At 61.2% G+C, this 114,414-nt stretch carries 106 protein-coding genes and 2 pseudogenes (2 of these 108 cut by a window edge); 54 read left to right on the top strand and 54 right to left on the bottom strand.

Features of this window, described 5'->3' with window-relative positions; translation table 11 throughout:
- Positions 1-1,305 carry the 3' portion of an aldehyde dehydrogenase family protein gene (locus C8K61_RS13600; protein ID WP_218277814.1) on the top strand. 171 nt of this gene lie to the left of the window's left edge, so only the last 1,305 of its 1,476 coding nucleotides appear in the window; its start codon lies off the left edge, out of view; it ends in the stop codon at positions 1,303-1,305.
- 11 nt (positions 1,306-1,316) lie between these two features.
- Here the strand turns inward: C8K61_RS13600 and C8K61_RS13605 are convergent, their stop codons facing one another.
- Positions 1,317-2,129: an alpha/beta fold hydrolase gene (locus C8K61_RS13605; protein WP_108096791.1), complete on the bottom strand. Its 813-nt coding sequence runs from the start codon at positions 2,127-2,129 to the stop codon at positions 1,317-1,319.
- A 29-nt stretch (positions 2,130-2,158) separates the two neighbouring features.
- Positions 2,159-2,680, bottom strand: coding sequence for a hypothetical protein (locus C8K61_RS13610; RefSeq protein ID WP_256589428.1), 522 nt, complete (start codon positions 2,678-2,680; stop codon positions 2,159-2,161).
- A gap of 236 nt (positions 2,681-2,916) precedes the next feature.
- Between C8K61_RS13610 and C8K61_RS13615 the strand changes: the two genes are divergently transcribed.
- On the top strand, positions 2,917-3,243 hold the full coding sequence (locus C8K61_RS13615) for a hypothetical protein (RefSeq protein ID WP_108096792.1): 327 nt from the start codon (positions 2,917-2,919) through the stop codon (positions 3,241-3,243).
- A 55-nt stretch (positions 3,244-3,298) separates the two neighbouring features.
- Here the strand turns inward: C8K61_RS13615 and C8K61_RS13620 are convergent, their stop codons facing one another.
- Entirely contained in the window at positions 3,299-4,105 is an 807-nt protein-coding gene (locus tag C8K61_RS13620; protein ID WP_108096793.1) for a cyclase family protein, read from the bottom strand.
- Between the two features lie 62 nt (positions 4,106-4,167).
- Here C8K61_RS13620 and C8K61_RS13625 point away from each other — a divergent pair, with 62 nt between their 5' ends.
- Positions 4,168-4,563, top strand: a complete 396-nt coding sequence (locus C8K61_RS13625) for a carboxymuconolactone decarboxylase family protein (protein ID WP_108096794.1) — start codon at positions 4,168-4,170, stop codon at positions 4,561-4,563.
- Positions 4,564-4,580: 17 nt separating this feature from the next.
- Here C8K61_RS13625 and C8K61_RS13630 read toward each other — a convergent pair whose 3' ends face one another.
- The gene (locus C8K61_RS13630) at positions 4,581-5,030 is read right to left on the bottom strand and encodes a helix-turn-helix domain-containing protein (protein WP_108096795.1); all 450 of its coding nucleotides are present in this window, start codon (positions 5,028-5,030) and stop codon (positions 4,581-4,583) included.
- 97 nt (positions 5,031-5,127) lie between these two features.
- On the opposite strand from C8K61_RS13630, the gene C8K61_RS13635 reads away from it, so the two are divergent.
- The gene (locus C8K61_RS13635; protein WP_108096796.1) at positions 5,128-6,336 is read left to right on the top strand and encodes an MFS transporter; all 1,209 of its coding nucleotides are present in this window, start codon (positions 5,128-5,130) and stop codon (positions 6,334-6,336) included.
- Between the two features lie 82 nt (positions 6,337-6,418).
- Here C8K61_RS13635 and C8K61_RS13640 read toward each other — a convergent pair whose 3' ends face one another.
- Positions 6,419-7,441, bottom strand: coding sequence for an alpha/beta fold hydrolase (locus tag C8K61_RS13640; protein ID WP_108096797.1), 1,023 nt, complete (start codon positions 7,439-7,441; stop codon positions 6,419-6,421).
- A 148-nt stretch (positions 7,442-7,589) separates the two neighbouring features.
- Entirely contained in the window at positions 7,590-8,810 is a 1,221-nt protein-coding gene (locus C8K61_RS13645; protein WP_108096798.1) for a cytochrome c biogenesis protein DipZ, read from the bottom strand.
- 223 nt (positions 8,811-9,033) lie between these two features.
- Here C8K61_RS13645 and C8K61_RS13650 point away from each other — a divergent pair, with 223 nt between their 5' ends.
- On the top strand, positions 9,034-9,777 hold the full coding sequence (locus C8K61_RS13650; protein ID WP_108096799.1) for a response regulator: 744 nt from the start codon (positions 9,034-9,036) through the stop codon (positions 9,775-9,777).
- Positions 9,774-11,072 carry a HAMP domain-containing sensor histidine kinase gene (locus C8K61_RS13655; protein WP_108096800.1) on the top strand — a complete coding sequence of 433 codons (1,299 nt, stop codon included), beginning with the start codon at positions 9,774-9,776 and terminating at the stop codon, positions 11,070-11,072. The genes C8K61_RS13650 and C8K61_RS13655 overlap by 4 nt, the downstream gene beginning before the upstream one ends.
- Before the next feature lie 57 nt (positions 11,073-11,129).
- Here C8K61_RS13655 and C8K61_RS13660 read toward each other — a convergent pair whose 3' ends face one another.
- Entirely contained in the window at positions 11,130-12,227 is a 1,098-nt protein-coding gene (locus C8K61_RS13660) for a GNAT family N-acetyltransferase/peptidase C39 family protein (RefSeq protein WP_108096801.1), read from the bottom strand.
- Positions 12,228-12,318: 91 nt separating this feature from the next.
- Between C8K61_RS13660 and C8K61_RS13665 the strand changes: the two genes are divergently transcribed.
- The gene (locus C8K61_RS13665) at positions 12,319-13,905 is read left to right on the top strand and encodes a RimK family protein (protein WP_108096802.1); all 1,587 of its coding nucleotides are present in this window, start codon (positions 12,319-12,321) and stop codon (positions 13,903-13,905) included.
- A 24-nt stretch (positions 13,906-13,929) separates the two neighbouring features.
- Positions 13,930-14,871 carry a magnesium transporter CorA family protein gene (locus C8K61_RS13670; RefSeq protein ID WP_108096803.1) on the top strand — a complete coding sequence of 314 codons (942 nt, stop codon included), beginning with the start codon at positions 13,930-13,932 and terminating at the stop codon, positions 14,869-14,871.
- Positions 14,872-15,042: 171 nt separating this feature from the next.
- Here the strand turns inward: C8K61_RS13670 and C8K61_RS13675 are convergent, their stop codons facing one another.
- The 4 genes from C8K61_RS13675 to C8K61_RS13690 all read right to left on the bottom strand — a co-directional run bounded on the left by C8K61_RS13675 (position 15,043) and on the right by C8K61_RS13690 (position 19,797).
- The gene (locus tag C8K61_RS13675) at positions 15,043-16,944 is read right to left on the bottom strand and encodes a potassium transporter Kup (RefSeq protein WP_108096804.1); all 1,902 of its coding nucleotides are present in this window, start codon (positions 16,942-16,944) and stop codon (positions 15,043-15,045) included.
- Between the two features lie 254 nt (positions 16,945-17,198).
- Positions 17,199-18,062: a diguanylate cyclase domain-containing protein gene (locus tag C8K61_RS13680; RefSeq protein ID WP_108096805.1), complete on the bottom strand. Its 864-nt coding sequence runs from the start codon at positions 18,060-18,062 to the stop codon at positions 17,199-17,201.
- A gap of 226 nt (positions 18,063-18,288) precedes the next feature.
- Positions 18,289-18,855: a GNAT family N-acetyltransferase gene (locus C8K61_RS13685; protein WP_108096806.1), complete on the bottom strand. Its 567-nt coding sequence runs from the start codon at positions 18,853-18,855 to the stop codon at positions 18,289-18,291.
- Positions 18,856-18,906: 51 nt separating this feature from the next.
- Positions 18,907-19,797: a universal stress protein gene (locus C8K61_RS13690; RefSeq protein ID WP_108096807.1), complete on the bottom strand. Its 891-nt coding sequence runs from the start codon at positions 19,795-19,797 to the stop codon at positions 18,907-18,909.
- Between the two features lie 168 nt (positions 19,798-19,965).
- Here C8K61_RS13690 and C8K61_RS13695 point away from each other — a divergent pair, with 168 nt between their 5' ends.
- Positions 19,966-20,391, top strand: a complete 426-nt coding sequence (locus C8K61_RS13695; RefSeq protein ID WP_108096808.1) for a potassium channel family protein — start codon at positions 19,966-19,968, stop codon at positions 20,389-20,391.
- Here the strand turns inward: C8K61_RS13695 and C8K61_RS13700 are convergent.
- Together C8K61_RS13700 and C8K61_RS13710 are read right to left on the bottom strand one after the other, a co-directional pair.
- Positions 20,384-21,097 carry a helix-turn-helix domain-containing protein gene (locus C8K61_RS13700; RefSeq protein ID WP_256589438.1) on the bottom strand — a complete coding sequence of 238 codons (714 nt, stop codon included), beginning with the start codon at positions 21,095-21,097 and terminating at the stop codon, positions 20,384-20,386. The genes C8K61_RS13695 and C8K61_RS13700 overlap by 8 nt on opposite strands.
- Positions 21,098-21,476: 379 nt before the next feature.
- Positions 21,477-22,550 (bottom strand): NAD(P)-dependent alcohol dehydrogenase, encoded by a 1,074-nt coding sequence (locus C8K61_RS13710; protein WP_108096811.1) that lies wholly within the window; start codon positions 22,548-22,550, stop codon positions 21,477-21,479.
- Positions 22,551-22,779: 229 nt separating this feature from the next.
- Here C8K61_RS13710 and C8K61_RS13715 point away from each other — a divergent pair, with 229 nt between their 5' ends.
- The 4 genes from C8K61_RS13715 (at position 22,780) to C8K61_RS13730 (ending at position 30,977) form a co-directional block, all read left to right on the top strand.
- The gene (locus C8K61_RS13715) at positions 22,780-23,715 is read left to right on the top strand and encodes a universal stress protein (RefSeq protein ID WP_108096812.1); all 936 of its coding nucleotides are present in this window, start codon (positions 22,780-22,782) and stop codon (positions 23,713-23,715) included.
- Between the two features lie 184 nt (positions 23,716-23,899).
- A complete protein-coding gene (locus tag C8K61_RS13720; protein WP_108096947.1) occupies positions 23,900-25,120 on the top strand; it encodes an HD-GYP domain-containing protein in 1,221 nt (406 codons plus the stop codon).
- Between the two features lie 95 nt (positions 25,121-25,215).
- Positions 25,216-27,285, top strand: coding sequence for an EAL domain-containing protein (locus C8K61_RS13725; protein WP_108096813.1), 2,070 nt, complete (start codon positions 25,216-25,218; stop codon positions 27,283-27,285).
- Between the two features lie 41 nt (positions 27,286-27,326).
- Positions 27,327-30,977: a hybrid sensor histidine kinase/response regulator gene (locus C8K61_RS13730; RefSeq protein ID WP_256589432.1), complete on the top strand. Its 3,651-nt coding sequence runs from the start codon at positions 27,327-27,329 to the stop codon at positions 30,975-30,977.
- A 2-nt stretch (positions 30,978-30,979) separates the two neighbouring features.
- Here the strand turns inward: C8K61_RS13730 and C8K61_RS13735 are convergent, their stop codons facing one another.
- The 8 genes from C8K61_RS13735 to C8K61_RS13770 all read right to left on the bottom strand — a co-directional run bounded on the left by C8K61_RS13735 (position 30,980) and on the right by C8K61_RS13770 (position 37,999).
- Complete coding sequence (locus tag C8K61_RS13735) at positions 30,980-31,561, bottom strand: cytochrome b (RefSeq protein ID WP_108096814.1); 582 nt, start codon at positions 31,559-31,561, stop codon at positions 30,980-30,982.
- Positions 31,562-31,675: 114 nt separating this feature from the next.
- Complete coding sequence (locus C8K61_RS13740; RefSeq protein ID WP_108096815.1) at positions 31,676-33,046, bottom strand: ATP-binding protein; 1,371 nt, start codon at positions 33,044-33,046, stop codon at positions 31,676-31,678.
- 1 nt (position 33,047) lies between these two features.
- On the bottom strand, positions 33,048-33,704 hold the full coding sequence (locus C8K61_RS13745; RefSeq protein ID WP_108096816.1) for a response regulator: 657 nt from the start codon (positions 33,702-33,704) through the stop codon (positions 33,048-33,050).
- Positions 33,705-33,731: 27 nt separating this feature from the next.
- Positions 33,732-34,388: a hypothetical protein gene (locus C8K61_RS13750; protein WP_108096817.1), complete on the bottom strand. Its 657-nt coding sequence runs from the start codon at positions 34,386-34,388 to the stop codon at positions 33,732-33,734.
- Positions 34,385-35,188 carry an SDR family oxidoreductase gene (locus tag C8K61_RS13755; protein ID WP_108096818.1) on the bottom strand — a complete coding sequence of 268 codons (804 nt, stop codon included), beginning with the start codon at positions 35,186-35,188 and terminating at the stop codon, positions 34,385-34,387. The genes C8K61_RS13750 and C8K61_RS13755 overlap by 4 nt, the downstream gene beginning before the upstream one ends.
- The gene (locus C8K61_RS13760) at positions 35,175-35,855 is read right to left on the bottom strand and encodes a TenA family transcriptional regulator (protein WP_108096819.1); all 681 of its coding nucleotides are present in this window, start codon (positions 35,853-35,855) and stop codon (positions 35,175-35,177) included. Before C8K61_RS13760 ends, C8K61_RS13755 begins: the two co-directional genes overlap by 14 nt.
- Before the next feature lie 10 nt (positions 35,856-35,865).
- Positions 35,866-37,332, bottom strand: coding sequence for an AMP-binding protein (locus C8K61_RS13765; RefSeq protein ID WP_108096820.1), 1,467 nt, complete (start codon positions 37,330-37,332; stop codon positions 35,866-35,868).
- A complete protein-coding gene (locus C8K61_RS13770) occupies positions 37,322-37,999 on the bottom strand; it encodes a thermostable hemolysin (protein WP_108096821.1) in 678 nt (225 codons plus the stop codon). The genes C8K61_RS13765 and C8K61_RS13770 overlap by 11 nt, the downstream gene beginning before the upstream one ends.
- 644 nt (positions 38,000-38,643) lie before the next feature.
- Here C8K61_RS13770 and C8K61_RS13775 point away from each other — a divergent pair.
- Complete coding sequence (locus C8K61_RS13775; protein ID WP_108096822.1) at positions 38,644-38,904, top strand: DUF3077 domain-containing protein; 261 nt, start codon at positions 38,644-38,646, stop codon at positions 38,902-38,904.
- A 217-nt stretch (positions 38,905-39,121) separates the two neighbouring features.
- A complete protein-coding gene (locus C8K61_RS13780; RefSeq protein WP_108096823.1) occupies positions 39,122-40,360 on the top strand; it encodes a hypothetical protein in 1,239 nt (412 codons plus the stop codon).
- A 38-nt stretch (positions 40,361-40,398) separates the two neighbouring features.
- On the opposite strand, the gene C8K61_RS13785 is transcribed toward C8K61_RS13780, so the two are convergent.
- The gene (locus C8K61_RS13785; RefSeq protein WP_108096824.1) at positions 40,399-40,911 is read right to left on the bottom strand and encodes a hypothetical protein; all 513 of its coding nucleotides are present in this window, start codon (positions 40,909-40,911) and stop codon (positions 40,399-40,401) included.
- Positions 40,912-41,798: 887 nt separating this feature from the next.
- On the opposite strand from C8K61_RS13785, the gene C8K61_RS13790 reads away from it, so the two are divergent.
- Positions 41,799-42,614: a DUF1266 domain-containing protein gene (locus C8K61_RS13790; RefSeq protein WP_108096825.1), complete on the top strand. Its 816-nt coding sequence runs from the start codon at positions 41,799-41,801 to the stop codon at positions 42,612-42,614.
- Positions 42,615-42,738: 124 nt separating this feature from the next.
- Here C8K61_RS13790 and C8K61_RS27000 read toward each other — a convergent pair.
- The 9 genes and pseudogenes from C8K61_RS27000 to C8K61_RS13830 all read right to left on the bottom strand — a co-directional run.
- Positions 42,739-43,025, bottom strand: a pseudogene (locus C8K61_RS27000) (Tn3 family transposase); the annotation flags it as partial.
- Positions 43,026-43,342: 317 nt separating this feature from the next.
- A complete protein-coding gene (locus C8K61_RS13795; RefSeq protein ID WP_108096826.1) occupies positions 43,343-43,729 on the bottom strand; it encodes a GFA family protein in 387 nt (128 codons plus the stop codon).
- A gap of 165 nt (positions 43,730-43,894) precedes the next feature.
- Positions 43,895-44,200 (bottom strand): DUF6482 family protein, encoded by a 306-nt coding sequence (locus C8K61_RS13800; RefSeq protein WP_108096827.1) that lies wholly within the window; start codon positions 44,198-44,200, stop codon positions 43,895-43,897.
- 71 nt (positions 44,201-44,271) lie between these two features.
- On the bottom strand, positions 44,272-44,811 hold the full coding sequence (locus C8K61_RS13805) for a DUF3833 domain-containing protein (protein WP_108096828.1): 540 nt from the start codon (positions 44,809-44,811) through the stop codon (positions 44,272-44,274).
- Positions 44,812-44,822: 11 nt separating this feature from the next.
- Positions 44,823-45,374 (bottom strand): chalcone isomerase family protein, encoded by a 552-nt coding sequence (locus C8K61_RS13810; RefSeq protein ID WP_256589433.1) that lies wholly within the window; start codon positions 45,372-45,374, stop codon positions 44,823-44,825.
- Between the two features lie 352 nt (positions 45,375-45,726).
- Positions 45,727-46,311, bottom strand: a complete 585-nt coding sequence (locus tag C8K61_RS13815) for a hypothetical protein (protein ID WP_108096829.1) — start codon at positions 46,309-46,311, stop codon at positions 45,727-45,729.
- An 83-nt stretch (positions 46,312-46,394) separates the two neighbouring features.
- The gene (locus tag C8K61_RS13820; protein WP_108096830.1) at positions 46,395-46,784 is read right to left on the bottom strand and encodes a hypothetical protein; all 390 of its coding nucleotides are present in this window, start codon (positions 46,782-46,784) and stop codon (positions 46,395-46,397) included.
- Positions 46,785-46,830: 46 nt separating this feature from the next.
- Entirely contained in the window at positions 46,831-47,241 is a 411-nt protein-coding gene (locus C8K61_RS13825) for a lysozyme inhibitor LprI family protein (RefSeq protein WP_108096831.1), read from the bottom strand.
- A 90-nt stretch (positions 47,242-47,331) separates the two neighbouring features.
- Entirely contained in the window at positions 47,332-47,631 is a 300-nt protein-coding gene (locus C8K61_RS13830) for a hypothetical protein (RefSeq protein WP_108096832.1), read from the bottom strand.
- 193 nt (positions 47,632-47,824) lie between these two features.
- On the opposite strand from C8K61_RS13830, the gene argP reads away from it, so the two are divergent.
- Positions 47,825-48,766 (top strand): HTH-type transcriptional regulator ArgP, encoded by a 942-nt coding sequence (gene argP / locus C8K61_RS13835; protein WP_108096833.1) that lies wholly within the window; start codon positions 47,825-47,827, stop codon positions 48,764-48,766.
- A gap of 267 nt (positions 48,767-49,033) precedes the next feature.
- Here the strand turns inward: argP and C8K61_RS26625 are convergent, their stop codons facing one another.
- Both C8K61_RS26625 and C8K61_RS27240 read right to left on the bottom strand, forming a co-directional pair.
- On the bottom strand, positions 49,034-49,348 hold the full coding sequence (locus tag C8K61_RS26625) for a hypothetical protein (RefSeq protein WP_146174284.1): 315 nt from the start codon (positions 49,346-49,348) through the stop codon (positions 49,034-49,036).
- A gap of 73 nt (positions 49,349-49,421) precedes the next feature.
- A complete protein-coding gene (locus C8K61_RS27240; RefSeq protein WP_108096834.1) occupies positions 49,422-49,643 on the bottom strand; it encodes a papain fold toxin domain-containing protein in 222 nt (73 codons plus the stop codon).
- 263 nt (positions 49,644-49,906) lie between these two features.
- Between C8K61_RS27240 and C8K61_RS26630 the strand changes: the two genes are divergently transcribed.
- Positions 49,907-50,344: a hypothetical protein gene (locus C8K61_RS26630; protein WP_146174285.1), complete on the top strand. Its 438-nt coding sequence runs from the start codon at positions 49,907-49,909 to the stop codon at positions 50,342-50,344.
- 1 nt (position 50,345) lies between these two features.
- Positions 50,346-50,615 (top strand): hypothetical protein, encoded by a 270-nt coding sequence (locus tag C8K61_RS13845; protein ID WP_146174286.1) that lies wholly within the window; start codon positions 50,346-50,348, stop codon positions 50,613-50,615.
- A 65-nt stretch (positions 50,616-50,680) separates the two neighbouring features.
- Here the strand turns inward: C8K61_RS13845 and C8K61_RS13850 are convergent, their stop codons facing one another.
- From C8K61_RS13850 to C8K61_RS13865, 4 genes are all read right to left on the bottom strand, one after another.
- Positions 50,681-51,355, bottom strand: coding sequence for a DUF3313 domain-containing protein (locus tag C8K61_RS13850; protein WP_108096836.1), 675 nt, complete (start codon positions 51,353-51,355; stop codon positions 50,681-50,683).
- Between the two features lie 73 nt (positions 51,356-51,428).
- Positions 51,429-51,821 (bottom strand): hypothetical protein, encoded by a 393-nt coding sequence (locus C8K61_RS13855; RefSeq protein WP_108096837.1) that lies wholly within the window; start codon positions 51,819-51,821, stop codon positions 51,429-51,431.
- Complete coding sequence (locus C8K61_RS13860; RefSeq protein WP_108096838.1) at positions 51,818-52,180, bottom strand: P-II family nitrogen regulator; 363 nt, start codon at positions 52,178-52,180, stop codon at positions 51,818-51,820. The genes C8K61_RS13855 and C8K61_RS13860 overlap by 4 nt, the downstream gene beginning before the upstream one ends.
- Positions 52,177-53,961, bottom strand: a complete 1,785-nt coding sequence (locus C8K61_RS13865) for a DUF1538 domain-containing protein (RefSeq protein ID WP_108096839.1) — start codon at positions 53,959-53,961, stop codon at positions 52,177-52,179. Before C8K61_RS13865 ends, C8K61_RS13860 begins: the two co-directional genes overlap by 4 nt.
- A 255-nt stretch (positions 53,962-54,216) precedes the next feature.
- Here C8K61_RS13865 and C8K61_RS13870 point away from each other — a divergent pair, with 255 nt between their 5' ends.
- The 3 genes from C8K61_RS13870 (at position 54,217) to C8K61_RS13880 (ending at position 60,751) form a co-directional block, all read left to right on the top strand.
- Positions 54,217-57,897: a PAS domain S-box protein gene (locus tag C8K61_RS13870; protein WP_108096840.1), complete on the top strand. Its 3,681-nt coding sequence runs from the start codon at positions 54,217-54,219 to the stop codon at positions 57,895-57,897.
- Positions 57,898-58,003: 106 nt separating this feature from the next.
- Positions 58,004-59,155, top strand: a complete 1,152-nt coding sequence (locus tag C8K61_RS13875) for an HD-GYP domain-containing protein (protein ID WP_108096841.1) — start codon at positions 58,004-58,006, stop codon at positions 59,153-59,155.
- A 33-nt stretch (positions 59,156-59,188) separates the two neighbouring features.
- Positions 59,189-60,751, top strand: a complete 1,563-nt coding sequence (locus C8K61_RS13880) for a response regulator (RefSeq protein WP_108096842.1) — start codon at positions 59,189-59,191, stop codon at positions 60,749-60,751.
- Positions 60,752-60,760: 9 nt separating this feature from the next.
- Here the strand turns inward: C8K61_RS13880 and C8K61_RS13885 are convergent, their stop codons facing one another.
- The 5 genes from C8K61_RS13885 to C8K61_RS13905 all read right to left on the bottom strand — a co-directional run bounded on the left by C8K61_RS13885 (position 60,761) and on the right by C8K61_RS13905 (position 65,787).
- Positions 60,761-61,261 (bottom strand): hypothetical protein, encoded by a 501-nt coding sequence (locus C8K61_RS13885; protein ID WP_108096843.1) that lies wholly within the window; start codon positions 61,259-61,261, stop codon positions 60,761-60,763.
- Positions 61,254-62,024 (bottom strand): winged helix-turn-helix domain-containing protein, encoded by a 771-nt coding sequence (locus C8K61_RS13890; protein ID WP_108096844.1) that lies wholly within the window; start codon positions 62,022-62,024, stop codon positions 61,254-61,256. The genes C8K61_RS13885 and C8K61_RS13890 overlap by 8 nt, the downstream gene beginning before the upstream one ends.
- Positions 62,024-63,451, bottom strand: coding sequence for an arginine-ornithine antiporter (gene arcD / locus C8K61_RS13895; protein WP_108096845.1), 1,428 nt, complete (start codon positions 63,449-63,451; stop codon positions 62,024-62,026). The genes C8K61_RS13890 and arcD overlap by 1 nt, the downstream gene beginning before the upstream one ends.
- 132 nt (positions 63,452-63,583) lie before the next feature.
- Positions 63,584-64,486, bottom strand: coding sequence for a DUF2950 domain-containing protein (locus tag C8K61_RS13900; protein ID WP_108096846.1), 903 nt, complete (start codon positions 64,484-64,486; stop codon positions 63,584-63,586).
- 14 nt (positions 64,487-64,500) lie between these two features.
- Positions 64,501-65,787 (bottom strand): DUF3300 domain-containing protein, encoded by a 1,287-nt coding sequence (locus C8K61_RS13905; RefSeq protein WP_108096847.1) that lies wholly within the window; start codon positions 65,785-65,787, stop codon positions 64,501-64,503.
- A gap of 346 nt (positions 65,788-66,133) precedes the next feature.
- Here C8K61_RS13905 and C8K61_RS13910 point away from each other — a divergent pair, with 346 nt between their 5' ends.
- Genes C8K61_RS13910 through C8K61_RS13930 form a run of 5 tightly spaced genes read left to right on the top strand, consistent with a single transcriptional unit; the run spans position 66,134 to position 71,417 of the window.
- Complete coding sequence (locus C8K61_RS13910) at positions 66,134-67,279, top strand: AI-2E family transporter (RefSeq protein WP_108096848.1); 1,146 nt, start codon at positions 66,134-66,136, stop codon at positions 67,277-67,279.
- A gap of 5 nt (positions 67,280-67,284) precedes the next feature.
- Entirely contained in the window at positions 67,285-68,802 is a 1,518-nt protein-coding gene (locus tag C8K61_RS13915; protein ID WP_108096849.1) for an efflux transporter outer membrane subunit, read from the top strand.
- Complete coding sequence (locus C8K61_RS13920) at positions 68,799-69,917, top strand: HlyD family secretion protein (RefSeq protein ID WP_108096850.1); 1,119 nt, start codon at positions 68,799-68,801, stop codon at positions 69,915-69,917. The genes C8K61_RS13915 and C8K61_RS13920 overlap by 4 nt, the downstream gene beginning before the upstream one ends.
- Complete coding sequence (locus C8K61_RS13925; RefSeq protein WP_108096851.1) at positions 69,907-70,959, top strand: DUF2955 domain-containing protein; 1,053 nt, start codon at positions 69,907-69,909, stop codon at positions 70,957-70,959. Before C8K61_RS13920 ends, C8K61_RS13925 begins: the two co-directional genes overlap by 11 nt.
- Positions 70,953-71,417, top strand: coding sequence for a potassium channel family protein (locus tag C8K61_RS13930; RefSeq protein ID WP_108096852.1), 465 nt, complete (start codon positions 70,953-70,955; stop codon positions 71,415-71,417). Before C8K61_RS13925 ends, C8K61_RS13930 begins: the two co-directional genes overlap by 7 nt.
- Before the next feature lie 78 nt (positions 71,418-71,495).
- Here C8K61_RS13930 and C8K61_RS13935 read toward each other — a convergent pair whose 3' ends face one another.
- From C8K61_RS13935 to C8K61_RS13945, 3 genes are all read right to left on the bottom strand, one after another.
- Positions 71,496-72,038 (bottom strand): GNAT family N-acetyltransferase, encoded by a 543-nt coding sequence (locus C8K61_RS13935; RefSeq protein WP_108096853.1) that lies wholly within the window; start codon positions 72,036-72,038, stop codon positions 71,496-71,498.
- A 227-nt stretch (positions 72,039-72,265) separates the two neighbouring features.
- Complete coding sequence (locus C8K61_RS13940; RefSeq protein ID WP_108096854.1) at positions 72,266-73,150, bottom strand: helix-turn-helix domain-containing protein; 885 nt, start codon at positions 73,148-73,150, stop codon at positions 72,266-72,268.
- Between the two features lie 7 nt (positions 73,151-73,157).
- Positions 73,158-73,697, bottom strand: coding sequence for a kinase inhibitor (locus C8K61_RS13945; RefSeq protein WP_108096855.1), 540 nt, complete (start codon positions 73,695-73,697; stop codon positions 73,158-73,160).
- A 222-nt stretch (positions 73,698-73,919) separates the two neighbouring features.
- On the opposite strand from C8K61_RS13945, the pseudogene C8K61_RS27245 reads away from it, so the two are divergent.
- The 12 genes and pseudogenes from C8K61_RS27245 to C8K61_RS14000 form a co-directional block, all read left to right on the top strand.
- Positions 73,920-75,053: pseudogene (locus C8K61_RS27245) on the top strand (cache domain-containing protein); the annotation flags it as partial.
- A gap of 15 nt (positions 75,054-75,068) precedes the next feature.
- The gene (locus C8K61_RS27250) at positions 75,069-75,911 is read left to right on the top strand and encodes a methyl-accepting chemotaxis protein (RefSeq protein ID WP_371919995.1); all 843 of its coding nucleotides are present in this window, start codon (positions 75,069-75,071) and stop codon (positions 75,909-75,911) included.
- A 246-nt stretch (positions 75,912-76,157) separates the two neighbouring features.
- The gene (locus tag C8K61_RS13955; protein WP_108096857.1) at positions 76,158-77,330 is read left to right on the top strand and encodes a GGDEF domain-containing protein; all 1,173 of its coding nucleotides are present in this window, start codon (positions 76,158-76,160) and stop codon (positions 77,328-77,330) included.
- Between the two features lie 64 nt (positions 77,331-77,394).
- Positions 77,395-78,129, top strand: a complete 735-nt coding sequence (locus C8K61_RS13960) for a carbon-nitrogen hydrolase family protein (protein WP_108096858.1) — start codon at positions 77,395-77,397, stop codon at positions 78,127-78,129.
- A 112-nt stretch (positions 78,130-78,241) separates the two neighbouring features.
- Complete coding sequence (locus C8K61_RS13965; RefSeq protein ID WP_158272506.1) at positions 78,242-78,517, top strand: DUF1652 domain-containing protein; 276 nt, start codon at positions 78,242-78,244, stop codon at positions 78,515-78,517.
- Between the two features lie 196 nt (positions 78,518-78,713).
- Positions 78,714-79,463 carry an ABC transporter substrate-binding protein gene (locus C8K61_RS13970; protein WP_108096860.1) on the top strand — a complete coding sequence of 250 codons (750 nt, stop codon included), beginning with the start codon at positions 78,714-78,716 and terminating at the stop codon, positions 79,461-79,463.
- A gap of 104 nt (positions 79,464-79,567) precedes the next feature.
- Positions 79,568-80,464: a LysR family transcriptional regulator gene (locus tag C8K61_RS13975; protein WP_178086453.1), complete on the top strand. Its 897-nt coding sequence runs from the start codon at positions 79,568-79,570 to the stop codon at positions 80,462-80,464.
- A gap of 4 nt (positions 80,465-80,468) precedes the next feature.
- The gene (locus C8K61_RS13980) at positions 80,469-81,374 is read left to right on the top strand and encodes a LysR family transcriptional regulator (RefSeq protein WP_108096861.1); all 906 of its coding nucleotides are present in this window, start codon (positions 80,469-80,471) and stop codon (positions 81,372-81,374) included.
- 541 nt (positions 81,375-81,915) lie between these two features.
- The gene (locus C8K61_RS13985; protein ID WP_108096862.1) at positions 81,916-82,545 is read left to right on the top strand and encodes a glutathione S-transferase family protein; all 630 of its coding nucleotides are present in this window, start codon (positions 81,916-81,918) and stop codon (positions 82,543-82,545) included.
- Between the two features lie 59 nt (positions 82,546-82,604).
- Positions 82,605-84,659 carry a pyridoxamine 5'-phosphate oxidase family protein gene (locus C8K61_RS13990; protein ID WP_108096863.1) on the top strand — a complete coding sequence of 685 codons (2,055 nt, stop codon included), beginning with the start codon at positions 82,605-82,607 and terminating at the stop codon, positions 84,657-84,659.
- A gap of 15 nt (positions 84,660-84,674) precedes the next feature.
- A complete protein-coding gene (locus C8K61_RS13995) occupies positions 84,675-84,893 on the top strand; it encodes a hypothetical protein (RefSeq protein ID WP_108096864.1) in 219 nt (72 codons plus the stop codon).
- Positions 84,880-85,356, top strand: coding sequence for a nuclear transport factor 2 family protein (locus tag C8K61_RS14000; protein ID WP_108096865.1), 477 nt, complete (start codon positions 84,880-84,882; stop codon positions 85,354-85,356). Before C8K61_RS13995 ends, C8K61_RS14000 begins: the two co-directional genes overlap by 14 nt.
- A 7-nt stretch (positions 85,357-85,363) precedes the next feature.
- On the opposite strand, the gene C8K61_RS14005 is transcribed toward C8K61_RS14000, so the two are convergent.
- Positions 85,364-86,290, bottom strand: coding sequence for a hypothetical protein (locus tag C8K61_RS14005; RefSeq protein WP_108096866.1), 927 nt, complete (start codon positions 86,288-86,290; stop codon positions 85,364-85,366).
- A gap of 139 nt (positions 86,291-86,429) precedes the next feature.
- On the opposite strand from C8K61_RS14005, the gene C8K61_RS14010 reads away from it, so the two are divergent.
- The gene (locus C8K61_RS14010) at positions 86,430-87,347 is read left to right on the top strand and encodes a GNAT family N-acetyltransferase (RefSeq protein ID WP_108096867.1); all 918 of its coding nucleotides are present in this window, start codon (positions 86,430-86,432) and stop codon (positions 87,345-87,347) included.
- Between the two features lie 98 nt (positions 87,348-87,445).
- Positions 87,446-88,135, top strand: a complete 690-nt coding sequence (locus C8K61_RS14015; RefSeq protein WP_108096868.1) for a GNAT family N-acetyltransferase — start codon at positions 87,446-87,448, stop codon at positions 88,133-88,135.
- Between the two features lie 75 nt (positions 88,136-88,210).
- On the opposite strand, the gene C8K61_RS14020 is transcribed toward C8K61_RS14015, so the two are convergent.
- The gene (locus C8K61_RS14020) at positions 88,211-89,281 is read right to left on the bottom strand and encodes a sigma-54-dependent Fis family transcriptional regulator (RefSeq protein ID WP_108096869.1); all 1,071 of its coding nucleotides are present in this window, start codon (positions 89,279-89,281) and stop codon (positions 88,211-88,213) included.
- 246 nt (positions 89,282-89,527) lie between these two features.
- A complete protein-coding gene (locus C8K61_RS14025) occupies positions 89,528-91,873 on the bottom strand; it encodes a TonB-dependent receptor (RefSeq protein ID WP_158272507.1) in 2,346 nt (781 codons plus the stop codon).
- Between the two features lie 802 nt (positions 91,874-92,675).
- On the opposite strand from C8K61_RS14025, the gene C8K61_RS14030 reads away from it, so the two are divergent.
- The 11 genes from C8K61_RS14030 (at position 92,676) to C8K61_RS14080 (ending at position 106,659) form a co-directional block, all read left to right on the top strand.
- A complete protein-coding gene (locus C8K61_RS14030; RefSeq protein ID WP_218277815.1) occupies positions 92,676-93,734 on the top strand; it encodes an ABC transporter substrate-binding protein in 1,059 nt (352 codons plus the stop codon).
- Between the two features lie 51 nt (positions 93,735-93,785).
- A complete protein-coding gene (locus tag C8K61_RS14035) occupies positions 93,786-94,457 on the top strand; it encodes a class II aldolase/adducin family protein (protein WP_108096871.1) in 672 nt (223 codons plus the stop codon).
- A 74-nt stretch (positions 94,458-94,531) separates the two neighbouring features.
- The gene (locus C8K61_RS14040; RefSeq protein ID WP_108096872.1) at positions 94,532-95,866 is read left to right on the top strand and encodes an LLM class flavin-dependent oxidoreductase; all 1,335 of its coding nucleotides are present in this window, start codon (positions 94,532-94,534) and stop codon (positions 95,864-95,866) included.
- 136 nt (positions 95,867-96,002) lie between these two features.
- A complete protein-coding gene (locus C8K61_RS14045; RefSeq protein WP_108096873.1) occupies positions 96,003-97,064 on the top strand; it encodes a microcin C ABC transporter permease YejB in 1,062 nt (353 codons plus the stop codon).
- Complete coding sequence (locus C8K61_RS14050; protein WP_108096874.1) at positions 97,064-98,215, top strand: ABC transporter permease; 1,152 nt, start codon at positions 97,064-97,066, stop codon at positions 98,213-98,215. Before C8K61_RS14045 ends, C8K61_RS14050 begins: the two co-directional genes overlap by 1 nt.
- On the top strand, positions 98,215-99,825 hold the full coding sequence (locus C8K61_RS14055) for an ABC transporter ATP-binding protein (RefSeq protein WP_108096875.1): 1,611 nt from the start codon (positions 98,215-98,217) through the stop codon (positions 99,823-99,825). Before C8K61_RS14050 ends, C8K61_RS14055 begins: the two co-directional genes overlap by 1 nt.
- A 19-nt stretch (positions 99,826-99,844) precedes the next feature.
- Positions 99,845-101,707, top strand: coding sequence for an extracellular solute-binding protein (locus C8K61_RS14060; RefSeq protein ID WP_108096876.1), 1,863 nt, complete (start codon positions 99,845-99,847; stop codon positions 101,705-101,707).
- Positions 101,708-101,744: 37 nt separating this feature from the next.
- Complete coding sequence (locus C8K61_RS14065) at positions 101,745-102,341, top strand: nitroreductase family protein (protein WP_108096877.1); 597 nt, start codon at positions 101,745-101,747, stop codon at positions 102,339-102,341.
- An 86-nt stretch (positions 102,342-102,427) separates the two neighbouring features.
- Complete coding sequence (locus C8K61_RS14070) at positions 102,428-104,191, top strand: ABC transporter ATP-binding protein (RefSeq protein WP_108096878.1); 1,764 nt, start codon at positions 102,428-102,430, stop codon at positions 104,189-104,191.
- A gap of 280 nt (positions 104,192-104,471) precedes the next feature.
- Positions 104,472-105,524, top strand: coding sequence for an ABC transporter substrate-binding protein (locus C8K61_RS14075; protein ID WP_108096879.1), 1,053 nt, complete (start codon positions 104,472-104,474; stop codon positions 105,522-105,524).
- 82 nt (positions 105,525-105,606) lie between these two features.
- Positions 105,607-106,659 carry an ABC transporter substrate-binding protein gene (locus C8K61_RS14080; RefSeq protein ID WP_108096880.1) on the top strand — a complete coding sequence of 351 codons (1,053 nt, stop codon included), beginning with the start codon at positions 105,607-105,609 and terminating at the stop codon, positions 106,657-106,659.
- A gap of 12 nt (positions 106,660-106,671) precedes the next feature.
- On the opposite strand, the gene C8K61_RS14085 is transcribed toward C8K61_RS14080, so the two are convergent.
- Positions 106,672-107,703, bottom strand: a complete 1,032-nt coding sequence (locus tag C8K61_RS14085) for a GGDEF domain-containing protein (protein ID WP_108096881.1) — start codon at positions 107,701-107,703, stop codon at positions 106,672-106,674.
- A 184-nt stretch (positions 107,704-107,887) separates the two neighbouring features.
- On the opposite strand from C8K61_RS14085, the gene C8K61_RS14090 reads away from it, so the two are divergent.
- A complete protein-coding gene (locus C8K61_RS14090) occupies positions 107,888-108,517 on the top strand; it encodes a LysE family translocator (protein WP_108096882.1) in 630 nt (209 codons plus the stop codon).
- A 38-nt stretch (positions 108,518-108,555) separates the two neighbouring features.
- On the opposite strand, the gene C8K61_RS14095 is transcribed toward C8K61_RS14090, so the two are convergent.
- From C8K61_RS14095 to C8K61_RS14110, 4 genes are all read right to left on the bottom strand, one after another.
- Positions 108,556-109,401 (bottom strand): alpha/beta hydrolase, encoded by an 846-nt coding sequence (locus C8K61_RS14095; RefSeq protein WP_256589434.1) that lies wholly within the window; start codon positions 109,399-109,401, stop codon positions 108,556-108,558.
- On the bottom strand, positions 109,398-111,761 hold the full coding sequence (locus C8K61_RS14100; protein ID WP_108096883.1) for a TonB-dependent siderophore receptor: 2,364 nt from the start codon (positions 111,759-111,761) through the stop codon (positions 109,398-109,400). The genes C8K61_RS14095 and C8K61_RS14100 overlap by 4 nt, the downstream gene beginning before the upstream one ends.
- A gap of 115 nt (positions 111,762-111,876) precedes the next feature.
- A complete protein-coding gene (locus C8K61_RS14105) occupies positions 111,877-112,860 on the bottom strand; it encodes a FecR domain-containing protein (protein ID WP_108096884.1) in 984 nt (327 codons plus the stop codon).
- Entirely contained in the window at positions 112,857-113,366 is a 510-nt protein-coding gene (locus C8K61_RS14110; protein ID WP_108096885.1) for a sigma-70 family RNA polymerase sigma factor, read from the bottom strand. The genes C8K61_RS14105 and C8K61_RS14110 overlap by 4 nt, the downstream gene beginning before the upstream one ends.
- A gap of 208 nt (positions 113,367-113,574) precedes the next feature.
- On the opposite strand from C8K61_RS14110, the gene C8K61_RS14115 reads away from it, so the two are divergent.
- Entirely contained in the window at positions 113,575-114,129 is a 555-nt protein-coding gene (locus C8K61_RS14115) for a hypothetical protein (protein WP_146174287.1), read from the top strand.
- A 14-nt stretch (positions 114,130-114,143) separates the two neighbouring features.
- On the opposite strand, the gene C8K61_RS26745 is transcribed toward C8K61_RS14115, so the two are convergent.
- Positions 114,144-114,414 carry the 3' portion of an antitoxin Xre/MbcA/ParS toxin-binding domain-containing protein gene (locus C8K61_RS26745; protein ID WP_158272508.1) on the bottom strand. It continues 23 nt past the right edge of the window, so 271 of the gene's 294 nt are visible here — the last part of the coding sequence; its start codon lies off the right edge, out of view — the gene reads right to left on this strand; its stop codon occupies positions 114,144-114,146.

Raw genomic sequence — 114,414 nt, forward strand, 5'->3', positions numbered from 1 at the left:
TGGCCGACCCTCAGCGGCGCCGAGCGCGCGAGCTACCTACGGGCCATGGCGGCCTACCTGGAAAGCCGCAAAGAACAGCTGATCCACCTTGAAGTGCTCGACAACGGCAAGCCGCTGGCCGAGGCGCAGTGGGACGTCGCCGACGCCATCGGCTGCTTCGAGTTCTATGCCCAGATGGCCGAAACCCTGAGCAGCGAAGGCCAGCCCCTGGCCCTGCCGGACGAGCGTTTTCGCTGCCATACCGTGCGCGAACCGATCGGCGTCGCCGGGCTGGTCACGCCGTGGAATTACCCGCTGCTGATGGCCGCCTGGAAAGTCGCCCCGGCCTTGGCCGCCGGCTGCACCGCGGTGTTAAAACCCTCGGAAATCACCCCGCTGAGCGCCCTCGAACTGGCCGCTGCCGCCGAAGCTGCCGGCCTGCCCAATGGCGTGCTCAACGTGGTCACTGGCCTGGGCCCCGACTGCGGTGCGCCCTTGAGCGCCCACCCCGGCGTGGACAAACTGGCCTTCACCGGCAGCGTGCCCACCGGCCGGCGCATCATGCAGGCCGCCGCCCAGGACCTGAAAAACATCAGCCTGGAGCTGGGCGGCAAATCGGCGTTTATCGTCTTCGATGACAGTGACCTCGATGCCGCCGTGGAGTGGGTGCTGATGGGCATCTTCTTCAACCAGGGCCAAGTGTGCTCCGCCACCTCGCGCCTGTTGGTGCAAGAAGGCCTCTACCCACAATTGATCGAGCGCCTGGTGGCCCAGGCCAAACAGATACCCATCGGCGACGGCCTGGCCGACGGCACCCTGCTCGGCCCGCTGGTTAGCGCCGGTCAATACCACAAAGTGCTCGAGGCCATCGCCCAGGCCCAACGTGACGGCGCCACCCTGCTGTGCGGCGGCCAGCGCCCGACGCACCTGGACGCAGGCTGGTTCGTTGAACCGACGATTTTCACCGACGTGCCCGCCGACAGCGCCCTGTGGTGCGAAGAAATCTTCGGCCCGGTACTGGCCGTGCGCACCTTCCACGACGAAGCTGACGCCATCGCCCAAGCCAACCACAGCCACTACGGCCTGGCCGCTGCGGTGATGTCCGCCGACACCGCCCGCTGCCAACGTGTGGCCCGCGCGCTGCGGGTCGGCATCGTCTGGATCAACTGCTCACAACCCACCTTCGTCCAGGCCCCTTGGGGCGGCTACAAACAAAGCGGCATCGGCCGCGAACTGGGCGAATGGGGGTTCAGCAACTACCTGGAAACCAAGCAGATCACCGAATACACCAGCACTGAGGCGTGGGGGTGGTACGTGCGCGGGTGACGGCCGGCGCCTCAACCCGCCGCCAACTCCCGGCAAATTTTCGGCGCCGCGTCATACAAGCAAGAGTAGTGGGAAAGCCCTGCGCCTCGGTGAACACCGCTGGCGCCGGGTAACCTGGCGGCAAGGGAGTCGGCCATGCCGATGGGCGACCAGTTGTCGTCGCTGCCATGCCACAGGTGAACGCTGGTTTCGCTGCTGAAAACAGCGGGTGACCAGGGTGCAAGAAACAGCTGGATGTCTCGGCAATAACCGTTGACGCCGCTGCTGAAACTCTCCGCCAGCACACCCTCGATAAACTGCTGAAACGGCTGCTGACCTGCCAACTCCTGGTCCTGCCCTTGTGCGCTGGCGAACAACATGCGCCTCAAGGTCGGGGCAAAACGCGGAGCCAGAAAGGCTTGCCAGCGGGCCAGCAGTTTGAACAGCCAGGGCTGACGCTGCGCGAGGGTGAACACAGCTTTGCCGGCCATGGCGTCGAGAAAGTTGCCGTGCTCAAGCGGCGCCACTGCCGCAACCAAGTGGATGTTTTTCACCCGGCCAGGCAGGCGACAGGCCGTCTCCAGAGCAACATGAGTGCCAATGGAAAAGCCGATGAAATCGACGCTGGCGCCGGCCACTTTCTCGTCAATAGCGGCGGCCAACTGCCGGTAGTAGGCGTCGCCGTCCAGGTCGGCGGCAACGGCAAAGCGCTCGAAGCACAGCACGCGCAAACCCTGTTGTTGGGCGAATTCGTCGAGCACGGCGGCTTCACTGGGGGCGCCCGGCACACCGTGGAAATACACCACGGGTTTGCCGGTAGCACGGCCGTATTCAGTGCAGCGCATGGCGACTCTCCAACCTGGGGCGGTGGCTTCTACTTGACGAACTTATGGCAGGTAATGCCGGTGTCGATGCGCATCTTTTCAATCGGCTCGATGCTCTGCTGCTCGCCGAGGGTTTTGATCGCGCCCAGGCCGCAGTAGGTTTGGTCACTGGTAAAGATCGGCAGAATGCCCGTTTTGGGTTGCGTCCAGGAGCCGGTCTTCAAGGTGTAGGTCGCGCCCGCTTCGGGTGTCACGGCAAAGAACATCCGGCAGGCGCCACCGAATACTTCACGGCGGTAGTCGACGATCAGCGGTTTGCCTACCGCCACTTGCGCCTGGACGAAACCGTCCTTGGCCGGCAATGGCGTGTAGCCGGCGTAACAGCCGGCCGGGTTGAGGTTCATGATTTTCAGATCGGTGACGCCATCGTCCAGCACCCGTACTGTCGCCGACGGTTCATCGGCGCGGGGGAATACGTACTGGTCGCCCATCGTCAGCGACGTGCATCCCGAAAGGCCCAAGGCCGCCACTAACACCGCACCTGCACACACCCGTTTGTCCATGCTGACCATCTACTGCTCCCTGCTTACTCGGTGATTGAACGTGGGGCGCGATGATACGGGATGAGTGTGTGGGCACGCCGATAAAACCGTCGCAAAGGCCGACAGCGTCTGCGCCGGTCGGCCATATGGCGCCGTGCAGTTCATCGGCAATCTCTTGATAACAAAGGTTTTTGCGCAGCTAGTAGTGCCGCCTTCGGCCAGTTGCTGTGTAAAATCCGGCGCCCGTTACTGTAGGAGACAATACGTTGGCCATTCACTTCTCCGCGTCCCAAGACAGTGTTGCATGTGGACGCACAGGCGCGAGCCTGACCAGCACTCAGGACGTCACCCAGGTTTCATGCAAGTTGTGCCAGCGCTCGCTGGAAAAAGGCGCCGTCGAGCCGGTGCGCAAGACCCCGAGCCTCGCCGACCTGCGTGCCGCGGCAAAAGCGGCGAAGGCTGCACAAGCGGCCGCCGAGCAAGCCAAACCGGCCACCCTCAGCCCGCGCGCCGAATGGCAGCAGCGCCTGGCACAAATGCCGGGTAAGAACCGCCTGCCACGTGGCATCGCCGCGCGCCAAGGGTTTATCTGATAGTCATGGACCGCAGCACGCTGCGGTCCTTATCGGTACGGTTCGCGTGCCTCACTCAAGGCAAAATCGCGAACACCCGCGCGGGAAACCCCGTGCCCTTTTCGATCTTGGGAAAACTGACTACTGCCAACGCGCCAGCCTCTGGCACCTGGTCGAGGTTGGCCAGCAGTTCGATCTGGTAGTGGTTTTTGCTGAGGATGTACGACTCCAGCGAGTAGTCATCTTTGCTGGTGGCAAGGCCTGGATCGGTATCGGTGGTTTCATGCCCTGAAGCTGTGATCTTGCGGGTCTCGTACAAGTACACCAGCACCTCTTTGCTCCAGCCCGGATAGTGGGCCACGCCCTGGGCGTCGGCGTTCTGGATCTTTTCCTGGCTGGGCCAGCGCTTGGACCAATCGCTGCGCAGCGCCACGAAGGCGCCGGCGGGAATCGTGCCGTGGCGTTTTTCCCAGGCCTTCACATCGTCGAGGGTTACCGTGTAGTCCGGGTTCTTCTCGGCCTGGCTGTGAATGTCCAACACCACCAGCGGCAGCAGTTGCTCCTTCACCGGAATCTCATCGACCGTGCGCAGGCCCTTGTGGAAGTGCGCGGGCGGGTCGACGTGGGTGCCCCACTGGCCGACATGGGAATACAGGTCGACCTGGAAGCCATCCTTGTCGATGGTGTAGAGGGTTTTGCGCTGCGCCGGCTCGAAGCCTTTCCAGTGCGGAATCTGCTCGTTGTAGCTGTGGGTCAGGTCCACCCAGGTGTGGCTCTTGAGCGAGTCGTAAACCTTCCACAAACCGGGTTCGGCGGCGCCGGCCGGCAGGGCATACAGCGGCAGCAAAGCGGTGGCGGTTATCGCCAGGGTGCGCAATGACATCTGTTCCTCTCCTTGGTAGCGTTGAAACACGTCGACCAATGAAAAATATTAGGAATAAGAACATGACGTCCAAGCACTTTATCGAATATGAAAATGCCAATTCGCGTGTACGCGCGGTCTACGACGACATCAAGCAAACGCGCCAGGTCGACCAGGTGAACAACTTCTGGAAATGCCTGGCCGCCCACCCCGACAACCTCGAACGCACCTGGCAAAGCCTCAAGCAAGTGATGGCCCCCGGCGCCCTGGATGCGCTGACCAAAGAGCTGATTTACGTGGCCGTCAGCGTCACCAACAACTGCCAGTACTGCATCGCCTCGCACACCGCCAGCGCGCGCAAGGCCGGTATGACCGATGAGATGTTTGGCGAACTGCAGGCGGTGATCGGCATGGCCAACGAAACCAACCGCCTGGCCGTTGGTTACCGCGTGCCGGTGGATGACGCGTTCAAGGACTGAGCGATTTCGCCGAGCCGCTAGGCCTCGACCTTGATCACCTGGGTATCTGCCGCCAGCACCGGCGCGCCGTCGCGGGTCGTCGGCGTCAGCGGCGCCAGCGTTTGCCCGGTGCGGGTGTCCACCAGCTGCGAGTGCATCTCGCCTTCGGCAAACAGTTGTCCCTCGCCCCATTGCCGTAACGCCACCAGCAGCGGGAACAGGCGCTCGCCGCGCGCCGTCAGCACGTATTCCTGATACGCACTGCCAGCGGCCACGGGGCGGGTGGTGAGGATGTCAGCCTGGACCAGTTGACGCAGCCGGTCGGCGAGAATATTGCGAGCCACCCCAAGGCTGCGCTGGAAATCGCTGAAACGGTGAGTGCCGTCGAAGGCATCACGCACGATCAACAGCGACCACCGATCACCGATCAGATCAACAGAGCGGGCCACTGGACAGTGTTCTACCGGCTCGACTGGGGTATTGGGCATGGGCATTCCTGGCAGGTCGTAATGGACGCTTTGGTTGCACTTTAAAACCAGAACGCCTAGCCTTCAAATGGTTTTAATTTGAAACCATGTGAAGCCCATGAACAGTGCATGCCCCGCGTTATCCCCCGCCGCCCCACCCGTCCAGGCAACCACCCCGCGCGCCCTGGTGCTGCTGTTCGCGGTGGCCAGCGGATTAAGCGTGGCCAATGTGTATTACGCCCAGCCATTGCTGGATGCCCTGGCGCGCGACTTTGCCATCAGCTCCAGCGCCGTTGGCGGGGTGATCACGGCGACGCAACTGGGCTGTGGGTTATCGCTGTTGTTCCTGGTGCCATTGGGTGATCGGCTGGATCGCCGTCGCCTGTTGCTCGCTCAGTTGCTGGCCCTGGTTGTAGCGCTGGCGACCGTCGCCCTGGCGAGCAACACCGGCCTGTTGTTGCTCGGCATGCTGGCCATCGGTCTGCTCGGCACCGCCATGACCCAAGGCCTGATCGCCCTCGCCGCCAGCACCGCCTCGGTCGCTGAACAAGGGCGGGTGGTGGGCACTGCCCAGAGCGGTGTGTTTATCGGCCTGCTGCTGGCTCGGGCGTACGCCGGAACGGTCAGCGACCTCGGCGGCTGGCGCAGCGTCTATGCACTGGCGGCGCTGCTGATGCTGGCCCTGGCTTGGCTGCTGTGGCGCCGGCTGCCGAACTCGAAAGGCCAGACGACGAACATCAGCTACCGGCAGCTACTGGTGTCGATGCTCGGCTTGTTGCGCCATGACCGGATGTTGCACACCCGCGGCATGCTGGCACTGTTCATGTTCGCCGCGTTGAATATTTTCTGGAGCGCCCTGGTGCTGCCGCTGAGCGCACCGCCCTATGGCTTCTCCCACAGCCAGATCGGCGCCTTTGGCCTGGTCGGGGTGGTGGGAGCACTGGCCGCCTTTCGCGCTGGCGCCTGGGCCGACCGTGGTTTTGCCCAGCGCACCAGCGGCGTCGCGCTGCTGGTCTTGCTGCTGGCCTGGGCGCCGTTGGCGCTGATGGGCCAGTCGCTGTGGGCGCTGGTGCTGGGCATCATCTTGCTCGACCTTGGCGGCCAGGCCCTGCACGTGACCAACCAGAGCCTGATCCTGCGTAACCACGCCGATGCACCTGGGCGGCTGATCGGCTTGTACATGCTGTTCTACGCCGTCGGCAGCGGTATCGGCGCCCTGGCCAGCACCCTGACCTTTGCCCACTTCGGCTGGTACGGCGTGTGCCTGCTGGGCGCCGCCGTGTGCCTGCTGGCGCTGATTTTCTGGGCGAGCACGCGTGCGCGATAGGCCTTTCTGAATGCAGTCGTCGCAGGTGCATCGCCCCCCGCCGCTGGTGGCCAGCTAACCCGCTGGCCCAGCGCACTGTTACTTATAGGTGATCGGCGTCGACCACCGCCTGCGCAAAGGCTTGCGGTGCTTCTTGCGGCAGGTTGTGGCCGATGCCGCCGCTGATCAGACGGTACTCGTACTTGCCAGTGAAGCGTTTGGCGTAAGCCTCGGCCGGTGGATGGGGGGCGCCGTTGGCGTCGCCTTCAAGGGTGATGGTCGGCACTTTGATCGATGGGAAGCTCGCCAGTTTTTGCTCCAGCGCCTCGTACTGCGCTTCGCCCTTGATCAGGTTCAACCGCCAGCGGTAGTTGAAGATCGACACGGCAACGTGGTCGGGGTTCTGCAACGAAGCGGCGCTGCGCTCGTAGGTGGCGTCGTCGAAATTCCATTTCGGTGAAGCCAGCTTCCAGATCAGCTTGGCGAAGTCGTGGGTGTTTTTCTCATAGCCTTGGCGGCCGCGTTCGGTGGCGAAGTAGAACTGGTACCACCACTGCAATTCCGCCTCGGGTGACAACGGCGCCTTGCCCGCCTCCTGGCTACCGATCAGGTAACCGCTGACCGCCACCAACGCCTTGACCCGCTCCGGCCAGAGCGCGGCAACGATGTCGGCGGTGCGTGCGCCCCAGTCGTAACCGGCGAGTACCGCCTGGTCGATTTTCAATGCATCCATAAAGGCGATCAGGTCGCTGGCCAGGGCTGCCGGCTGGCCGTTGCGCACGGTGCTGGCGGAGAGAAAACGGGTGTCGCCATAACCGCGCGACGACGGAATCAGCACCCGATAGCCCTGCTCGGCCAAGGCCGGCGCCACGTCGGTGTAGCTGTGAATATCGTAGGGCCAGCCGTGCAGCAGAATCACCACCGGGCCCTCGGCCGGGCCGAGCTCGGCATAGGACACTTCCAGCACGCCCGCCTTGACCTGCTTGAGCGCGCCGAACGATGTGTGGCTGCCGACGGTGATCGGCGCAAGGGTGGTGGCCGGCAGCTCGGCGGCCTGAACGCTGAGGGCGCCGGCTTGCAGCAGGGCAACGGTGAGCAACGATTTCAGTAGGCGAGTATTCATCATGATTCTCCGGTTCCGATGGCGAGCGGCTCGTGCCGTCTCGATGGGGCTATTGGACGGCGCTGAGGTATCTGCCATGTGTCAGCAACGGCGGCGAACGCAACGTTGGGTATCTGTAAGGGCTGTAGATACACAGCGATACATTCGTTCTTCACGGCTGGCTGCGTTGCGCTTTGGCTTCGGCCAGCAGCGCCTGAATCGCCTGTTCCTGGGCGGCATAGGCACCCTCGCCAAAGTGGCTGTACCGCACCTGGCCGTTGGCATCGATCAGGTAATGGGCCGGCCAGTACAGGTTGTTGAAGGCGCGCCAGATCCGGTAGTCGTTGTCCACCGCCACCGGGTAGGTGATGCCCAGATTGCGCACCTGCTCTTGCACATTGGCCAGCACCCGCTCGAAACCGTACTCGGGAGTGTGCACGCCGATCACCACCAGGCCGTCCTTTTCATAGCGCTGCGCCCACTGCTTCACGTAGGGCAAGGTGTGCTGGCAGTTGATGCAGTCGAAGGTCCAGAAATCCACCAGCACCACTTTGCCACGCAGTGATTCGGCGCTCAGTTCCGGCGAGTTCAGCCACTGCACCGCGCCGTCCAGCGATGGCATCGGGCCCTGGTTGGCCAGCTCCGGCATCGGCTGCGCCTGCACCTTGCTCACCAGGTGATCGAGCGCGCTGGTCACCGCCTTCAGCACGCTCTGCTCCAGACCATTGGCAACCTGCGACGAGGTGCCGGCGAGCAACGCCTGACTGCTGCCCGAGGCAATTGCCAAGGCGGTCAACAGCACCCCGCCTCCGACCACCCGCCGCACGCCACTGAGCACGGGCAACGACACCCGTAAGCGGTTGACCAGGCCCTTGCCCGCCAGAATCAGCGCTCCCAGCGACACCGCGCTGCCCAGGCCATAGACCAGTAACAACACACTGGTTTGCGCATTGGCGCCCTGCAGCATGGCGCCGCTCAGAATCACCCCGAGAATCGGCCCGGCGCAGGGTGCCCAGAGCAAACCGGTGGCCACGCCCAGACCCACCGAGGCCAGCGGGCCGGTCAAGCGTTTGGCCCCGGGATCAAGCCGATTACCCAGCGCCACCAAGGGCCGCGCCAGCCAGGTCGCCACCCGCGTCGACAGCAGCGACAAGGCAAACACCACCATCACCAGCAGCGCCAGGTAACGGCCGCCCTGGCTGGCCTGCGCCACCCAGCCACTGCTGACCACCGCCAGGCTCGACACCGCGGCAAAGGTCATGGCCATGCCGACCAGGGTCAGCACAATCGAGGCCCGCGACTGGTTGGCGCGAGCAAATAGAAACGGCACCACCGGCAAGATGCAGGGGCTGAGCACGGTCAACAGACCGCCGAGAAATGCGATAAGCAACATGGGGTTTCCTCCAGCGTTGGCAACAAGCGCCACGGTTCGGCGCGATGGCTGCATTGCAGGCCCTGGAGGTATCTGTTGTGTGTCGGCAATGGCCGCGTGTGTCGCCGCAGGTATCTGCCGGCCCGGCAGATACACAACCCTACAAACCCCACTGGCAAGGTCGCGCCGCCTGGGTAGACTGCACCTCATCAAATCGGCCGCAGCAAAAGCAGAGGCAGCAGTTATGGAGCACCACGTTGATCACGTGCTGATCGTTGACGACGACCGTGAGATTCGCGAGCTGGTGGGCAACTACCTGAAGAAAAACGGCATGCGCACCACCCTGGCCGCCGATGGCCGGCAGATGCGCGCGTTTCTCGAAGCGGGCCAGGTGGACCTGATCGTGCTCGACATCATGCTGCCCGGCGACGACGGCCTGCTGCTCTGCCGCGAACTGCGCGCCGGTAAACACCGCGCCACGCCAGTGCTGATGCTCACTGCCCGCGACGATGAAACCGACCGCATCGTCGGCCTGGAAATGGGTGCCGACGACTACCTGGTGAAACCCTTTTCCGCCCGCGAGCTGCTGGCACGGATCAACGCTGTGCTGCGCCGCACCCGCATGCTGCCGCCGAACCTGGTGGTCAGCGAACAGTCGCGTCTGTTGGCCTTCGGTAGCTGGCGCCTGGACACCACCGCGCGCCACCTGCTCGACCCGAACGACACCGTGGTCGCCCTCAGCGGCGCCGAGTACCGTCTGCTGCGGGTGTTCCTCGACCACCCGCAACGGGTGCTCAGTCGCGACCAATTGCTCAACCTCACCCAAGGCCGCGAAGCCGACCTGTTCGACCGCTCCATCGACCTGTTGGTCAGTCGCCTGCGCCAACGCCTGCTCGATGACGCCCGCGAACCGGCGTACATCAAAACCGTGCGCAGCGAAGGCTATGTGTTCAGTTTTGCCGTGCAACTGCTGGAGCCCAGCGCATGAGGCGTTGGCTGCCCCGCACGCTGGCCGCGCGCCTGTCGCTGATCTTTCTGCTGAGCCTGGTGCTGGCCCACGGGCTGTCGTTCGGCCTGCAAACCTTCGAGCGCTACAACAGCGCCCGCACCCTGATGCTGAGCAACTTCGAACGCGACATCGCCACCGCCGTGGCGATTCTCGAGCGTTTGCCGGCCACTGAACGCCCGGCCTGGCTGGCGCGCCTGGAGCGGCCCAACTACCGCTACCAACTGGACGACGGCCAGCCCGGCACGCCGATGCTCAACGCCAGCGAATCGGTGTCGGTGCGCACCATCCTCGCCACCCTCGGCCCGGCGTACCACATCAGTTTCCAGACCATCGCCGACAGCCGCCCGCACTACCAAGCGCACCTGCAACTCAACGACGGCCAGCCGCTGACCATCGACGTGCGCCCCTCGATCATGCCGATTTCGCCCTGGTTGCCGGTGCTATTAGTGGCGCAGCTGCTGCTGCTGGTGCTGTGCACCTGGCTGGCGGTGCGCACCGCCCTCGCCCCCCTCACCCGCCTGGCCCGCGCCGTCGACAACCTGGACCTCAAACGCCCCGCCGCCCCCCTGGATGAAAGCGGCCCCAGCGAAGTGGCCTATGCCGCCGTAGCCTTCAACAGCATGCAAGCGCGCATCGCTGCCTACGTGAAAGAGCGCGTGCAACTGCTCGCCGCCATCTCCCATGACCTGCAAACCCCGATTACCCGCATGAAACTGCGCGTCGAGTTCATGGACGACAGCGCCGACAAAGACAAACTCAGCAACGACCTCAGCGAAATGCAGCACCTGGTCAAAGAAGGCGTGGCCTACGCACGCAGCACCGAACCGTCCAGCGAACCACCGCTGCGCCTGCAACTGGAGCCGTTCCTGCAAAGCCTGGTGTTCGACTACGCCGACATGGGCAAAAACGTGCAGTTGCTGGCCAGCGCCGACGCCGTGCTGCACACCCGCCCGCAAGCCCTGCGCCGGCTGCTCACCAACCTGATCGACAACGCGCTGAAATTTGCCGGCGCCGCCGAACTGAACGTCAGCCAGAACGCCAACGGTCTCTGGTTGCTGCAAGTACTGGATCGCGGCCCCGGCATTCCCGAGCAGGAACTGGCCGACGTGCTCAAACCCTTCTACCGCCTGGAAAGCTCACGCAACCGCGACACCGGCGGCACTGGCCTGGGCCTGGCAATTGCCGTGCAACTGGCGGCCAGCCTGGGCAGTGGCTTGCGCCTGCGCAACCGTGAGGGGGGTGGGTTGTGTGCCGAGTTCGAGTTGCTGTATTGAACGCTCCTACCCTTGCATCCCCCCGTGACCAGGTGCACATGAGGTGCGCCAAAGCGCCTAGCCACGGCTGAAGATAACCACGGAGGCACGCAGCTTGTTGGCACCGAAACAGCTCATACGCTGAAAGTCGGCATGGCTGACCGGCAGGTGTTGGCAGTCCAGCGCCGAGCGGTGCTGGCTGTGATCGACATCCGGATCATGGAGGTAGACAAAGTCCTCGTCGCAGTCAGTGACGATCACCCAGTGAGGCGCTTTGGAGCGGGTCAGTCGATAACTGCTGATCAACACCAAGAGCTGTTTGCCGCTGTCGAGTAATTCGCTCATCGACATGCGGTGATCACGCACCTGCTCCACGTCGCTGCCACTGAGCTGTTCGCAGAACTCATCGTGCACGAGGCGCATCAATTGCTTCTTATGCTCGCTGCGAACCCCGTTGAGAAACAGTGGCCCTGGCACATTGATCTGCAACGTCACCGCAAAACCCCGTCGCCAGGCGGCCAGTGCCAGGCCCTGCGGGCTGCAGCCGCCATGGCCGGCGGTCATGAATACGGTGGTGGCTTCACGCCAGAGTTGCACTTCTTCACGTCGTTCGGCTTTACGCTGCGGTTGCAGGGCCGCCATGGCCATCAACAGGCACGCCGGGCCACAGGTGAAGTCGGTGGTTTGCGGGTAGTAGGGCACCGGGCGCTTGCCGCTGGGCCGGTACTGGGCGATGCGTTTTTCCAGGCGCAGGGCTGTGCCATGGTCCTCGTAGTAATTGCTGAGCACCGCGAACTGCCGATAGCCACTGCGCTCATACAGCGAGATGGCTGAATGGTTGTCGGTGCGCACTTCCAGACGCAGATAAGCGCAATCGTGTGCCAACGCCTGCTCCTCGGCGCGCGCCAATAGCTGTGCGCCCAGGCCCTGGCCGCGAGCAGAAGGGTCGATGGCCAGTGAGTACAGTCGCGCCAGCGAGGTACCACGATGGAACAACAGCAATGCATAGCCCTGCAGTTGGCCATCGGCTTGCGCGACTATCAAACTGGCGTGTGCGCGACTGAGCATCCAGTGAAAACTGCGCGCTGACAGTCGATCATGGGTAAAACATTGGTTTTCCAAGTGCAGCAGCGCCGCCACATCTTCGTGGCGTGCTGGGCGAAATACGTGGTGCATATAACCGCCGTAAAAGTTGCGTAACGAAAGGAGACTTTTCCAAAAGCTCGTGCTTAATAGAAAAGGACTTGTTCTCCAACGGACCCAACTCATGTCAGCGGTAAACAGTAGCTTGCCCAGCCCGGTAACCACTACGTCAACCCCGGCTTACTCTAAGCCCAGTTATTTAAGCGACACAACCAGAAGTTCCAGCCAGTTCATTATCATTGTTGAGCGCAAGGAAGACTGGGCCTCGTATTTACCCTATGAAGATGTGATGACTGCGCAGGAATATCTGGAACACTCTTGCGAAGTAGAAGGCAGTAAGCGCGTGCAAGTGATCAACCTGTGCCGCAGTTACAAATACCTGGGTCATGGTTATTACTGCTCTTTATTGGCTGAGGCGCGCGGTCATCGGGTACTGCCTTCCGTTCGGACCATTAGCGAACTAACCCGCAAAGCGCTGTATGGCCTGGCCCTTGATGATTTGGATAAAACCCTGGAAAAAGCTCTGAGCAATCATCCCTACGGTAATACCGAGGGATTTACCCTGAGCCTGTACTTCGGCAAAACCGAACTTGAACCGCTGCAGGACTTGGCCCGGCAAGTGTTCGAAGTATTCCCTTGCCCGATTCTTTTGGTGGAGTTTCGCAATAACAACGGCTGGCATATCGACGGCATCAAGGCAGGGGCTCTGCCCAAGCTGCGCGATGACCAGGAACACCAGTTTGCCAATTCGCTGGACGCCTTCAGTCGCAAGGTCTGGCGGTTGCCGCGCAGCAAACGCCTGGCGCGCTATGACCTGGCCATTCTGCACGACCCCGACGAGAGCTTGCCGCCCTCCAATGCCAAGGCGCTGGAAAGCTTTATCCGCGTCGGCAGGGGGCTGGGTATCGATGTCGAGTTGATCGAGAAGAAAGACTACTCGCGCCTGGCCGAATACGACGCCCTGCTGATCCGGGAAACCACCAGCCTGGATAACCACACCTACCGCTTCGCCAAGAAGGCCGAAAGCGAGGGGTTGGTGGTGATGGACGATCCGGCGTCAATCCTGCGCTGTACCAACAAGGTCTACCTCACCGACCTGCTTAAAAGTCATCAACTGGGTATGCCGGCCACCGAGATTCTGTACAAGGACCGCCCCCAGGACTTTGAGCAGGTCGCCGAGCGCCTGGGCTTTCCGCTGGTGCTGAAAATTCCCGATGGCTGCTTTTCCCGCGGCGTGATCAAGGTGGAGAACCAGCAAGCCCTGCTGGAGGCCACCGCGCAACTCTTCGAGCATTCGGTGCTGTTGCTTGCCCAGGAGTTTTTCTACACCGAGTACGACTGGCGCATTGGCGTACTCAACCGAAAGCCGATCTATGCCTGCCAATACTTTATGTCCAAGGGCCATTGGCAGATCTACAACCACAAGGCCAAGGGCCAGGACATCAACGGCGAGTGCCGCACCCTGGCGGTACACGAAACGCCCAAAGCGGTGGTGGAGCTGGCCGTGCGCACCGCCAACCTGATTGGCGATGGCCTGTACGGCGTGGACCTCAAGCAGGCCGGCGACAAGGTGGTGGTCATCGAGGTGAACGACAACCCCAATCTGGATGCCGGCATCGAAGATGCCTATCTGCAGGACGACCTCTATGGCCTGGTGCTGGAAGAGTTTATCCGCCGCCTGGAACTCAAACGCCGCGGGCAAGCCTGGTAGCTGGCCGAGAAGCGAGGACTGCACGTGATCAAAAGCTTCCAACTCGCCCACCGAGCCCTGGTACCTGTAGAGCACCTGAAAGCACCGGTGCTGCTGTTTTGCAATCCGGACACGGCCGAGCGCGATGTGCTGCTGTGCGACTTCAAGTTGGACGAACACGCGCTGGCCTCGGCGCTTGACCCGGACGAGGTGTCGCGCATCGAGTTTCATCCGGAGCATCTGTTTCTGATCTGGAAAAGCCCGGAGAACTACTCCGGCGGCGACACGTTGTCTTTCGAGGTGTCGTCCTTCGGCCTGCTGTTCGGCGCCCAGCGACTGGTGGTGATTTCCACCGACAGTGGGCAATTGGCGGGCGTGGGTGCACGGCAACCGCTGAACTCGCCCCTGGATGTGTTGCTGGACTTACTGTTCAACAACATTCACCACTACCTGGGGCATTTGAAAGTTATAAAAATGGTTGCTCGTGAACTGCAGCAAAAGTTCAACGCATCAATGGAAAACAAGCACTTGGTGCAGATGTTCAACCTCAGCGAAAGTTTGATTTATTACATCAATGCCATTCACAGCAATGGAACGGTGCTCACGCGTCTACGCAATCACGCCGAACAACTGCGCTTTGCGCCTGACGCGCTGGCACGCATTGACGACCTGATTATTGAGAACAACCAGTGTTACAAACAGGCTGAAATATATTCGACCGTATTTTCCGGGCTTATTGACGCGCGCGGCAACTTGATGAACAACAGCATGAACTCTCTGCTGCGCAAGTTAACCTTGATTAACGTGGTATTTCTGCCGCTGAACTTGATCGCGAGCATTGGCGGCATGTCGGAGTTCAGCATGATGACCAGCAGTATTCCCTGGTGGGTGGCCTACCCCTTGTTTTTATTGGCCATGGGCGTTATCGGCACACTGGTCATTTTTGTACTTAAACGCATGACACCGAAAATCTTAACCGCGCAGTAGCGCTTTTTACGTTTAGTTAAACCAGAAAGGGGGCACCCATGACGTCAACAGAGATCGGCCTATTGATGGTCAGCGTAATTATTGTGTTTGGTGCAGTGAGCTTTTATTGGGACCATATCAAACAGCGCAAATAACGGAATATCTGCGGCGAGACAGGCCCCGATCGGGCACCTACATTTCCACCTGAGTGCCCAGTTCGATCACCCGGTTCAGCGGCAATTTGAAGTACTTCAGGTTGCTGTTGGCGTTCTTCAGCAGAAAGGCAAACAGGTGCTCTCGCCAGCGTGCCATGCCGATGCGGCTGGTCGGAATGACAGTTTCCCGACTCAGGAAATACGTGGTGCGCATCGGCATGAACGCCAGGTCGTCCAAGTGACAGAGCGTCAGCGCGGCAGGCACGTCAGGCTCCTCCATAAAACCAAAGTGCAGGCTGACGCGGAAAAAGCCCTCACCATGGCTTTCGACCTCCAGGCGTCGTTCCGCCGGAACGCGCGGGCTGTCTTCGGAGACGACGGTGAGCAGCACCACTTGCTCATGCAGCACCTGGTTATGCAGCAAGTTGTGCAGCAGCGCATGGGGCACTGCGTCGCTGCGAGCGGTCAGAAACACCGCCGTGCCTTGTACGCGATGGGGCGGCTGCGAGCGGATGCTGCTGATAAACAGCGGGAGCGGCAACGCCGTTTCGTCCAGGCGTTCGACGATGATTCTGCGGCCACGCTTCCAGGTGGTCATCAGTACAAAGAGCGCGATGCCGGCAATTACCGGGAACGCACCGCCCTGGAGAATTTTTGGTGCGTTGGCAGCGAAGTAGAGACTGTCCACCAGCAGAAAACCCACCAGCATCGGGATGGCCAACCAACGCGGGGTTTTCCACATGAGCAACACCACTGACGCCGACAACAGGGTGGTGATCAGCATGGTCCCTGTTACCGCGACGCCATAGGCAGCCGCCAGTGCACTGGAAGACTCAAAGCCAATTACCAGCAGCACCACCCCCACCATCAGCGCCCAGTTCACCGTGCCGATGTAGATCTGACCTTGCTCCTGGCTGGAGGTGTGCTGGATAAACATGCGTGGCACATAGCCAAGCTGAATAGCCTGCCGCGTCAACGAGAACGCCCCGGAAATCACCGCCTGCGAGGCGATGATGGTGGCCAGGGTCGAAAGCGCGACCATCGGCAACAACGCCCAGCTGGGCGCCAGCAGATAAAACGGGTTGCGCACGGCTTCCGGGGTTTCGAGAATCAACGCGCCCTGGCCAAAGTAGTTCAGCACCAGCCCTGGCAATACCAACATGAACCAGGCGCGTGATATCGGTTGGCGACCAAAGTGGCCCATGTCGGCATACAGTGCTTCGGCGCCGGTCAGCGCCAATACCACCGCCCCCAGGATCGCGACCCCGATGCCTGGATGCACGATAAAAAACTGCACCGCCCAATACGGGTTGATCGCCTGCAGCACTTCAGGCCGCTGCAAAATGCCATACACCCCAAGCGCACCCAGCACCAAAAACCACAGAACCATCACCGGCCCGAACAGTTTTCCGATGCGCGCCGTACCGTGTTTTTGAATCAGGAAAAGCCCCACCAGCACGACGACCGACAACGGCACCACCCAGCGCTCAATTCCATCGAACGCCAGTTGCAGCCCTTCCACTGCCGAGAGTACGGAAATGGCCGGGGTAATCATGCTGTCGCCGTAAAAAAGTGCTGCCCCAAACAGCCCAAGCAACACCAACACCTTGCTCAAGTGGGGATAGGCCGCAGAGGCGCGACGGGCCAGGGCGGTCAAGGCCATGATGCCGCCTTCACCCTGGTTACTGGCGCGCAAGATGAACAGCACGTACTTGATCGATACCACCCAGATCAGCGACCAGAAAATCAGCGACAGAATGCCCAGCACCCCATCGTGATTCACCTGGACGCCGTAATGGCCAGAGAACACTTCTTTAAGCGTGTACAGGGGGCTGGTGCCGATGTCCCCGTACACCACACCCACAGCGGCGATCAGTAAACCTACTCCCGAGGCTTTGGTGGAGCTGTGTTCATGGCTAGCAGTGGCTGATTCGTTCAAGAGTCGACTCTCACAGTACAACGAAGGAAGGCATGCCCATCCTTGAGCACTGCGGCGTTCACTGCCGCTAGCCCGAAGGGCCTAACGACGGGCAAAAAAACGCGGCCAGGATCATCGTGCCTGGACACTTGAGGCGTAAAAAAAACGTAAAAAAATGGCACCCTCGGCTGTCCGGGCCTTTTGACCGCGACGAGCGCTCCATGGGTATTTGTCGCAGCGGAAGGTGCGTTGCCCCGAGATCGATAGCCGATATCTCATGGCTGCCTGCGCTGCTTGGCTGCATACATAGCCTTGTCCGCAACATCCAGGAGTTGCTCGACCGTGCAGCCATCCGCAGGGAACTGACTAACCCCGATGCTGACGCCAACGTGCAGCGCGTGGCCGTCAATCTCGAACGGATGGGAGATGGCGCGCGTGATCTTCTCCACCAAGCGACCGACTTGTTCGCCAGTCAGTTGAGGGATCAGCGCGACGAATTCATCACCACCCAGTCGTGCCAGCACATCGGTACGCCGGATAGTACCCAGAACACGCTGCGCCACGGACACCAGAAGCTTGTCGCCCACCAGATGGCCGTAGGTGTCGTTAACCTGCTTGAAACGGTCCAGATCCAGAAACAGCAAGGTGAAAACCTGCTTGGCAGTGCTGGCGTCGACTATTTCCTGCTGCAGCAGATCCAGGAGCGATGCGCGGTTTGGCAGGTTGGTCAACACATCGCAAAAAGCCAGACGGTGCATGTGCTCTCGCTCGGCACCGATGTCGCAACTGGTGTGCTGGATGGCTAGAAAATGAGTGATCGCGCCCTCGGACGAGAGCAATGGCGAAATCACTTGGTTTACGGTGTACAGCTCCCCGGCCTTGTTCCGCTCGGCCAACACACCTTGCCACGCTTTACCGGCGAGGATGGTTTGCCACATCTGCCGATAGACTTCCGGGCTCTGCTGCCCAGAGCTGAGAATACGCGGCGAGCTACCGATCAGTTCTGCCAGGCTGTAACCGCTTTGCCGACTCATGGCCTGGTTTGCCCAGACCGTTATTCCGCTTCTGTCGGTAATCAGTACCGCATTTCCCGCGCCCTCCAATGCGCGAACCAACAACCTCTCATGCTCGCTTCTCACTGTTCAGACACCCACGTTTTGATGGTCGCGCCGCAGCGTCATACAAAAACCTTAAGCAAACCTGAGGTGGGTAAACCCGCAAACGCCCGCGCCTCTCCGTGGACTTTATGCCGTTCGCGCTCCAGACCGACCAGCATCTCCAGCCCCAACGCTACGGCGGCGTTGGCAACCAGCGCGAGCTCACCCATTGCCATCGCTCAAATAACGCTGCTTGATGGCTGACGCCTCACAACTGGCATTCATGGATGATTTCGCTGAAATCACCCGGCGGATAGCGGCTGTCAAAACCCAGGCTTTTGAGCAGGCGATGCAGGTGGAAGTTACTCGCCACATCGGCTGCGCTCATGAGCGTGAAGCCATTGCGGCGCGCAGCGTCCATCAGGTGAGTCATGAGCAATTTGCCCAGCCCCCGGTGTTGCCATTCATCCGCCACCACCACAGCGAACTCACAGGTTTTCTCCTCCGTCTGGGCGTAGCGGGCAACCCCTACCTCCCGCAGCTCGCCGTCGTCATGCACGAGGGCGACATAGGCCATCTGCAGGGGGTATTGAACAGTCATCAATTGGTCCAGCAACGGCAGTGGCGCCTCGTTGAAGGAGCACGAGAAACGTGCTCGCCGGGACTCCGGCGACAGGCGTTTGATGAACAGGAACTCGCGCTGGCGATCCTGCTCTTGTAACGACCGGATCAGAACGTGGCTGCCGTCCTTCAGGGCATCTATCCAGTGTTCTCCGATGGCCCCCTCGGTGAATGTCTTCAGCTCATTGGTTACATTCGAGGCGTTAGCGGTCATAGCAATCTCCTTACGCGACATGAAGATGTTCTCGAGGCCCTCCGCGCAGGATCAAACCGCCAGAATGCTGCGCGAGGAGCGGTACAAAAGATGTTCCGTGGTACTGCCCACCAGTTTGTTGAGGCCGCAACGGTGCACACGCCCCATTACCAGCACATCAGCGTCAAGTTGTTCAGAAAGCTCCGCCAGTACCTGCACAGGCGCACCGACCGACAAGTGACAGTGGCCTGATGGAATGCGGTAGCGATCGGCTAAGTCGTGGAAGGTTTTCTCCACTTCAAGTTGCACATGCGCCCACAGATCGGCCCAGGCCAGGGTGCTGCCGGTGGCATCGCCGAAGTACACCGAGGTCAGGTCCAGGGCATGCACCAGATGCAATTGAGCCTCGCTGTACTCGGCCAGCCGCTGCGCCGCTTCGATGATTCGTCCATTGAGGCCGTTGCGCAGGGCGTCGGGGCTTGCGGCATCCACGGCGGCGATGATCACTTGCGGTACTGCGTTGCCCGCCGGGCCGATCAGATGGACAGGCACCGGGCATTGACGCAGCAGGTGCCAGTCCAGCGGCGTAATGAACGTGCGCTTCAGCACCGGTTCGTGGTGGATGTCCTTGATCAACAGGTCAGCGTCGCTTTGCTCGACATGGTCGAGAATGGTCTGCACGACTGCCTCGCTCCAGGCCACTTCGGTAGAAACTTCAAGCCCCCTGGCGCGCAACAGCTGCGCCTCGTTATGTAACCAGCCCTCGACTGCATCAAGGTGGCAGAGGTTGGCGCTGTCCTGGGTTTCCTTGGCCAGAAACGGCAGAAGGCTGGGGATCTGTTCGAATACGGCGAGGTGCAAGGCGGCCCCGCTGGCCTTGGCGATTTCAGCAGAGCGCTGGATGGCAAGGCCATGGTGCATAGCCGGGTTGGCAACTAACAACAAGCGTTTGTAGGCGCGCATGGTTACCTCACATAACGGGATTAAAACGCTGCAGCGCAGAGGTTTGTCTGCACTCAGGTTGCCAAACCCGGTGGGCACCCAAGTTGATAATTATCAACATGCCGTCGGAGCCATACGAACATCCTCCGGCCGTGGTTCATCGACCTGGGCAAGGTGAAGGAGGCTCGGATGCTACTGCTGTGCCTGATCAACATAACGGTCGTAGTGGCCGCCGTAATCATTCACTACGAGTGCCTACTGCGCCTCAACGCGATACTGCCGCGCCTGAAGGTCTGGCATCGGTTCCGTATCGTCTTTGGCGTATTGGGCGCCATGGTCGCCCATGGCGTGGAGATCTGGTGCTTTGCCCTGGCGTACTTTCTGATGATCAAACGCGGTGACTGGGGCACGCTGATGGGCGCCTTCAACGGCACGTTGCTGGACTGTGCGTATTTCTCCTTCACCACCTTTACCACTATCGGCTTCGGCGATATCGAGCCGTTCGGCCCGCTGAAATACCTCACTGGCCTGGAAGCACTGACGGGCCTGGTGCTGATCACCTGGACGGCCTCGTTTCTGTTCCTGGAAATGCAGCGTTACTGGAACATCAAATAAGTGCCTGTTTGCCGCCGTATTGCACCTGCGCTTGCAAGGCCGGCAGGTCGAGAATTTCCATCACCCGGCCCTGGTAGATGATCAGCCCCATGTCCCTGAAGCGCGCCAGGCTTCGGCAGACCGTCTCCAATCGCAAACCCAGGTATGACGCGATGTCTTCCCGGCTCATGCGCAACAGGTAGCCATGGGCCGAATAGCCGCGACGGACAAACCGCTGGGATAGCCCGACCAGAAATGCCGCGACGCGCTCGTCCGCATTGCGACATCCCATGATCATCAACATCTCATGGTCACGGACAATTTCACGGCTGAGCATGCGGTTGAGGTTATGTTGCAACGAGGGAAACTCGCCGGCCAACCGCTCCAGACGACTGAACGATATCGGGCACACTTCGCTGTCTTCCAACGCCACGGCGCTGCAGGCATGGCGGTCCGTGCTGATCGCATCCAGCCCCAGAATGTCACCCGACATCAGAAATCCGGTCACCAGACCGCGGCCATCGGGGCTGACCAGGTGGGTTTTGAACGAGCCCAGACGCACCGCATACAAATGCTGCAGAGGCTCACCGGCATGAAACAAAGCCGCCCCTTTTTTCACCTTCACGCGTTGAGAAATGAGGGTATCCAGACGAGCAGTCTCATCCTTGGAAAAACCCAAGGGCAGACAAAGCCCATTGACCGCACAGGTCGTGCAAGCAGCCACCATCGGCTGAATATGAATGGCAATTGCCGCTTGAACCGAATCGCCAGAAGGAGCTGAGCAACCGCTTGCGCCGCATGAGGTGTGGGCGATGACAGTGTGCATACGTAGACCTCAACATGTGATGTTCATTGGCCAGGCTTCACGCACGTAAGGCTTGGCGGCGGGCTACGTAATTGCTACCGGGCGCGCCCAATGGACTGGTCGGTTCCACGACTGCGGGCAATCGATGGGGCGCGGCAATGCGCTGGCGCAACACCCTGACAAAGGCTTCGGCTTGAGCGTCCGAGGAAAAAGGCACCGAGTAGTCGCCCAACCTCACCGAACAGCACCGCCCTGGCTGGCTATGGCAGATTGCAATAAGCATGGAAAACGCTCCCGAGGACTAAGGGGTAATAGCCACTTTCAGTACGCCGTCACGTTGGTGTGCAAACAACTCGTAGGCGGCTTCAATGTCATCGAGTTTGAAGCGGTGGGTGACCAACGGTTTGAGGTCGACTGCCCCGCTGGCGACCACCGCCATGAGTCGACGCATTCGCTCTTTGCCACCCGGGCACAAGGTGCTGACGATGCTGTAATCACCCAGTCCGGCCGCAAAGGCACTTACCGGAATGCTCAGGTCGCTGGAGTAAACCCCCAGGCTGGAAAGCACCCCACCCGGGCGCAATACACGTAACGCCCATTCGAACGTAGCCTGCGAACCCAGGGCCTCAATGGCTACGTCGACGCCGCGTCCTTGGGTAATGGCCATGATCTGCGCCACCACATCGCCTTGTTTGAAATCCACCACATGGCTGGCGCCCATGCTGCGTGCAACCGTCATACGAGCGGCCACCGTATCCACGCCGATGATGGTGGTTGCCCCTTTGAGCCTGGCGCCAGCCACCGCGCACAGGCCAATGGGTCCGAGCGCAAACACCGCCACGGTATCGCCGATTTTCACCTCACCGCGTTCTGCGCCGCTGAAGCCGGTGGACATGATGTCCGGGCACATCAGCACCTGCTCATCGCTCAAGTGATCGGGAATCGCACACAGGTTGGCCATTGCATCCGGTACGCGCAGGTATTCCGCTTGGCTACCGTCAATCAGGTTGCCGAACTTCCAGCCACCGGTGGCACGAAAGCCATGAGGAGTGTCGGGGCCATCCTGTGAGGAGCAGCCACATAGACAAGCAAAGCTATGGCCACTGGGGGTGATGGCGCCGGCAATTACCCGTTGGCCTTCTACAAAACCGGTCACCTGTGCGCCCAGTTTTTCGATCACCCCTACCGGTTCATGGCCAATGGTCAGACCTTTTTGCACGGGGTATTCGCCGCGCAGGATATGCACGTCGGTACCGCATAAGGTGGTGGTGGTGATGCGAATCAGCGCATCAAGCGGGCCGATGTCCGGAATGGGCTTGTCGGCGAGGATGATGCGGTTTTTCTCGATGAAAACGGCGGCTTTCATTAGCGGCATCACATCTGCTCCGACGGGGAAATATGACGTAAGACTGTTCTCACAAATGCGTAAGGCTATTGACCTAGATCAAGCGCACTTCTAGGTATACACCCCATAGCACCACCGTATGTCGGTTACCGCGTGATACCGGCACAATTGATTTCAATCAAACCGGCGGTGCAGCGTGCTTGCACACTCAACGGGCCGATGGCGGAACAACCCGCCGGATACCCATGTGAGGTGCCCCATGTCTGCCCAACTCAGTACGGCTGCTCAGCGCCTGTTGCTGATCGCCCCACCCCTGATGCACAAAGACCCCGCTTTTGACCGCGCCATGATGCTTGCCAAAGCACTCGGCGCGGCGCTGCATATCGTCGCTTTTGATTATCTGGAAGGCCTGGCGACGGCCGGGCTGGTCAACGAACAAGCCTTGCAGATGCTGCGCACGGACTATGTCGAGCACCACCGTCGCTGGTTGGAAACCCAGGCCGAGTCCATGCGTCAGTTCGGAGTCGATGTCACGGTTGAGGCACAGTGGGTAAAAGACCCGCTGCCGGAGATACTCCAGCATGTGCGAGAAATGCCAGCCAGCATGCTGATCAAAGCGGTTGAGCCAAGCACCTTGCTTGAACGCGCCCTGCTCTCCCCGCTGGACCTGCTCCTGGCTCGTCAATGCAGCATCCCGATGCACTTTGTGACAGGGGTCGATCATCCCTTGCCACGCCGGATAATGGCCGCCGTGGATCCGTTCAACGCCGGCAGTGAACAGTTGGAGTTGAACGAGCAAATTATCTACGAGGCGTTGAAACTGGGGATGCAATGCAAGGCAGACGTGCACCTGGTGTACGCCTACGACCTGACCTCCGTTGCGGCCGCTGAACGTGATTTGGTCAGTAACACGGCGTGGTCGGTATCGACCCTCACCCAAGAGTTCCATGCCGCTCAGGTTGAGGCGTTCAGTGCTCTGGCCGAGCGCAACGGCATACCTGCCGAGAACTGCCACATGGTGATGGGCCACGCGGCACGCGCGTTAGGCGAGTTCGCCGAGCAACAACAGATGGACATCATCGTGATGGGCCGCCTTCAGCACCACGGCCTGAAAAAATGGTTGGGCAGCACCGCAGAGCACCTGCTCTACCGCATACAAAGCAGCATCCTGTTGCTGCCGCACGGCGATGATTGAACCAAAGGAGGGGATGTGCACCGTCTTCAGAAAGACTTAAGGTTCTGCCAACCATACTGGCCACAAGCCATTGCCCAGTCGCTATGCTGTAAAAAAGGATGCAGGCAAATATCAGATAGAGCCCAAAGGCTCGAGGCATAGTCAGCAGGCTGTGCCGTTGTTGCTGTACTCGGGGATCACCGCAATGCCATCCACCTCTAATAGCTCACTGATAAAAATGGATGTCGAACACCTGCGCATTGGTATGTATGTGGTGGAACTGGACCGCCCATGGCACGAAACGGCTTTTCTTTTTCAGGGCTTCTTGCTGCAAACCAACCATGAGTTACGGGCGGTACAGGCGACGTGCAAGTTCGTCTGGGTCGATAGCGACCGCTCACACAGCGTTGAAGAGTGGGCGCTTGCGCCAACCCCAGCGGTGCCTCAAGCGAAAATCAGAAAAGTAGATTTCTTTCAGGAACTGAGCGTCGCATTGCCGGCCTGGAACGCGGCGCACGCTGAGTCACTGAGAATTCTCAATGCCGTGCAACTGGGGATGGACCTCGATGTAAATGCGGTCAAAGCCGTGGTCAAGGAGTGTGTGGACAGCATTCTGCGCAACCCTGCCGCGCTGTTATGGCTGGCGCGAATCAAGAACAGCGACCTGTACACGGCCGAACACTCCCTGCGTGTTGCGATTTTTGCCATTGCTCTGGGCCGTGAGCTGGGCATGCTGCCGTTGGAGCTGGAGGAAATCGGCGTCTGCGGCATGCTTCACGACGTGGGCAAAATCAAAGTACCCAGCGAAATTCTGAACAAACCAGGCGCGCTTACCGCCGAAGAACTGGTGATCATGAAAATGCATGCCGACCACGGTCGGCGCCTGCTGCTCAGCAACCAGCAGGTCACCCCGGCCACCGTCGACGTGGCTTACGCCCATCATGAACGGCTGGACGGCCACGGCTATCCGCGAGGGCTCGACGCCAGTCGCATCCCGTATAGCGCCAAGATCGTAGCGGTGGTCGATGCCTATGACGCGATCAACAGTGACCGTATCTATAGCAAGGGCAAATCCAGCCTGGAGTCGCTGCGTATTCTCTTTGACGCGGCGGGTAGCCACTTCGACGAAGACATCGTCGGCACCTTTATCCGCCTGATCGGCATTTATCCACCGGGAGAGATCGTCGAGTTAAGCAGTGGTGAAGTGGCAATCATCATTGGCTGTCCGCCCGACAACAAACTCAAGCCGCGCCTGCTGGTGGTCCTCGACGCCGAAAAGAAACCGTGCACAGAACGGGTTATCGACCTCGGGCGCAACCCCAAGGACAGCGGTGGCCGGGAGTTGCGGGTGCGCGAGGTCGCTTGCTCTGGCAGTTTTGGCATAGACATCGAGGCCTACAGGCGCAAGGGCCTGATCATTCCTTAAGCGCAGCCGGGCTTTTTCGCACGTTAACGCAACGCAGGGCGGTGGCTGAACTAACCTGAAGGCGTCGCCCCCGCTCGCTCAAGGATGCAGCTGCCATGTACAAGGAGTTCCACGGCAAACCGGCAGTCATTTTGATCGTCGATGACCAGACCACCAATATCAAGATTCTGCGCGAAGCCGTGCGCGATCTGGGCGAGGTGTACTTTGCTACCAGCGGTGCCCAAGCCTTGGAGCTGGCGAAACGGTGCCCACCAGACGTGGTCTTGCTCGACATCGAAATGCAGGACATGGACGGCTATCAAGTCTGTGCCGCACTGAAGGCCGACGCGGCCCTCAAAGACGCCGCGGTGATTTTCGTCACATCGCACACCGAGGCACAGTTCGAGCTCAAAGCACTGGCTCATGGTGCGGTCGACTTTCTGCAAAAGCCCCTCAACGTGCCCATCGCCCGGGCCCGAATCCGTACCCATGTGCAATTGCACACCGAAACGCAAAAACTCGCCGAAGCGCGGCGCAACCTGGAAGACCTGATCCGCTACCTACCGGCGTTTATCGCGTTCTGGAGCGGCGACCTCAACAATTTGTTCTGCAACGACCAAAACGGGCATTGGTTTGGCATCCGTGCAGACGACATGTTGGGACAGCCCTTGCGGCAGGTTGTGGGGGAAAAGAACTTCCAATTGATCGACCAACATATCGAGTCGTTGCTTGAGGGCCAGCCGGTCAGTTTCGAAATTGAGCTACCCGCCCCCTACGGCGGTCTGCGCTTTGCTCAAATCACCCTGATCGCCCGCGCCAGCGGCCAGCCGGACAGCAACATCCTGATGCTGCTGACCGATGTCAGCGCGCGCAAAATCGCCGAGCACGCGAAGCTCGACTTTTTGACCCGCTACGACGCCCTCACGCACCTCCCCAATCAGCGCCACCTGCAGGAAGAAACCCACGCGGCTATCCAGTCTCACCCCGGGCAGCGGCAGGTAGGCATGCTGTTGCTAGATATCGACCACTTCAAAACGATCAACGACACCATGGGCCACGCCACCGGTGATCGTTTATTGCAACTAATGGCCGCGCGCCTTAAAAACCTGTGCAAGCCTGGCGATACCCTGAGTCGCCAGGGTGGCGATGAGTTCATCATTCTGATCAAAGATGCCGGCAGCATGACCGCCCTAGGTGACTATGCCGAGCGCGTTTTGCAGGCGATCAGTGAACCCTTTGTGCTCGACGACCAGCGTTTTGACCTGCATGTGAGCATTGGCATCAGCGTGTTTCCACACGACAGCGCCGATGTTCCGTTGCTCTTCCGCCATGCTGAAACCGCGATGTATCAGGCCAAGCAAGAAGGCCGTCATCGTTGGCGTTTTTTCAGCATCGAAACGGAAAACGATCTACGCGCCAGGCACAAGCTCGAGCGCCACTTGCGCGAGGCGGTACAAGCACAAGCATTCGAGGTGTATTACCAGGCCAAGGTCGACCTCAAGCGGCAACAGATCATTGGCGTGGAGGCGCTCATACGCTGGCCGACCGCACCGGATGGCCCGCTGTCGCCTGCGACCTTCATTCCCTTGGCCGAAGAAACCGGCTTGATCCTGCCGATGGGTCAGTTCGTCTTGCAGCGTGCCTGTGAACAAGGGCGGCAATGGCAGGTGCAGGGGCTGAATATCTGTATCAGCGTCAATATCTCCTTTGTGCAGTTTCGCGAACCCGGATTTTTGCCGATGGTGATCGAGGTACTGGCCACCACGGGACTGCGTCATGACCTGCTGGAGTTGGAAATCACCGAAGGCGTGCTGGTGAAAGACTTCGACCAGACCCTGGAAACCCTGATGGCCCTCCGGCAACTGGGTATTCGCATTGCCATTGATGACTTTGGCACCGGCTATTCCAGCTTGGCCTACCTCAAGCGCTTCCCCATCAATGTGCTGAAAATCGACCAAAGCTTTGTGCGCGACATGCTCACCGAAAGCACCGACCTGGCGATTGTCGAGGCCATTATCAACATCGGCCTGGCGCTGGACCTCGAGCTGGTGGCTGAGGGCGTTGAGACCCAGGAGCAAGCGCAAGCGCTACAAGAAAAAGGTTGCTCCGTCATTCAGGGCTACTTGTACAGCCAACCGACGACCTTTGCCCGGATGTCCGAATTGCTCGCCAAGGGCTTTCCTTAGGGGCAGCACCTGCTGCTGTTGAACCCGATCAGGAGTTGACTGTGCGCCCATGGATTGCCCTTGTTTTTGTCGTCGGTGCAGGCCTGAGTCTGCTGGCTGCCACAGAAACCCAGCGACGCAATGACCGCCTGACCCGGCAGGCGCTCAACGTCGAGTTAAGCGAAACCGCTGATGCGGTGGTGCGCCGAATGCACCTTTATCAATACGGTCTTCGCGGCCTGCGCGGCGCCATTCAGGCCGTGGACGGTCAACAGTTGAGCCTGGAAGGGTTTCAGCGTTACCAGCAAACCCGCGATGCCACCCGGGAATTTCCCGGCTCTCGAGGCTTTGGCTTTATTCGCCGGGTGGCAGAAGCAGAGCAGGCAGCGTTCGTGCAACAACAAAGGCGCCAGGGCCAACCGGAGTACACCGTGCATCAGTTCCAACCCCACGCGGGCGAACGGTTTCTGGTGCAGTTCGTCTGGCCCATGGCGCTCAACAAGGCCGGCGTCGGTCTGGATATCGCCTCCGACCCGGAACGCCAGAGTGCCGCGCTCGCTGCTCTGCGCAGTGGCGACGTCCAACTGAGCCGCCCCATCGTGTTCTTCGACAGCAGCGACCGCAGCACCAAGGCGTTTCTGATGCTGCTGCCGATCTATCGCAGCGCCGTTACCCCGGCTGACGTTGATGAACGCCAAGCCACCGCCATTGGCTGGAGCTACGCAGCGTTACAGATCGACGAGGTGCTGGAGAATCTGGGGATCTACAACGAAGGCTTGGGTTTACAGCTGTTCGACCTTGGCGAAGGCCACAGCTCCACACCTTTCTATGACCGCTCGGGGGGAGCCGACAATCCACAGTCGTTGATCAGTAACGAGCTGACGTGCGAAATCTTCGGCCGCCAGTGGCGGTTGAAACTAACGGCTTACCCCTCCTTTGTGGCGACGCTCAACCACACCGCCCCACAGCAGGTTCTGCTCCTGGGTTTGTTGATCAGCGGCTTGATCACCGCCCTGCTGGCCATGCTGGATTCCTCAAGGCGCCGGCGCATCGAAATTTTCAGCGACCAGGCACGTCTTGCCGCCATCGTCGAAAGCTCCTCCGACGGCATCATTGGTAAAGACCTGACCGGCATGATCACCAGTTGGAACAAGGGCGCCGAGCTGATTTTCGGTTTTACCTCGGAGCAGGCCGTGGGTAGGCGCCTGGCCGAGCTGCTGGTGCCATCGAACTTGCGGGACCAGGAACAAGACATTCTGGCGCGCATCAACCGCGGTGAACGGGTCACTCACTTCGAAACCCAACGGCTGCACCGTGACGGCCATCTGGTCGAGGTCTCCGTCTCAGTGGCCCCTATTCGCGACGGCACGGGGGTGATCATCGGCGCGTCCAAGACAGTGCGCGATATTTCTCAGCAAAAATCAGCCGAGGCGTCTCTGCAAGCCTTGTACGCCGAGCTGGAAACCCAGGTCGCCGAACGTACGGCGGAACTGCAACAAGCCAAGCTGCAGGCAGACTCGGCCAACGCCGCCAAGTCGGCATTTCTGGCCAATATGAGCCATGAAATCCGTACCCCTTTAAACGCTGTGCTCGGCATGTTGCAACTGCTCCTGCATACGGTCCTCAACCCCCGCCAGAGCGACTATGTCAACAAAGCCAGGTCGGCGGCCACCTCGCTGCTGGGCTTGCTCAACGATATTCTCGACTTCTCCAAAATCGAAGCCGGTAAATTGCAGCTTGACGTCCATCGCTTTGAATTGGAGCGGCTGATGCGCGACTTGGCCGTCGTGCTGTCCGGCAATCAAGGGGATAAGGAAGTCGAAGTCGTCTTCGACCTGTCGCCCAACCTGCCCGGTGTGCTGTTCGGCGACAGTCAGCGCTTGCAGCAGATACTGATCAACCTAGCCGGCAATGCCCTGAAATTCACCCCCAAAGGCTATGTGATCGTCAGCATCACGGAGCTGGAAAGTAACGACACAGAAGCCCTGTTGCGTATCGCCGTGACAGATACCGGCATTGGCATTGCCCAGCCGCAGCAGGCTTATATCTTCGAAGGTTTTGCCCAGGCGGAAACCTCAACCAGCCGCCGTTTTGGTGGCAGCGGCCTGGGCTTGGTCATTTGCAAACGCCTGGTCGAACTCATGGGCGGTCAGTTGCAGGTTATCAGCGAGCCTGGAAAAGGCAGCCGCTTCTGGTTTGACCTGGCCTTCACTGTGGAACCCGGTATCACGCTCAAAGGTGCCTGTCAGGGCATCGCCCCCTCCTTGCGAATTCTGATTGCCGATGACAACCGCGTGGCCGCCGAGTTGATGCAGCAAACGGTGGTAGCGCTGGGCTGGCACGCCGATCTGGTCGCCAATGGCCGGCAGGCCGTGGAGCGTGTGCGTCAGGCCCAACATGAGGACCAACCTTACGACGTGGTGTTGATGGACTGGCGTATGCCTGAGCTCGACGGCCTGGGCGCGGCGCAGCTTATCCACGACAACACTGAGCTGCGCCATCAACCGGTGATTCTGATGATCACCGCCTACGGCCGGGAAGCCTTGGCGCATATCCAGGAGACCATGCAGTCGCCGTTCGTGGAGTTTCTGACCAAGCCGATAACGCCCCAGCAATTAGCCTTGAGCGTGCACCAGGCACTGGACGGAAGCGCTGATAGTTCAACAGGCGGCGCCTCACAGCACAGCAGTCACGTCCGTCTCCAGGGCCTGCGTCTGTTGGTGGTCGAAGACAACGCCTTGAATCGGCAAGTGGCCGCCGAGTTACTCAGTCACGAAGGCGCTCAGGTGCAATTGGCCGAAGGTGGATTGCAGGGCGTAAGGATGGCGCTCGCTGCAACGCCGCCGTTCGACGCCATCATCATGGATGTGCAGATGCCGGACATTGATGGCTACGAAGCCACGCGGCGGATTCGCGCCGAGCCAGGCTTGGCCCGCGTGCCGATTCTGGCCATGACAGCCAATGCCTCCGAGGCTGACCGTCAATTGTGTCTGGCTGCGGGCATGAATGAACATGTCGGCAAGCCGGTCGACATCAACGAAGTGGTCCGCGCGCTGATGCAGATTACCGGCCGCGACAGCGCCCCGCACCCGCTCGGCAATGCCGCTGGGCCAGTCCCGTCGTCAGACCAGACGATGGAGGAAGGCAGCTCGATCCTCTCGCGTTTTGGCATGAACATCGAACTAGTGCAGCGCCTGCTTCAAGAGTTCCAACGGGACGCCCACGTGCTCCTCGCCGATTTGCAGCGGCACAGCGAACAACACAACCGCAGCGCACAGGCATTCGTCCTCCACGCGCTGAAAGGCAGCGCGGCGACCATCGGCGCGCTGGCCCTCTCGCAGCGCGCCGCAAGCCTGGAAGCCCAGTTCAAAACCCACCCGGATACGGCAGCGGCCGCGTTGGCTGATCCGCAGACGCTGGCGGAACTGCATTCGTTGCTCGGCGCAAGCATCGCCCGCCTTGAACACTGGATCGAAGGCGTTACAGACCCGTCCGCAGGTACAGGGCGGGCGAAATCGCCGATCACTGCGCAGCAATGGCAGGCCAAACGCATGGAACTGCTGGAGCTGCTCAGTACCGGCAACATGCGCGCATTGGAGCTGACCGAGGAGCTCGCCAGTGCCGAGGCACCGGAGTGGTTTGGCCGCGTGGTCGAACAGGTCAATGCGCTGATGTTCAACGCCGCGGCGCAATTGCTGCGCGAAGCCCAATAGCGCTAGAGCATGCGTTTGAGCACCGTGTCACGCAGATAGAAGTGGTGCCAGAACGCGGCAGCGATATGCACGCCGATGACGTAGTAGAACGCTGTGCCCACAAAGACATGGGCCGCTTCCACGCTGTGTGCCAACGGCTTGTTCAGCGCAAAGGGCGACGCGATAGTCAGGCCGCCCAGTGGCACGCCGCCACGTTCAAGCAGCACTATCGCCAGGCCCATCAGCGGCTGGATCAGCAAGAAGCCGTAGAGCGCCAGGTGGGTCAGACGCGAGGCCAGCTGCACCATTGGCTTGAGTGGCGGCTGCACAAGGGGCGTCGGGCTTCGCAAGCGGGCCAGCAGCCTAGGCAACACCAGCGCCAACACCACCAGACCGACCCAGAAATGCCCTTGGACAAATAGAGTCTTCAGCGCGCTGCCCTTGGGAAACCAGCCGCGACCCTCAATCAACAGGTAAGCAAGAATCACCAACCCGGCCATCAGCCAATGCAGATAGCGGGAGGTTCGACCATAGCGAGCGAAAACAGCGCGACTCGCATTATGGGGTGTGGGCGCTGAAACAGTGGTACGGATGAGATCGGCCATATGCCCCTCTACTCGTTAGGCCACCGAAGTGGCGCTGTGGGTTGAGAGGCAGTATTGCCAGCCTGGCTTAATGAAGTCTGAAGCAAACACAGGGCAGGTAAACGAGCACGCGCCTTAGCCGTTCCGGGGAATCGACAACGTGGCGAGCAGCCCGCCATCGGGGTGGTTTTGCAGTTCGATGGCACCGCCCAGACGCTTGGCGATCATCTCCACAATCGATAGCCCCAGACCTGCACCATTGGGGTTGTCGCGGCTGTAGAAGCGCTCGAAAAGGCGTTCGATTTTCGCTTCGTCAATGCCCGGCCCCCGGTCTCGAACACTCAGCAAGAACTGGGTGTTTCCAGCCTCTTTGAGTTGCACGGTGACTTCACCGCCCGCCGGCGAGAAATTGGCGGCGTTGGTCACCAGATTCTGCAAGGCAATACCAATGGCTTGTGCGTCGCTGGTTGTCTGGTAACCCCCCGCCGCCACATCCAGGGACAGCTCCAGCCCTCGGTCCAGGAGCAACGGAGTAAGGTCGGCCAGGGTCTCGCGCACCACGCTCTCGATATCGACTACCTGCCAGTCTTTGCGCGCCGTCTCCGGCTCGACCCTGGCCATGGTCAATAGCTGATTGACCACCCGGGTCAAGCGGTCCACGCCGCCCAGCAGGAACTGCAACGCTTGCTCGCGTGACTCATCGTTTTGCGCTTCCAGGGCGTTCTGCACGTGAATACGCAGAATCGCCAGCGGCGTGCGCATTTCGTGGGCGGCATCACCAATAAAGCGCCGTTCGCGCTGCAGCAAGTGGCCGATTTGCGACAGCAACCGGTTCAGCGCCGCCTGCATCGGTTCCAGTTCCCTGGGCAAGGGTGTCAGCAGCAAGGGCTCAAGGGACTCGGCGTGCCGGGCGCGAATCACCTGAGCCATATTCTGTAAGGGTTTCAGCCCCCAACCGATGGCCAACCAGACCAGCAAGGCCAGCACCACGATGCCGATCAGATTGGGAATCAGCGTGTGCCGCACGATGCGGTTCACCAGGTCCTGTCGGACATCGTCCCGCTCGCCCACCCAAATGCGCAGGCCGTGTTGTTCGTCAGGCAGCAAAAAGCCGTGCCAGCCCATACCGGCAATGCTGACTTCGGCAAACCCGGGGCTGCTGGGGGGTTGCTCAAACAGCGGAGCACTGGCCGAGCGGACCAGGCTTTTACCCTGCAGGTCCCATACTTGAAAGGCCATTTTGCCTTCGTAGGGATGCCCAATCTTGTGCCGTCCGGCCTGACTCAGGGCATTGTTGAACGCCTCATACAACTGCCGCCGCTGCTCATCCGGCAATGGCATCTGCACCACGCCCTGCAACAACCTGGCGCTTTGCGCCAACTGGGCGTCGTAGATTTCGGTAATTTCATGACCGCTGTCATGGAAGTTGTAAATGCTGATGGTCAGCGTGCCCAGGATCAACAAGGCCAACACCAACCACAGCGTGCGATGGCGCAACGACGTCATCTCAGCGCTCCACCAGATAACCAATACCGCGCACGGTTCGGATCAATTCGGAAAACAGCTTTTTGCGCAGATGGTGTATGTGCACTTCGAGCGTATTGCTCTCTGCTTCCTCATCCCAGCCATACAACAGTTGCGTGAGCCGCTCGCGAGTAAACACCTTGCCAGGCTGCGCCAACAGTTCATGCAGCAGCACATATTCCTTGGGCGTGAGCACGACCGCTGCTCCCTGGTAACGCACTTGCTGGGTGGCCGGGTCGAGACTGACACCCGCATGTTCGACCACCACCTGAGCGCGCCCGGCACTGCGTCTTAACAACGCGCGCAAACGGGCTTTGAGCTCATTGAGGTCGAAGGGTTTGACCAGGTAATCATCCGCGCCGGCATCCAGGCCGGCAATGCGGTCATCGGTGTCATCGCGCGCGGTGAGGATCAGCACCGGCAGGTCACAGCCGCCCTGGCGGATCTGTTGCAACACGTGAATGCCGCTGAGCCTGGGCAAGCCCAGATCCAGCACCATCAGGTCGAAGGTTTCGCTGAGCAAGGCATGCACCGCGCTGACACCATCCTGCAGCCAGTCCACGGTGTAGCCCTCGGCACGCAATCCGGCGCGTACGCCCTCACCGAGGGCGGTATCGTCTTCCACAAGCAACAAACGCATGGGTGTCCTTAATGGCAGAAAGCTCAGTCAGTCGAGCTTGTGTTCAACGTCCTTGAGTAAAGCATCGATCTCGCCTCGCCGGCCCTCATCCGCCAACTCGCGGCCCGGTCGTGGCGCAGCCAGCTTGGCCTTGAGCAGCGCGGCTTTGGCCTCGACATAGTGGCCTTGCCGGTACAGATGGTCGCCCCAGAAGTACAGGCTATCGATACCGTTGGGGTTCAGTTGCAGCGCGCTGCGCAGCAAGGCATCGGCCTTATCGGCGTCGCCAAAGCCAATGGGCCACCCGGGCACTCGATCGTACAACGCCGCCAGGCTGGTGTAGGCCGAACCCTGCAATGCCGCTGGGTCCAACTGCAACGCCTTTTCCAGCGACGCCTTGGATTGCTTGGCTTTACCCAATGCACCCAATCCGCCCTCGGCGCCTGCCCAACTGCTCACCACAATACCGTTCCAGATCCAGGCCTCGGCGGCTGTGGGCTGCTCCTGGGTGAACGCTTGCGCCTGCAGCGCCAGCTTCTCGAACTCGGCCGGTTTCTGTTTTTCCGGGGTGTCGTATTGCACCTCAGCCCAACGCTGCTGAATGCTCAGCAGGCGTTGACTGCCGGCCTCGTCCAGCGCCCAGGCCGATGGTTGGAGCAGTAAACCCAGCACGGCGATAACCGGAGCAAACAACGTTCTGTTCATTGTGGGGGATTCTCATGTGTGTGAATAAAACTGCGAATAACCGGCAGTTGTTTGCGCAACGCACGGTCGACGACCCCTGGTAGCAAGCCATTGAGGCGCACAAAGAGTTTTTCCGGCCAGCCCAGGTACAGCTCATTGAGGTCTTTCTGAATGGCCCCCATCACTTCGTGCGCCACCCGTTGGGGCTCGTCGACACTGGCCCCCAGTGCCTTGTTGAGGGCCATGGCGGCAGCACTGTTCATGCTGGTACGGGTAGCCCTTGGCGCCACGTACAGCACGTTCACCTCGGTGTCGGCGAGCTCTCGACGCAGCGCTTCGGAAAAGCCGCGCAAGGCAAATTTGCTCGCGCAGTACACGGCATAACCGGGATAACCGATGGAGCCGTAGGTGGACCCTACATTCACCACCAGCGCGTGGGGCTGGCTGCGCAGAATCGGCAACATGGCACGCGTCAACTGCAGGGTGGCGATCACATTCACCGTCAACATGTCGGCAATATCGTGGTCGTCGAGCTGCTCGATCAACGCGAAGCGATTCACCCCCGCGCCATTCAACAACAGGTTCACCCCACCCAGGTGACGCGCTGCCTCAACTACGGCATGGCGACCGGCGCTGGTACGCAGGTCGGCGGTCACCTGATGCAGTTGCAGGGGGTAGCGCGCCACCAACGTAGCCAGGGCTGCCGGCTGACGGGTGACGGCCAGCACCTGTGCACCCGCGGCGCAGAGGTGCTCGACCAACGCCAAACCGATCCCCCCGGTGGCGCCGGTGAGCACCACCCGGCAATCAGACAGCTGCATGCCGCACCTCGGTGGCGCCCGCGCGCGGCAGACCGCGGAACATCTCGGTATAGAGGTGGTAAACAACTTTGCTGGCGTGGATGACCGCTTGCTGGTCTTCGGGATCTTCCAGCTGGTTCATCAGACTGCGATAGGTGTCCATGTGGTCGATATCCAGCGCGCCATGGGAGGACAGGTAGCTGAACGCGCTGGCCGGCAACTCCAGTCGTTGCTGAATGGTGTTCGCCGCCTGGGTGGCCAACGCAATGCTGGTGCCCTCCAGCACATTGACCATGCCAAACAGCCCCACCGGATTGCCCCGCGCGATCAGGTCGTAGAGAAAACTCACCATCAGCTCGATCGGCTGCGCGGGTTGCCCATCGCGCACCTCATCGGCATCACCGCCGCAGGCACGGATGTCATTGAGAATCCACTTCTCGTGGCCATATTCCTCCTCGATGTACTCGCACACCGCGCCACGCAGCCACTCCAGGCGACTGGGCAGCCGGGCACCGCACGCCATCATCAACGGCACGGTATGGCGAACGTGGTAATAGGCCTGAGTGAGAAACGCGCGATAGCTGTCCAGGCTGACTTCGCCGGCCAATGCCTCACGAATGACCGGTACGCTGAACAGCGCCTGGCGTTCCTCGGCGGTAGCGGCTTGCAGTTGGTCAAAAAAATTCATGGTAGGAGCCTCACTCGGTAACGAGTTCTGAAAGGGCATCGCGATAACGCGACAAGATCGCTTCACGGCGCAGGCGACCATTGCTGGTGAGCAAGCCGTTGTCCGCGGTAAACGGTGTGGAAAGGCGCTGCCAGGCATGCACCTGGGCGTAATCCGGTAGTTGCGCATTGGCTTGGGCGACCGTCGCGGCGAGTGTCTCGTCGCTGCAATTGGGGTCTAGCGGCCACAGCAGTGCGAGGTTGTGGTTCAACCCTTCGCCATGCACAAATGCCTGGGCAATGGTGCCGCGCTGGGTCAACTCGGCCTCGACCCAATCCGGGTTGACGTTGCGGCCGAAGCTGGTGATGAACTGGTGCTTTTTACGGCCCTTCAAAAACAGATAACCGTCGGCGTCGAACTCACCGATATCACCGGTATGCAGCCACTCACCGCTGAACGGTTGATCGCCGAGATAGCCCAGCAACGCCGAACCGCTGACCAGCACTTCGCCGTCATCGCCCAAGCGCACCGTGACATGCGGCAATGGCAGGCCGACGCTACCGGGGCGGTTGTGCCCGGGGCGGTTCAGGCACACCACCGAGGCACACTCGGACAGACCGTAGCCCTGGTACACCGGCAGATTGACGTTGGCAGCACGCTGCAGCAGGTCCGCCGAAACCCGTGCACCACCCACCGCGACAAAGCGAAATTGCTCGGCTGCCACTAACTTGCGCTCGATGGCGGTGACCAACCCCAGCAACAGTTGCGGCACCAGAATCAGGCTTTGCGCCCCACTCATCACCAGCGTGCCGAGCAAGCGTGGCCAGTCCACACCGGAGGCACCGCTGATGCCCATCTGCTGCTGGGAAGACACAGTAATGCTCGCCCCGGCCAGCAACGCGGCATAAACGCCCAGATTTTCCAGCAACACGGCCAAGGGCAGCACCGCCAGATAGCGCTCGGGCGCGGCAGAGCGGCTGGCGCTTTCCAACTCCTGCGCCACCCGCAGCAAAGCGTCTGCGCTCAGGCACACGCCTTTGGGTGTACCGGTGGTGCCCGAGGTGTAGGTGATCTTTGCCGTACCGGCGGGTATGCCCGGATCAGCGCTCTGTGCGCGGCGCCAAAACACGCCTTCGCGATGAAAGCCCGCCAACTCCATATCCGCCGTCATGGCCTCATCGGCAATCGCGATATCCACCTGACTCTGGTCGAAGCAATGGGCTCGTTGGGCCTGGGTAAAAAACGGCGGCAAGGTGACGCAGGGCAAACCGGCAAACAAGACCGCCAAGTCCCACAGAACGGCTTCCGGGCTGTTGTCCATGACCAGCGCGAAGACCTTGCCCGAATGCGCCTCAAGCAAGGCCTGACGCTGCTCGATGCCGTCCCACACCTGTTGGTAATCGAAGCGACTGCTCGCCCCTCGTAGCGCATACACCGAGGGACGAAACAGTCGGTGGTCGTGTAACGCTGTGCGCAGCGCAGCCAGCTCATGCCGCATGGCAATGCTCCGCATCAAAAAAAGGAAAACCCAGGCGTGCCAGCACTCCACTGGTTTCCAACTGCTCCAGACCGAAGCGGATATTGCCGGCGTAAACATGTGGGTGCTGGGTGTAATAGTTCCCCCATGCAGCCTGATCGAGCCCGAGCTTCGCGGGGTCGGCATCACACAACAGCAGCGGCTCCAAGCCCAGACGCTGAAAGCTGTTGATCAGCGTGGCAGCCCCGGTGAACACCACCCATTCCAGGCCATGACGCGCCAGCAGCCAGGTCATGGCGACGATAATCAGGCGGGCGCTGCCGGCATTTCGCGCCGCGAGATTGCCGACCTCGACCACGCGGCGGCGCTCCACCGATTCACCCGCGACCAGCGAAACCACATGCTCAACCGGATTTTGCAGGTACTGCTCGATAAACAGCTGACCGTCGCGGCCCAAACGGGCACCGACGGCCGCACAGAGCTGACCTTGGCGATCATGCAAGGCCATCAAGTCGGGCATGAAATGATGAATATCGGCGTGATGCACCGCCGCAAACCGCTCCTGAATAAACGCCTCAACCGGAACGCGTTCTGGCGTTTGTTCACGCGCCAGCGACATCGCCAACGGGCGCTGCGCATCCGGGCCAAAACTCAACGGAAACGAGGTATTCCACTCGGTATCAATCATCGACATCCCCTCCAGCGGTCATTCGATGGAGGCACTATCGACAGCGAACCTTAATGAACCCTGAAGATCGTTTTTTACCCACTACAACCGCTCGGACACCTGCGGCTGACTGCCCGCGCCCGAGCACAGGTGAGCTATAGAACTGCGGTTTGGCGGCGGCTACGGTGCGGGCCCAGGTGACTCACGCTGGCAGCGGCGATACGCCTCAGCACTGCAACTGCCCTGCCCCGCCTCGCGACCATTCAGCAGCGTTTTCGCAGCGAGCCGGTTATGCCTTGGGGGATGGCTACTCCTGCATTGAGCGAGCGTTGGCGTGAACGCCGCATGCATTGCAAGCCATTTTGCGTGCATCAATCCTTCACGCCTGCCCGCCAGAGCTGACAGTTTTTCGCCTCCCTCCCCGCCTACAGTTCGCCGTCGCTGAATGTTCAGCGACGCCGGTTTGGTCGCCGGGAGACGTAACACGCACAAGCGCCTGCTATAAGAGGTAGGCGTTCTTCACCGCTGCTCTATGGCGGTTGTGCGCGGGACACCCTCGGGTGTGCCGGTTCCTACGTCCCGGTCGACCAACCCGCGCACAGCTGCCTCCTATTTGCTTGGTCGCACTTAGAGGTGGCTCTTCAATCGACGAGGAGATCATCTTTATGAACGAAGCTACCGCTGTAACCACCTGCCAACCCTTCGACCACATGGACAGCGCCCCGCTGTTCTCCGTGAACCCCGGCGTGCCCATCGAAGAAGCACTGGAACGCGCCGCCGACCTGATGCGTTATGTCGAAGCGCTGGCAGCGGCTGATGCCTTTACCGACAAAGTACTGGAAGCGGCCGTGATCCAAACCCTGAGTGAAATGGCTATCGCGTTGGTCAACGCCGCCAAACAGCCCGCCCGCGAAGCCACGCGGTAACGGCGCGTAGCCAAGCGAGCAGAAAAGGAGACCCGTTCAGTTCAGGTCTCCTTTTTATGTTTTAGAACAGACCCAGCCGCGGTGGCCGTGCATGGCTATAGGGAGCGAGCAGACCGTGCCTGCCTGCACAAATCCACCTCACTGTTGGGCATCGAACCAACGCGATAAGTAGAATTCCCGTCGAATCCGCCCACTCGCAGCCAACGGTCTCCTCCCCATGAAAACCCGCCTGCCCTGGCTCGCCCTATTGCTCGCAGCCTGCCTCGGTGCTCCAACGCTGTGCATGGCCCAGGACGTGGCCCCGCAACAGCATCGGGTCAGCGTGCGTGTACTGGACCCCGGCGCCGCGCCAGTCAGCCAATGGCGAGTGAAGGTGTATGTCAGTTATCGACCGCTGGTGGAGGGTTCGCCGAATACCACTGAAACCACCACCTCGCGCGCCAATTGCGCCACGCCCTCGCGCTTCGGCTCGATTGTGCCGTCATTCAAACGGTGCACCCTCACGCGCAACCGTGGGGTACAACAGATGCTGCCTGCCGCACAGATAAAGGCGGCGGACGCACAGACGTTGAATCTGGACTTTGCCCCGGTGATTGAAGATCACGGTGGCACCTTCGCCATCGCCGATCTGGTGCTGGCTTATATGACCTGCGCGAAAGACTGCGAGGATCAGCGCATGGATATTCGCCTGAGTTGTTACGCCGACGACGTCGATCACGGCGAGGTGCTTGCCGATGGCGTGGTGCTCAGCTATTCACGCGGCGCAAAAGCACACCCAGGGGTGGCGGATTGCGGGTTGAAGCTGGGCGATGAAACTACCTGGTCGAACCGCGACACCGTCATCGCGCGGATTCGCGGGCATTTCGGTGACGAGCAGCAAATGCTCAGCCATGATCTGCTCGGCACGTTTCCCGCGATTCCAACGCCCGATAACCGCTGGCTCTGGAACCCGGCACGGGGCAATAACGACCTTGGCGACTACTGCGCCATCCCCGACCAACAGAGTTATGTGAACAGCACCTACTACGCCACACTACCGCCTAGCGTGGGCTGGCCGTATCACCATGAAACCGAGGTGTACGTCACCAGCAAGCCCAGCGGTGAGGTGTGCACCATCTGGCTGACCGGTACTGGCGATGAAAGCTATGTGCGCTATTTCTACAACTTTGCCGACGGCCAGTTGGTAAAGGCCTACACCATGGATGAACCCGACGACGTGAGCCGCGAATGGCGTTGGGTCAACGGCGAGCCTTGGGAGTTTACCCGCCGCCAGGTACCCGACTCGATTGCCGGGCACGATGCCATTTTGTATTGGCACAAAACTGCGGCCCAGCTATGGCCCAAGCGCATGGACTACAAACCGAACCTCAAGGAGTTCGCCGCCGTGAGGGATTTTGCTCAGCAGTTGTTCACGCGTTTTCCGGCGAAATCGAAGGCTGACGATGCGCAGCAGTGAGTAGTGGGTTGAGGCAATCAGCCCACAACAGGCGCGCGTTACTTACTCAAATAATCCCGCACGCGGGGATCTTTGAGCAGCACCATCACCCCCTCAGCGATACAGCCATTGAGATCTTGCTGCACCGAGCCGCTGGCGTGGGGCACGGTCAGGTCGATTACCTGGCCATCACCCAGGGTTGCCTGGAAGTGGACTTTGCTGCGCCAGAAAAACGCATAGGTGTACTCGCTCAGCAGCGAGTCGATGCGCAGTTGCAGAGTCTTTTCGCCGGATGCCCCGGTGGGCTTGCCGTTCTTTTTCAGCTCGGTCTGGGTTTGCTGCACCATGACCTCGGTCAGTGCCTTGGGGCTGGCTTCAATGCGCTGGCCCATGTAGCGGTAGATCACCATCGGTTCAACAGCAGGCTGGGCATTGCTGACCGCTACCGTGCCGGCGATGGGCAGCTCAGGAATCAGACCGGCACGTAGTGGGTATTCTGTGGGGGTAAACGGCAGGCTGCCGCAGCCGGTGAGCAGCATGGCAGCAACAATAAGGGCAAACAGCTTAGGCATCGTAACGTCCTTGTAGAGCCGGGTGGCTCGGTAGCGAGTTGGGCAGGACGGTGCCTGCGCGGCGCAGGTTATTGGGTCAGGCGGATCTAGTAAAGCGTGTTCTACCAGCCCCGGCGGTGCTCAGGCTCTACGCCGTGAATAAATACCGATCTGAATATCGAGGGAGCAACATGTGCTACAGGGTCGCAGTAAGCACCACTTCCACTCCCCTCCTCCTGAAAGCTGCTTTGCTGTTCTCTTCAAGAAGAACTGTGGCCACGAATTGTTGGAGCAACAATAAATCTGTGCCGTATTCCGTAGTGCCTTCGCCGCAAGTACTCCGATATAGAAAATTCGCTACACCGGCTCGATGGCCGGCCATTGATGCCGAATGCAGGCGCCCACGACAGGCCGCTATCGGTTGAGTGCACAGTCGAATGCGGTCATGGGGAAGCCGATTCAACGACAGCGATTCGAACCCCGTCTTGCGATCCCGCACCGCCTAAAGCCATGAGGATGGGCACGGGGGCTCTTGAAAAATAGACCGGCCGTACCCGACCAGATCCCGCCGCTTAAATAGTTATCGCGAGAGCAAACTGAAGAACTTCGTGGAATGGGCAATCGACTTACGGAATACCATTACCGAACCACTTTTAGCAGGCGCTATTTTTAAAAAATAGGACTTTCCCTACAGACGCAAAGGTGGGGGTGAGATTCACTGCTGCGGCTAAATTACTTATCCCACTAATCAATACGTCGACTGAAGAGAAACAATAGAGATCAGCGTACCGTCACTGACGCCTAAAAAATTGAATTTGATGTTATATGGAAAAAGACTCTGACTTTGATGTTCCTTTGCACACGCTAAAACATCTAGCCAAGAATACATAACTTAGAGGAAATTAATTATGAGCTTTATAAATTCTTCGAAAAGAATGTTCGCGATTATTTCAGGAAAAAAATACAGAAAGTGCCCGAAAGGATCGTTGACCCATCATGCCGAGAAGCGAGCACTCAACGCTGGACTCATCAACTCCGAACAGGTCATGGCGTATTGCGACAATTACACTACAGGCCTATCTCGCGAAACTATTACAGAAGGGCTTAGTTCATACTGGGACATAACATCGCCACAGGAAGCGACTGAAACACTAGAGTTTCTTAGCCAGTATGGCCACCGTTTTATTTACGAAATAGTTTTAAAAACTTACAGTGAAGACGCTTCCGAAGACGACCCTGAACAAGTTCTCGCAGCCTTGTTAGAAAGTGGCCGATACGGCCACCCCGAAACGGTGTTGGAGGACATGCTTGCGGCGGAGCCATCTGACCAAACAGATCTAATTTATCAACACCTGGCACGCGCGATGGATATGCTGGAGAATCTTCAATCGATTTTCGGAGCTCTTAAGGACAAAGTAAACGGGCCGTATCTCCCCAGAGACTACGACGCAGGGATACTTGCGTGGGATTTAGGACGCCTTGTCACTGTTGCGAGGCTGTCACTGGATTGCGGATACATTGAGCAATCTGAACTAAGCCGCGTTCTCGCGCATGTAGATACAGAGCTGAATGCAAACTTTTCGTCGTGGCCGCAGTTTGCTAAGAGCTATATTATTGGTCGGGCTGCCTGGTCAGGTAAAACCATGACGCTAGGTGGAATTATTGGCATTACTGAAGATCTTATGACGGATAAAGATAGTCCTTGGGTACTATTTCCCCTCTGAACTTCTGACTAACTTTAATGGCTTTCAATCGAAAGTGGCCATGCTGGCAATCAATGCATTTTTTTGCTCATATTGGGCGAATCAAGCCTTGGAGTTTTCCGTAATCGGCTTCCAACCGTATTTACACGGAGCAGACTCCACCGGCATCGGCCAGACGCGGACAAAAGTTAGAGTCGAGCAATCGGAATAACCAGAACAGCAGACCTCTGTCGGTCATGATTAGTATTGGCTGTAATTCGGTCTACTGTTCCAGCATGATTGCAAGCACAACTAGGCTGTAGCGCAGGGTTCTGAACACTGCAATGGCGTTGAGACCGGTGAATTGGCCGCATATCAGGTTGCTCCACCGGTACCGAAACACTTCGAATTGGCCCCCGCATGCATGGTGCAGCCCGCTAAGACGAATGGCATTTTTTAGCTGCCGGTATGATGTGGTCATCTTCCCTGGTTTTTTGGTGTGAGACCCTGGATCAACTGCGTTATCTGTTGAATCTCGACTTGCGACATTCGTCGCCGAATAGTCCTTTCATATACATCCTTGTACATGGGGTCTTGGATTGACTGCCTTACCCACTGCTACGGCAGTTCTTGGTCGCCCGGTCATGAGCAAAACTCGCGACTGCACTTCACATTTTTTCCAGTGCAACTCCGATTCAAGCGATTAGTACTGGGCCCAGGCTATCTCCAAGGCGGGCGACAATCTGGCGCCCGTCCCCAAAAAAATCACCCTACTCGAACTGCGGCAAACCATCCTCAATCGACCACCAGTTTGCCTTTGACCCGGTATGAAAATGCGCCTCCGGCTTAACCGAAACCGGCTCATTGATCAGCCCCACTCGAATGCGCAACACCCCAGGCAAGCTGTCTCTTTTGCTGTAAACCGGCGAGCCGCAGCGGCTACAAAATGCGCGTTGTTTGCCGGGCGACGACTCGAAAACCGTTATGAGTTCAGCGCCACTGAGCAACTGGAATGCGGCGGCGCTAATGGGGGTATTGGTCGCGAATGGCGTGCCCTGCGCTTTGCGGCACTGCGAGCAGTGGCAGACCTGAATGGGCGCAAGTTCAGCGTCGATATGAAACTGAATGCCGCCGCATAAACAATTGCCGGTGTACATCGCTGCCTCCTGGGTTCGGGTACCTTGCCGCTTGGTGTGCACCATTCAAAAAAACAATCCGGATAGTGTTTTTGCACACTCCGGGTCAGAAGCAGAAGTTGCTATGGGACGACTTCCGAGCCGTTCCCATCGTTTGAGTTCTTGGCCAGGGGCGTAAACGGCCATTCACCAGCGCTGCTCAAGTGACAGCGGCAGGCGCAGCGGCTCAATCGTGCCTTCGCGAGTGCCGCACATTTCGTCATGAACACAATGCTGGATCAACTCGCAGGGCACACGCGGCATGGTCTGCAACAGCTCGCGGACCTGGGTGGTCGAGCGCAGGTGCAGCACCTTGCCATGCTCGTCCCGCACCAGTTGCAGGCCCGAGGCCTGCCTCGCTTGCAGCAGGTAGAAGCCGCCCTCCACGGACACCACTTCAAGCCCTTCGATACTGCCCGCCTGGGCGGCCACGCCGAGTTGATGGAGATTCATCGCCAGGTCCTCTTGCCAATCGGGTGTTCGCTCGCCGCCGGGAGTGGCGAGCACCTGAAGTGCCTACCCTCTCAGTCTGCCGCCGGTGTGGCGTCGCGACGGAAGAACAGGGTCACTTGGCCCAACTCTATGCCGAGTTTGCTCATGCTCGACCGGTTGATCAGGGTGTCTTCGTCCATCAGGTACATCCAGTCATCGAAGTCCACATCCCAGGTGGTGCCATCCACGTCCAGCTTCAGTTGATAGCGCCAGCGCAAGGCATTACCGGCGATCTCCCCTTCGGCCTCGCCAATCACATCGGCGGCACGGCCCCGCCACTGGCCATTGCCTGCCGGCACCAGGGTCCATACCCGCTGTTGACGGGTACCGTCGCTGTAGAGAAAACGCTCGTCGAGGATCAGCCGCTCACCTTCGCGGTGGCTGGTGATGTCGACCTTGAAGCGCTTGACCACTTCACCTGAGCGATTCTGGAAAATGCCCCAGGCCTGCACGGGCCGAGAGAAGAACCCTGGCAAGTCCAGCTGCGGGCGCTGCGCTGCGTAACGCTCAACGTCGACGCCGCCGCAGCCACTTAACAACAGGCCACACAGCAGCCATATTCCGACACGCATGGTCGAGCTCCTCATGGGTTGGTCTGATTGAGCCCCAGCAGCTCGCGACGTAGCTGGGGATTACGGGTGCGGGTATCCAGCCAGATGGCGAAGAACGCGCGGGAAAGGTCGACATCGGTTACCGCGTGGCGGAACGCGTTATCGACATAAAAATGCCCACCCCTGCCCGGCAGGTAGAGCCCGGTGATACGCCGCCCCGGCTGGACATCAACGAAGGCCTTGCGCAACTCGATGCCCCAGGCGGCCAGTTGGGTTTCATCGACCGAGGGCCCACCGAGGCGACGCATCTCGTCCAGGCTGGCTTGCACCAGCGTGTCCTGCGATATCTCGCGTTGGTAGGTCAGTTCCAGAGCAAAAGGCTGCTCCCAGTTCACGGTGGCTGCTGAACTCCACAAGCGAGCTTGATAGACCCGCAAGCCGAACCAGGTGAAGTCGCCCTGGCCGACCAACCGCGCCTCGGGAAGCTCGCTACGCCAGTCAGCCCAGACCGGTGAGCCTGCCATCAGCAGGCAAAATACGACGACGCCACGCAACGGTGAGGCGAAAGAAATGGCGAGGCCCATGGGAGCTCCGAGGTAGGTCGCTGTGGAGAAATACTTATACAAATTTCTTTTTTTGCATAGGTTTTTCTAACCCCCCTCTTCGCTCGGCCGTTGGTGTTGCACGTCCTGGCGCCAACCCAGCGTCGCTGCCTGGTGGCAACTGTTTGGCGAGATACGGGGACGTTTTCCACTCGCTGCCACTGCCACCACTCGAGTGCGCAACATCCCGGGCAAGGTGTCTCTTTTGCTGTAAATCGTCGAGCCGTCACCACTCGAACAACTGGGAAAAAGCACCGTTTGATTTAACCGCACCCTTTCAGAGTCGATTAGCAACGCCGTCCACGCTTACCCTCTGCGCCACCGTCGTTCTCAGTCAGTCCGCCGCAAGGGTGAAGTACTCGAAACCGAAATAGGCGGCCTGATAGACCAGAGTAAACAGCACCAGAGTCAGCTGTACGCGACGGCGCTTCTGGGTGAGCCCCAGTAACACGACGCCGAGCATGATGAGCGCATGGGCGGTATACGCGGCACCCAGCGTCTGCCAGCGGGCGTTGCCTTTGAGTGAGGTATCGACCAGGTCCATGGCGGTGAGCAGTGCGATCAGGCCGAAAAACCAGCCACGTCGCGCCAGCAGGTAGTTTTCGTAGCTGCCGAACTCTCTGACATCGGACGGAAACAGCATGGTCGACATCATGAAGTAGAGCGCGCAGTAGCAAACAATAAAAAGATAGGAACCGAAGGTCCAAACCGGCACCTGGGTCAGGCGGAACTCCCACCACCAGAACGTCATGATTGAAACGAGCGCCCACACCACCCAGCCCATGTGAATCCATGACCAGCCAAATCGGCGCGGGTGTTCGATGATCGACGCGATCCCCCTGAGCAACGTGGTTATACCCAGCCCCAGAATGATGCTGAGGAAGATGCGGATGTGGGTATAGATGGGGTCAGGGGTCATCGCTGTGCGCCGTTTTCTGAAGCGGGTTTTCGCAGGCTCGATTCTGGGAGGCGTCACCCGCACTTACAGGTGCAGCCACCCTGCTACTTCACCACGATCGCTTTGCCCTCAAGGGTCTGGGCGTTCATTGGCAGGGAAGACGTGATGCGGCCTTTCTTGTCACGGCTAATGCTGTCGCCCATCGACCGCACCCCTTGTGAGGTTAGCAGCACACCGTTTGCACCCAGCTTCGCTGCTTGGGCTTTGAGCTCGGCGAGCGCGTAGTTGATCGAGTCCTGGTCGGACATACCCACTCCACTTTCAGCCTTGACCAGGCCCACCGTCTCATACGCGCCAGGTGGGTCGACAAAGAGCTGCACCTGCGACGCACGTATCGGTGGGTGCGCGGCACCGACTGCAATCGAGGAGCCGCTTGCACAGCCCCCGAGCAGAACCAACCCTGTGTACAGGCATAACCAGCGTGCAATGTTCATTTTGTCTCCTTGATAGGGTCGCGCATGTGGCAGCGAGTAATCGCAGTCAGGGCCCTGGCACCGGACAACTCAAATCGGTCTCGTCGCACTCAAGCAGCGCGTTGAGGTCTTTGGTTCGGGTTTGTGTGAGCTCACTTCGACATTGCGCGACCAGCATCGGATAGATGCTCCCCTGCGCCGCCGCCGAGGTCGCAAATTCACACTGCGTGTCCCGAAAGGCTATCCAAGCGCGCTGCGCTTTCACCAGGAGTGTCGCGCTGTCGGGATTGTCCTTCAGGCGCTGCGTGACTTGCTGGTAGCTGGTATTCAAGGCCTTGTCAGCAACCTTGAAGGCCTGGTCGGCGCATATGTTCATCGCCTGCTGGCTGGATGCAGTGGCGCAGTCGTCGGCAAACGCCACGCCACTGAAGATCAGGCCAGTGGTAATCCATAAGCAACATGCCAATGTATGGCGCATCGTTTTACTCTCCCGCTGTGTGTGTACGTATCGACACAGGCTGTAGGCCGCCTGAGGGCGATTGTCAAAGTGGCCTCGCGCATCTCTGCGCTACCCCACCTTGTGACCTTCCACCGGGTTGCAGGCGAATGTCACGAAAGCAACGCCGTTGGTTGGAAACGACCAATGGGACTGAATATCCAGCACGCTGATCTCGCTACCGAGCGAGGTGCACTTGGCGTTGGCTTCTTCCAGTGCCAGGCGGCGAGCGCCGGTTTGAGCACCGCGTGCCAGCGACGCGTTCGCGGAGGTCTGGTACAGCTGGTTGTCGAGCTTCATGGCCGGGGTTTGCCAGGCACAGCCGGACAACACTGCATACACCGAGATAGCCGCCATAATCTTGAGTTTCATAAGGTTCTCCTGCACTGCAAAAGTGGGCGCGAACGCTGCGGGTTGTGTTGCTGGCCCGGTGGGTCGCGAACGGCGGCGCGGGTGTTTGGATGTGATGTCGCCGTGGAGTCAGCATCGGTGCAAACGGTGTATCAGTTAAGAAAAATGAAGTAACTTTCAGCTTCGATTAGAAAAACTTAACCAAGGTGGCAGGGTGAAACTCGACGCCAAACAGCTGCAGGCTTTCCTCGCGGCCATCGATAACGGAAGTTTCGAAAAGGCAGCCAAGACCCTGGCGATAACCCCTTCGGCGCTGTCCCAGCGCATACACGCCCTGGAAGCCCACTTGGGCAACCCGCTCGTGGTGCGCGGGCGGCCCTGTGAACCGACGCAACTAGGGCGCCGGTTGCTGCTGTATCTGCGCCGCGCCACGGTGCTCGAGGAGGAGTTGCTTAACGAACTGTCGGGCGATCAGGACGAGCACCTGCGGGTGGTTATCGCGGCGAATGGCGACACGTTGGCGACCTGGTTTTTCCCCGCCCTGGCGGCCATTTTCGTTAGCGAACGCATACTGCTCGACGTCGTCGTCGACGATCAGGACCATACCTACACGCTGCTGGAGAGCGGTCAGGTGATCGCCTGTATCAGCACGCGTGCGGAGCCCATGCGAGGGTGCCTCGCCGTGCCTCTGGGCTCGGTGCGCTATTGCCTGGTGGCATCGCCCGCGTTCCAGGCGCGGTGGTTTCCCCAGGGGCTCAACCGGGAAGCCGCACGCAAGGCACCGGTCTTTGCGTACTCACGCAAAGACACCCTGCAAGATCACTTTATGCAAACCCGCTTCGGCCTGCGCGCTGACGCCTACCCCACCCACTACCTGGCGCTGCCCGAGGCGCGCCTGGAAGCCATTCGCCGTGGCCTGGGCTATGGCATGGTGCCGCACATGCAACTGCACGACTCGCTGGCCAACGGCACCCTGGTAGACGTTGCGCCAGGGCATTTCACCGATGTGGCGTTGTATTGGCATTCGTGGGCTGTGCAATCCCCGCGCATGCAGGCACTCTCGCAACGCAGTGTGGAAACCGCGCGACGCACGCTGCTGGTGGATCAGGCTGGCGCTGGCGGCGAGGTACGTCCACCGCACTCCCCCACCCTATAGGCCACTGATGAGCACGGACGCAGAAATCATCGCAGTCGTCGTTCAAGCATTCGCTTACGTCGAACGCCCCCAGCACTTTGCCAACCTTAATTCTTTTTTAATTTTCAGTAATTAGATAACAGGGGAAGCATTCCATTAAATCGCCACCTAACCAGCCTTCTAATTTTATGTGCAATTTGGTAACCGTTCTAAAAGGAGGCTATTTTTCTAAAAAATCAGTCCCACCACCAAGACCCACAACAACCTCTGGTGCATTTTTATATTTTTTCACAACAATCCTTTATCCTTATTAAAATCCTTTAAAAGCTCAAAAAACATATCAAACTCCTCTTTACTTTCATTTTGAGAAATTTGCCTTATCAATCCTAACCATGAAATATCATTTGATAAATTATTGTATTTTGAATATATCCAATCATAAAATTCCGCTCTAAAAACTTCATCATCCTTTGATGCTATTTTATTTTGTGCCTGACACAAAAAGTAGCCTGAAATAAAACTTTCTAACAATTCAAGCCTTGTATCCCTAATATACATCCGGGGTCTTTTTTCTATATACTGCAACAATTTCAGTAAATTCATTTTTGCATATCTCAATATTAAAATTGATCAATATCAGGAGAGTGCATACTAGGAAATCCAATTCCCAAGCCATCTAACCATTTTTCATATGGTATACCCTTGGGGGATTTAAGTTGTCAAATATTAAGCCTGTAACCTTTACCCCTACATGATCACCATTAGTAGAAATAGTTTTCCCTGACACTTCCGACCATATATATCCTGCATCGGATTTTAATGTTACCCCTACACCCTCAACTCCTTTTTCTTGTAATATCTCCTTAAAATAAGCCGTGAACCCCTTACATCTAAACATTTATTTTAAAGCATCGGAAACTTGGACAACTAAAGATTCTAATGGGACACACATTCAACTCCAAGACTCCTTCTTCTCCTACAAAGCAGCAATAACTCTCCTCTACTTCAAAGTTATATATTTTTTCTGTTCCGGGCAAATACTTTAAAGATATTACATTTATTAATTTTTCATCATGTATAAAAAGATGTTCGCCTATTGCACTGCGAAGAGTGCGCCGAGCATGACGCGTTGCTGGTGAGCCATGACCGTGAACGCTAACCGTGGATCATGTTGTTAACCCAGGCTGGAACCCTATCGGCTTCTCTTCCTCGCAAGGCAAGGCGTATTACCTGCCGAGCCTGGTGCAGTTTGCTTTGCAGGGCTCGGCAAACAACAGCCCTCACCTGATGCAGCTGATTCAGCACCTTGACGGTTATGGCGCGAACGATGCTCTTGTAAGCTACTGCGGCAAAGGCCAACCCTGGGCGCTGGCGGCGTTCCTTGAGCATGGGGTGGAAACCCGCACCGCCAGCAAAAACCCGTTTGACCAGGTGCTGCGCACTTACACGTATTGGTCCGCAGACTCCTGCCCCACAGACCCGTCACCCGTTATTCAGAACAAGGTATGTGCACGTTATGAACCGATGGAAAGTCGCCTTTTTTTCGCTGTTGCTGCTATCCAGTTGCGCCATCGCGTTTCTGGCTTATGGCTTTGTTGATATGGCTTACACCACCACCTATATGCGCGACAGTTTTGACCGTACGGAGAAAAACCTGGAACGGCTCAGCCTGCTCTTCCCGAAACAGACCTATCGCAAAAAAGACATCCTGCATCTGCTGCGCAGCCACAACAAATACGAGCTGATCGCCGAGACCAGTTGCTCGATCCAGGTGGATGGTCTGCGTTTCGAGTTTGACGAAAAAGATCACTTGCTCAGCATCAATACCAGGGCCGACAGTGAATCCGAGGCTCCGTGCAACCCGCGTTAAACGGCTGCCCTGCCCGCCCTGGCTTGGGCCGGTAACGAGCGTGGGCCGTTTCTCTTCACGCCGGTTCAGCGGATAAAGCCGCTCAAGTCACTGCTCAAGGCGTTGATGGCCTGGGTGAAGTCGGCGGGGCTGATTTGCACTGAGTCATCGGCCAGCTTTTTGCCGAACACTTTGCGCACTGCGCGCACCACCGGTTGATGGCTGTGCGGATCGAGCAGCATGGCTTCCACATAGAGTTCGGTATTCTGATCGCGTTGCCCGGTGGCGGCGCTGATCCCACCCAGTACGGCGGTAACCGGCAGCACTTCATACCAGCGCATGCCCTCTGGCGAGGCACTGACGCCGGTGATCGCCGCTTGCAGCACCAACACCCGCGCGCCCGCGGGCGTCGGTTGCAGGGTGGTGATTACCCGATAGCGAGAGGACAGCGCGTTGACCACCGCCTGGTTGGTGCTCTGCTGCAGTTGCTGGAAGGTGTTGGCATTGATCCGATCAGTCGCTCGGGGCGCCGGGTACAGCTCCAGGCCATCGAACAACACGGTGTCGAACGCCGCCGGGCTGAAGTCGGCAGCGACCCAGCGCAGGGTCGGCTCGCCGCTGGCAGCAACAGCGGGTTGCAAGATGTCATAACGATCCAGATATCCGGAGTACTGATCTTCGTCGGTAATCTTCGATGTGCAGCCAGCCAGTACCAATACGCTGAGGGCCACGCCCAGCCAGCCATTGTTCGATGCATCCATACTTATCTACTCGCTTGGTCAGCTACTGAAACAAACCGGCATTGCCATGCAGGCACGCCGGCAGAATTTTCTCTCAAGGTGCCGCCACCTTGACGCGCGCTTCATCCGGCACCCCTGCCGGCATCAGCAGCGGTGTGGCAAAACTCAACGCCACCATGTACACCATGCCACTGCCGGGTTCGTTCAGCCCGGCCTCGGCACAGATAACGTCGAATACCGCGTCGGCCTGAGCCTCATCCACCACCACGTTGATCACCCGCGCAAGGCTCGCTTCCGGCACCTTGTTGCGTTCTGCCTTGGCCGCTTGCAGGGCCGGTACGCGGCGACAGTGCAGGCTGTCGGCACGGGTGATGCCGTGTACTTCGCGCAGCAGTTGCAGCAGGCGGCGGTCGCTGCCGTTGTCGGGCAATATGCAGGTGATGCGCTTGGCTGCGGCGCCCGGGATAGCGGTAACGGGTTGGCTCACAAGACTTTTCCTTGTTCCAGCATCTGGCGGGGAATGTAGGTGGCCACTTTTTCCACCGGCGTTGCGTAGATCATGCCGGCCCCGGGTACATCGAGATTGGCGGCGTAGTAAATCGCTTCGAGCACGGCGTCCTGGTAATCAGCCGCCACCAGCAGGCTGACCACCTCTTTTTCTGCGTCGATGGCGATGCCGAGCAAGCCATGGCGCTCCCGTGGGCCCAGGCCATGGGCGTGAAACACAATGGCGCCGGGTGTGCCCATACCCTGGGCCGCGAGAATCACCTGATCGGCGCGCCCAGCGGTGACGATGCAGGTAATCAGGCTCACATCGGTAAGGTAGGTAATACCGTCCGTTTTCATCGCGCTTCTCCTGTGTTCATTACGGGCGTGACGGGGGTTAGCTCCGCCTCTTTGGCTTGTCGCCACAGCTGCACGCGGGCCCATTGGCCCAGCAGCAAGACGGTGATGATCGGCCCGGCCGAGGCCATGCACAGAATGCCGAAGCCTTCGACGGCGTTGGTGGCATTGCCCAGCCCCAGCCCCATGGCCAGCACCAGCGGCACGGTGATGGGGCCGGTGGTGACCCCGGCGCTGTCCCAGGCAACGTTGACGAATTCTTCGCTGGAAAACACCGTCAGCAGCGCGGCGAACAGGTACGCGGGGATGACCAGCCAGGCCAATGGCAGGCTGAACACCAGCTTGGCCACGGCGATGGCGATGCCACTGGCCACACCAATAGACACGGCACGGATCAACGTGCGCCGGCGGATAAACCCATTGGTGAGGGTTTCGGCCGTCACGCCCAAGGCATTCAGCGCCGGTTCGGCCACCGTCGCCCCGTAGCCCAGCACCCAGGCGAACGCGAGGGTGAGCACCAGGCCCACTTGATAGATATACAGCGGCGACTTCTCCACGCCGTCGATGGCCATGAATGCCGCCGGAATAAGCGAACCGGCACTGGCGCCGAGCGCGGACAAGCCATAGGTCAGGCCAAGGTTGAAGATGCACATGCCCACCACGGTCAGGCCGATGCCCAGGAGGATTTCGGCGCGCCGCTGCAGGGTGTGGCGCAACAACAGCTTCAGCACCAGCAGCAGGAAAATCACCAGCGGCACGATGGCCCGCACCCCCGACACCACCTCCAGACCGGGACTGACCTCATACCACTGCATCACCTGTTGCCCGGCGCCAGCTGCCGCCTGGGCGGCAGCGATGATCTCGGCAGGCGAGGCACTGGCCGCCACATACAGGGCCAGCAGCATCACGCCAATGACCGGGAACAACGAGGCCAGGGTGACAATGCCAAAGCCGGACAAGCCGGAATCGCCTTTGCCCGCAGCCGCCGCGATGCCGATCCCCAGGGCCAGCACCAGCGGCACGGTAACCGGTCCGGTGGTGACCGCGCCGGCGTCCCAGGCCAGACCGATGACCTTGGCCAGTTCCGGGTCGCGCGCCATGTACAGGGTGAGTAGTAGCACCGGCACCAGGGCCAGGTAAATCAGCGGCTTCAGGCTCCAGCCGTAGAGAAAGCGCAGGGTTCCGGTAACGGCAGCCAGGCCCACGCTGATCCCCACCACCAGCACCAACTCGCTGGTCCACTGGTTGAGAATGGCCCACAGATAGGGCGCACGTTCGGCTGAAACGTTCTGGCCGGCGGCGCGCAGCGCACCGATGGCAGGTTCGGCGAAGGTCACGCCGATGCCCAGCAGCAAGGTGATCAACAACACCACGGGCAAGGACGACTTGCGCGGCAGGGTGCTGCCGATGACTTCCCCCAATGGCATCAGGCCGAGCTTCAGCCCTTCCATAAACAGCATCAGCCCGACGATGACGGCCGCAAGGCCGGCAGTCACCAGCAGCGCGTCTTCGACCAACTGGCGCAGAATCACGATCTGGAATAGCGCCAGGTACAGCGCCAGGGGCACCACGGCGCGCACCTGCTCCATCAGGCGCACGTTGAGATAGGGCTTGAGGATGGCGGCTATTTCGCTCCAGCGTAATGTCGCCGCCTGGTGCGGCGCCGCTTGCCAGCGGCCATCGGCACCGCGCACCGGCGCCGAGACCAATTCACGCAAGGGTATTTCCCGGCGACCAGCGCCGATCAGGTGCAAGTAGTCGGCGTAACGAATCGGTTCATTCATCGGGTCGTTTACTCAGGTTGGTCTACCAAGGTCCGTCTGACAGAGTTGCTGGCTTTGCCGCGATGTCGGCTAGAGGGTAGTAACGTTTTGCAACTGCGTCCAAGCAGGTCCCGGTTTTCGCTAGCGCCCGGCAACTTGCGGGTGGTGCGCCTGATTTCATAACTTTTCAGCCGATTTCAGAGCGCCAGTCTGGCCGCCCATGAGTCAATTCCGCCGAGGCGAAGCGCCGCTCGCCCGCACTCGAGGAACCTGCCCATGAGCATTGATCGACTGAGCAAATGGCTGGCCGCTGGCATGCTGATTATCGGCGGCGCCTGCCTGTTCAGCATGTGGCAGGCCGAGCAGTACAACCAGCAGAGCCTGCGCATGGCGCAGCAGAGCATCAAGGTGGTCAGCCTGACGGCGCAGTTGTCCGTGGATAACCGCCGCATGACCCAGTTCGCCCGCCTCTATGTGGCCACCGGCGACTCGTTCTACCGTGAGCGATATCAGCAAATGGCCGAAGCCGGGGGCATCACCCAAGCGCTGCGGCAATTGCGTGCGGCCGAGCTGCAACCCATGCAGCAGCGCCAGTTGCGCCAGGTGCTGGAGGCCGATCAGTTGCAAACCCGCGTGGAGCAGCAGGCGATGGAACAGCGCTTCACCGGCGGGCCCAGTCGCCTGTTGGAAGAGCCGCCTTATGTACAGAGCGAGCTGGCGATCTCTACGTTGCTGGACGAGTTCCGGGTGCACAGCGCCACCTATCAGAACCAGCTGATGACCGCCTCCGTCGCCGAGGCGGCGAAGGTCAAGCGCCTGGCGGCCCTGGTGCTGGGGCTGACCATGATCTACGTGGTGCTTGCCCAGCTGTTCGTGCGCCACAAACTCCTGAAGCCGCTGCGCCAGCTCACCGAGCAGACCCGGCGCCTGCAGGCCGGTGAGGAACTAGACGACCTCGAGCATTGCCATGCGCCAGACGAACTCGGCGAACTGGCCCGTGCCCTGGATGATTACCGAGTGGTCAATCAGCAGGTACTGCGCCAGCAGTGGGTCAAGGATTGCCTGGGTGAACTGGCCCAGGTGCTGCCGACCTGCCTGAATCGCAGCGAGCTGATTAGCCGCCTGGAAGAGCGCTTGCAGCCCTGGTTGCCAGGTGTCGAGGTGGGCTTTTGTGAGCAGGAGTGCTGCCTGGAGCAGAATGAGCGGCTGTACCACCTGCCGCTGCGATGGGGCGATCAGCAGGAAGACCTCATCGATCTGCGCCTGCAACAGCCGCCCGATGCCCGCCAGACGGCTTTGCTGCATGCCCTGCACGAGCCGCTTCACGCCTGGTGGGGCCTGATGTTGCAGCGCGAACACAAGCAGCGTCTGTTGCAGCAGGCGCGTGACCAGGCCGAGCAATTGGAATACCAGCGCAGTGCCTTGACGGCCACCGAACGCTGGTACCGCGGCATCGTCGAAGCAGCGCCCGATGGCTTGCTGGTGCTCGATATGAGCGGACGGATCATCCTCGCCAATCTGGAATGTGAGCGCATCCTCGGCTATCCCGGCGACGGTCTGTTGGGGCAGCACTTCCGGGTGTTGGTGCCGGAAGGTCAGCGCCAGGTGCTGGCCGGCATCCTGCGCAATTTTTACCTCGACCCGGCCGTCAACCAGGTGGGCGAAGGCATGGCGCTGCGCTTTGATGGCAGCGAGTTTGCCATCGAGATCCGCGTGTCGTTACTGCCCTCGCTAAGTGGCGACAGCCAGTCGCTGTGCGTGGTGATTCGCGACCTGACCGAGCGCAAGCAGCACGAACGTCGCTTGCAGCTGGCCCACGAGCAGCAGCGGGCGATCCTGATGGCCGCGCCCAATGGCATCGCCTTTATCAGCGGCGAGGTCATCGTCCAGGCCAACTCCAGCCTGCATGGTCTGTTCGGATACGCCGAGGGTGAACTGCTCGGCCATTCGCCGCTGATCTGGCTCGATGCCGGCAGCGCCCACGACAGCGTGACGCAGATCCGCCAGTTGCTGAATCAGGGCGAAACCTATCGCCGCGAACTGCACTTGCGCCGTCAGGACGGTAGCCACTTCTGGGGCGCGGTCAGCGCGCGGGCGGTCAGCCCCGGCGACATGAGCCAGGGCTCCATCTGGTTGATCAAGGACGTTTCGCTGCAGTACGCCGCCGCCGCAGAAATGCGTGAAGCCCGTGAACTCGCCGAGGCCGCCGTGCGGGTCAAAGCCGAATTCCTGGCCAATATGAGCCACGAAATCCGCACGCCGATGAACGCCATCATCGGCATGACCCACTTGGTGCTGGCGACCTCGCTGGATGAGCGCCAGCGCGACTATCTGGGCAAGGTGCAGAGTTCCAGCCGGCATTTACTGGGGATCCTTGACGATATCCTCGACTTCTCCAAGATCGAAGCCGGCAAGCTGCAACTCGACCCACAGGACTTCAGCCTGCAGTGCCTGCTGCAGGAGACGACCGATCTGGTGCAGGCGCGTCTGCTCGACAAGGGCCTGGCGCTGAGCCTGGTGGTGGCGGCACAGGTGCCGGACCAGTTGCACGGCGATCCGTTGCGCCTGCGGCAGATCTTGCTCAACTACCTGAGCAATGCGGTGAAATTTACCGAACAGGGCTGTATCGAGGTCGCGGTGCAGCGCTGCGAGGCGGCCGGCTCGGGGTTGTGCCTGGAGTTCTCGGTGCGCGACACCGGCATTGGTCTGACCGCCGAGCAGTGCGCCAAGCTGTTCGCCAGTTTCCAGCAGGCTGACGCCTCCACCACTCGCCGCTACGGCGGTACCGGCCTGGGACTGGCCATCGCCAAACAGCTGACCGAATTGATGGGCGGCCAGGTCAAGGTGCACAGCACCCCTGGCCAGGGCAGCACCTTCAGCTTCAGCGCCAACCTGCAATTGGCCCACGCGCCCGTGCGCAAGCAGCCACGTGACGGCGCCACCTGGGTGGCGGGGCACGCGTTGGGCGCGCGGGTGCTGTTGGTCGAGGACAACGACTTGAACCAGCAGGTAGCGGCCGAGCTGCTGCAGGCCATGGGTTGCCAGGTGGACATCGCCAGCAACGGTCAGCAGGCGCTGGAGCGGCTTGCCGGGCAGGCCTATGAGCTGGTGTTCATGGACATGCAGATGCCGGTCATGGATGGCCTGGCCGCTACCCGCGCGCTGCGGCTGCGCCCTGACCTGGCCGGGCTGCCGGTGGTGGCGATGACCGCCAACGCCATGCGTGAGGATCGCGAGGCCTGTCAGGCCGCCGGGATGAACGACTTTATCAGCAAGCCCTTTGAGCCACAGACCCTGCAGGGCGTGCTGCAACGCTGGCTGGGCGGACGTTGGCAGGCGCTGCCGGCGACCGAGCAGGCGGCGCAGCTGCAGCTGGATGGCGTCGATACCCAAGCGGGGCTGCGGCGCTTGCTGGGCAACGAGGCGCTGTACCGACAACTCCTCGGGCAGTTTCTGGCCGGCCAGGAGCACCTGCTGGAACAGCTGCAAAGCCGCCTGAACGCGGGCGACGTTGCCGGCGCCGAACTGCTCGCCCATGGGTGCCGCGGCATTGCCGCCACGCTGGGCGCCGAAGCGGTGGCCACTGCCGCGGGTGCGCTGGAACTGCACGTGCGCGCGCACCCCGGCACGGTTGACCACCAGCCACTGCTGGACGCATTGGCAGCGGTGCTGCAGCCATTGCTCGACCAGTTGCGGCAATTACAGAGCACTGCGCACGAGGTGGCGGCCGAGGTGGATGACGCGCTCTTGCGGCAGGTCTGCGCGCAACTGTCCGAGCTGCTGGCGGACTACGACAGTGAAGCCTTGTCCTGTTTCACCAGCCATGCGCCGTTGCTGCGCGCGGCCTTCCCTCGGCAGGCGGCGCGCTTGTCGGCGGCGCTGCAGCGCTTCGAATTCGACAAGGCCAGAGCCTGTCTGCAGGAGGCGCTCGGCGCTCGACTGGAGCCGGTAGCGTGAGGGTTTCAGGGCAATTCATACCGATTCAGCCCATTTCACAGCACTTCAGCCGAGGCCGTGGGCTAATGGGTCAGTGCCCGCTACGGGCAGCCTTGAGGTGCCAACGATGACTGATGACAAACACCGACACACGCTGCTCGTGGTGGATGACGGCCCCGAGAACCTGCGTTTGATGCACGAGTTGCTGCACCGCGATTACCAGCTGCGGGTGGCGTCCAGCGGCGCCAATGCATTGGCGATTGCCCAGCGTACGGCGCCCGACCTCATCCTGCTGGACGTGATGATGCCGGACATGGACGGCTACGAGGTGTGCCGCCGCCTGCAGGCCAACCCACTGACCCGCGACGTGCCGGTGCTGTTTCTCACCGCTAAACAGCAGGCCGAGGATCAGCAGTACGGCCTCGACCTGGGCGCTGTCGATTACCTCAGCAAGCCGCTGGAGCCCACCGTGCTGCTGGCCCGGGTGCGCAGCCAATTGCGCCTGAAGCTGGCGGCCGACCAACTGCGCCAGCGCAACGCCGACCTCGACCAGGAAGTGGCGCAGCGCACCAGCGAGCTACAGGCAGTGCACGATGTGACCATTCTGGCCCTGGCCTCGCTGGCCGAAACCCGCGACAACGAGACGGGCAACCACCTGCGCCGCACGCAAAACTATGTGCGCGCGTTGGCCTACAAACTGCGCGAATTGCCGCGTTTTGCCGCCGTGCTGGACGATGAAAGCATCGAGCTTCTGTACAAGTCGGCGCCTCTGCACGACATCGGCAAGGTCGGCATTCCCGACCATATCCTGCTCAAACCGGGGCGTTTCGAACCCCACGAATTCGAAGTGATGAAACATCACCCACGGCTGGGTTACGCGGCGTTGGTCAAGGCCGAAGAGCTGTTGGGCATGCCCGTGCCGTTTCTGCGCATCGCCAAGGAAATCGCCCTCTATCACCACGAAAAATGGGACGGCAGCGGCTACCCCGAGGGCCTCAGCGGCGAAGCGATTCCCCTCAGCGCCCGCTTGATGGCAATTGCCGATGTCTACGACGCGGTGATCAGCCGCCGCGTGTACAAACCGGAAATGCCCCACGCCAAGGCCGTGGCGATCATTCGCGAGGGCTGCGGTACTCACTTCGACCCGCAGGTGGTGCAGGCCTTTCTGAGCCTGGAGCAAGAGTTTCAGGACATCGCCCAGCGTTATGCCGACACCGACGAAACGCTGCAGGCCAAGCAGCAATTGCTCACCACTGCCCAACCGCGGTTGAGCGCTTGAACCGCCGCACCCTTTCACTCGGAGCGTTTGCCGATGCTTGACCAGACTGTGTTCCTTGTCGTCGACGATGCCGACTCCATGCGCAAGATCAATAGCAACCAGCTGAGCCGCTTGGGTGCGCGGCAGATCCTGCTGGCCAACAACGGACTGGAAGCCCTGAGCATCCTCAACAGCCGGCCTGTCGATGTGATTGTCTCGGACTGGAACATGCCGGTGATGACCGGGCTGGAACTATTGCTCCAGGTGCGCAGTGACAAACGCACGGCGCACCTGCCGTTCATGATGATCACCGCCGAATGCGAGCGCGAGCAGATCACCCGGCTGATCGACAGTGGCGTCAGCAGCATCCTGATCAAACCCTACAACCCGCAGAACCTGGCGCAGCAGCTGGAGCAGGCCATGCGCCACCGGCCGAAATACCAGGCACTGCCGGTGCAGCCGGTTGCAGTGCCGGCGCCTGTACCTGCGGCCAGCAAGCGCCGGCCCACCTTGCTGGCGGTGGACGACATGCCGGAGAACCTCAGCCTGATCGCCGGGCTGTTCAAGCCCGATTACCGCGTCCGTCTGGCCCAGGATGGGCAGACCGCACTGGGTATCTGCACCTCGAGTACGCCGCCGGACCTGATTCTGCTGGATGTGATGATGCCGAACATGGATGGCTTCGAGCTGGCCGAACAGCTGCGCAGCCATCCCCAGGCCAGCCAGATTCCGTTGATCTTTGTCACCGCGATGAACGACCCTCAGGCGCTGCAGCGAGGCTTGGAACTGGGCGCCGTGGACTTTGTGCACAAGCCGATGGATATGCGCCTGCTGAAGCTGCGGGTCGGCAACCTGCTGCGCCATGTCGAACGGCACCAGCAGGTGCAGGCCGAATGCAACGAGCTGCTGATGCAGGCGCGCCTGCGCGAGGAGGTCGAGCAGATCACCCGGCACGATCTGAAGGCACCGCTCAGCGGCGTGCTCGGGATTGCCCGCGGCATGCTCGATGGCGGCAACCTGCTGCCCGGACAGAAACGCATGCTGCGCCTGCTGGAAGACAACGCGCTGCAGGCGATGAACCTGATAAACCTGTCGGCCGCGCTGTACCGCATCGAAACCGGCAAGTTCGAGCTACAGCCGGTGGCGGTGGATCTGGCCACGATGCTCACCAGCATGATCGAAGCGCTGCGGGTCACCTACCAGGCCAAGGCACTGGTGATCGAACTGTGTCTGCCGGACTGCGTCGAAGCCCCGGCGGCGCCGGCCTGGGCCGATCCGATGCTGTGTTATTCGCTGCTCAGCAACCTGCTGAAGAACGCCTGTGAGGCCGCGCCGCAGGGCAGTCGGGTACGGGTGCAGATGGTTGAGGGTGAAGCCATCGGCATCCGCATGGAAAACCAGCCGGCGGTGCCGGCCGACTTTCGTCCGCGGTTCTTTGAGAAATACAGCAGCCACGGCAAGCAAGGCGGCAGTGGCCTGGGCACCTATTCGGCCAGGCAATTGGCCAAGGCCCAGGGCGGCGACCTGGAGCTGCACGTCGACGAGCAACAGGACCTCACCTGCCTGCTGCTGGGGCTGCCCTCGGTTGGCGCAGAAGTCACTATCGGCTGTAGCTAACGTGCAGACTCAGGCGCCAGGCCGGGTCTGCACGCAGAGCAAGACCGCCCCCAGCCCGTTGTCGATCATCAGGCTGCCGCTCGCCAACTGGCGCAGGCGGTAGCGAATGTGCAGGTCCTTGTTGAAAACAAACAGCCCCAAGCCGCTGAGTTGATCCGCCTCGAGGTTGTCGGTTGCGCTCTTGCCGCTGTGCAACACCTGAATCAGCAGGCGCTGGTCCGCAAGCTGCTGACTGAAGCGGGCGGCCCGATGCAGATAGCCCACCGGCGGGTTCTGGCTGGCGCTCAACAGGCGCGAGTTGACCTTGTAATCACCCTCCCCCTCGGCACGCAGATCCAGGTCGTACTGACTCAGCAGCCATTGCGTGCCGCCTTCACGGGAAAACGCCTGGGCGATACGACCACTGCATTGCAGATCGAGGGCGGGAGAGCCATTGAACCAGAACCCGGCAGCCAGACTGAGGGCGCTGATCAGTAGAAAGAGACCAAAGGACAGTCGGCGGCTATTCATTGAGCTGCATCCCCACACATTGGCTATCGGCGTGCTGCAGGGTGCCGTGGCACAACAGACTCAAGCTGCGGTAGCGATCAGCCAGGCGGTACAAATGCAGATCGGATGGCGCCATGCCGAGGCTCTGCGCCAATTGCCGCGCTTTCTCCAGCAGGTACGCGGTGTCGGGTTGCAGCGCGCTGGTCGGCATGGCTTCGACATGCACGGTGATGCCGCCGAACTGCTCGGCGTGGCGCTCGACAAAGGGCCGGGTGGGCAAGGCCACCGGGTTCAGCAGGCCCGGCAATAGAAACAGCGCAACCCAGCAGCCAAGAGCGCCCAGCGCCAAAGGCAACTGGGTGATCCAGCGCTGGCGTGGAGGGCTTTCAGGGGTTTTCGGCTGCTCCGGCATCGGCGCAATAGGCACTATGGCGAGCGAGGGCGCAGCGAGGTCCAGCAGTTCCACCGGCTGGGTAATCTTGTAACCGATTCGGGGCACCGTGAGGATCAGCTCATGGCCCGGCTGCAGGCTCTCCAGGGTCACGCGCAACTGGCGTATCACCTGCGCCAGGCTGTTGTCGGAAACCTCCAGACCGAAGCTGCCCCAGGCGCCGGTCAGCAACTCGCGTTTACTCACGATCTGCCCGTTGGCCTCCAGCAGTTGGGTCAGACAGCGGCTGGCGATGGCACCGATGCGCTGCACATCGTCGGGCGCTGTGGCGGCGTACAGCACGAAGGTTTCGTTGTCGAAATGAACCTGCTGATTGATCACGAAGATGCTCATTACAGCGCCAACCTGCCGCTGTACAAGCCATAGGCCGCGAGCGCTGCGGCGATGATCACGCAGGCGAAAATGCCCTTCTCGACGTGCGTGAACAACGGCTCACCCTGCTCATGCTTGGCCTTGGCAAACAGCAGCACGCCAGGCGCATACAGCAAGGCCGAGAGCAGCAGGTATTTGACCCCGCCGGCATACAACAGCCACACCGCGTAGCCCAGGGAGATCGCGCTCACCACCAGGTCTTTGCGCCGCTCCAGGCTGCTCTGTTCATAGGTTTCGCCGCGCAGGCCGAGCAGCAGCGCATAGGCCGCGGACCACAGGTACGGCACCATGATCATCGACGAGGCGAGGTAGATCAGGCTGGTGTAGGTGCCGGCGGAAAACAGGGTGATCAGCAGGAACAGCTGGATCATGCCATTGGTCAGCCACAGCGCATTGGCCGGCACGTGGTTGGCGTTCTCCTTTTTCAGGAACGCCGGCATGGTGTTGTCCTTGGCGGTGGCAAACAGAATTTCCGCGCACAGCAGCGCCCACGACAACAACGCGCCCAGCAGCGAAACGGCCAGCCCGATACTGATAAACAACGCGCCCCACGGCCCCACTACCCGCTCCAGCACCACCGCCAGCGACGGGTTTTGCAGGGCGGCCAGTTCCGGTTGGCTCATGATCCCCAGCGACAGCAGGTTGACCAGCACCAGCAGCGCCAGCACGCCAAGAAAACCCAGCACCGTCGCCCGCCCGACGTCGGCACGTTTTTCGGCCCGGGCCGAGTACACACTGGCGCCTTCGATGCCGATAAACACAAACACCGTCACCATCATCATGTTGCGGACCTGGTCCATCACACTGGTGAAGTTCGGGTTGCTGCGGCCCCAGATATCGCGGGTGAAAATATCCGCGTCAAAGGCGACCAGCGTGATGGCAATAAAAGTCAGCAGCGGCACCACCTTGGCCACGGTGGTCAGCTGGTTGATAAAGGTCGCCTCCTTGATACCGCGCAGCACCAGGAAGTGCACCGACCACAACAGCACGGACGCGCAGCCGATGGCGAGGGGCGTGTTGCCCTGACCGAACTGCGGAAAGAAGTAACCGAGGGTGCTGAACAACAACACGAAGTAGCCGACGTTGCCCAACCAGGCGCTGATCCAATACCCCCACGCCGACGAAAAGCCCATGTAGTCGCCAAACCCGGCCTTGGCGTAGGCGTACACCCCTGAGTTGAGTTCCGGCTTGCGGTTGGCCAGGGTCTGAAATACCAGGGCCAGGGTCAGCATGCCCACCGCGGTGATCGACCAGCCGATGAGCACCGCGCCGACTTCGGCACGTTCAGCCATGTTCTGCGGCAGCGAAAATATCCCGCCACCAATCATCGACCCCACCACCAGCGCCACCAGGGCGCTCAATCGAAGCTTTTGCGTCGGTTCGGACATTGCCTGTCTCTATTACCCCGCGCAGCCTCGGGATGAGTGCTGCGCCTCCCTGCTTTAACCAAGCACACAAAGTCCCAGCGTGCCGAAAATCTGCCGTGCGTCAGCGTATTCGGCCGGACTGCCACGTTCCCATTATTGGCTGGCGGCGGCGTCCTGCGCGTCACTCACTACCTGCCAACTGCTGTCAGGGTCGAAACGCGGCATGGCCAAGGCCTGCTTGGCGCCGTCGGGGCCCAAGTCTTTTTCGAACACCTGGCCATCGTGGCTGATCATGAAACTCATCACCCCGCTGTCGCCGTAAGTCACCGGCCAGGCCACCAGGGCAAAACCACGGCTCATGTTGTTGCCCAGCAGATAGTCGTAGGCGCCGCCGGGCGCCGAAGCCCCCTGGGCGGTCAGGATGCGGTAGTGGTAGCCGTGCCAGCCGCCGTTGGGAAGCCCGTCGACGAATAGCGCGCCCAGGGGACTGTCCGGTTCCCCCTCCTGCTCGGGCCAGTACAGGCCATCGTGCTGCCCCGCGCTGCTAACGAACGTCTGCGCGTATTCGAGGACCCCATCACCGTCGCGGTCGACCTCGGCGTAGTCCATCTGCGCGTCGTGGTAGGCGCGCACCGCCTGCAAGGTGGCCTCTTCGTTGCGGCCGATACGGCGCTCGCGAATCAGCGGCACGCCGGCTTTGGCGTCGAAGCCCCAGCCCTGCTTGCCGTGCACCAGCGGCAGCGGCAATTCCCAGCCCTGCTCGCCCACCGTCAGCAACGAGTAGCCCTCGGCCTGGCTGCGTATTTCGTGCTTTTGCCGGTACAGCGTGAGGAAGGCTTCGACGTCTTCACGCTCCACGCCCACCAGCGGGACATAACGCCGCCAGTCGTCACCCAGCAGGGCGGACAGGCGTTTTTCATCGGCTTGTGTCGTCCCCAAGGCGGCGACAAACGCGTCGGCGGCGGCCTGGGGATTCTGGAAGTGTTGCTGGGCGTGCACGACCGAAGCCGGCAGCACCAGCACGGTCATCAGCGCAAAGCGCATCACTGCATTCATGGCCAAGCTCCTTGTCAGCGCCGCCGGGCGCCACCGCGGTTAGAGGACGCCGCCGGGCGACTGACAGCCTGCCCGCCGGAACGCGCCGACTGCGGCCGCCGGGCCGCCGCCTGGCTGGCTTGCCCGCGTTGCTGGTTGGCGCGCTCGCGATCCGGCGCACGTGCCCCGGCGAACGCGTTGTCGCGGGTGCTGCGGGACGCCGCGCGCGGTTGTTCACGGGGTTGTTCGCGGCGTTGGCTGTGGTCGGTGGTGCGCATGTTGCGATCCGCTGCCTGAGCGCGTTCACGCGCCTGTTTGTTCGTGCTGGCCGGGCTGTCGAAACCCCGTTTTTCGAGGCTCTGGCGCGCACGGTCGCGCTCGGCGGCCGTGTCACGACCGCGCAGGGCTTCGCGTTGGTCGCCATTGGCCAGACGCTGGCCATACTGCTCGCGGCTGGTGCGGTCACGGTAGGGCACACCGTCGCGGTGGGTCGGGTTGTGCTTCCAGGTTTTGTCCTGGACGTTCAGTTGGCGGTTGTCGTTGATGGTGTTGTAGCGGTTGACGTCGATATCGATGTCGCCGTTGTCCCAATTGCAGTCACCCCATATCGAGTCGATAACCGCCACGCCAACGGCAAAACCGATACCGGCCGCCACGGCGCTGCCCAGGTAATAGCCAGGGGGCGGCGGGTAATACACCGGCGGATAGGTGGGGTACGGCCAGGTGCCATAGACCACTGTGGGGTTGTAGCTGGGCACGTAGATCACCTGCGGGTCGGCCGACTCGATGATGATGGTCTGCGTGCTGGATGAGGTGGCGGTGGTCGCCGGCTTTTCGCTGACTTTCTGTTTGTCGTTGGAGCTGAGGTTGCCGGCCTCCTTGGCCTGGCGGCGCAGGCGCTGCACCGAGTCCATCACCGCGTCAGGCTTGGCTAGGAAGGCATCGCCAACCCGCTGCACCCAGGCAGGGTCCTGGCCGAGGGTGACCAGCACCGCCGGGAATGCCACCAGCGATTGCACGCTGGGATCCCACGGTTGGCTGGCCACCTGGCGCACCGCATCGTCCCCCGTAGCCTTTGGATTGGCCTTGGACCAGGCGGCGGCATCGGCGACATCACCGGGATAGGTGGCCGCCATCAGCACCTGCGCCAACAGGGCGTCCGGGTACAGGGCCAGGGGGGCGAGCATCTGATCCAGCTCTTCCACGCTGAACACCTGCTCTGTGGCAGCTGGAGCGGCGGGCTCGGCGGCCCGGATCGCGAACGGCACGGCGGTCAATATGAGCAGTAACGACCACATCGGGATGCCGCGAAGAACATGCATGACGATTCTCCTGTGTCATACAGCTGGGTCGGTGAGGCGTGTTGAACCTGTGGTACGCACAACGCCCCCTGCCTGTTCCAGTCAGGGCGGCGATGAATGAATTGAGCTACGGGCTAGATCGGTCTAGCACAGCATTGCTTACCGTGCAGAAATTCGCAGGTGCGGCAGAATTCAGCGCTGCAGGAGCGGACGGGGCCCGTTTCGTTCAGTGTGCGAAATCGCCAACAAACATCCGTCCGTAAACGCTCGAATCAACCCATTTCATAACTTCATTGGCCCATCTGCCTACCCTCGGCAAATCAGCGTCTATGCTGCCTGCATGCCACGAACAGCAAGGAGCTAGGCGATGTTAGGTTCAAACATTTCCGCAAGGGCGCTATCCGGTGGTTTGCTCGATGTGTTGATTCGCGCCGGACTGATCACGGTACTGGTGCTGTTCTGCTTCCAGATCTTTCAACCGTTCCTCAATCTGATGCTCTGGGCCATGATCCTGGCCATCACGATGTACCCGCTGCACACCCTGCTCAAGCGCAAACTGGGCAACAAGGATGGCCGCACCGCGACCCTGATCGTGGTCGTCGCCCTGGCCTTGCTGATGGTGCCGATCTACCTGCTGGGCACCTCGATCAGTGAATCGGTCAACGGCACGCTGGAAATACTCAAGTCCGACAGCGTGGCCATTCCGCTGCCAAACGAAAAAATCGCCACCCTGCCGCTCATTGGCAAACCGCTCTACGCCTTCTGGTATCAGTCAGCGACTGACATGAGCAGCGTGCTGATGAAGCTGATGCCGTACATCAAAACCGTCGGTTTGACCCTGCTGGGCAAGATGGCCGGGGTTGGCGTGGGCTTTCTGTTGTTTATCGGCGCGCTGATCATTGCCGGTGTGCTGATGGCCTACGGCGACAACGGTGAACGCAGCGCCATTGCCATCGCCACCCGCCTTTCCGGCCCTGAGCGCGGCCGGCGGATTGCTACTCTGTGCACCGCGACCATCCGCGCGGTCGCCCAGGGTGTGGTGGGTATCGCCTTTATCCAGATGCTGCTGGTGGGGGTCGGCTTCGTGCTCATGGGGGTGCCCGGTGCTGGGCTGCTGGCCATGGTCGCGCTGTTGATGGGGATCATGCAGTTGCCGGTGATTCTGGTGACGATACCGGTAATCGCCTATGTCTTTGCCACTGACGGCACCACGCTCGGCACCGTGGTGTTCTGCATCTACAGCCTGATTGCCGGCATGTCCGACAACATCCTCAAGCCCTTGATGCTGGGCCGCGGCGTCGATGTGCCGATGCCGGTGATTCTGATTGGCGCCCTGGGCGGGATGGTCAGCGGCGGCTTCATCGGCCTGTTCATTGGCCCGGTGATGCTGGCGGTCGCCTATCAACTGTTCTGGCAATGGGTCGACGACCAACCGCACATCGAAGTCCTCGATGAACTACTGAGCGATGAACAACCGCGCCGTGAGGCCGCGAACCAACTCCCGCCGGTCTGAGGCGCATGCGCTTGAGGGCGTGCACTGCTCGCTTGAGCCGGCTGCTGCTGTGCGGCGCCGTCGGCCTGGGCGGTTGTGTGCGCCTGGGCCCGGACTTTCAGTCGCCGGCCCAGCCCTGGGTCGAGCACTGGAACACGCAGGCTTTGCAGCAGGCCAGTCAGCACCATTCGCAGCCCGATAGCCGGCAGTGGTGGCACGTATTTACCGACCCGGTGCTCGACCAACTGATTGCCGAGGCCGATGCCCACAACGCCGACCTGGAAATTGCCGGCCTGCGGGTGATGGAAGCACGCGCGCAGTTGGGTATCGCCCTCAGTTACCGCTACCCGCAAGTGCAACAGGTCAGCGCCGACAGCGGCTACCTCAAGCGGCGCCAATGGGGCGGCGACAATCCGCAGGACAACCATCTATGGCAACACAGCGCCGGTTTCGACGTCGGCTGGGAACTGGATTTCTGGGGCCGCTTCAGCCGCGCCATCGAGTCGGCCGACGCCGCCTGGTTCGCCGCCCAGGGCAACTATGAAAACGCCCTGGTGCTCCTGCACGCCCAGGTAGCGCAAACCTACTACGCGCTGCGCACCGCCGAGGCGCGCCTGCTGATCGCCAAGAACAACGCCAAGCTGCAGAAGCGCAGTTATGAGATCACCGAGCGCCTGTTCGCCAGCGGTGACAATGCCGAACTCGATCTGCAACAGGCCAAGACCCAGTACCTCGGCACCCTGAGCACCATCCCCGATTTCGAGGCGCAGGTCGCCAGCACCGGCAATGCGCTGGCCATTCTGATCGGCCGCCCGCCCGGCGCGATGCCGGAACTGCACAGCAACACCGGTGTGGTGCCCTTGGTCGACCGGGCCGTGCTGCAGGGGGTACCGGCCGACCTGCTGTTGCGCCGCCCGGATGTGCGTACGGCAGAAGCGCAAGTCGCGGCGCAGTCGGCGCTGATCGGTGTCGCCGAGGCAGACCTTTACCCCTCCATCAGCTTGTTCGGCAGCATCGTCTGGTCGGCCAATTCGCTCGATGGAACGTCCAACACCCTGGACCTGATCGCTGGGCCGAGCCTGCGCTGGGACGTGTTTGACCATGGCCGAATACGCAACAACGTGCGTATTCAGGATGCCCGCCTGCAGCAGTTAATCGTCATTTACCAGGACAGTGTTCGCCAGGCGGCGCGTGAGGCCGACGATGCCGCGACCGGTCTGCTCAAGGCCCTGGAACGCGAGCGTATCCTCAGCGAAGCGTCGATTGCCGCCGAGCGCTCGGTGGCCCTGGCCAATACCCAGTACCGCGAAGGCTATTCGGATTTCCAGCGGGTGCTCGATGCCCAGGCGGCCCTCTTCGCCCAGCAGGATAACTACCTGGTCAACCGCAACACCGCCATCAACAGCCTGATCGCGCTGTACAAGGCCGTCGGTGGCGGTTGGTACAGCGACCGGCCCCTCCTCCAGCCCGCCACCCGCCAACAGATGCAGCAACGTACCGACTGGGGCAACCTGCTCGATGAAGGCAAGGAAGGTGTCAATTGACTGACCGCCCACAAGACAGGCAAGCAACCGCTCCCGCACCGGCATCCGACCCGAGCAAAAAGGCCGTGAGTGGGGTTGCCGTGCTCATCCTTTTAAGCCTGATCTGGTACCTGCTGGCCGACCGCTACACCCCCTACACGCAACAGGCACGGGTGCAGACGTTTGTGGTTCCGGTGGCGGCGGAGGTCGCAGGCCGGGTCACCCAGGTCAACGTGCGCAACAACCAAGAGGTCAAGGCTGGCGACGTGCTGTTCGAGGTGAACCCGCAGCACTACCAGATCGCCCTCGACCGTGCCCGGGCCGACCTGCAGACCACGCGCAAACAGATCGGCGCCAACACGGCTGGCATCGACTCCAAGATGGCGTCGCTGAACGCGGCCCAGGCCAACGAAGTCATGTCCCGCCAGGACCTGCAACGCCTGGAGCGGCTGTATAAGGAAGACCCCGGCACCATCTCCCTGCGGCGCCTGGAAGTGTCCCGTTCCACCCTCAATGCGGCCGTGGCCCAGGTCGCGGCGGCGCGGGCAGAAGTCGATCGCGCGCGCGAAACCCAAGGTGGCAGCGACGACAAGAATGCCCAGTTGCTCAGCGCCATCACTACTGTTGACAAGGCCGAGCTGGACCTGGCCAACAGCGTTGTGCGTGCCCGCTCCGACGGCCTGGTCACCGACCTGCGCACCGATGTCGGCCAGTTCGCCGCAGCCGGTGCGCCCCTGATGACCTTGATCGCCATCCACGATGCCTGGATCACGGCCGACATGACCGAGAACAACCTCGGCAAGATCAGGCCCGGCACCCCGGTGCGCATCGTGCTCGACACCCTCCCCGGCGAGATCTTCGAAGGCCATGTGCGCAGTGTGGGTTATGGCGTCAGCACCGGCCAGAGCACCCCGGCCGGCACCTTGCCCACGGTGCAGAACAGCCGTGACTGGCTGCGCCCGGCCCAGCGCTTCCCGGTGATCATCGAGCTGGAACCGGGCCAGTTGAGCGACATCAGTGGTATCCGTGTCGGTGGTCAGGCCGAAGTCATGGCGTTCCCCACTGACGGCAATCCGCTGAACCTGCTCGGCCGGTTGTTTCTGCGCGTGATGAGCTGGTTGTCGTATGCCTACTGAGCAACAGGTACGTGCCCGCCGAGCCCTGCGCCTGGCCACGGGCACGGCGCTGTGCCTGGCCGCGAGCTTCGGCTTGGCGCTGCCCATTCCGTTCATCGCACCGATGCTGGCGTTGACGATGCTGGCGGCGATGAATCGACCGTTACCGTTCAAGGCCAGCCTGGGCCTGGCCATGGTGCTGATGGTGACCACCGGCAGCGGCTTGCTGCTGATACCGCTGTTGCACTACTACGCGGCCAGCGGCGTGATGCTGGTAGGCCTGTGCCTGTTTCTGGTGTTCAGGTATGGCCTGAGTGGCGGCAACTCGCTGGTCGCGACCTTTATGGTGGTTGGCTTGACCATGATCAGCGCGGCCGGCGCCAGCGATTTCGACCTGGCCCTGCAGGTGGTTGTCTCGTTGGTGAAGGGCTTGCTCCTGGCGGTCACGGCAGTGTCGATCAGCCACTGGCTGTTACCAGACCCCATCGGCACCCAACCGCCCGCCCCCGCACCGACCTTGCCGGCAGATGAAATCAGCTGGCTGGCATTGCGCGCCGCGCTGGTGGTGATGCCCGCGTTCCTGTTGGCGCTGATCGATCCGGCCAGCTACATGCCGATCATCATGAAGTCGGTCAACCTCGGCCAGCAGAGCACCGTCACCGGTGCGCGCACCGCCGGGCGGGAACTGCTCGGTTCGACCTTGCTCGGCGGCCTGTTGGCGATTCTCTTCTGGTTCGCCCTGGGCCTGTTCGTCAACCTGTGGATGTTCTTCCTGTGGATGCTGCTGTTCGGGCTGCTGGTGGCGCGAAAACTCTATGGGCTGAGCCCTGGCAACTACAAGCCGGGCTTCTGGCTCAACAGCCTGACGACCATGATCATTCTGCTCGGTCAGTCGGTACAGGACAGCGCCGCAGGCAAGGATGTCTACACCGCCTTCGCCATCCGCATGGGGCTGTTCATTCTGGTCACCCTGTATGCCTGTGCGATGGTGTATCTGCTCGACAACCGCCGGCACCGTCGACACACAGGCAATCCACCTACTGAAGAGGGCCAACCATGCTGATCAATTTCCTCGTAGGCCTGCCGGTTATCGTGCTCTGTGTCATGTTGCAGGCGGTGTTCCTGGCCCTGTGTGCGCGGCGTTATGTAGCCCTGCGACGCAAGATGAATGCGAGCCCTTCCAGGGCGGGTGACGTGCGTTTGCTGTCGATGGTCATGGTGGTGATGCTGATCGGCAACTATGTACAAATGGCCCTGTGGGCCGCGCTGTTCCTACTGCTGGGTGAATTCAACGACTTCACCACCGCGCTGTATTTTTCCGGCGTGACCTTCGCCACCCTGGGCTATGGCGACGTGGTGCTAAGCCCACAATGGCGCCTGCTCAGCCCCCTGGAGGCGGCCAACGGCATTCTGATGTTCGGCGTTTCCACAGCGATCATGACCGCTGCCGTCATAGACCTGATCAAACAGAACGCCGCTGGCGAGCAAGAACAACACTCACGGCAAGCGATCAATGAATAGTGGCACAGCGCAATGTGCGAATGGCGTAGCGCAGTTTCCTTCCTTGGTGCGTGATAAAAATCCACCGGATGGGTCGGGTTACGTGCGGCGCCAGTCTTGGTCAATGACCCCGAACTGCAACAAATCATGGAATTCTCCCTGTTTGAAAAACGCCTGTTTGCTCACTCCTTCTTGGCGCAGCCCGGCCTTTTCCAATACCCGCGCCGAGGCGCCATTAACCGCCATGCAGGCCGTGTGCACGCGGTGCACGTTCAGCGTCTCGAAGGCAAAGCCGATAGCCAGCTGCACGGCTTCCGTGGTGTAGCCCTGGTTGCGATAAGGCGCGCCCATCCAGTAGCCGAGATGGCCACTGCGGTGGCGCGGTATTGGCCGCAGGTTGATCACGCCGATCAGTTCTTCCGTGCGCAAAAAGATACCGAACACGCAGTTCTCGTCGCGCTCAGCGGCCAATGCCGAGCGTTCGATGAAGTCGAGTGCGGCGGCACGCGTATAGGGCGACGGCATGCCGGCTGTGTAGGCGGCGACCAAAGGATCGTCACCCAGTTCGGCCAGGCGTGCGGCGTGCTCGGCGTGCAGCGGCATCAGTCGCAGGCGCGCAGAAGTCAGGATAGGCAGGTGCATTCGAGGTGTTCCATGTGAAGAAAAGTGCAGGGCAAGCGGTAAACCGGCCAGCGCACGGCCAAAGGCCGACGCTCAAAAACAGGGCATAGCAGCATCGCCGAATCCGCTCGTTAGCTGTCCAGGTCATCAGTTTTTTTACAATGCAAAGTGGGTACCAATTTGACCCAGTTTGGTCTTGGGCTGCCCGTCATGCTCATCCCCCAGACCAATAACGCTGAACCGCGCGATCAGTACGCTGCAACGGGATCCGGACTGGCAACGACAGGTGCAGAGCTATCGTTAGCCTGTGCTTCCTTGAGCACTGCCGCGCGCAAGTCACGGGGCGAAAGCCCGAAGCGGCTGCGAAAGCGCACCGCAAACCGTGAAGCCGAGGCATAGCCGCTGCTGGCGGCAATCTCGCTGATCTGCCGGCTGCTGGTTTGCAACAACAGCAGCGCTGTACCGAGGCGGACCTCCTCCAGAATCTGACGAAAACTGCGCCGTTCGCTGCTCAGTTGCCGGCGCAGGGTCGACGCTCCGAGGTTGAGTTTTCGCGCTGCCATTTCTACCGTCCAGTCGCTACTCGGCGCACTGATGAGCAACTGCTGCAAGCGCTCACACAACGGGTCGTGACGATCGGCGAACAGCGGCCCGGCCAACCCGGCCAGCGCCAGGCTCAGCAGCACCGCTTCGCCATACAAGGTGCGCAACGCATCTGGCGCCTCGTTGCGCACAGCCAGCAACAGCTGGTTCCATGCCTGGTTTGTGTGCGCATCAAGCGCCACGCACAGCTCGTTGGCAGAACCACGATGGGCAGCCAGCTGCTGCCGATAACGCGCCTGAAAGTCGCGCAGCATTGGCGCCGGAAAGCTGATGGCATCCGCCACGTAGTGGCCTTGGCTACCGGGGATATTGGTGACGCTCAACTCGCAACCTGCCGGCAACAAAACCAGATGCTGAGTACCGCCGCGCATTTCCCGGCCGTCCCAGTGCAAGACCTTTTCCCCTTGGCGAATGCGGCACAACGTAGTGCTGAACACCGTGACTCGCTGCAGCACATGGCGCTGGCGAGCCTCGATGACACAGGCAGCAATACGGCTTTCGAGGTGCGAAATGCCAACAGCGGAGTTCATGGGGTGGTTAGCGTCCGTACACAGCGGTGAGTGTCGCTTTGCCCAGTACATTGGCGTTCAACATGTAGCCCACAAGGGCGCCACTGGCCTGGTTGTCGAGCGGCAGTTTAGCGACTTTGAGCGCCCATACGGTGAATTGGTAGCGATGGGGTTTATCCCCCACTGGCGGGCAGGCGCCACCAAATTGCGCGCTGCCAAAATCGTTACGGCCCTGCACGGCACCCGCTGGTAACTGCTCGCCCACTCCGGCGGGAAGCGCGTTGGTGGTGGTCGGCAGATTCACCAGCGTCCAATGCCACCAACCGCTGCCGGTTGGCGCATCAGGGTCATAAACAGTGATGGCAAAACTTTTCGTTCCAGCCGGTGGATTGCTCCACGCCAGCGCCGGTGACAGGTTGCCGCCCTCGCAGCCAAATCCCTGGAACACCTGGCGCTTATCGAGGCGGCGGTTTTCAGCAATATCCGGGCTGCTCAACGTGAATGCCTGCGCCTGCGCCAGACTGGCAGCAGCAAATGCGACAGCGCTGATCAGGAAACGAATGTTCATGGGTTCACCTGGGTAACTGAATGAGCCGATATTTTATTAATCCAGATAAAACCGCACTGTGCCGAAACGCTCGGCGACTGTGCTGAAACGCTCTTTGTGAGCGGCAGCCAGGCTTTTTGAGCGCCAATATCAACGCGTTTGCAGGGGTTTGTTGAGGCGCTATTCAGCAATTGCGCCGCGTGCCGATAACCACAGACAGCCCACTCTTGCGGAAAACGGCACATGTTAAAAACTATCCAGGCACGTTACACGGCCACGCTCGTGCTCTTTGTTTTGCTCATTGGGGCACTCACTGCGCTAGGCATCAACCTGTGGATTACGCCGAGCCTTACCGCTACCGACCAACGCCAGTTGATCGCTCAGGCTTCGGAAATCGGTGAGGTGATCAAAACCGAGTTGGCCCGCGTGCAGGCCCAACAGCGGGTAATTACCGAGACCGTGCCGCAACTGGATAACGACAGCATCGACCGCCTGTTGCCCTCATTGGTCAACCAGTACGGTGAGGCCAAGGTGTTTGGCGGTGGCATCTGGCCGCTGCCGAACAAGCGCGAGGCCGGGCGGGCCAAATACAGCACGTTCTACCACCGCGACAGCAGCGGCAAACTGATCGTCAACACCCATTGGAACTCTGCCGAGTCGCTGAATTATTTCGAGCAGCCCTGGTTCCTTGGCGGCCTCAAGGCTCCCGCCGGGCAATGCAACTGGGCCAATGCCTATCGCGATGACGCCAGCCCCGAGCCACGTACCAACTGCGCCATGGCGATCAGCAAGGATGGCGCCGCCTTTGGCGTGTCGACCATCGACGTCACCCTGGGCTTTTTCAACGACCTGGTCGCGCAGAAAGAGCGCGAAGTGCATGCCCTGCTGATGATTGTCGAAGCCGACGGCAAAGTGCTCAGCAACCAACCGGAGATCTCCGGCAACAACGTGCTGAAGAATGTGTCGGACCTGGCTGGGCAATACCCCTTTGCCGCCGCGGTGCAGCGCGCCCTGCAAAAACCGGCGAGCGGCGAGCTCAGCCATAGCACCTATGAAGACGCCGACGGCGAAGACTACAACCTGTTTGTGCAGCCCATCGAGGGCACGCCATGGCTGCTCGCTGTCGCCCAGCAGACCAGCGTACTGACGGCGCAAAGCAGCCACGTACTGAGCACGCTTGCCGCCATTCAGATTCCGATGGTGATCGTGCTGCTGTTACTCACCGTGTTCGCCCTCAGCCAATTGATGAAGCGCCTGGCTGTGCTCAAAGCCAACATCGACAAACTGTCGGCCGGCGACGCCGACCTGACCCAACGCATCGTCATTCGCGCCGACGACGAGGTTGGCGCGGTGGGCGAGTCGGTGAACCGCTTTATCGTCTACCTGCAGAAGATGGTCAGCGAAGTGTCCGAGTCGTCCTCGGTGATCGCCCAGGGCATCGAGCAACTGCGCGGCCAGTCGCGTGGCACCAACCAGATTCTGCTTCGCCATGCGAGCGAGACTGACCAGGCCGTTACCGCGATTACCGAGATGAGCTCCACGGCTGATGAAGTGGCACGCAGCGCCGCGCAAACGGCGAGCATGACGCAGACCGCCAACGAAAACGCGCGTCATTCCAAGATTGTAGTGGACGACGCCTCCAACAGCGTTCGCGATTTGATCAGTGAAGTGGAACTGGCCACCGACAAGGTGCGCTCCATGGAGGAAGACGCCGGGCGTATCAACTCGGTGCTCGGTGTAATTGGCGCAATTGCCGGCCAGACCAATCTGCTGGCGCTCAACGCCGCTATCGAAGCAGCCCGTGCCGGCGAGCAGGGCCGTGGCTTTGCGGTGGTCGCCGATGAAGTGCGCGCCCTCGCCGGCCGCACCCAGGCCAGTACCTCCGAGATCAACGAGATGTTGGCCAAGCTGCAGCAAGGCGTTAGCGCCGCCGTGGTGGCCATGGAAAAAACCAAGCAAAGCTGCCAGGCCACAGTCGACAAAACCTCCAAGGTCAACGAAGGCCTGGACGTGATGACCGAGTCGGTGGTGCGCATCAACGACCTGAGCACCCAGATCGCCACCGCCGCCGAGGAGCAAAGCGCGGTCAGCGAAGAGATCAACCGCAACATGGTTGCGGTTCGTCATATCGTTGAGGAACTGGTGTCCGGCGGCAGTGAAAGCGAACGCAGCACCGCCGCCCTGGCGGCCTCCAACGACAAGCTGATTGCCGTAGTGCGCCGCTTCAAGGTGTAACCGAAGGGACGGTTGCTGGGCTGCGTGCCCGGCAACCCACGGGCGCTACTGACGCCGACCCAGTCATGGGCCCAGTTGCTGGCGGACGCCGCCAGGCCTGCGCCATAACGCTGGCCGATTGCCTTCACCGGTTCGATGCGACTAGGATTTGCCGGTCAAAACAGCCCTGCCGATTTCCGTGAAAGCGTGCGCTCGTCGCCCCTTCAGTGCTGGGCCCCTATTGCTGTTCTCCACGTGCGCGAATCCATGGTCACCACCGTCATCCTCGGCATGCTCTGCGTGCACTTGCTGTGTTTTTGCGTGATGTTCCTGCTCATCAGCTCACGGCTGAATGGCAAGAAATTGGGCATGGATGTGTTCGCCCTGGGCAACCTTCTGCTGGGCCTTGCCTATACCTTGCAGTTGCTTGGCGGCCCGGCGCACTGGAGCCTCATCGAGGTGGTCAACCATACGATGACGCTCTGCGCGCCGGCTGCCTATGTGCTGGGAGCCTTGCGCTTCTTCGGTCGCCAGGTTCCGGTGTGGCGGCCACTGCTGACGCTGGCGGTGGTCTACTCGGCACTGCAGGTACTGGTGCAATGGCTGCTCGGCGGCGAAGCTCGCCATGCGTTGCTGGCGCTCTCCTGCGCGTTGCTGTTCCTCGGCATGGTGGTGGCGTTGCTCTACGCCGGGCGCACCGTGGCCAAGGACTTGCGCGCTGAGATGGTGGTGTTTGCCATTTTGATCAGCGGCATTGGCGCGCTGAACGCGGCGAAGTTTGTGCTGATTCTTACCGATGGCCTGGCGGCGCTGGACCTCAACACCCGCTTTCAAACAACCTTCTATATCTACATGTCCTTCCTCGGCACTGTGATGCCACCTGGCGCGGTGTGGCTGGTACTGCGCCGCCTCACCGATGAGCTGCGCAACATGGCCGCGCACGACCCGCTGACGCATTTGCTCAACCGCCGCGGGCTGATGGATGGCCTGGCCGCGCACTTCCGCTCGCGAACGGCGGGGCCGGCGTACCTGCTGATTGTCGATATCGATTATTTCAAACGGATCAATGACACCTACGGCCACACCGTTGGCGATCAGGTGCTCGGCCATGTCGCCGAGCTGCTCAACGCCAGCGCCCGCCAAGGCGACCTGACGTGCCGGCTGGGCGGCGAGGAATTTGCCCTCATCTGCCTGGACACCGACAGCGCGGGCGCCCTGCAACTGGCTGAGCGCATGCGCACGGCCATTGAACACAGCCAGGTACCGGGCATCAACCAGCACCCAGCGATCCGCTGCACCGTCACCGTCGGCGTCTCGGCTGCCTTCACCAGCGCACAGGCGCTTGACCAGGCCATGCAGCAAGCCGATGCCGCGCTGTACCGCGGCAAGACCTCAGGACGTAATCGGGTGGAATGGGCGAGCTCGCAGGCAGTCGGGTAGAACCTGCTCGCGCTTCGCGGCACCGGACCCGAGCAATTACCAACACGCTGCAAAAGGAATGCAAATGAAGCTAGTCGCCGCGCAAATCGCCTCCTACGCAGGCAACCTCGAGGCAAATATCCGCAAGCATGTCGCTGTCGTTGAGCGGGCTGCCAACCTCGGCGCTGACGGGATATTTTTCCCTGAACTGTCGCTGAGCGGATATGAGCCCACGCTGGCCGAGGCGCTGGCCATCTTGCCGAGCGATGACCGCCTGGAGGTGTTTCAACAACTGAGCGAGCGCCTGGGCATATTGATCGCGGTGGGCGCGCCGACACGCGCTGATGCGGGGGTGGCGATCAGCATGATCACCTTCCAGCCAGGGCTCGCACGTTGCACCTATTCCAAGCAGCAGCTGCATGCCGATGAGCTGCCGTTTTTCACCCCCGGCACCCAGCAACAGCTGTTCGCTTGCGCGGACCATGTTGTGGCGCCGGCCATTTGTTATGAATCCTTGCAAGCCAACCACGCCCAGCAGGCGGCAGACGCCGGGGCGCAGGTGTATTTCACCAGCGTGGCCAAGTCCGAGCGCGGCGTGGCGGCTGCGTACAGTCACTATCCGGCTATCGCCAAACAGCACGGCATGACGGTGTTGATGGCCAACTGCGTGGGGCCGGCGGACAACTATGTGGCCGCCGGGCAATCGGGTGTCTGGGACGCTCAGGGTGATTTGCTGGTGTGTGCCGATGCCAGCGCAGAGGCACTGGTGCTCTACGATTCGAGTGCCGGCACAGGCGAAGTAGTGGGTCTATCGGGCTGACGTAACGACACCCTCAAGCCGTGATCAACGAAAAGCCCGCCCTCTTCCCAGGCCAACGGCCCACCGAATGGCCTATCCTTGCCGCTCAAACCCGTTAAGTGCCGGAGTTCAAATGGCCAAGATGACCTTTCCCTACGCGTGCGCACGCTTGAAGGAATATTTCTATCCGATGGGCTTTGAGGCCGTTCTGGATTCGCCCTCCACCATGACCGCACGCGTCTTCGACTCGAAAACAGGTGAAGACTTGGCGGTCTTAGCCGGGTTGGCGTGGGGGCCCTCAACCACGGAAGCTGACCTTGTCGATATCACTGAGTTGCTTGATCAGGAGATGCACGCGCAGGAGTTTGTTCACGTGCCCATGAAGAGCGACTCGATAACGGATGGGTGACGGCAGATCAGCCTCGATGGGCTTTAAAACCCGTGAGCGCCTGGGTTGGCAACCGACGGGGCCGGGGTTGTTGTTTGATGTGGCGAGCGGCCTGGCGCGTGCGGGTTTGACGCCTTGACAGGTGCAGGTTGGGTGCCAGCGTCTACGCTTGTCCTGCACCCCGCCTGAACCACCCACCGAGTACCCCGCACAACCCGTGAAGTATTCGACGCTCACTGCCGCCCTGCTCTGCCTGGTGCTTGGCCCTGCTGCCACAGCCGCGCCCTATCAGGTGGTCACCGAAGAGTGGGCGCCGTACAACTACGTTGAGAACAATCAGCTCACTGGCATGGCGACGGACATCGTGCGCGCCATCATGCAGCGCACCGGCGATGACTTCGAAGTGCTGATGCTGCCCAGCATGCGCGCCGGCCTGGCGCTGCAGAGCCGCCCCCATACCATCATGTATTCGATGTTCCGCACCGCCGAGCGCGAGCCGTTGTACAAGTGGGTGGGGCCCATCGTGGAAGAGTCGATTCACCCCTATCAACTGGCCAATGGCCGACCGCCGCTGTATTCCCTGGAGCAGTTGCAGCAGGTGGAAAAGATCACCACCCGCCATGCCGGTCTGATCCCGGAAAAACTGCGCGCCATGGGCTTTCGCAACCTCGACCGCAGCGCCAACGAAAGCCAGCAGTTGTACCGCATGCTGCTCGCCGGTCGCACCGAGGTGATCATCGGCGACACCGATGCCGGAGTGGCCTACTACAGCCGCCAATTGGCCATCGCACCGGGCGTGCTGCAGCAGATACCGGTAGAGATTCATCGCTCATCGCTGTACATCGCCTTCAGCCGCGACAGCGACGACGGCTTGGTTGCCGCTTGGGCGGAGGCCCTTGAACAGCTGCGTGCAAGTGGTGAGCTCAGGCGGATTCAGCAGCGCTACGAACAGCCAATCTTGCCGTGAGCCGCACGCACCTGCGCCGATAGCGGACATTCCCTCGCCGACCCATTAGGCTGTGCATTTTGCGAACGCTGACGCGGGTGATGGCTGTGGACAGGTTTCAGGAAATGAAGGTGCTGTTGGCCGTGACCGAGGCGGAAAGTTTTGCCGGCGGCGCCAAGCTGTTGGGCATGTCGCCGCCCAGCGCCACCCGTGCGATTGCTGCGCTGGAAAGCCGACTGGGCACGCTGCTGCTGGCGCGCAACACGCGCAGCCTGCGCTTGACCGAGGCCGGGCGGCGTTATGTGGAAGACTGCAAACGCATTCTGGCCGAGCTCGAAGAAGCCGAAGAGCTGGCCGCCGGCAGCACCCTGCGACCCCGCGGCAGCCTGACGGTGACGGCGCCGGTGATGTTCGGCGAGCTGTATCTGATTCCACTGATCACCCGCTACCTCGCCGAGCACACCGAGGTCACGGTGAACGCCTTGCTGGTGGACCGCTTGGTGCATATGGCCGAGGAAGGGGTGGATGTCGGTATCCGCATCGGCAAGCTGCCAGAGGGGAATTTTCATGCCCTCAAGGTGGGCGAAATCCGCCCGGTGGTGTGCGCTGCGCCAGCCTTTCTCGACCGGGTTGGGCGGCCCACACAACCACAGGATCTGGCCAACGCGCCGATCGTGATGTCCTCGGCCAGCACCCTGCTCACCCATTGGTATTTCAGCGGCCCGGACGGCGTCACCAATCTGATACCGCAACCGCGCCTGGTGGTCAGTTCCAACCAGGCCGCCATCAATGCCGCGCGCCTCGGCTGGGGCTACACCTGCGTGCTGTCCTATCAAGTGGCCGAGGCGGTGGCCAAAGGCGAACTGGAAATTGTGCTCGCCGCCTTTGGCACCGCGGCGCTGCCGGTGCATATCGTTTACCAGAGCGGCAAACAGCTGCCGGCTAAAGTGCGCACCTTCGTCGACTATTGCCACAGCCAGCTGCTCGGCGACCCCGCCCTGCAGCCGGTCGGGGCGGCGTAAAACCATGAGCCGCTACCAGCAGCTGGCGGTGTTCGCCAGCGTGGCCGAGTTGGGCAGCCTGTCTGCCGCCGCCCGCGAGCTGGAGCTGGCGCCGGCCACCGTGTTGCGCACCGTGGCGGCGCTGGAGGCTCGCCTGAATGCCACCTTGTTAGTGCGCAGTCCGCGGGGCGTAAGCCTGAGCCCGGTGGGCGAACAGTTCGCCGCGCGTTGCCGGCAGATTCTGCAACAAACCGCCGAGGCCGAACGCTCGGCCGTAGGGCTGCACAGCCATGTCGCCGGGCAACTGACCGTGGCGATGCCGCTGCTGATGGCGCACCAGGTGTTCATGCCCCTGGCTGTTGAATACCTCGACGCATTTCCCGCCGTGCAGCTGCTGACCGAAACCCGCGAAAGCCTGCCCAAACTGCTCGAAGAAGGCCTCGACGCCGCCCTGGTGGTGGGCCACCTGGCCGACTCCTCGGGCTTTGCCGTGGAAGTGGGCAACGTCCGCCCGATCATGTGCGCCGCCCCCGCCTACCTGGCGCAATGGGGCCACCCGGAGTCGCCCGAAGACCTGCGCCAACACCGCACCATCCTCGCCACCGCCAGCGGCCACAGCCCCGAATGGCGCCTGCACAGCGGCAGCACCACCCGCACCATCAGAACCACCCCGGTGCTCACCTGCAGCACCCAACAAGCCGCCATTCAAGCCGCCGTCGCCGGCCTGGGCCTGATCCGCTGCCTGAACCACGAAGCCCACCAACAACTGCAAAGCGGCCAACTGCGAGCCATCCTGCAACCCTTCAGCGCCCCCGCCCTGCCCGTCCACCTCCTCTACCGCGAAGGCCGCAAAGCCTGCGGGCGCCTGCGCACCTTCATCGACTTCGCCGTCCCACGACTGCGAAACCACCCCGCCTTGCGCGACGAATAAACAGCCTAAAAGCATCGCGGCTGAAGCCCCTCCCACAGAAAAAAATCGAGCAGGCACCACGACTTTTGATCTGGCTTGTGATCTGGCTTGTGATCTGGCTGTTGATCTACCCGCCCCATGGGCGCAGGCCGAGCGGAGTCGTTGTGCAGGGGGTCGAGCGGCCGGGAGCCGCGAGAGGTGTGATGGGCCATGGATGGCCCGTCTCACCGGCCCCCGGAACGACGACGCAGCGAGGGGACCCGCAGCGCAGCGTAGGGCCAAGGTTGGGGCAAGCGTTTTGGTTACTTTGCCGCGACTGGCAAAGTGACTCGCGCGTAAGGCGCGAAACAAAACGCCCAGCGCACGCGACAAAGAAGAACAACACCGCTCGCCAGAGGATCGCTTAGGGCGCGTAAGCGCTCTGCGTACAGCACGCCCCTCCCCCTTTATTGCAAAAACTGAAATTAACGATTGCCCAACCTGGCAATTCTGCCCACCCACGCACAAGCGCAGGATGGCTCCACAGCGTGACACCCCGTCCACGCCCCACGGAGCCACCCCCATGCCACAGTCCCCGATCAAACTCTACCGCCACCCATTGTCCGGCCACGCCCACCGCGTTGAACTGCTGCTCTCCCTGCTCAACGTCCCCACCGAACTGGTATTCGTCGACCTGGCCAAAGGCGCCCACAAGACCCCGGAATTTCTCGCACTCAACCCCTTCGGCCAAGTGCCGGTCATCGACGACAACGGCACCGTCCTCGCCGACTCCAACGCCATCCTCGTCTACCTCGCCAACCAGTACGGCGAAGGCCAGTGGCTGAGCGCAGACCCGGTCGCCGCTGCCCAGGTACAACGCTGGTTGTCAGTCGCCGCCGGGCAAGTCGCCTACGGCCCCGCCGCCGCCCGCCTGATCACCGTATTTGGCGCAGCCTTCAACGCCGAAGAAGTGATCCACCGTGCCCACGTACTGCTGACCATGATGGAAAGCGAACTGGGTACCACGCCCTTCCTCACCGGCAACCAACCGAGCATCGCCGACGTGGCTAACTACGCTTACATCGCCCATGCACCGGAGGGCAACGTATCGCTTGCGGCCTACCCGAACGTGCGCGCCTGGCTGCAGCGCATTGAAGCACTGCCAGGCTTCGTGCCGATGCAACGCACCGCCGCAGGCCTGCAGGCCAACTGAGTACGAACTGAAGATCAGCCTGCCGGCTCGCCCGGCAGCGCATTCAAGGAGCGTCGACCATGGACCATCTGCCGCAATCGCCGAAATCGCCCTGGCACGCCGGTGAGAAGAAGCTTCAGGCTCACTTTCATGCGGCTGAGCGTATGGAAGAACTCGGCCAGCGCGTGATCCGCGACTACATGCCCGACCAGCATCGCGAGTTCTATCACCAGTTGCCTTTTATGGTGGTGGGCGCGGTGGATGCCGACAATCGCCCGTGGGCCACCCTGCTCGAAGGGCCGGAAGGTTTTGTCAGCTCGCCCGACCCGCTGCATCTGCAGATTAGCGCCCAGCCGGATGCGCAAGACCCGGCCGCTGCCGGGCTGCAAGCTGGCAAGGCCATCGGCATGCTGGGGATCGAGCTGCACACACGGCGGCGTAATCGTATCAACGGCGTGATCCAGAGCGCAGCGGCAGGTAGCCTGGAAGTGGCGGTCGAACAGTCCTATGGCAACTGCCCGAAATACATTCAGGAGCGCACCTACACTCGCGTGCCACAACCGGCCAACGGCGCGACGGCGCGGGAAGACTTTGCCGGCCTGGACGACTTCAGCCGCGCGTGGATTGCTGGTGCCGACACCTTTTTTATCGCCAGCTTTGTCGACCACGACGCCCACACCCGTTCCGTGGATGTGTCCCATCGCGGCGGCCGCGCCGGTTTTATCAAGGTCGAAGGCAACCGCCTGACCATTCCCGACTACGCCGGCAATCTGTTCTTCAACACACTGGGCAATCTGCAAAGCAACCCAGTGGCTGGCCTGCTGTTTGTCGACTTCAGCACGGGTGACGTGCTGCAACTCAGCGGGCGTACCGAACTGCTGCTGGACAGCCCCTTGATCAAAGCCTTTGAGGGGGCCGAGCGGTTGTGGGCGGTGGAGGTCGAGCACGTGGTGGTGCGCAAGGCCGCGCTGGCGATCCGCTGGCAGTTCCAGGACTACGCGCCGACCAGCCTGGCCACCGGCACCTGGGCGGAAACCGACGAGCGCCTGCGCCAGAACGAGCAGCGCCGGACCTGGCAGCAATGGCGGGTGACGCGGGTCGAGCAGGAAAGCAGCGACATCCGCTCGCTATTCCTCGAGCCGCCGGATAACGCCGTGGTGCCCTTCGCCCCAGGCCAGCATCTGCCGATGCGCATCGGCGCAGGGCCGGATGCATTGGTAAGGACCTATAGCGTATCCAGTGCGCCGTCGGACGGGCACATCCGCATCAGCGTCAAACGCCAAGGCAAGGCTTCCGAGCACTTGCACCAGCAGGTGCAGGTCGGCGATCTGTTGGAAGTCCGCCCGCCGTTGGGCAGCTTCACCCTCACCGAGGAAACCGAGCGGCCGGTGGTGTTGCTGGGCGCCGGTGTGGGCATTACGCCGATGATTTCCATGGCCAGAGAACTGGTCGCGCAAAACCAGCAGCACCCGCGCACGCGCGCTATTCATCTGTTCCAGAGCGCAAGAAGCCTGGCGGAATTGCCGTTCCAGGCCGAACTGAGCGAACTGCTGCAGCGCGCCAACGGCCAGCTGCATATCCATCGCGCGCTGAGCAACCCCGAGACCGACGCCCTGCTCGAGCAGGATTACCAAGTGGCCGGGCGCCTGGATTTTGCCCAGGTCAAAGCGCGCTTGCCGTTGGATGACTACGACTTTTACCTGTGCGGTCCGGGCGGTTTTCTCCAGGCCATGTACGACGGCCTGCGCAGCCTGAATATTGCCGACCAGCGCATCCATGCAGAGGCATTCGGGCCCTCGGCCCTGCGCCGTTCGGAAAGCGCGCAGCCGCCGACACTGGAGCAACCGCCGGCGGCCAGCGTGCCAGTGCCGGTGTATTTCTCCGCTTCGAACACCGAGGCGCGCTGGAAACCGGATGGCGGCAGCTTGCTGGAACTGGCCGAAAGCCGCGGCCTCAACCCCGAATTCAGCTGTCGCGGCGGCTCGTGCGGCACCTGCAGCACCCGGCTGATCAGCGGCGCCGTGCACTACCCGAGCCCGCCGGCGCAGATGCCCGACAGCGACAAGGTGCTGATCTGCTGCGCTGTCCCGGCGCAAACCGACGGCACCGCGCAACCCTTGGTCCTTGATCTCTAACCTGGAGGCGGCGACATGAACAGAAGCGACATCAATGCCTGGCAGACCCGGCCGATCCCACGCTGGCAGGAGCCTGCCACGAGCGACGTATCCAACGCGTTTGGGCACGACGCCAGCGCGATGGAATGGGAAGCCAATTATTTGCTGCCACAGGTGGTGGTAGCAGCCGAGCACGTCATCAAACGCCTCACCCTCAACTTCGCCAACAGGAGCGACCGCCATGACCACCGCTGAAACCCGTCCACCGCTACCGCCCTTCACCCGTGAGACCGCCACCTTGAAAGTGCGCCTGGCCGAAGACGGCTGGAACAGCCGCGACGCCGCCAAGGTTGCGCTGGCGTATACCGAAGATACCCAGTGGCGCAACCGCGCGGAATTCGCCCACAGCCGTGCCGAGGCCGAAGCCTTTTTGCGGCGCAAATGGAACAAGGAGCTGGAGTACCGGCTGATCAAAGAGCTCTGGGCCTTCACCGAAAACCGCATTGCCGTGCGCTACGCCTACGAATGGCGCGACGACTCCGGCAACTGGTTCCGCTCCTACGGCAACGAGAACTGGGAGTTCGCCGCCAATGGCCTGATGGCGCATCGGTTTGCCTGCATCAACGATAGGCCGATCAGCGAAGCCGAACGCAAATTCCGCTGGCCGCTGGGGCGTCGCCCGGATGAGCATCCGGGGCTGTCTGAACTGGGTTTGTAGCGCCGGCTCAGAAGCGCTCTATCTCCGCGTAAATCTGCAGCCACTCGCCTTTCGGGGCTTTGCCTGCAGCCGCGTCATCGCTGGTTGCCGCCGGATCTGCCAGCGCGTTGAGCAGCGACAGCTTGGTGGTGTGCGCCTGCAGCACACTCAGGGAAAACTGCTTCCACACCGCCTTGCCATTCTGCTCAGTGGTGGCCGCCAACACCCTCGCTTCGGGCTCCAGCAGGTCGGGGTAGTCGACAGCCTCCGGCACGTCGAAGCCTGCGTTTTCCCAATCGATGAGCTCGATCGACAGCGACTCGGTGGTGTAGTCGACCGTGTTTCTTTCGGTCTCGCCCATGCTGCTGAGTATCTTCAGCTGCGCCTTGATCAGCATCGGCCGGGTATCGTCCTGGTTGCCGTTCTTGATCTCGGCGTCGCTGATGCGCTTATAGGTTTCGTCCCAGAAATACTGGTCGTGGTCCTTCATTTCCTGCATGGCGGCGGCGATTTCGGTGCTGGTGTAGGTGCCGCTGTCGTCGTAGCTGATGCTCGACAGGGTTTGCCGGCTGAGCCCGGCAAACGGGTTATCGCCCTTGCCCAGGGCGAACTGATTGGCCTGTTCGGTGAGGGCCAGGCGAGTCGGGTCTTCGCTGTTGGGCCGCTCGTTGAGCACCTCGGCGTCTTCGCCGAATTCAATGATCTGTTTGCGGGTGGTGGCCAACGCATCTGCCGGCATCGGCTTGGTGCGCCAGCCCTCGACCTGCTTGGATTGATCAGGCTCAGTGCTTTTCGGCGTGGCGCCGATGGACAGGGTGATGCCTACCACCGGCTTCGGCGCCGCGGGCACTGTGGCAACTTTTTTGACCTGCGGGTCCGCGGCGCGACTGAGCAAGCGGTTGAAGTGCCGGTTGGTTAAGCGTTGAAACGTAGCGCCACGAATTCCCTGATCCATCGCCTTGAGCCTCCTGCTGATACGCGAGTCTTTACACCGTATCGGCAAAGGGCGAGGACGCTTGAACGGCGCAGACGAATTGACATGCTTGCCCAAGGCAACTATATAGTTGCCAAAAGCAAACATATGAGCACCTGCCATGGCCACCACCCTGCTTGCACGCGCCGAGAGCATTCGCCGTTTCAACCGCTTCTACACCCAACAAATCGGTGTGCTGCAAGAGCACCTGTTGCAGGCGGACTTCTCCCTGACCGAATGCCGGGTGCTGTTTGAGCTGGGTGCGCGGCCGCAGATGACCAGCGCCGAGCTCTGCCAGTTGCTGGGCCTGAACGCCGGTTACCTGAGCCGGGTAATCGCCGGCTTCGAGAACAAAGGCCTGCTGGAAAAGACCCGCAGCACAACCGACGCCCGTGCCTCGCAGATCCAGCTCACCGACCTCGGCCGCGACGTGCTGAGTTCATTGGAGCAGGCCTCTCGCGGCGAAGTGATGGACATGCTGCAGCGCCTGCCAGAGGCGCAGCAGGAGCAGTTGATTCAAGCGATGAAGCGCGTGCAAGTGCTGCTCGGCGCCAGCGACACCTCGTACCTGCTGCGCGACCCGCAGCCTGGTGACATGGGCATCGTGGTGCAACAGCAAGCGCAACTTTATACCCGCGAATACGGCTGGAATTCTGAGTTCGAAGCCATGGTGGCCGAGATCGTCGCGCACTACTTGCGCCACTTCGACCCCACCTGCGAGCGCTGCTGGATCGCGGAAAAAGACGGCCAGGTGATCGGCTCGATCTTCCTCGTCCGCCATGACGCGACTACCGCCAAACTGCGCATGCTGTATGTCGACGCCAGCGCCAGGGGCCTGGGCATTGGCAAACGGCTGATCGACGAATGCCTGCGGGCTGCACAGCAAGCGGGCTACGAAAAAATCATGCTGTGGACCACCAGCGTGCTGACCGAAGCGCGCAAGCTGTACCAGAAAGCCGGATTCGAACTAGTGGAAGCAGCGCCGATGCACAGCTTCGGCAAAGACCTGGTCAGCCAGACCTGGGCACGGGCGCTGTAAACTCGCCAGCGGCCAGTGGCCGCAGCGCTGCTTGCCAGCGTTACAATGGCGCCCGCGCCGACTCCCCCAGAGCGGCCCTGCCCGGAGCCTGCTTGCCGATGTTCACCCTCGTACACCTGGACACCCCGCCACCCGAGTCCCTGAAAAGCCAGGTGCTGCAAATGGTGGTGGACTACTTCAGCGACATCAGCCCGGTGCCACTGACGCCCGCCAACCCGCTCTACCAGCTGTACCAATACGTGATTGGCTACGAAGTGCACCTGTACCTGCAAGCCATGGACAGCGCCGTGGACAGCAGCGCCCGGTTGATCCTGGCGCTCGACGATGAAGACCCGTCCCAGGTGCTGGGTTTTGCCCTGTACCTGCCCAGCCAGGACGACGCCGAGGCCTGCACCCTCGCCTACCTCGCCGTGCACACCCGCCACCGCCGCCACGGCATCGCCCGCGCCCTGCTGCAACACATGCTCGGCCGCCGCCCCCACGCCGAACTGGCCTGCGCCACCAGCAAGGTGCCGACCTTCGAGGCTCTGGGTTTCCAACTCCTGGCTGCCCGCGGGCCGCATGTACTGCTGAGCAATCGCGACTACCGCTCCAGCGGCATGGTCGCGGTGCAGGACCTCAATCCGATCTACCAATCAAAAGAAGTCCGGCAGATCCACGCCTACCTGCTCAAGCAACATGGCGAAGACGCCATGGGCGATGCCGAACGCCAACGCGACCACTTGCTCGACGAGATGACGTTTGAGGCTCAGGCGCTGCTCAAAGAGCGGTTTCCGACCATTCATTGAGTGCCGGTGGCCAACACTAATTTGACGCATAGCGCGACGTGGCCCAGTTCCCGGTGAAGTAGGCGCACTCGTCGCTTAACGACTGGCCTCCAGCTCGCCAATTTTCTCCAGGCGAGCCCGCACCACATTGCGGCTGATGCCCAGCAACCGGCCGGTGCGCAGCTGATTGCCGCGGCAGAACGTGTAGGCACTGCGAAACACCGTTTCCTCGATATGGTCGTACAGGTCGCGCTGATTGCGTTCGAACAAGGCCATCAAGGCGCCTTCCAACTGGCTACCAGCGGCCGCCACGGATGCGCTCCTTTCCAGGTGTTGCTGCTGGTCCAGCCGTACCCCGGCGCTGAGCATCTCCACCAGATGCAGGTCTGCCGGTTGCACCAACTGATTGCCACACACCAACAGCGCATGGTGAATGGCGTTTTCCAGTTCGCGGATATTGCCGGGCCAGTTGTGCCGCAACAGCTTTTGCTCCGCTTCGGCAGTCAACACCGCGCGCTCGTAGCCCAAACGCTGGCAATGTTCTTCCAGGAAAAACTCCGCCAGCGGCACGATATCGCCCGGCCGCTCGCGCAGCGGCGGCAAGCGGATAGCGGCCACGTGCAGACGGTAAAACAGGTCTTCGCGAAAGTGCCCGGCCACCACGGCATCGGCCAGATTGACGTTGGTCGCGGCCACCACCCGCACATCGAGGGGCACCGGTGTGCGCGAGCCCAGGCGCACCACTTCGCGCTCTTGCAGCACGCGCAGCAGTTTCACCTGCATGCTCAGCGGTAAATCACCAATTTCGTCGAGAAACAAGGTGCCGCCATTGGCCGCTTCAAACCAGCCAGCCTTGGCGGTACGGGCGCCGGTGAAGGCGCCTTTTTCATGGCCGAACAATTCGCTATCCACCAGGTTTTCCGCGAAGGCGCCGCAGTTGACTGCCACAAACGGCGCCAGGCCCCGCTTGCTCTTGTGGTGAATATGGCGAGCCACTATTTCCTTGCCGGTGCCGGTTTCGCCAATGATCAAGGCATTGGCGTCACTGGGCGCCAGGCGTTCGATGCGCGTGAGCAGTTCTTGCGAGCGCGGGTCTTTGAACACCAGCACACTGGCGCGCACCGACTTCGTCAACTCGCGGGCATGAGGGTGGGTAATTACAGTCATCAGCGGCACATCCATGCGGACAGCGATGGCCGCATATTGCAGTAAAATTTTAAGTTCAATTAATCATCAATGCTGATTTAGTTATTCTATTTTGAGCTATGGCGCGACTCCCCAAAAAAGCCGGGAAAACCGCGCCAGCACTGGGCTGCAGGCGCGCCACAAAACTGCTGCGTAAGCAGCAGCTCAGCCGCAATTCGCTGCGTGAGCAACAGTCAAAATAACGCTCCAGGCAGCCCCCCGCTCAGGTCAAAAGTTGAGGGTGGTCTGCACGCCAAAGGTGCGCGGCGCGATATAGCCGGTGGGGTAAACCCCGCGCGTGGTAACGATCTGCGACAGCACCTTCTCCGACTCATTGGTCCAGTTGTTCACAAAGGCGGCGACCTGCCAGCGCTTGTCATTGGGTTGGTAGCTGACCCGTGCGTTGCCCAGCCAGTAGCCCGGGGTTTCCTGCACCGGGTCGTTCTGCACCGTGGCGTTGTGGTAGATGTGGCTGCGGTAGGACCAGTCGGTACCGAGAATCACCGAGCCGCCCAATGCCGCCAGCGGAATGCGGTAATCGGTGTCTAGGCGGAACGAGGTTTCCGGGGTGCGGTAGAACTCGTTGCCGCTGGCATCCAGGTCCACGCCACCGATGTTGTATTTGAAGTTGGTGTATTCAGTGCGCAGCAGCCCCAGGCTGGAGGTCACTCGCCAGAACTCGGTGGGCAGTGCTTCCACCTCGAATTCTAGGCCCTTCACATTGCCATCCGAAGCGCCGGCGGTACTGGTGATGGTGGTGCCCGGCACCTGCTGCTGAATGTTCAGTTGCAGGTCTTTGATGTCGTAGTAGAAGGCGTTGACGTTGGCGTTCAAGCGGCCATCCAGCCAGCTGGATTTCAGCCCCACTTCGTAGTCGATCAGGGTTTCCGGTTCGGTCTGAATGATGTCGCCACGCACGATGGATTGGTTGAAACCACCGGAGCGGAAACCACTGGCGATCCGCCCGTACACCATCACATCCGGGGTAATGAAGTATTCGGGGGTGATGTCCCAGGTGGTCTTGTTCCAGTTGGCGTCTTTGCTCAACTGAGCAGGCGCCACCACGCCGCTGCCGCGCACCGAGTCCGGACTGCCCCCAGGCTGCACGATGACGATGTTCTGGTTACCCAGGGTGTCGGTCGCGGTCAGGGTGGTTTCGGTGATGTCCTTGGACTCCCACGTTTGCCGCAGGCCAAGGGTGAGCGCGGCACGTTCGGTAAAGCGGTACTTGGTGTTACCGAAGATGGCGAAGCTCTTGGCATCCTGATCCCACGAACTCTGCGTGTATTGCTCCTGGGTAGTACCGACCTTGTAGCGAATGGCCTTCGATTTGCTGTCGGCCTGCAGGTCGTAGTAGTAAGCACCGACCAGCCAGGTCAGGTCCTGATCCTGGGCAGAGCTCAGGCGCAGTTCCTGAGTGAACTGGTGTGATAAGGTGTCGCCCAGGGTGCTGTTCTGATCCAGCGTGGTGCCCGCCGGGGTGCCGGCCTTGGCCTCGGTATCACCATCGCTGTAGTTCAGCGCGGTAATCGAGGTCACGGTGTTTTCGCCGACGTACCAGTTCAGCTTGAAGCTGCCGGCATACAGGGTGTTTTCCGCCGAGCTATCGCCGTTCCAGAAATCGCTGCGGTTATCCGGGTCGTCGCCGTAGGGCGGAATGTAGCTGCTGCCACCCTGGTTGATGGCACCACCGGGATTGGGCGTGGTCACGTTGTTGACGCTGGTGGCGCCGACCACGTAGCTGGGAATATTGCCGGTGCGGTATTTGCGCACGTTGAAGTTGAGCAAACCGTCGAGTTGGTCAGAGAAGTTGGCGAGCAACTGGAAGCGTCCGTTGAAGTCTTCCAGCTGAGGGCCGTCATCACCGGTGACGATGTTCTGCGCCCAACCATCGCCCTTCTCGTAATAGACCGCCGCGCGGCCGGCCAGCTTCTCGTCGACCAGGCCGCCACCACTGGCGGCTTCAAAGGTCTGCTTGCCGAAACTGCCAGCGCCCAGACGGGCATAACCGTTGTTGTCGAAGGTCGGCTTTTTCGAGATGAAGTGCAGCGCGCCACCGGTATTGTTCTTGCCCCATAACGTGCCTTGCGGTCCGCGCAGGACCTCTACGCGCTCCAGGTCGAACAGCGGGAAACTCTGATCGCCCTGCAGGCCGACCACCACCTCGTCGACATACACCGACAGCGGCCCTTCCTGGTTGGCGTTTGGATCATTGGTGCCGATGCCGCGCAAGAACCAACGCGGCTTGCCGGTACGGCCACCGGTGTTGCCACTGGATTGCCCGGAAAGGTTGGGCGCCAGGCGCTCCACATCGGACGAGGTGACGATGTTTTTATCGCGGATCGCCGTGCCGGAAATCGCCGTGATCGGGATGGGCACATCCTTGAGTTTTTCCTCACGCTTTTGCGCCGTCACCACCACGGTGTCCAACACCCCTTCGCGGCTCGGCTCTTCGCTGCTCTCGGCTTTCTCCGCCGCCAGCACTTTGCTTTGCGGCTCGGCGGCCTGAACCCCAGCGGCCAGCAGGCTTGCCGTCAGCCCGACAGCGCACGCATGAGAAACCGATTGAGCCAACACTTTCCTTAAATAATTCGCTGACTCTGGTACTACCAACGCGACTGTTGCAGTACTCCATTGTCTCTTTAAATGCGCCATCACTGATGTTCCTGCCAACTATGGATGCGGGGATGCAGTTATAAAAATCCAAGTTGAAATAGCAGAAACTGTGCCACGCCAGTCAATAGCCACTGCAAGCCGCATATACAGTGACATTCATTTAAATCAGCAAACTTTCACTATCACGCTTAAAACCACTCCGTGCTGCCACACGAACAAATAATTGCTGTTGAACTGCTGAATTCGCAGCAATTAGAAGACGCCACAGACTCGCTCTAGCAGCACCCAGATATAAACAGAAGCATGGCAAAAATAACGCTCGCCGCAGTCCAATAGTTCGCTACCAGCCGAGCCTATAAATCCAGACGAGCAAGACACTACGGGGGCTACAGACGTAACCAGCTGCCCCTGGAAACATCCCAACCCTTAGGCCTAATACCTTTTAGTTAGCTGTTTATGCGCTGCTGTTTACGCAACAACTTTAACCGCAACTGCTGTTTTTGCAGCATTAAAAAATACCCGCATCACTGGAACAAAACCGCCCAGGAAAAACAATCAGCCACGAATCACCCGCACTAAAAAACGCCCAGCAAAAACAACCAACCCCATATAAATCCGCTAGTTAGCCTTTCACCCAATGGCATTTAAAACCCTCACTCACGCCACTTCTCCGTTCTTTTAAACAGACTTGCAAACAACTGGCATGGAGCATGCTCTAGTGCTTGCTGTGAATAACCACACCGCTATTCAAGGAACGGACATGAGCACTTCCAAACCACCAGTCCAACTCTTCTACACCCGTTGCGGCGCAGCGACCGCCTCGGCCCTGGCGATTCGTAAAAACTGGCTGCAAGACGAATTCGCCGGTGCCGACACCGAGCTGCATTCGCTGCGCGATTCCGACAGCCTGGCCGTGCGCAACGCGCACTATCACCATCAGCAAACCGGCCTGTTTCGCGAAGGCGGCAACATCCCGCCGATCTGGGCCAAGGGCAGCGGCTCGGACACCGTGGTGGTCGGCATCACCTGGCTGGATGAATATCAAGGCATCCTCACCCGCGCTGACAGCGACATCCGCGATATCGCCGACCTCAAAGGCAAACGCCTGGGTGTGCCGCTGCACCAGAACGCCGTGATCGACTTTCAGCGCGGGGCGGCCCAGCACGGTTATGTCACCGCGCTGTCGCTGGCCGGACTGAGCACCGATGACGTCACCCTGGTTGACCTCCCGGCCCCCAGCTACGACACCGAAGACGGCCCGCGCAGCACCACCCGCGAACAGCGCGCCGACGTTGCCGTAACCGCGCTGGACGCCGGCACCGTGGACGCCATTTTCCTGCGCTTCACCCGTGGCTATCGCCTGTCGCAGGACGCGCGTTATCGCCAGCTGATCAATATCAACGAACTGTCCGACCCGCTGCTGCGCGTCAACAACGGCACCCCTCGGCCGATCACCGTTGACCGCCAATTCCTCGAACAGCACCCGGACGTGGTGGTGCGCTACCTCGCCGTGCTACTGCGCACTGCGGAATGGGCTGCCAGCCACCACGACGAAGTGGTGCAACTGCTGCAACCCGAAGACAGCAATGCCTCGGCCGCCGAAGTGGTCGGCTCCCATGGCGCCGATGTGCACCTGTCCTTCACCCCCAAGCTGAGCCCCGAGTACATCCAGGGCCTGACCACGCAAAAGAACTTCCTGCGCGACTGGGGCTACCTGAAAGCCGACTTCAACGTCAGCGACTGGATCGTCGCCGGCCCGCTGGAGCAGGCGCAAAAACTGGTCGCCGAGGAAAAGGCCAAGGCCTCCGCTGCCGCCTGATTCACCTATCCCGGCCCTGTGGCTTACCCGTGATTTTTTGGAGCAATACCCATGAGCGCTTTTGAAAAAACCGAAGTCGATCTGATCGCCTATATCGAACAAGCCAAATCGGACGCCGTGCACGTGTTCGAGTCGTTGCGCGCCAACGGCACCCTGTCAGCCAGCCTGACCTTCCATATCTCCCACCGCATTCCGGGCACCGACACTTTGCTCGGTATTCGTTTCCCGGGCGGTCTGGCACGCAGCCAAGCGCCGAAGATCAGTGTGTCGTCGTTTGCCGAGGCAACCGGTTCGCTGCTGAATGAGCCGCGCCTGGAAGCCGATACGGTGATTCACGTGCACACCGCCTGGCTGTCCGCCTGGTCGCTGGCGCACAAAGACTTCCCCATTCTCTACGTCGCCGCGGCCCGCCACTTGCTGGCGCGCAGCATTCCCAATCACCTTGAACGCACCCGCAGCGCCCTGGAAGTGATCAGCGAGCGCTTGGACAAACACCCTGAACTGGCACCACCACCGGCGTTGCTGGAGTCCAACGGCGGGGCCAACTTCTGGGGCCAGGGCATTATCAAAACGGCGGAAACCATCCTCTTTGTCGAAGAAGCCGCGCGCTTCCAGGCGATTGCCGAGCAGATCGGCGGCGCCCAGGTGTACACCCCGGGTGGCCTGGAACTGCAGTGGAAACGCACCGGCTTGCTGGAAAAATCCAAAGCGTTCAGCGGCTAAGTCCGAGCAGCCGGGGTGTGCCTGCACACCTCGGCCTTGCTTAAGAATCTGGTCTGCCCAAAGAGAAGAGCACCGTGAGCAGCAAAAAACGCCAACTGGCCCTGAACGTATTTCTCCACCGCTTTGGTCACCACCCTGAAGCGTGGCGCCACCCCAGCTCCACCGACAACGGCCGGCCCAACCTGGCCTGGTGGATAAAGGCCGCCAAGCTGGCCGAAGCGGCCAAATTCGACACCTTTTTTGTCGCCGACTTTATCGGCCGCTCGGGCGAGGTCACCCCACAAACCGGGCGCAGCCCGCAGAACTACCAGTTCGAACCCTTCACTCTGTTGTCGGCCATCGCGGCGGTGACCGAGCACATCGGCCTGGTGGCGACGGTCAACACCAACTACGACTCGCCCTATCACGTGGCGCGCAAATTCACCTCGCTCGACCACCTCAGTGGCGGGCGTGCCGGCTGGAACGTGGTGTCGTCGTTTGGCGACCACGCGGCAAAAAACTTCGGCATCAGCGAACCCCGTAGCCATGAGGAGCGCTATGAGCGTGCGGCGGAATTTATTGCCGTGACCAAGGCGCTGTGGGACAGCTGGGATGACGACGCTTTCGACCAACCGGACCGCCAAGCCGGGGCGTTCTACAAGCCCAGTTCCGGCCACCCGGTTAACCACCATGGCAAGTACTTCACCAGCGAAGGGCTGCTCGACTACCCGCGGCCGATCCAGGGCTACCCGGTGATTGTGCAGGCCGGCAACTCGGAAACCGGCCTGGAGTTTGCCGCCCGCGAAGCAGAGATGACCTACGCCTCGGCGCAGTCGCTGGAGGTCGCCAAGGCCTACTACGCCAACCTCAAAGGGCGCATGGCCAAGTACGGCCGCGATGAAGACCAGCTCAAGGTCACGCCGGGCCTGTCGGTGGTGGTGGCCGAATCCGATCAGGAAGCCCAGGACCGCTTCAACGAACTGCAGCAATTGGTCGATGTGAGCAACGTTTCCTTTGGCGGTTTCGACCTGTCGTCCTACGACGTCGATGGCCCCCTGCCGGACCTGCCCTACCAGGCCGACGCCAATGGCAAAGGCCGCTTCCAACAGCAACTGGACCTGGCCCGCCGCGAGAACCTGAGCATTCGCCAACTGGTACTGCGCTTTCGGGTTTCTCGCGGGCATTTGCAAGCCATTGGCTCGGTGAAAACCGTGGCAGACACCATTGAGCAATGGTTTGTCGAACGCGGCGCCGACGGCTTCAACGTGGTGCCGCCGTATCTGCCGCAAGGCTTCGAAGACTTCACTCGGCTGGTGGTGCCCGAACTGCAACGGCGCGGCATTTTCCGCACGGAATATGAAGGCAAAACCTTCCGCGAAAACCTCGGCCTGAACCGCCCGGCGAATCCGCGGGATACGCGCATCGCGTGACGGCAAACAGCATCGCGGCTGAAGCCCCTCCCACAAGGGAATGAGGTCTCCCATAGGCATGCATTCGCTGTGGGAGGGGCTTTAGCCGCGACTCCTGGAAACACCAACCCCACGACTGAAAACCCGGAAGCACACCATGCTGTACTACCTGATCACCCGCTTGCTGGCGATGATCCCCACCCTGTTGGGGGTCTTGACCCTGACCTTTCTGGTCACCCAATTTGTTCCGGGGGGCCCTGTCGACCACGTACTCAGCGACCTTGATAACCAAAGCGCGCGCTCTGGCGCCGAAGGCGCCACATCGGGCAGCGGCTGGACCTACAGCGGACGGCAGGGCATTGATGAACAGCAGATCGAGCACCTGACCCGCCAGTACGGTTTTGATCAACCGGTGCTGGAGCGTTATGTGGCGATGCTGAGTAACTTTCTGCGCTTCGATCTGGGCCAGAGTTACTTCCGTAACGAGAGCGTGTGGGAGCTGATCAAGTCCAAGCTGGGTGTCTCGGTGTCGCTGGGCATCTGGACCTTTTTGCTCACCTACCTGATCTCCGTTCCCCTGGGTGTGGCCAAGGCGGTGCGTGCTGGCAGCCGCTTCGACTTCATCACCAGCCTATTGATTCTGTGCGGCTATGCGGTGCCAGGGTTTGTGCTGGGCGTGTTGCTGATTGTGCTGTTCGGCGGCGGCTCCTTCTGGGACGTGTTCCCGCTGCGCGGCCTGACCTCGGATAACTGGAACGAGCTGAGCGGGTTGGGCAAGGTCACCGACTACCTGTGGCATATCACCCTGCCGGTGGCTGCATCAGTACTCAGCACTTTCGCGCTGAAAACCTTGCTGACGAAAAACACTTTTCTCGAAGAGATCAGCCGCCAATACGTACTCACCGCGCGGGCCAAAGGCTTGTCCGAGCGCCGGGTGCTGTGGAAACACGTGTTTCGTAATGCCTTGCTGCCCTTGGTCACCGGTTTTCCCGGTGCCTTTATCGCCGCGTTTTTTACCGGCAGCTTGCTGATTGAAACCCTGTTCTCCCTCGACGGCCTGGGCCTGCTGTCTTACGAGTCGATCAATAGCCGCGATTACCCCGTGGTGCTCGGCAGCCTGTACCTGCTGACCTTGATCGGCCTGCTGACCAAGCTGGTGGGCGACATCGCCTACGTGTTGGTCGACCCACGAATCAAATTCGACGCACAGGTGGCCTGATGACCGCTCAGACGATTTCGCCGCCCAGTTTCTGGCAGCGCCTTTCCCAACGCCTGGGGCGGCGCACGCCCCGCGTACAGGCTGAACCGCTGACGCAAACCGACGCGGCGCTAACCCCCGGCCGGCGCTTGTGGCTGCGCTTCAAGCAGAACCGCCTGGGCTACTGGAGCCTGATTCTGTTCACCTCGCTGTACCTGGTGAGCCTGGCCGGTGAGCTCATCAGCAATGACAAACCCTTGCTGGTGTACTTCCAGCACGAATGGTTTTTCCCCCTGCTGCATGACTACCCCGAGGCGGTATTTGGCGGCCAGTTGCCGATTTACGCGGACTACAACGACCCCTTTATTCGCGAGCAGCTGGCCAAGCCCGGCAACTTCGCCCTGTATGCGCCCAACCCGTATTACTACGACACGCTGAATTACTTCTCCAACGCCGTGCACTACCCAGGGCCGCCCACCCAGGAAAACCTGCTGGGCACCGATATTGCCGGTTACGACATCGTCGCCCGGCTGTTGTACGGCTTCCGGGTGTCGGTGACCTTCGGCCTGGCGTTGACGGTTATCGGCACCGTGCTGGGCGTACTGATCGGCGCGCTGCAGGGCTACTTTGCCGGCAAGATCGACCTGGTCGCGCAACGCTTGATCGAGGTGTGGGGCTCGCTGCCTGAGCTGTACCTGCTGATCATCTTTGCCTCGTTGTTCGAACCGAGCCTGATTCTGCTGGCGGTGTTGTTGTCGCTGTTCGGCTGGATCTACCTGTCGGATTACGTGCGCGCCGAGTTCCTGCGTAACCGCCAACTGGAATACGTCAAAGCCGCCCGCGCCATGGGCCTGTCCCACGGGCAAATCATCTGGCGGCACATCTTGCCCAACAGCCTGACGCCGGTGATCACCTTCCTGCCGTTTCGCATGAGTGCGGCAATCATGGCCTTGGCCAGCCTGGACTTTCTCGGCCTCGGCGTCCAAGCCCCCGCGCCCAGCCTTGGCCAGTTGCTGTTGCAAGGCAAAGAAAACCTGGATGCCTGGTGGATTGCCGTGTCGGGTTTTGGCGCGCTGATGCTGACCCTGCTGCTGCTGACGTTTATGGGCGAGGCACTGCGCAACGCCATGGACGCCCACATTGCCGACCGACTGCCGCCGGAGAATGTGTAATGACTGCACCATTGCCGCCCTTGTTAAGTCTCGAGAACCTCACCATCCGCCTGGGCAACCGCACAGTGGTGGACGACCTGACCCTGCAGATAAAGCCCGGCGAACGCCTGGCCCTGGTCGGCGAATCCGGCTCAGGCAAAACCATCACCGCGCTGTCGATATTGCGCCTGCTGCCCAACGCCAAGGTGCAAGGGAAAATCCTGCTGCAGGGTGACGACCTGCAGCAACAATCCATCGCCCAGATTCGCCAGGTTCGCGGCCGCGACGTGGCGATGATTTTCCAGGAACCGATGTCGGCGCTGAACCCGCTGTACAGCATCGGCGCGCAGATTATCGAAACCCTGCAGTTGCACGAGGGGCTGAGCCCGGGCGAGGCGCGGGAGAAAACCATCCGCCTGCTGGCGCGCACCGGAATCCGTGAGCCCGAGCGGCGCGTGGACAGCTTCCCGCACCAGTTGTCCGGTGGCCAGTTGCAGCGTGCAGTGATCGCCATGGCCCTGGCCTGCCGGCCCAAACTGCTGATTGCCGACGAGCCCACCACCGCCCTGGACATGACCGTGCGCGCGCGCATTGTGCAATTGCTGCTGGACCTGCAAGAGGAAGAGCTGGCCCGTGGCGATGGCCAGGGCATGGCCATTCTGCTGATCACCCATGACCTCAATCTGGTGCGCCGGTTTGCCCAGCGGGTGGCGGTGATGGAGCACGGCCAGCTGGTGGAGAGCAGCAGCACCGACGCCTTGTTCGAACAGCCGCAGCACCCCTACACCATCAAGCTGCTCAACAGCCGGCCCCAACGTGAGATCGCCGAGGTGCCGGCGTCGGCCGCTACCCTGCTGCACACCCAGGCCTTGCGGGTGGAATACGCGAAGAAAATTGCCGGCTGGCGTGGCTGGTTCCGCCACGACCGTTTTATTGCCCTGGAGGGCGCCAGCATTTCCCTGCGCGCCGGCGAAACCATCGGCGTGGTGGGCGAGTCGGGCTCCGGCAAGTCGACCCTGGCGCAAGCCATTCTGAACCTGATTCCGGTGCAGGGCGGCGCGTTGGAGTTCGACGGCATCGCCATGCAAAAACGCAGCAAGCAGCAACGCCGCGAATTGCGCGCCACGCTGCAAGTGGTGTTTCAAGACCCATTTGGCTCGCTGTCGCCGCGCCAAACGGTGCAGCAGATCATCGGCGAAGGCCTGGCTCTGCACTTCCCCGCCCTCAGCGCGACTCAGCGCCTGACGCAGATTGTCGAGGTGCTCGGCGAGGTCGGTTTACCCACCAGTGCACTGAGCCGTTACCCCCACGAATTCTCGGGCGGCCAACGGCAACGTATCGCCATCGCCCGCGCCCTGGTGTTGAAGCCGCGTGTGGTGGTGCTCGACGAACCGACCTCGGCGCTGGATGTATCGATTCAGAATCAGATCCTGCAACTGCTGGTCAGCCTGCAGAAAAAGCATGGCCTGAGCTACGTCCTGATCAGCCACGACCTGGCCGTGGTCAACGCCCTGGCGCACCGCCTGTATGTGCTTAAGGACGGGGTGATTGTCGAGTCTGGCGACACCGCCGAGCTGATCACCCGCCCCCAGCATCCCTATACCCAAAGCCTGGTTCAGGCCTCGTTGTAAGTCGGCCCGTGGAAACCCTATGACCCTCTTGATCGCCTCCCCCCTCACCCGCCGCCTCGTCCCGGCTTTGGCCTTGTTCAGCGCATTGCTGGCCAGCCCGACAACCACATGGGCCGCCCATGCCGTGGCGCAATTTGGCACGCCCAAATACCCGGCCGACTTTCAGCACTTTGACTACGTGAACGCCAACGCCCCCAAGGGCGGCAGCCTGTCCATGTCCCTGGTCGCCACCAACAGCAGCTTCGACAAGTACAACCCCTACAGCCTGCGCGGCACACCACCGCCTGGGCTGTTGGAGCTGGTATTCGAAACCCTGACCATCAATGGCATGGACGAGTTGAACACCCAGTACGGCCTGCTGGCCGACGATATCCAAGTGGCCGAGGACTTCACCTCGGTGCTGTTCCACCTCAACCCCAAAGCCCGCTTCAGCAATGGCGACGCAGTGACTGCGGCCGACGTGCTGTATTCGTACAAGACCCTCACCGATGGCAAAGCCAGCCCACGGTTCAAGGCCTATTTCGCCGAGATCGCCGAGGTGCAGGTGCTTGACCCGCAGCGCGTGCGTTTTGTGTTCAAACGCAAAGGCCGCGACCTGTCCTTTATCGCCGGCAGCCTGCCGGTGTTTTCGCCCAAGTGGGGCCAGCAGGCGGATGGCAGCAGCGTGGCCTTCGACCAACTGCGCTTTGAGCAACCGATTGCCAGCGGTCCCTACCTGATCGACAAAGCCATCAGCGGGCGCGGCATCGTCTATCGCCGCAACCCGAACTACTGGGCCAACGACCTGCCGGTACGGCGCGGCTCGTTCAACTTCAACACCGTCGACTTCAAGCTCTACAAAGACCGCGACACCCAGGTGGCCGCGATCCGTGCCGGCGACTACGACGTGATCGCCGAAACCCAGATGCGCTACTGGTGCTGCCAGTACATCGGTAAACGCTTCGAGCAGGGCGAGCTGGTCAAACGCCAGTTTGCGCACCACAACCCGCCGGCCATGAACGGCTGGGTGGTCAACCTGCGCAAGCCACGTTTTCAAGACCCGCGGGTGCGCGAGGCGCTGGATTACGCGCTGGATTTCGAGTGGATCAACCAGAAGATTTTCGACAACGAATTCAAACGGGTCGACAGCTACTTTGCCGGCACCCCGCTGGCGGCGAACGGCCTGCCCAGCCAGGACGAGCTGAAACTGCTGGAGCCCTACCGTGGGCAGATTCCCGATGCAGCCTTCGGCCCCATGCTGCAGCAACCTACCACCAAAGCGCCCGGCAACGTGCGGCATAACCTCACCAAGGCCCTGGAGCTGTTCGCCGAGGCCGGCTGGCATAACCGCGACGGCGTGCTGCGCAATGCCCAGGGCGAGCCGTTTGTGCTGGAAGTGGCTGGCACGCGCACGCAGAGCCCCTACACCGACCCGATCTACCTGAACCTGAGCAAGATCGGCGTGGTGGTGAAGAAAAAGCTTACCGACGCGGCCACCGCGCGCAAGCAAATCACCAGCTTCGACTACGACTACACCACCCTGGCGCTGCGCGAGGCGCGCAACCCCGGTGATGAGCTGTGGCGCAATTTCAACAGCAAAGACGCCGACCGGCCCGGCTCGGAGAACATCACCGGGGTGAAGTCGGCAGCCGTCGACGGGCTGATCAAAAACCTGCTGGACGCCGACAGCCAGCAACAGCAGCAAACCGCTGCCCGTGCCCTCGACCGCGTGCTGGTGCACAGCTACTACGTCATCCCCTGGCGCTACCTGGACAAGCACTACGTGATCTTCAACCAGCGCCTGCAACAACCCACCCAGTTGCCGCAGTACTACGGCGCCAATGAATGGGTGCTGACCACCTGGTGGGACAGCACTGCCAATCGCCTTGCCGCCGCTCGATAAACCCTTGCCCGATAAGCCCCTTGCCTGTGAGGCCACCATGTCCCAGCCCCGCCAGACCGACCACGCTATCCACCCGTTGTTTATCAATCGCTGGTCACCGCGCGCCTTTACCGGCGAAAGCATTGACCAGCCCACCCTCGACAGCCTGTTCGAAGCCGCCCGTTGGGCGCCGTCGGCCAACAACTCCCAGCCGTGGCGTTTTATCTACGCGCGCAATGGCTCAGCACACTGGCCAGAACTGCTGGAACTGCTCAACGAGAAAAACCGCGCCTGGGCCAGCAATGCCTCGGTGCTGATTGTGTTGGTGTCGAAAACCACCCACCTACGTGCGGGCAGCGATGCCGCCACCGCCCTGCGCAACCACTCCCTGGATGCCGGGGCCGCTTGGGCGCATCTGGCCTTGCAGGCCGAACATGCCGGCTGGCACAGCCATGCCATTGGCGGCTTCGACCGCGAGCAGGCCCGCACCCTGCTGGGTGTGCCGGACGGCTATCAGGTGGAAATAGCCATTGCCATCGGCAAGCTGGCCAGCCGCGACAGCTTGTCGGCCGAGCTGCAGGCCCGCGAGCAACCCAACCAACGCAACCCGCTGCACAGCCTGATCGCCGAAGGGCGCTTCAGTTTCCAAGCGTGAACCGTGCCCGCGTGGCCCATGCGCCGGCCTGCCGGCGCACGGCCACCGCGTGCCCCTCCAACCCCCTTTGATCGACACCAGCACCTATGAAAAACCTCTGGCGCACTATCCAGTTCATCCCTGAATACCGCGGGCGGGTGATTGCCGTGACCCTGGTCGGCACCATTCTGGGTTTTATCGGAACGGCCACGCCCTACCTGTACAAAGTCATCGTCGACACCATTTCGCAACTGCTCACCGGCAAGATCACCCACGAACAAGCCACCTGGAGCGTCACCCTGCTGCTCGGAGTGTTCTTCGCCCTGCGCATTGGCGTGGTGGTGTTTGGCGCGCTGCAAAACAAGCAGGCCGATGACCTCTGGCTGGACACCGTAAGCACCTTTCGCCAGCGCGTTTTCGACAACATGACGCAGAAGTCCATCGACTACTTCGAGAAGACCCGCGTCGGCGAAATCATGGACCGCTTCGGCAATATCACCAGCATCACCATGTGGCTGTCGTCGCTGACCGAAGGCACCCTGGCGAACATCCTGCAGATGCTGTTTATCATCAGCGTGTTGCTGATCAAGGCGCCGCTGGTGGGCGCAATCATGACCGCGGTGCTGCTGCTCAACTTCTGGATTTCCTACCGCACCGTGGGTTGGACCCGCCCCTACCGCCGCGGCTGGCAAGCCCTGGCCGGGCGCATGACCGGGTTGCTGGCAGAGATGGTCGGCAATATCTCCACGGTGCGCAGCTTTGGCGGCGAGCCGGCGGTCAAGCAGCGCTACGACGACACCCAGGCCGAGTGGATGATCACCCGCGGCAAGCTGCACACCACCGAATGGCGCTCCGAGCAGGCGCTCAACCTGATCAATACCCTGGGCGTTTTCATTGCCGTGGCGCTGACCGTGCATGGCGCTTTGCAGGGCCGTTTTACCACCGGCGATATTCTGCTGATCCTCACCCTGACCCAGAACCTGATCAACAGCATTGGCCCCATCGCCCGGCAGATCAACCAGGCCGGCGAGATTGAAAGCAATGCCGAGCGCCTGATCGAGCTGCTGGATATCGAGGCTGAACACGCCGACCGCCCCAACGCGATTGCCCTCACCCGCCTGAATAGCATCACTTTTGAAAACGTCAGTTTTCATTATCCAGGCAAAGAGGAGTACGCCCTCAAGAACGTCTCCTTCCACCTCGACGCCGGCCTCACCTTGGCGCTGGTGGGCACCAGCGGCAGCGGCAAAAGCACCATCGTCAAACTGCTGATGCGTTTTTACGATGTCAGCGAGGGACGCATCCTGGTCAATGGCATCGACCTGCGCGACTACCAACAACGCACGGTGCGCGCCCTGATGGGCGTGGTGCTGCAGGACGTGGCGTTGTTCAACGACAGCATCGGCGAAAACATCGCCTTCGCCCGCCCCGGCGCCAGCGACGAACAGGTTCGTGCAGCAGCCAGGGCCGCCCATGCCGACGAGTTTATCCAGCGCATGGAAGCGCAGTACGACACCTTGGTGGGCGAACGCGGGATCAAGCTCTCCGGCGGCGAAAAGCAGCGGGTGGCGATTGCCCGCGCCGTGCTCAAAGACCCGCAACTGATCATTCTCGACGAGGCCACCAGTGCCCTCGATTCCGAGTCCGAGCACCTGGTGCAGCAAGGCCTGGAACGCCTGATCAGCGGCCGTACCTCGGTGATCATCGCCCACCGCCTGAGCACGGTGATGTCGGCTGACCTGATTCTGGTGATGCGCAACGGCGAAGTGCACGAGCGCGGCACCCACGCTGAGCTGACGCTGCGCGACGGCGGCTTCTACGCCAAGTTGTATGCCCTGCAAAGCCAGGGTCGGCCGGCGCTAGCCAATTGATGCGCGGCCGCCAGCCCAGTGCTGCGACCCGAGCAGGGGCTGTTGTTGAGTTGCTGCTGGCCAGCCAACGGAGGGTCTACAGACCCTGAATACAACCCCGTGAAAACCAGCAAGGCATTGATAAAAAACGATTTAAACCGCCGAAAAGCGACTGGCACAGGCGTTGCAAAGTCACCTTTGCCATGCCCTGCACAGCCTCTGCAGTCCGGCAACCAGGCAGGTCCGTTAGCCACTGGCATCGGCACCTGCGCCCACTGAAAAGCAAAGGAAGAGCACCGTCATGAGTCAACCACTGGATACGCTTTGGTACACCCGTTGCCCGGTTCCTACCGGCCTGGGTATTGCTGTGCAAAAAGGCTGGCTGGAACAAACCCTGGCCGCACAGGGCACGCAGATAAAGTCCCTGCGTGAATCGGAAATCCAAGCCGTGCGCGAGTCGCACTTCGACCACACCCTGCAGAACTCGGTCCGCCACGGCGGCAACATTCCGGCCATCTGGGCCCGCGCCAGTGGCCGCGAAACCCGGGTGATCGGCCTGTCCTGGCAAGATGAAGTGCAGTTGATCCTGAGCCTGCCTGACAGCGGCATCAAAACCGTCAAAGACCTCAAGGGCCGCAAGTTCGGCCTGCCGCTATGGGCCAGTGCGCAAATCGACTTTTCCCGCGCCCAAGCCATTCGTGGCCTGGAAAACGCGTTGAAACTCGAGGGCCTCGAAGTCAGTGATGTTGAACTGGTCGACTACCATCGCGGCGGTACCCATAGCGATGAAGCGGCGCGTACCGTGTCCGGCATCACCACCTTTGGCGGCCGCCGCAGCGGTGGGCAAAACGCCGAACTGGTGGCCTTGCTGCGCGGTGAAGTGGACGCCATCTTCCTCAAAGGCGCCTCCGCCGCTCACCTGGCACACGCCTTCGGCCTGCACACCGTGATCGACACCGGCTCGCACCCGGAGCCGCTGATTCGCGCCAACAACGGCACGCCACGCACCCTGTCGGTAGACCTCAACCTGCTGGACAACCACTTCGACGCCGCCGTGGGCATTCTCGACTCGGTGATTCGCGCCGAAGCCTGGGCCTGGAACAACCCCGAAGACACCCGCCGTTACCTGGCGCGGGAAACCAACAGCAGCGAGTTCTGGGTAACCGGAGCCTACGGCGAAGACGCGCACCTGCGCCTCCGTACCGACCTGCATGAAAACTCGATCCTCGGCCTACAGGACTTCACCGATTTCCTCCATCGCTGGAATTTCATCCCGCAGACCTTCTCGGTGCGCGACTGGATCGACCCGCGTCCACTGCAAACGCTACGCTCAGCGACAGCACTGGCCGGCTGAGCAGACTGCCGCCACACCGAGCGCAGCAGTTTTCACAGAACCTGTGAGCGCTGCGCTCCCACCCTCTCGACAAGCAGGCGTCATGAGCAAACCCCTTGATACCCTTTGGTATACCCACAGCCCGGTTCCCACCGGGCTGGGGATTGCCGTTGAATCCGGTCGCCTGGCAGAGGCATTGCGCCAGGGCGGCACCACTATTCAAGCGCTGCGCGAATCCAACGACCGCGACATTCGCGAAGCGCATTTCGACCACCACCTGCCCAACTCCGTCCGCCACGGCGGCAACACGCCGGCCATCTGGGCGCGTGCCACGGGCGTGCAGACACGCTTGCTGGGCTTGTCGTGGAGCGACGAAGTCCAGCTGATCGTCAGCCACCCAGAGGGCCCGGTAAAAACCATCAGTGACCTTAAAAATCGGCGCTTTGGTCTGCCCAAATGGGCCAACGTGAAAATCGACTTCCACCGCGCCAGCGCCTTGCGTGCGTTGGAAAACGCCCTGAGCCTGGAAGACCTCCAGGTCGGCGACGTGGAGCTGGTCGACTACCCCTACGGCGGCACCCACAGCGACAACCCGGTGCGCCATATCTTCGGTGCGCAGGTGCGCTTGAGCGGCAAGCAGGTACGGCGCAGCAACCGCGAATTGATGGGGCTGATGAATGGCACCGTGGATGCCATCTTTCTCAAAGGCGCCCATGGCCTGCAGCTGGCCGACGAATTCGGCCTGCACGTGGTGATCGATACCGGCTCCCACCCGGACCCGATGATCCGCGCCAATATCGGCACGCCGCGCACATTGACGGTGGACCAACAGCTGCTCGACGAGCACTTCGACGTTGCCTTGTGCATCGTCGACAGCGTCATGCGCGCCGAACGTTGGGCCTGGGTCAACCCGGACGATACCCGGCGTTTTTTAGCCCGCGAACTCAACACCAGCGAGTACTGGGTAGCAGCCGCTTACGGTGAAGACGCCAACCGCCGTCTGCACACGGCCCTGGACGAGCGCTCGATCCTCGCCCTGCAGCAGCTGACTGACTTCCTCGAACGCTGGGGTTTTATTCCGCAACGTTTTGACGTGCGTGACTGGATTGACGAGCGCCCGCTGCAGCACTGCCTGGAGGCCCTGAGCAACAGTTGAACGCCGCAGTTCTCATGCCTGCTGGCTAAGGCCCGCCATGGCGTAACGGTTCTTGCCAGCATGCTTGGCGTCGTACAACGCCAGGTCGGCGCGGCGCATCAGGCTGAACATCGACTCCCCCGCTTCATGGGCCGCCAGACCGATGCTGAGGGACAGGCTGAAGCCGTGCATCTGGTTCGAATTCACCGCCGAGACAATCCGCTGCGCCAGCTGCTGCGCCGCCGCAACATCCGCCAACTGCGCCGCCACGGCAAACTCTTCGCCGCCCAGGCGGGCGAAGTTGTGGCCCTGGCTTTGCTCACTGAGCACCTTGGCCACCGCCACCAGCACCCGGTCGCCAGTGTCGTGACCGTGGCTGTCGTTGATCTTCTTGAAGTCGTCGATATCGAGCATCAGGAAGAACAACGGCGTGGTCTCGTCGCTGACAGTCGCGGTCAGTTGCTCCATGAAGGCACGGCGGTTGGGCAGGCCTGTCAAAGTGTCGCGGTAGGCCATGTCGTGCAGTTGGCGTTGCAGGTCGAAGACGTTTTTGCGGATTCGGCACAGCGTCAGGCAGACCATGGTGGCCACCAGCAGGCTGGCGGTGATCAGCATCAATGTGAGGGTCAGGTCCAGCTGCCGATCAAAGCTCGGCTGCACCACATAAAACAGCGTGGCCCACACCGCCGCACCGGTGCTGAGTGCGTGCCAGGGCTGCGCGTGCATCGCCGACACCGGCAAGCTGAACACCAACCCAATCGGCAGAAACCACAGCAGCGGGTTTCCGATGGCGATGGCCAACGAGCCCAGGCAGGCGGTGCAGGTACACACCAGCAGCATGCCGCTGAGCCACAACGAATAGGTGGTGCGCGCCCGGTAGGTGAGGTAACAGACCACCCCGGCGACCAGGCCGTAGCTGTACAGCCAGGGTGAAATGCCTTGGCTGACGTCAGCCACCAGCAGCACGATCGAACAGACCACCGCCGCCAGGATTTCGCTCGAAACCACCAGAGGGCGCAATTGCGCAAAGGACTTCTGTTCGAGACTTTCTTCAGTTCCGTGCACGCGTTACTACCTTGCGAGGAAAAGCGCCATGAATGCTGCGCACATTACGGAGCACACAGGCGCGGTGTCTACGGCATGTTAGTAGCAGGCAGCGACTGTTGCGGCCAACTGCCTGGCCACTGTATCTGCTGCTGGCTGAGTAGCCGCAGTTAGCATGCTGGCTCACCCGAGGAAGTCATGCGCCATGCCGGATACCACCAGCCTCCATCTGTTTATCGTCGCCACCCTGCTGTTGCTGATCGTGCCGGGGCCGAATATGGCTTTTGTCAGCAGCCACGCGGTGGCCCACGGCTGGCGCGCCGGCCTGGCGGCAGCTTTGGGGATAACTCTGGCAGATGTGCTGATGACGATCATGGTCAGCGCCAGCCTTGGCGCCCTGGTGATGAGCTGGACGCCCGCGTTTGACGTGCTGCGCTGGGCCGGCGCGGCCTATCTGCTGTGGCTGGCCTGGCAGGCAGTGAAAACCCCTCCTGCGGACACCGGCGCGCAAGCCACCCAGGCGTCGCTGCGCAAGATCTTTGTGCGCGCCACGCTCAACAGCCTGTTGAACCCCAAGGCGCTGCTGTTCTTCATGGTGTTTCTGCCGCAGTTCGTCAACGCGGAACGTGGCAGCGTCACCTTGCAGTTGGTGTTCCTCGGTTCGCTGCTGGCGCTGATCGCCTTGCTGTTTCACACCCTGCTCGGGGCGTGTGCCGGCTGGCTGCATGGCCGACTGCCGAGCGGCAGGGTTTCCAAACGCCTCGGGGCTTATGGCTTTGCGGCGGTGATGGCGGCATTGGCGGCGCGTTTGTTGGTGCTCAATCGGCCGGTTTGAGGAAACCGGCCACGCTATCCCAACGGGCTGAAGCCCAATCAGAAACGCCGGGTGCTGAGCAAGTCGTCCAGCACTCGGGTCGAGGTGCGGAACATGATCGAGGTGTGGTCCTCCCCCGCTTCGATCTGGAAGGCGCTGCGCAGGCCGTATTGCGAGAGGTTTTCCAGGCGCAGTTGCAGCGAGCGGGCGTCCTGGATTTCCTGCGCCATTTCGCGGTCGCCAACGACGATGCTCAGGCTGCTGTGGGTCAGGTTGAGCTTGCCGGCGTGCGCTTGCTGGGTGAACACCCGCTCTGGTTCCAGCAGGAAGCGGTCACGCCACCACAGGCTCGGGCTCACCGCGACCACATGCTGAAACAGCGCCGGGCGGGTGAACAGGGTGTAGATGCCGAACATGCCGCCGAACGACCAGCCCACCAGGCTGCGTTGGTCCTGATCGACCTTGAAGCGCTCATTGACCTTGGGCATCAGGCGTTTTTCGATGAAGTCGAGAAACAAGTCCTGGCCACCTTGCGGCGGGTCGTTGCGCTCGGCCGGTTGGGGCGGCGACAGGTCAAAGGCGCGGCGGTTGAAGTCGTAGGGCGTGTCACTGGGGTAGCCGATGGCAACCACAATCGAGCCCTTCAAACGCTCCTGCGCCCGCTTGGCCGCATGCAGCGCCGGGAAAAACGCATTGCCGTCGACCAGGTAGATCACCGGGTAACCGCCGGTATAGGGCACATCGCCCTCCGGCAGGCTGACCATGATCCGGTAGTCGCGCCCTTCGGCGCTTTTCATCAGCCACTGCTCGGTACCGTCCATAGTCACCGGCTCGGCCTGGGCGCTGCCCAGTACCAGCAGGCCGAGGGTTATCGCTGCGCTGCGCAGCCAGTTGGCGGCGATCACCAGCTGTAGCTCAGGCTGGTGACCAGGCTGCGGGCTTCACCGCGGTAGCAGTAGCCTTCCTGGCAGTTTACATAGCGCTCGTCGGTGAGGTTGCGGGCGTTCCAGGCCAGCCGCACGCCATCCAGGCTGCCGCTGAAGTCGTAGTGCACACCGGCGTCGAACAGGGTGTAGTCATCGTTCTTGGTGGTGTTCATCGCGTCGCCATAGGTACTGCCGGTGTAACGTGCGCCAGCGCCGAAGCCCAGGCCGAAGGGCAGGTTGTAATCCAGCCACAGCGAGGCCAGGTGACGGGGTACGTCGCGCGGGTCTTTGCCTTTGTTGCCGTCGTTGCTTTTGGTCACTTCCGGCGAGTTGAAGCTGTAGCTGGCGTTCAGGCTCAGGTTGTCGCTGAGGTCGGCCACCGCTTCCAGTTCCAGGCCTTTTGACACCTGTTCACCGGTCTCTACGCTGAAGCCGGTGTTGGCCGGGTCGGCCGTCAGCACGTGGCTCTGCGTCAGGTGGTAGAGCGAGGCGGTGAACAGCGCGCTAGTACCGGGCGGCTGGTATTTCAGGCCCACTTCGTATTGTTCGCCTTCGCTCGGGGCGAACTGGCCACCGCCCACCGGGCTGCCACTTTGCGGCAGGAACGAGGTGGCGTAACTGGCATAGGGCGCCAGGCCGTTGTCGAACAGATAGAGCACGCCGACCGAACCGGTGGTGTCGGCGTAGTGCTGGTTGGTCTCGGTGATCTCGCTGCCCCACTCCATACCGTTGGAGCGCTGGTGGACCCAGTCGCGGCGCAGGCCTGCAGAGAAGCGCCACTGGTTCAGCTCGATCTGGTCGGCCACGTACACGCCACTGCGGAACAGCAGGCCATCACGGTCTACCCAGACATCGCTCGGGCGTGCTACGTATTGGTGGTAGTCCGGCGCGTTACGGTCGATGGAGGGCGCAGCACCCGTGGCGTAAAGCAATGAGGTGTCGGTCCAGGCGTAGTCCAGGCCGGTGATCAGGGTGTGGCGCAATTCGCCGGTGGCAAAGCGGCTGATCAGGCGGCTGTCGGTGCTCAGCGAAGACATGTCCTCGTAGCTGCCGGCGGCGGTACGGTCGAAGGTGTGGCCGTCGGCGTTGGCGGTGAAGTCCAGGTACTGGTTGGTGGTGTTCAACTCGCCGTAACGCAGGTTCTGCTGGAAGCTGAAGGTGTCGTTGAAGCTATGTTCGAACTCGTAACCGACCGTCCATTTACGCTGGTCGAGTTTGTCGAAGTGTTCATCGCCGGGCCAGAAGTTGGTGAGGTGACCGTTTTCCAGGTAGGTCATCGGCGAGCCGGCGGTCTGCCGCTCTTCGTACTGGGCCAGCAGGGTCAGGCTGGTGTCGGGGTCGATCTGCCAGCTCAGCGACGGCGCCAGCAGGCGGGCGTTGTTGTCCATCTGCTCGATGGAGTATTCGGCGTCGCGGTACAGGCCGACGGTGCGAAACAGCACGTCGCCGTCATCATCCAGCTTGCCGCCAATATCGAACTGGCCCTGTTTGTGGTCGTAGTTGCCGCCCTGCACTTCCACCTGGTTTTTTGCCAGCAGACTCGGACGCTTGCTCACCCGGTTGACCATGCCGCCGGGACTGATCTGCCCATACAGCACAGAGGACGGGCCTTTGAGCACTTCGATGCGTTCCAGGCTATAGGCCTCGACCGAGGGCAGCGACAACCAACCACTGCCGGCCTGACGCAAGCCGTCGAGGAAGTCGGCGGACTCGGTGGTGGGGAAGCCACGCACGCTGATGGTGTCGAAACGCGGGTCCAGACCCGAGGCCCCGACGCGCACGCCAGAAGAATAGGCCACGGCATCTTCGACGCGGTCGACTTTACGGTCGGCGATCTGCTGCGCCGTGACCACGCTGATGGCCTGTACCGTTTCCAGAATCGGCTTGTCGGTTTTGCTCGCGCTGCTGGCATTGCTGGCGAAGTAACCCGGTACCGGGGCGAAGGCGCTCTGGGTTGAGTTGGCGTCGATGCTGGTGGGGTTGAGTTCCAGCGAGTCGCCGGTGCTGACTTTCTCCACGGTCAGGGTGCCGTTGTCGGTGATCCGCAAGGCCAGGCCGCTGCCGCTCAAGGCTTGCTGGGCGGCGGCTTCGGCGCTGAACTCACCCCGCACCGCGGCGCTGGAGCGGCCATGGACCAGCGCCGGGTCGGCAACGATGCTGCGCCCGCTCTGCCGTGCGATCTGGCGCAGCGCCTGCTCCAACGGCATGGCCGCGATGTCGTAACGCTGCAGGGTTTCTTCAGCGTGGGCAGCGAGCGGGCACAGGGTGGTCAGGCCGCTGGAAAATGCCAGGGCAACCGCCATGGCCAGACGCGCAGCGCGAGGTGAGTGAGAACGCATGGGAGAGACTTTCCTTGCAGGAGGTAAGAGGGAACTTCCTCCTCTGTCGCACGAGAATGAAAAATCCCTCACGCGCGCTGAATTATTTTTCGCCGGCCGTTTTTTTTGCGGCGGCTCAGGCCAGGTCGATCAAGGTCACCGGGCCGTATTGCTTGACCGTAATCGGCAGCACCTGCGCCAGCGATTGCAGGGTGCGGTCGCTGTCATCCAGCGGGAATACGCCGAATACACGCAGGCCGGCCGCCGCTGGCGATACCCGCAGCAACCCGTAGCGATACGGCCGCAAGGCATCGACCACGGCGCCCAAGGACTCATCGTCAACATCCAGACGGCCATCGAGCCAGGCATCTTCCCGCGCGCGGCTGGCCAGCACCGAGAACGGCAACCCGGCCGCCAGGCGCAGGCTCTGGCCACTGCTGACCACGCCGCTGTGCCCGCGCAGGTCGGCAACTTGCACACTGTTTTCCTGCACGCTGACCAGGGTTTGCTCGGCCCGTTGCTGCACCACAAAACGTGACGCCAGGGTGCTGATCCGCCCCTGAGCGGTGAGCACCTCGAACGGCCGCTGGCCATCGGCAACCGCCTGAATGCTGATCTCGCCCTGCTGCAGGGTGATCTGCCGCGTGCCCTGGTTGAACAACACATTGGCGGTGCTGCGCGCGTTCAAGGTCAGCAGGCTGCCATCGGCCAGACGCACCTGCTTGCGCTCGCCAGTGCGGGTGTAGAAATCGCTGAACAGCCCCTCCAGCGGCATGCGCCGCTGCAGCGTCAGCACACTCGGCAAACCGGCCAGCAGCAACAAGGTGGCGCCGCCACGCAGCAGGCGCCGCCGCTCCTGGGAAATGCCCGAGCCGCGCAATACACGGGCGCTGGCTTGCAGGCTGCCGGGCAGCTGGCGCTGGGCATCAGCCAGTTGGTTGAAGGGCATCTGCACCGCGCCGGTGACGGTTTCCCAGGCGCGGCGGTGCTCGCCATCGGCGGCCAACCAGGCGCTGAAGCGGTGTTGATCGCTGAGGTCGGCGCGACCGGAATCGAGGAATACCATCCATTCAATAGCGGCTTTGACGGCGGGCGTCAGGCTCGGGTGTTCGGTGTTCATGGCAGGCTCGCCAGGAAGCACTGAGTAACCGCGCGCTTGATCCAGCGCTCGACCGTGGCCAGCGACACATCGAGTTGCTCGGCAATCTGCTGGTGGGTCAGGCCTTCCAGGCGGTTGAGCAAAAAGGCATGGCGCACCTTGGCGGGCAGGTCGTTGAGCATGGCATCGATGGTCGCCACCGCCTCGCGCAGCAAGGCGAACTCTTCTTCCGACGGCACCACCGCTTCCGGCATGCCGGCAATCGCTTCCAAGTAGGCGCGCTCCAGCTCGTTACGCCGCCAGAACGAACACAGCACCCGCTTGGCGACCACACACAAAAACGCCCGCGGCTCATCAATAAACGCCGCCTGCTGCGACTTCAATGTGCGTACGAAGGTGTCCTGGGTAAGATCCGCCGCATCCGCATGGGAGCCCAGACGACGCAACAACCACCCCTGCAACCAGCGATGGTTTTCCGCATAGAGGATGTGAAAGGGGTCTTTGGGGGTGAGGCGCAGGTCAGACATGCGAAATGCACAGTATTAGTAATTAGCAATAGTTCGCATTCTTAACGGTTGATTGCGCATTTGCAACAGCGGGGGCAGGTATTCGTCGTTCGAGGGCTGAAATTGCGCAGGATTGAAACGCGGAGCAGTGCGTGAATTCAAGATTACGCCATTGCCGTCTAGAATCGCTCAGGCACACGGATTTCATCTCTTTGCCATGAGGCTTATCGTGGAAAACACCCCTGCTCTGACACCTCTTCTAACTGCCGTCGCAGCAGTCGCTGGCGTCGTGGCAAAGTCTCTTTGGGACCTGTATTGGAAACGATGGGAGACGTTGGCAGACGCCAGCAGGAAAACGCGTTTGGAGTTCCTCGAACGACAACTTTCATCGTTCTACTGGCCTATCTACCTGTATCTGCAAAAGAACAACGTGGTGTGGGACCAACTGGTCAATGGCAAGGCATTTGACGACTCAATTCGCCGCCAAGTGAACAGCCAACTCCACCTCACCTTCTTCAGGCAAAACCACGACACGTTGGTGAAGTTGATCGAGAGCAATATTCACATCGCTCAGCCGGATGCCGAATTTGAATCGATCCTGCTGGAGTTCGTACGCCACGTGACGCTGTATTCAGCATTGAGAGATCTGGGCCACGAAAACATCGACCCCATTGCCTTCAACGTGCCATGGCCAAACAAATTCTTTGCCGCAGTTGAACAGCGCTTGGCGAGCACGCAGAAGGAATATGAAGGCCTGCTCGGTTGGACGTCAGGCAAAAAATAGCCTGGCCTCGGGGGTCAGTAAGGCACTCTCATCAATACCGAACGGATGACCTCGACCCCAGCCACGTCGTCGCGCAATATCGCTGACGGTGCCCTGCCCTCCAGCGCCGGATAGGGCCGGTCAAACCACGCCAGTGCATGCTCGCCCATCTGCCCAAACAGCACGACGGCCAAGTCCTCGTCGCCGAACGTTCGCAGATAAGCCTGTTGATTCGACAGCTGCGCCCAGGCCGGGCGAAAGCTGTGCACATACGCCTGCCAGGCCTCCTCACCCGGGTACTCGGCA

Source organism: Pseudomonas sp. GV071 (genome assembly GCF_003050835.1).
Taxonomy (GTDB): Bacteria; Pseudomonadota; Gammaproteobacteria; order Pseudomonadales; family Pseudomonadaceae; genus Aquipseudomonas.

Excerpts from the sequence above, each read along its gene's own strand:
- C8K61_RS13810 (WP_256589433.1), bottom strand. The coding sequence starts at position 45,374 with ATGGGCCTCGCCATTTCTTTCGCCTCACCGTTGCGTGGCGTCGTCGTA.
- C8K61_RS13760 (WP_108096819.1), bottom strand. The coding sequence starts at position 35,855 with ATGAATTTTTTTGACCAACTGCAAGCCGCTACCGCCGAGGAACGCCAG.
- C8K61_RS13870 (WP_108096840.1), top strand. The coding sequence starts at position 54,217 with ATGAGCATTGATCGACTGAGCAAATGGCTGGCCGCTGGCATGCTGATT.
- C8K61_RS13925 (WP_108096851.1), top strand. The coding sequence starts at position 69,907 with ATGCCTACTGAGCAACAGGTACGTGCCCGCCGAGCCCTGCGCCTGGCC.
- C8K61_RS14020 (WP_108096869.1), bottom strand. The coding sequence starts at position 89,281 with ATGACTGTAATTACCCACCCTCATGCCCGCGAGTTGACGAAGTCGGTG.
- C8K61_RS13930 (WP_108096852.1), top strand. The coding sequence starts at position 70,953 with ATGCTGATCAATTTCCTCGTAGGCCTGCCGGTTATCGTGCTCTGTGTC.
- C8K61_RS13880 (WP_108096842.1), top strand. The coding sequence starts at position 59,189 with ATGCTTGACCAGACTGTGTTCCTTGTCGTCGACGATGCCGACTCCATG.
- C8K61_RS13815 (WP_108096829.1), bottom strand. The coding sequence starts at position 46,311 with ATGACCCCTGACCCCATCTATACCCACATCCGCATCTTCCTCAGCATC.
- C8K61_RS13635 (WP_108096796.1), top strand. The coding sequence starts at position 5,128 with ATGAACAGTGCATGCCCCGCGTTATCCCCCGCCGCCCCACCCGTCCAG.
- C8K61_RS14050 (WP_108096874.1), top strand. The coding sequence starts at position 97,064 with ATGACCGCTCAGACGATTTCGCCGCCCAGTTTCTGGCAGCGCCTTTCC.
- C8K61_RS27250 (WP_371919995.1), top strand. The coding sequence starts at position 75,069 with ATGGTCAGCGAAGTGTCCGAGTCGTCCTCGGTGATCGCCCAGGGCATC.
- C8K61_RS13765 (WP_108096820.1), bottom strand. The coding sequence starts at position 37,332 with ATGCGGCATGAGCTGGCTGCGCTGCGCACAGCGTTACACGACCACCGA.
- C8K61_RS13990 (WP_108096863.1), top strand. The coding sequence starts at position 82,605 with ATGGACCATCTGCCGCAATCGCCGAAATCGCCCTGGCACGCCGGTGAG.
- C8K61_RS14090 (WP_108096882.1), top strand. The coding sequence starts at position 107,888 with ATGCCGGATACCACCAGCCTCCATCTGTTTATCGTCGCCACCCTGCTG.
- C8K61_RS13690 (WP_108096807.1), bottom strand. The coding sequence starts at position 19,797 with ATGCGCGCCTACAAACGCTTGTTGTTAGTTGCCAACCCGGCTATGCAC.
- C8K61_RS13655 (WP_108096800.1), top strand. The coding sequence starts at position 9,774 with ATGAGGCGTTGGCTGCCCCGCACGCTGGCCGCGCGCCTGTCGCTGATC.
- C8K61_RS13820 (WP_108096830.1), bottom strand. The coding sequence starts at position 46,784 with ATGAACATTGCACGCTGGTTATGCCTGTACACAGGGTTGGTTCTGCTC.
- C8K61_RS14005 (WP_108096866.1), bottom strand. The coding sequence starts at position 86,290 with ATGGATCAGGGAATTCGTGGCGCTACGTTTCAACGCTTAACCAACCGG.
- C8K61_RS13965 (WP_158272506.1), top strand. The coding sequence starts at position 78,242 with ATGGCCAAGATGACCTTTCCCTACGCGTGCGCACGCTTGAAGGAATAT.
- C8K61_RS14075 (WP_108096879.1), top strand. The coding sequence starts at position 104,472 with ATGAGTCAACCACTGGATACGCTTTGGTACACCCGTTGCCCGGTTCCT.
- C8K61_RS13935 (WP_108096853.1), bottom strand. The coding sequence starts at position 72,038 with ATGCACCTGCCTATCCTGACTTCTGCGCGCCTGCGACTGATGCCGCTG.
- C8K61_RS13620 (WP_108096793.1), bottom strand. The coding sequence starts at position 4,105 with ATGTCATTGCGCACCCTGGCGATAACCGCCACCGCTTTGCTGCCGCTG.
- C8K61_RS13945 (WP_108096855.1), bottom strand. The coding sequence starts at position 73,697 with ATGAACATTCGTTTCCTGATCAGCGCTGTCGCATTTGCTGCTGCCAGT.
- C8K61_RS13780 (WP_108096823.1), top strand. The coding sequence starts at position 39,122 with ATGAAAACCCGCCTGCCCTGGCTCGCCCTATTGCTCGCAGCCTGCCTC.
- C8K61_RS13885 (WP_108096843.1), bottom strand. The coding sequence starts at position 61,261 with ATGAATAGCCGCCGACTGTCCTTTGGTCTCTTTCTACTGATCAGCGCC.
- C8K61_RS13995 (WP_108096864.1), top strand. The coding sequence starts at position 84,675 with ATGAACAGAAGCGACATCAATGCCTGGCAGACCCGGCCGATCCCACGC.
- C8K61_RS13800 (WP_108096827.1), bottom strand. The coding sequence starts at position 44,200 with ATGAATCTCCATCAACTCGGCGTGGCCGCCCAGGCGGGCAGTATCGAA.
- C8K61_RS27240 (WP_108096834.1), bottom strand. The coding sequence starts at position 49,643 with ATGTTTAGATGTAAGGGGTTCACGGCTTATTTTAAGGAGATATTACAA.
- C8K61_RS13660 (WP_108096801.1), bottom strand. The coding sequence starts at position 12,227 with ATGCACCACGTATTTCGCCCAGCACGCCACGAAGATGTGGCGGCGCTG.
- C8K61_RS13755 (WP_108096818.1), bottom strand. The coding sequence starts at position 35,188 with ATGCAGCTGTCTGATTGCCGGGTGGTGCTCACCGGCGCCACCGGGGGG.
- C8K61_RS13955 (WP_108096857.1), top strand. The coding sequence starts at position 76,158 with ATGGTCACCACCGTCATCCTCGGCATGCTCTGCGTGCACTTGCTGTGT.
- C8K61_RS13905 (WP_108096847.1), bottom strand. The coding sequence starts at position 65,787 with ATGCATGTTCTTCGCGGCATCCCGATGTGGTCGTTACTGCTCATATTG.
- C8K61_RS14000 (WP_108096865.1), top strand. The coding sequence starts at position 84,880 with ATGACCACCGCTGAAACCCGTCCACCGCTACCGCCCTTCACCCGTGAG.
- C8K61_RS14105 (WP_108096884.1), bottom strand. The coding sequence starts at position 112,860 with ATGAACACCGAACACCCGAGCCTGACGCCCGCCGTCAAAGCCGCTATT.
- C8K61_RS13915 (WP_108096849.1), top strand. The coding sequence starts at position 67,285 with ATGCGCTTGAGGGCGTGCACTGCTCGCTTGAGCCGGCTGCTGCTGTGC.
- C8K61_RS14030 (WP_218277815.1), top strand. The coding sequence starts at position 92,676 with ATGAGCACTTCCAAACCACCAGTCCAACTCTTCTACACCCGTTGCGGC.
- C8K61_RS13960 (WP_108096858.1), top strand. The coding sequence starts at position 77,395 with ATGAAGCTAGTCGCCGCGCAAATCGCCTCCTACGCAGGCAACCTCGAG.
- C8K61_RS14060 (WP_108096876.1), top strand. The coding sequence starts at position 99,845 with ATGACCCTCTTGATCGCCTCCCCCCTCACCCGCCGCCTCGTCCCGGCT.
- C8K61_RS13725 (WP_108096813.1), top strand. The coding sequence starts at position 25,216 with ATGTACAAGGAGTTCCACGGCAAACCGGCAGTCATTTTGATCGTCGAT.
- C8K61_RS14100 (WP_108096883.1), bottom strand. The coding sequence starts at position 111,761 with ATGCGTTCTCACTCACCTCGCGCTGCGCGTCTGGCCATGGCGGTTGCC.
- C8K61_RS13650 (WP_108096799.1), top strand. The coding sequence starts at position 9,034 with ATGGAGCACCACGTTGATCACGTGCTGATCGTTGACGACGACCGTGAG.
- C8K61_RS13745 (WP_108096816.1), bottom strand. The coding sequence starts at position 33,704 with ATGCGTTTGTTGCTTGTGGAAGACGATACCGCCCTCGGTGAGGGCGTA.
- C8K61_RS13825 (WP_108096831.1), bottom strand. The coding sequence starts at position 47,241 with ATGCGCCATACATTGGCATGTTGCTTATGGATTACCACTGGCCTGATC.
- C8K61_RS13630 (WP_108096795.1), bottom strand. The coding sequence starts at position 5,030 with ATGCCCAATACCCCAGTCGAGCCGGTAGAACACTGTCCAGTGGCCCGC.
- C8K61_RS13860 (WP_108096838.1), bottom strand. The coding sequence starts at position 52,180 with ATGAAAACGGACGGTATTACCTACCTTACCGATGTGAGCCTGATTACC.
- C8K61_RS13685 (WP_108096806.1), bottom strand. The coding sequence starts at position 18,855 with ATGACCGCTAACGCCTCGAATGTAACCAATGAGCTGAAGACATTCACC.
- C8K61_RS13975 (WP_178086453.1), top strand. The coding sequence starts at position 79,568 with ATGAAGGTGCTGTTGGCCGTGACCGAGGCGGAAAGTTTTGCCGGCGGC.
- C8K61_RS13770 (WP_108096821.1), bottom strand. The coding sequence starts at position 37,999 with ATGATTGATACCGAGTGGAATACCTCGTTTCCGTTGAGTTTTGGCCCG.
- C8K61_RS13785 (WP_108096824.1), bottom strand. The coding sequence starts at position 40,911 with ATGCCTAAGCTGTTTGCCCTTATTGTTGCTGCCATGCTGCTCACCGGC.
- C8K61_RS13890 (WP_108096844.1), bottom strand. The coding sequence starts at position 62,024 with ATGAGCATCTTCGTGATCAATCAGCAGGTTCATTTCGACAACGAAACC.
- C8K61_RS13710 (WP_108096811.1), bottom strand. The coding sequence starts at position 22,550 with ATGCCGCTAATGAAAGCCGCCGTTTTCATCGAGAAAAACCGCATCATC.
- C8K61_RS14080 (WP_108096880.1), top strand. The coding sequence starts at position 105,607 with ATGAGCAAACCCCTTGATACCCTTTGGTATACCCACAGCCCGGTTCCC.
- C8K61_RS13735 (WP_108096814.1), bottom strand. The coding sequence starts at position 31,561 with ATGGCCGATCTCATCCGTACCACTGTTTCAGCGCCCACACCCCATAAT.
- C8K61_RS13645 (WP_108096798.1), bottom strand. The coding sequence starts at position 8,810 with ATGTTGCTTATCGCATTTCTCGGCGGTCTGTTGACCGTGCTCAGCCCC.
- C8K61_RS13875 (WP_108096841.1), top strand. The coding sequence starts at position 58,004 with ATGACTGATGACAAACACCGACACACGCTGCTCGTGGTGGATGACGGC.
- C8K61_RS13740 (WP_108096815.1), bottom strand. The coding sequence starts at position 33,046 with ATGACGTCGTTGCGCCATCGCACGCTGTGGTTGGTGTTGGCCTTGTTG.
- C8K61_RS14055 (WP_108096875.1), top strand. The coding sequence starts at position 98,215 with ATGACTGCACCATTGCCGCCCTTGTTAAGTCTCGAGAACCTCACCATC.
- C8K61_RS13700 (WP_256589438.1), bottom strand. The coding sequence starts at position 21,097 with ATGGTGGCTGCTTGCACGACCTGTGCGGTCAATGGGCTTTGTCTGCCC.
- C8K61_RS13790 (WP_108096825.1), top strand. The coding sequence starts at position 41,799 with ATGAGCTTTATAAATTCTTCGAAAAGAATGTTCGCGATTATTTCAGGA.
- C8K61_RS14070 (WP_108096878.1), top strand. The coding sequence starts at position 102,428 with ATGAAAAACCTCTGGCGCACTATCCAGTTCATCCCTGAATACCGCGGG.
- C8K61_RS13665 (WP_108096802.1), top strand. The coding sequence starts at position 12,319 with ATGTCAGCGGTAAACAGTAGCTTGCCCAGCCCGGTAACCACTACGTCA.
- C8K61_RS14010 (WP_108096867.1), top strand. The coding sequence starts at position 86,430 with ATGGCCACCACCCTGCTTGCACGCGCCGAGAGCATTCGCCGTTTCAAC.
- C8K61_RS13750 (WP_108096817.1), bottom strand. The coding sequence starts at position 34,388 with ATGAACAGAACGTTGTTTGCTCCGGTTATCGCCGTGCTGGGTTTACTG.
- C8K61_RS14045 (WP_108096873.1), top strand. The coding sequence starts at position 96,003 with ATGCTGTACTACCTGATCACCCGCTTGCTGGCGATGATCCCCACCCTG.
- C8K61_RS13625 (WP_108096794.1), top strand. The coding sequence starts at position 4,168 with ATGACGTCCAAGCACTTTATCGAATATGAAAATGCCAATTCGCGTGTA.
- C8K61_RS13610 (WP_256589428.1), bottom strand. The coding sequence starts at position 2,680 with ATGGTCAGCATGGACAAACGGGTGTGTGCAGGTGCGGTGTTAGTGGCG.
- C8K61_RS13640 (WP_108096797.1), bottom strand. The coding sequence starts at position 7,441 with ATGATGAATACTCGCCTACTGAAATCGTTGCTCACCGTTGCCCTGCTG.
- C8K61_RS13695 (WP_108096808.1), top strand. The coding sequence starts at position 19,966 with ATGCTACTGCTGTGCCTGATCAACATAACGGTCGTAGTGGCCGCCGTA.
- C8K61_RS13900 (WP_108096846.1), bottom strand. The coding sequence starts at position 64,486 with ATGAATGCAGTGATGCGCTTTGCGCTGATGACCGTGCTGGTGCTGCCG.
- C8K61_RS13845 (WP_146174286.1), top strand. The coding sequence starts at position 50,346 with ATGGCTTACACCACCACCTATATGCGCGACAGTTTTGACCGTACGGAG.
- C8K61_RS14015 (WP_108096868.1), top strand. The coding sequence starts at position 87,446 with ATGTTCACCCTCGTACACCTGGACACCCCGCCACCCGAGTCCCTGAAA.
- C8K61_RS13940 (WP_108096854.1), bottom strand. The coding sequence starts at position 73,150 with ATGAACTCCGCTGTTGGCATTTCGCACCTCGAAAGCCGTATTGCTGCC.
- C8K61_RS13865 (WP_108096839.1), bottom strand. The coding sequence starts at position 53,961 with ATGAATGAACCGATTCGTTACGCCGACTACTTGCACCTGATCGGCGCT.
- C8K61_RS14110 (WP_108096885.1), bottom strand. The coding sequence starts at position 113,366 with ATGTCTGACCTGCGCCTCACCCCCAAAGACCCCTTTCACATCCTCTAT.
- C8K61_RS13805 (WP_108096828.1), bottom strand. The coding sequence starts at position 44,811 with ATGCGTGTCGGAATATGGCTGCTGTGTGGCCTGTTGTTAAGTGGCTGC.
- C8K61_RS13605 (WP_108096791.1), bottom strand. The coding sequence starts at position 2,129 with ATGCGCTGCACTGAATACGGCCGTGCTACCGGCAAACCCGTGGTGTAT.
- C8K61_RS13850 (WP_108096836.1), bottom strand. The coding sequence starts at position 51,355 with ATGGATGCATCGAACAATGGCTGGCTGGGCGTGGCCCTCAGCGTATTG.
- C8K61_RS13830 (WP_108096832.1), bottom strand. The coding sequence starts at position 47,631 with ATGAAACTCAAGATTATGGCGGCTATCTCGGTGTATGCAGTGTTGTCC.
- C8K61_RS26625 (WP_146174284.1), bottom strand. The coding sequence starts at position 49,348 with ATGAATTTACTGAAATTGTTGCAGTATATAGAAAAAAGACCCCGGATG.
- C8K61_RS14065 (WP_108096877.1), top strand. The coding sequence starts at position 101,745 with ATGTCCCAGCCCCGCCAGACCGACCACGCTATCCACCCGTTGTTTATC.
- C8K61_RS13910 (WP_108096848.1), top strand. The coding sequence starts at position 66,134 with ATGTTAGGTTCAAACATTTCCGCAAGGGCGCTATCCGGTGGTTTGCTC.
- C8K61_RS13980 (WP_108096861.1), top strand. The coding sequence starts at position 80,469 with ATGAGCCGCTACCAGCAGCTGGCGGTGTTCGCCAGCGTGGCCGAGTTG.
- C8K61_RS13795 (WP_108096826.1), bottom strand. The coding sequence starts at position 43,729 with ATGTACACCGGCAATTGTTTATGCGGCGGCATTCAGTTTCATATCGAC.
- arcD (WP_108096845.1), bottom strand. The coding sequence starts at position 63,451 with ATGTCCGAACCGACGCAAAAGCTTCGATTGAGCGCCCTGGTGGCGCTG.
- C8K61_RS13720 (WP_108096947.1), top strand. The coding sequence starts at position 23,900 with ATGCCATCCACCTCTAATAGCTCACTGATAAAAATGGATGTCGAACAC.
- C8K61_RS13985 (WP_108096862.1), top strand. The coding sequence starts at position 81,916 with ATGCCACAGTCCCCGATCAAACTCTACCGCCACCCATTGTCCGGCCAC.
- C8K61_RS13775 (WP_108096822.1), top strand. The coding sequence starts at position 38,644 with ATGAACGAAGCTACCGCTGTAACCACCTGCCAACCCTTCGACCACATG.
- C8K61_RS14035 (WP_108096871.1), top strand. The coding sequence starts at position 93,786 with ATGAGCGCTTTTGAAAAAACCGAAGTCGATCTGATCGCCTATATCGAA.
- C8K61_RS13715 (WP_108096812.1), top strand. The coding sequence starts at position 22,780 with ATGTCTGCCCAACTCAGTACGGCTGCTCAGCGCCTGTTGCTGATCGCC.